This is a genomic window from Actinobaculum massiliense (assembly GCF_001457435.1).
Classification (GTDB): Bacteria; Actinomycetota; Actinomycetes; order Actinomycetales; family Actinomycetaceae; genus Actinobaculum; species Actinobaculum massiliense.
The window spans coordinates 575,550-690,892 of record NZ_LN881717.1 but is presented as its reverse complement, the minus strand read 5'-3'; the positions used below and the strand labels follow the sequence as shown (position 1 = coordinate 690,892).

Annotated in this window: 96 protein-coding genes, 2 tRNA genes and 1 pseudogene (2 of these 99 cut by a window edge); 56 read left to right on the top strand and 43 right to left on the bottom strand. The window is 60.5% G+C overall.

The features are described 5' to 3' along the window. From BN2664_RS09520 to BN2664_RS04945, 4 genes are all read right to left on the bottom strand, one after another. Positions 1-571, bottom strand: the 5' portion of a protein-coding gene (locus BN2664_RS09520; protein WP_007001308.1) for an isochorismatase family protein. Its footprint begins 374 nt before the window's first position; 571 of the gene's 945 nt are visible here — the first part of the coding sequence; the start codon lies at positions 569-571; the stop codon falls past the left edge of the window. 86 nt (positions 572-657) lie between these two features. Next, entirely contained in the window at positions 658-954 is a 297-nt protein-coding gene (locus BN2664_RS04955; RefSeq protein WP_007001309.1) for a hypothetical protein, read from the bottom strand. A 29-nt stretch (positions 955-983) separates the two neighbouring features. Next, complete coding sequence (locus tag BN2664_RS04950) at positions 984-1,748, bottom strand: hypothetical protein (RefSeq protein ID WP_155856495.1); 765 nt, start codon at positions 1,746-1,748, stop codon at positions 984-986. Then, entirely contained in the window at positions 1,708-2,106 is a 399-nt protein-coding gene (locus tag BN2664_RS04945; RefSeq protein WP_040317003.1) for a hypothetical protein, read from the bottom strand. Before BN2664_RS04945 ends, BN2664_RS04950 begins: the two co-directional genes overlap by 41 nt. Positions 2,107-2,341: 235 nt before the next feature. On the opposite strand from BN2664_RS04945, the gene metG reads away from it, so the two are divergent. Next, positions 2,342-4,159: a methionine--tRNA ligase gene (metG, locus tag BN2664_RS04940; RefSeq protein WP_007001311.1), complete on the top strand. Its 1,818-nt coding sequence runs from the start codon at positions 2,342-2,344 to the stop codon at positions 4,157-4,159. Between the two features lie 158 nt (positions 4,160-4,317). Further along, positions 4,318-5,247, top strand: a complete 930-nt coding sequence (locus BN2664_RS04935; RefSeq protein ID WP_007001312.1) for a TatD family hydrolase — start codon at positions 4,318-4,320, stop codon at positions 5,245-5,247. 43 nt (positions 5,248-5,290) lie between these two features. Here BN2664_RS04935 and BN2664_RS04930 read toward each other — a convergent pair whose 3' ends face one another. Beyond that, the gene (locus tag BN2664_RS04930; RefSeq protein ID WP_007001313.1) at positions 5,291-6,109 is read right to left on the bottom strand and encodes a YidH family protein; all 819 of its coding nucleotides are present in this window, start codon (positions 6,107-6,109) and stop codon (positions 5,291-5,293) included. A gap of 295 nt (positions 6,110-6,404) precedes the next feature. Between BN2664_RS04930 and BN2664_RS04925 the strand changes: the two genes are divergently transcribed. From BN2664_RS04925 to BN2664_RS04905, 5 genes are all read left to right on the top strand, one after another. Beyond that, positions 6,405-7,505, top strand: coding sequence for an aggregation-promoting factor C-terminal-like domain-containing protein (locus BN2664_RS04925; protein ID WP_007001314.1), 1,101 nt, complete (start codon positions 6,405-6,407; stop codon positions 7,503-7,505). 39 nt (positions 7,506-7,544) lie between these two features. Beyond that, the gene (rsmA, locus tag BN2664_RS04920; protein WP_007001315.1) at positions 7,545-8,513 is read left to right on the top strand and encodes a 16S rRNA (adenine(1518)-N(6)/adenine(1519)-N(6))-dimethyltransferase RsmA; all 969 of its coding nucleotides are present in this window, start codon (positions 7,545-7,547) and stop codon (positions 8,511-8,513) included. A gap of 26 nt (positions 8,514-8,539) precedes the next feature. Beyond that, positions 8,540-10,480 carry an ABC-F family ATP-binding cassette domain-containing protein gene (locus BN2664_RS04915; RefSeq protein ID WP_007001316.1) on the top strand — a complete coding sequence of 647 codons (1,941 nt, stop codon included), beginning with the start codon at positions 8,540-8,542 and terminating at the stop codon, positions 10,478-10,480. Between the two features lie 55 nt (positions 10,481-10,535). Next, complete coding sequence (locus BN2664_RS04910) at positions 10,536-11,429, top strand: DUF4862 family protein (protein ID WP_040317295.1); 894 nt, start codon at positions 10,536-10,538, stop codon at positions 11,427-11,429. 180 nt (positions 11,430-11,609) lie between these two features. Then, positions 11,610-12,134, top strand: coding sequence for a hypothetical protein (locus BN2664_RS04905; protein ID WP_007001318.1), 525 nt, complete (start codon positions 11,610-11,612; stop codon positions 12,132-12,134). A 139-nt stretch (positions 12,135-12,273) separates the two neighbouring features. Here BN2664_RS04905 and BN2664_RS04900 read toward each other — a convergent pair whose 3' ends face one another. Further along, positions 12,274-12,678, bottom strand: coding sequence for a hypothetical protein (locus BN2664_RS04900; protein WP_007001319.1), 405 nt, complete (start codon positions 12,676-12,678; stop codon positions 12,274-12,276). A 513-nt stretch (positions 12,679-13,191) separates the two neighbouring features. Here BN2664_RS04900 and BN2664_RS04895 point away from each other — a divergent pair. The 6 genes and pseudogenes from BN2664_RS04895 (at position 13,192) to BN2664_RS04870 (ending at position 21,761) form a co-directional block, all read left to right on the top strand. Further along, positions 13,192-13,692 (top strand): hypothetical protein, encoded by a 501-nt coding sequence (locus BN2664_RS04895; RefSeq protein ID WP_007001320.1) that lies wholly within the window; start codon positions 13,192-13,194, stop codon positions 13,690-13,692. Positions 13,693-13,807: 115 nt separating this feature from the next. Further along, entirely contained in the window at positions 13,808-14,386 is a 579-nt protein-coding gene (locus tag BN2664_RS04890) for an NADPH-dependent FMN reductase (protein WP_007001321.1), read from the top strand. An 892-nt stretch (positions 14,387-15,278) separates the two neighbouring features. Then, positions 15,279-15,509, top strand: a pseudogene (locus BN2664_RS04885) (addiction module antidote protein); the annotation flags it as partial. Positions 15,510-15,751: 242 nt separating this feature from the next. Continuing rightward, complete coding sequence (locus BN2664_RS04880; protein WP_007001322.1) at positions 15,752-17,401, top strand: type I restriction-modification system subunit M; 1,650 nt, start codon at positions 15,752-15,754, stop codon at positions 17,399-17,401. After that, a complete protein-coding gene (locus BN2664_RS04875; RefSeq protein ID WP_058120631.1) occupies positions 17,398-18,633 on the top strand; it encodes a restriction endonuclease subunit S in 1,236 nt (411 codons plus the stop codon). Before BN2664_RS04880 ends, BN2664_RS04875 begins: the two co-directional genes overlap by 4 nt. After that, complete coding sequence (locus tag BN2664_RS04870; RefSeq protein WP_007001324.1) at positions 18,630-21,761, top strand: type I restriction endonuclease subunit R; 3,132 nt, start codon at positions 18,630-18,632, stop codon at positions 21,759-21,761. Before BN2664_RS04875 ends, BN2664_RS04870 begins: the two co-directional genes overlap by 4 nt. A 242-nt stretch (positions 21,762-22,003) precedes the next feature. Here BN2664_RS04870 and BN2664_RS04865 read toward each other — a convergent pair whose 3' ends face one another. From BN2664_RS04865 to BN2664_RS04855, 3 genes are all read right to left on the bottom strand, one after another. Beyond that, complete coding sequence (locus tag BN2664_RS04865) at positions 22,004-23,218, bottom strand: ABC transporter permease (RefSeq protein ID WP_007001325.1); 1,215 nt, start codon at positions 23,216-23,218, stop codon at positions 22,004-22,006. A 25-nt stretch (positions 23,219-23,243) separates the two neighbouring features. Beyond that, positions 23,244-24,299 (bottom strand): ABC transporter ATP-binding protein, encoded by a 1,056-nt coding sequence (locus tag BN2664_RS04860; RefSeq protein ID WP_007001326.1) that lies wholly within the window; start codon positions 24,297-24,299, stop codon positions 23,244-23,246. Positions 24,300-24,420: 121 nt separating this feature from the next. Continuing rightward, entirely contained in the window at positions 24,421-25,071 is a 651-nt protein-coding gene (locus tag BN2664_RS04855; RefSeq protein WP_007001327.1) for a TetR/AcrR family transcriptional regulator, read from the bottom strand. 65 nt (positions 25,072-25,136) lie between these two features. Between BN2664_RS04855 and BN2664_RS04850 the strand changes: the two genes are divergently transcribed. The 7 genes from BN2664_RS04850 to mfd all read left to right on the top strand — a co-directional run bounded on the left by BN2664_RS04850 (position 25,137) and on the right by mfd (position 33,686). Further along, positions 25,137-25,207: transfer RNA gene (locus tag BN2664_RS04850), tRNA-Gln, on the top strand. A gap of 89 nt (positions 25,208-25,296) precedes the next feature. Next, positions 25,297-26,226 (top strand): NTP transferase domain-containing protein, encoded by a 930-nt coding sequence (locus BN2664_RS04845; RefSeq protein ID WP_007001328.1) that lies wholly within the window; start codon positions 25,297-25,299, stop codon positions 26,224-26,226. Between the two features lie 195 nt (positions 26,227-26,421). After that, positions 26,422-27,405, top strand: coding sequence for a ribose-phosphate diphosphokinase (locus tag BN2664_RS04840; protein WP_007001329.1), 984 nt, complete (start codon positions 26,422-26,424; stop codon positions 27,403-27,405). Between the two features lie 118 nt (positions 27,406-27,523). Further along, a complete protein-coding gene (locus tag BN2664_RS04835; RefSeq protein WP_007001330.1) occupies positions 27,524-28,258 on the top strand; it encodes a sulfite exporter TauE/SafE family protein in 735 nt (244 codons plus the stop codon). A 362-nt stretch (positions 28,259-28,620) separates the two neighbouring features. Then, positions 28,621-29,271, top strand: coding sequence for a 50S ribosomal protein L25/general stress protein Ctc (locus BN2664_RS04830; protein WP_007001331.1), 651 nt, complete (start codon positions 28,621-28,623; stop codon positions 29,269-29,271). A gap of 205 nt (positions 29,272-29,476) precedes the next feature. After that, positions 29,477-30,058 carry an aminoacyl-tRNA hydrolase gene (gene pth, locus BN2664_RS04825; protein WP_058120630.1) on the top strand — a complete coding sequence of 194 codons (582 nt, stop codon included), beginning with the start codon at positions 29,477-29,479 and terminating at the stop codon, positions 30,056-30,058. 13 nt (positions 30,059-30,071) lie between these two features. After that, positions 30,072-33,686 (top strand): transcription-repair coupling factor, encoded by a 3,615-nt coding sequence (mfd, locus tag BN2664_RS04820; protein WP_007001333.1) that lies wholly within the window; start codon positions 30,072-30,074, stop codon positions 33,684-33,686. A gap of 96 nt (positions 33,687-33,782) precedes the next feature. On the opposite strand, the gene BN2664_RS04815 is transcribed toward mfd, so the two are convergent. From BN2664_RS04815 to BN2664_RS04800, 4 genes are all read right to left on the bottom strand, one after another. Then, positions 33,783-34,514: an amino acid ABC transporter ATP-binding protein gene (locus tag BN2664_RS04815; RefSeq protein WP_007001334.1), complete on the bottom strand. Its 732-nt coding sequence runs from the start codon at positions 34,512-34,514 to the stop codon at positions 33,783-33,785. Positions 34,515-34,573: 59 nt separating this feature from the next. Continuing rightward, on the bottom strand, positions 34,574-35,248 hold the full coding sequence (locus BN2664_RS04810) for an amino acid ABC transporter permease (RefSeq protein ID WP_007001335.1): 675 nt from the start codon (positions 35,246-35,248) through the stop codon (positions 34,574-34,576). Positions 35,249-35,388: 140 nt separating this feature from the next. Further along, positions 35,389-36,159 (bottom strand): transporter substrate-binding domain-containing protein, encoded by a 771-nt coding sequence (locus BN2664_RS04805; protein WP_007001336.1) that lies wholly within the window; start codon positions 36,157-36,159, stop codon positions 35,389-35,391. 55 nt (positions 36,160-36,214) lie between these two features. Continuing rightward, positions 36,215-37,369, bottom strand: coding sequence for a trans-sulfuration enzyme family protein (locus tag BN2664_RS04800; RefSeq protein WP_007001337.1), 1,155 nt, complete (start codon positions 37,367-37,369; stop codon positions 36,215-36,217). A gap of 668 nt (positions 37,370-38,037) precedes the next feature. Between BN2664_RS04800 and eno the strand changes: the two genes are divergently transcribed. The 4 genes from eno to BN2664_RS04780 all read left to right on the top strand — a co-directional run bounded on the left by eno (position 38,038) and on the right by BN2664_RS04780 (position 41,925). After that, on the top strand, positions 38,038-39,318 hold the full coding sequence (gene eno, locus BN2664_RS04795; RefSeq protein WP_007001338.1) for a phosphopyruvate hydratase: 1,281 nt from the start codon (positions 38,038-38,040) through the stop codon (positions 39,316-39,318). Positions 39,319-39,612: 294 nt separating this feature from the next. Then, the gene (locus tag BN2664_RS04790) at positions 39,613-40,227 is read left to right on the top strand and encodes an FtsB family cell division protein (RefSeq protein ID WP_231723446.1); all 615 of its coding nucleotides are present in this window, start codon (positions 39,613-39,615) and stop codon (positions 40,225-40,227) included. A gap of 82 nt (positions 40,228-40,309) precedes the next feature. Next, the gene (locus BN2664_RS04785; RefSeq protein ID WP_007001340.1) at positions 40,310-40,864 is read left to right on the top strand and encodes a DUF501 domain-containing protein; all 555 of its coding nucleotides are present in this window, start codon (positions 40,310-40,312) and stop codon (positions 40,862-40,864) included. After that, positions 40,864-41,925, top strand: a complete 1,062-nt coding sequence (locus tag BN2664_RS04780) for a Ppx/GppA phosphatase family protein (protein WP_007001341.1) — start codon at positions 40,864-40,866, stop codon at positions 41,923-41,925. Before BN2664_RS04785 ends, BN2664_RS04780 begins: the two co-directional genes overlap by 1 nt. Positions 41,926-42,264: 339 nt before the next feature. Here BN2664_RS04780 and nhaA read toward each other — a convergent pair whose 3' ends face one another. Beyond that, positions 42,265-43,635, bottom strand: coding sequence for a Na+/H+ antiporter NhaA (nhaA, locus tag BN2664_RS04775; RefSeq protein ID WP_007001342.1), 1,371 nt, complete (start codon positions 43,633-43,635; stop codon positions 42,265-42,267). A gap of 88 nt (positions 43,636-43,723) precedes the next feature. Between nhaA and BN2664_RS04770 the strand changes: the two genes are divergently transcribed. Further along, positions 43,724-43,797 (top strand) — tRNA-Leu (locus BN2664_RS04770). A 196-nt stretch (positions 43,798-43,993) separates the two neighbouring features. On the opposite strand, the gene BN2664_RS04765 is transcribed toward BN2664_RS04770, so the two are convergent. Both BN2664_RS04765 and BN2664_RS04760 read right to left on the bottom strand, forming a co-directional pair. Continuing rightward, the gene (locus tag BN2664_RS04765) at positions 43,994-44,881 is read right to left on the bottom strand and encodes an ABC-2 transporter permease (protein ID WP_007001343.1); all 888 of its coding nucleotides are present in this window, start codon (positions 44,879-44,881) and stop codon (positions 43,994-43,996) included. Further along, positions 44,878-45,879, bottom strand: a complete 1,002-nt coding sequence (locus BN2664_RS04760) for an ABC transporter ATP-binding protein (protein WP_007001344.1) — start codon at positions 45,877-45,879, stop codon at positions 44,878-44,880. The genes BN2664_RS04765 and BN2664_RS04760 overlap by 4 nt, the downstream gene beginning before the upstream one ends. Positions 45,880-46,153: 274 nt before the next feature. Between BN2664_RS04760 and BN2664_RS04755 the strand changes: the two genes are divergently transcribed. After that, positions 46,154-47,065 carry a Bax inhibitor-1/YccA family protein gene (locus tag BN2664_RS04755; protein ID WP_231723445.1) on the top strand — a complete coding sequence of 304 codons (912 nt, stop codon included), beginning with the start codon at positions 46,154-46,156 and terminating at the stop codon, positions 47,063-47,065. A 179-nt stretch (positions 47,066-47,244) separates the two neighbouring features. On the opposite strand, the gene BN2664_RS04750 is transcribed toward BN2664_RS04755, so the two are convergent. From BN2664_RS04750 to BN2664_RS04740, 3 genes are read right to left on the bottom strand one after another with little or no spacing between them, the layout of a single operon-like run. Beyond that, positions 47,245-47,652 (bottom strand): FKBP-type peptidyl-prolyl cis-trans isomerase, encoded by a 408-nt coding sequence (locus BN2664_RS04750; RefSeq protein ID WP_007001346.1) that lies wholly within the window; start codon positions 47,650-47,652, stop codon positions 47,245-47,247. Positions 47,653-47,677: 25 nt separating this feature from the next. Next, a complete protein-coding gene (gene msrA, locus BN2664_RS04745) occupies positions 47,678-48,346 on the bottom strand; it encodes a peptide-methionine (S)-S-oxide reductase MsrA (protein ID WP_007001347.1) in 669 nt (222 codons plus the stop codon). A gap of 2 nt (positions 48,347-48,348) precedes the next feature. After that, positions 48,349-48,834 carry a GreA/GreB family elongation factor gene (locus BN2664_RS04740; RefSeq protein ID WP_007001348.1) on the bottom strand — a complete coding sequence of 162 codons (486 nt, stop codon included), beginning with the start codon at positions 48,832-48,834 and terminating at the stop codon, positions 48,349-48,351. A 319-nt stretch (positions 48,835-49,153) separates the two neighbouring features. Here BN2664_RS04740 and mca point away from each other — a divergent pair, with 319 nt between their 5' ends. Next, positions 49,154-50,047 carry a mycothiol conjugate amidase Mca gene (gene mca, locus BN2664_RS04735; RefSeq protein WP_007001349.1) on the top strand — a complete coding sequence of 298 codons (894 nt, stop codon included), beginning with the start codon at positions 49,154-49,156 and terminating at the stop codon, positions 50,045-50,047. Positions 50,048-50,159: 112 nt separating this feature from the next. Here mca and BN2664_RS04730 read toward each other — a convergent pair whose 3' ends face one another. Together BN2664_RS04730 and trhA are read right to left on the bottom strand one after the other, a co-directional pair. After that, complete coding sequence (locus tag BN2664_RS04730; RefSeq protein ID WP_007001350.1) at positions 50,160-51,173, bottom strand: PPK2 family polyphosphate kinase; 1,014 nt, start codon at positions 51,171-51,173, stop codon at positions 50,160-50,162. Between the two features lie 150 nt (positions 51,174-51,323). Continuing rightward, positions 51,324-52,031, bottom strand: coding sequence for a PAQR family membrane homeostasis protein TrhA (trhA, locus tag BN2664_RS04725; protein ID WP_007001351.1), 708 nt, complete (start codon positions 52,029-52,031; stop codon positions 51,324-51,326). A gap of 117 nt (positions 52,032-52,148) precedes the next feature. Between trhA and BN2664_RS04720 the strand changes: the two genes are divergently transcribed. Next, the gene (locus BN2664_RS04720) at positions 52,149-52,910 is read left to right on the top strand and encodes an isoprenyl transferase (protein ID WP_007001352.1); all 762 of its coding nucleotides are present in this window, start codon (positions 52,149-52,151) and stop codon (positions 52,908-52,910) included. Positions 52,911-52,994: 84 nt separating this feature from the next. On the opposite strand, the gene BN2664_RS04715 is transcribed toward BN2664_RS04720, so the two are convergent. The 4 genes from BN2664_RS04715 to BN2664_RS04700 all read right to left on the bottom strand — a co-directional run bounded on the left by BN2664_RS04715 (position 52,995) and on the right by BN2664_RS04700 (position 57,333). Continuing rightward, complete coding sequence (locus tag BN2664_RS04715) at positions 52,995-54,062, bottom strand: hypothetical protein (protein ID WP_007001353.1); 1,068 nt, start codon at positions 54,060-54,062, stop codon at positions 52,995-52,997. Further along, the gene (locus BN2664_RS08995; RefSeq protein WP_007001354.1) at positions 54,059-54,763 is read right to left on the bottom strand and encodes an exodeoxyribonuclease VII small subunit; all 705 of its coding nucleotides are present in this window, start codon (positions 54,761-54,763) and stop codon (positions 54,059-54,061) included. Before BN2664_RS08995 ends, BN2664_RS04715 begins: the two co-directional genes overlap by 4 nt. Continuing rightward, positions 54,760-56,007: an exodeoxyribonuclease VII large subunit gene (xseA, locus tag BN2664_RS04705; protein ID WP_007001355.1), complete on the bottom strand. Its 1,248-nt coding sequence runs from the start codon at positions 56,005-56,007 to the stop codon at positions 54,760-54,762. Before xseA ends, BN2664_RS08995 begins: the two co-directional genes overlap by 4 nt. 102 nt (positions 56,008-56,109) lie before the next feature. Continuing rightward, complete coding sequence (locus BN2664_RS04700) at positions 56,110-57,333, bottom strand: DNA recombination protein RmuC (RefSeq protein ID WP_007001356.1); 1,224 nt, start codon at positions 57,331-57,333, stop codon at positions 56,110-56,112. Positions 57,334-57,639: 306 nt separating this feature from the next. On the opposite strand from BN2664_RS04700, the gene BN2664_RS04695 reads away from it, so the two are divergent. After that, a complete protein-coding gene (locus BN2664_RS04695; protein ID WP_007001357.1) occupies positions 57,640-58,335 on the top strand; it encodes a FadR/GntR family transcriptional regulator in 696 nt (231 codons plus the stop codon). Between the two features lie 101 nt (positions 58,336-58,436). On the opposite strand, the gene BN2664_RS04690 is transcribed toward BN2664_RS04695, so the two are convergent. Continuing rightward, positions 58,437-59,609, bottom strand: coding sequence for a patatin-like phospholipase family protein (locus tag BN2664_RS04690; RefSeq protein ID WP_007001358.1), 1,173 nt, complete (start codon positions 59,607-59,609; stop codon positions 58,437-58,439). A gap of 129 nt (positions 59,610-59,738) precedes the next feature. On the opposite strand from BN2664_RS04690, the gene ychF reads away from it, so the two are divergent. Continuing rightward, a complete protein-coding gene (gene ychF, locus BN2664_RS04685) occupies positions 59,739-60,818 on the top strand; it encodes a redox-regulated ATPase YchF (RefSeq protein WP_007001359.1) in 1,080 nt (359 codons plus the stop codon). Between the two features lie 109 nt (positions 60,819-60,927). Here the strand turns inward: ychF and BN2664_RS04680 are convergent, their stop codons facing one another. The 3 genes from BN2664_RS04680 to BN2664_RS04670 all read right to left on the bottom strand — a co-directional run bounded on the left by BN2664_RS04680 (position 60,928) and on the right by BN2664_RS04670 (position 65,473). Then, positions 60,928-62,709: a DUF2207 domain-containing protein gene (locus BN2664_RS04680; protein ID WP_007001360.1), complete on the bottom strand. Its 1,782-nt coding sequence runs from the start codon at positions 62,707-62,709 to the stop codon at positions 60,928-60,930. A gap of 38 nt (positions 62,710-62,747) precedes the next feature. Beyond that, complete coding sequence (locus BN2664_RS04675; protein WP_007001361.1) at positions 62,748-63,629, bottom strand: YwiC-like family protein; 882 nt, start codon at positions 63,627-63,629, stop codon at positions 62,748-62,750. 140 nt (positions 63,630-63,769) lie between these two features. Beyond that, entirely contained in the window at positions 63,770-65,473 is a 1,704-nt protein-coding gene (locus tag BN2664_RS04670) for a hypothetical protein (protein ID WP_007001362.1), read from the bottom strand. A 189-nt stretch (positions 65,474-65,662) separates the two neighbouring features. Here BN2664_RS04670 and BN2664_RS04665 point away from each other — a divergent pair, with 189 nt between their 5' ends. The 3 genes from BN2664_RS04665 (at position 65,663) to BN2664_RS04655 (ending at position 69,624) form a co-directional block, all read left to right on the top strand. Beyond that, positions 65,663-66,340: a PepSY domain-containing protein gene (locus tag BN2664_RS04665; protein WP_081586559.1), complete on the top strand. Its 678-nt coding sequence runs from the start codon at positions 65,663-65,665 to the stop codon at positions 66,338-66,340. Between the two features lie 14 nt (positions 66,341-66,354). Continuing rightward, complete coding sequence (locus BN2664_RS04660; protein WP_007001364.1) at positions 66,355-69,177, top strand: cation-translocating P-type ATPase; 2,823 nt, start codon at positions 66,355-66,357, stop codon at positions 69,175-69,177. A gap of 114 nt (positions 69,178-69,291) precedes the next feature. Next, positions 69,292-69,624 (top strand): VOC family protein, encoded by a 333-nt coding sequence (locus BN2664_RS04655; protein WP_007001365.1) that lies wholly within the window; start codon positions 69,292-69,294, stop codon positions 69,622-69,624. A gap of 17 nt (positions 69,625-69,641) precedes the next feature. Here the strand turns inward: BN2664_RS04655 and BN2664_RS04650 are convergent, their stop codons facing one another. From BN2664_RS04650 to BN2664_RS04625, 6 genes are all read right to left on the bottom strand, one after another. Next, positions 69,642-71,027, bottom strand: a complete 1,386-nt coding sequence (locus BN2664_RS04650; RefSeq protein ID WP_007001366.1) for an FAD-binding oxidoreductase — start codon at positions 71,025-71,027, stop codon at positions 69,642-69,644. A 17-nt stretch (positions 71,028-71,044) separates the two neighbouring features. Next, positions 71,045-72,211: a pyridoxal phosphate-dependent aminotransferase gene (locus tag BN2664_RS04645; RefSeq protein ID WP_007001367.1), complete on the bottom strand. Its 1,167-nt coding sequence runs from the start codon at positions 72,209-72,211 to the stop codon at positions 71,045-71,047. Positions 72,212-72,442: 231 nt separating this feature from the next. Further along, positions 72,443-73,312, bottom strand: a complete 870-nt coding sequence (locus tag BN2664_RS04640; RefSeq protein WP_007001368.1) for a MetQ/NlpA family ABC transporter substrate-binding protein — start codon at positions 73,310-73,312, stop codon at positions 72,443-72,445. Positions 73,313-73,428: 116 nt separating this feature from the next. After that, entirely contained in the window at positions 73,429-74,394 is a 966-nt protein-coding gene (locus BN2664_RS04635; RefSeq protein ID WP_007001369.1) for an L-lactate dehydrogenase, read from the bottom strand. A 64-nt stretch (positions 74,395-74,458) separates the two neighbouring features. Next, positions 74,459-75,142 carry a methionine ABC transporter permease gene (locus BN2664_RS04630; RefSeq protein ID WP_007001370.1) on the bottom strand — a complete coding sequence of 228 codons (684 nt, stop codon included), beginning with the start codon at positions 75,140-75,142 and terminating at the stop codon, positions 74,459-74,461. Then, positions 75,123-76,262: a methionine ABC transporter ATP-binding protein gene (locus tag BN2664_RS04625; RefSeq protein ID WP_007001371.1), complete on the bottom strand. Its 1,140-nt coding sequence runs from the start codon at positions 76,260-76,262 to the stop codon at positions 75,123-75,125. The genes BN2664_RS04630 and BN2664_RS04625 overlap by 20 nt, the downstream gene beginning before the upstream one ends. Between BN2664_RS04625 and BN2664_RS09150 the strand changes: the two genes are divergently transcribed. The 4 genes from BN2664_RS09150 to BN2664_RS04610 all read left to right on the top strand — a co-directional run bounded on the left by BN2664_RS09150 (position 76,252) and on the right by BN2664_RS04610 (position 80,151). After that, positions 76,252-76,395: a hypothetical protein gene (locus BN2664_RS09150; protein ID WP_155856497.1), complete on the top strand. Its 144-nt coding sequence runs from the start codon at positions 76,252-76,254 to the stop codon at positions 76,393-76,395. The two genes, BN2664_RS04625 and BN2664_RS09150, sit on opposite strands and share 11 nt — an antisense overlap. 491 nt (positions 76,396-76,886) lie before the next feature. Then, positions 76,887-77,675, top strand: coding sequence for a (Fe-S)-binding protein (locus BN2664_RS04620; RefSeq protein WP_007001373.1), 789 nt, complete (start codon positions 76,887-76,889; stop codon positions 77,673-77,675). After that, complete coding sequence (locus BN2664_RS04615) at positions 77,675-79,483, top strand: lactate utilization protein B (protein WP_007001374.1); 1,809 nt, start codon at positions 77,675-77,677, stop codon at positions 79,481-79,483. The genes BN2664_RS04620 and BN2664_RS04615 overlap by 1 nt, the downstream gene beginning before the upstream one ends. Then, positions 79,483-80,151, top strand: a complete 669-nt coding sequence (locus BN2664_RS04610) for a LutC/YkgG family protein (RefSeq protein ID WP_007001375.1) — start codon at positions 79,483-79,485, stop codon at positions 80,149-80,151. The genes BN2664_RS04615 and BN2664_RS04610 overlap by 1 nt, the downstream gene beginning before the upstream one ends. 21 nt (positions 80,152-80,172) lie before the next feature. On the opposite strand, the gene BN2664_RS04605 is transcribed toward BN2664_RS04610, so the two are convergent. Both BN2664_RS04605 and BN2664_RS04600 read right to left on the bottom strand, forming a co-directional pair. Further along, complete coding sequence (locus BN2664_RS04605) at positions 80,173-81,546, bottom strand: DUF2254 domain-containing protein (protein WP_197408642.1); 1,374 nt, start codon at positions 81,544-81,546, stop codon at positions 80,173-80,175. Between the two features lie 16 nt (positions 81,547-81,562). Then, complete coding sequence (locus tag BN2664_RS04600) at positions 81,563-82,216, bottom strand: HAD family hydrolase (protein ID WP_007001377.1); 654 nt, start codon at positions 82,214-82,216, stop codon at positions 81,563-81,565. A gap of 144 nt (positions 82,217-82,360) precedes the next feature. Between BN2664_RS04600 and BN2664_RS04595 the strand changes: the two genes are divergently transcribed. Beyond that, positions 82,361-83,623, top strand: a complete 1,263-nt coding sequence (locus BN2664_RS04595; RefSeq protein WP_155856498.1) for an amidohydrolase — start codon at positions 82,361-82,363, stop codon at positions 83,621-83,623. A gap of 83 nt (positions 83,624-83,706) precedes the next feature. Here BN2664_RS04595 and BN2664_RS04590 read toward each other — a convergent pair whose 3' ends face one another. Together BN2664_RS04590 and BN2664_RS04585 are read right to left on the bottom strand one after the other, a co-directional pair. Continuing rightward, positions 83,707-84,585, bottom strand: a complete 879-nt coding sequence (locus BN2664_RS04590) for a DNA-methyltransferase (RefSeq protein WP_007001379.1) — start codon at positions 84,583-84,585, stop codon at positions 83,707-83,709. Between the two features lie 26 nt (positions 84,586-84,611). Beyond that, positions 84,612-85,865 carry an alpha/beta fold hydrolase gene (locus BN2664_RS04585; protein ID WP_007001380.1) on the bottom strand — a complete coding sequence of 418 codons (1,254 nt, stop codon included), beginning with the start codon at positions 85,863-85,865 and terminating at the stop codon, positions 84,612-84,614. Between the two features lie 123 nt (positions 85,866-85,988). Here BN2664_RS04585 and BN2664_RS04580 point away from each other — a divergent pair, with 123 nt between their 5' ends. Together BN2664_RS04580 and BN2664_RS04575 are read left to right on the top strand one after the other, a co-directional pair. Beyond that, on the top strand, positions 85,989-87,965 hold the full coding sequence (locus BN2664_RS04580) for a BCCT family transporter (protein WP_231723444.1): 1,977 nt from the start codon (positions 85,989-85,991) through the stop codon (positions 87,963-87,965). A 5-nt stretch (positions 87,966-87,970) separates the two neighbouring features. Further along, positions 87,971-88,864, top strand: a complete 894-nt coding sequence (locus BN2664_RS04575) for a uracil-DNA glycosylase (RefSeq protein WP_007001382.1) — start codon at positions 87,971-87,973, stop codon at positions 88,862-88,864. Here BN2664_RS04575 and BN2664_RS04570 read toward each other — a convergent pair. After that, entirely contained in the window at positions 88,829-89,683 is an 855-nt protein-coding gene (locus BN2664_RS04570; protein ID WP_007001383.1) for an NAD(P)-dependent oxidoreductase, read from the bottom strand. The genes BN2664_RS04575 and BN2664_RS04570 overlap by 36 nt on opposite strands. A gap of 78 nt (positions 89,684-89,761) precedes the next feature. Between BN2664_RS04570 and BN2664_RS04565 the strand changes: the two genes are divergently transcribed. Then, a complete protein-coding gene (locus tag BN2664_RS04565) occupies positions 89,762-89,944 on the top strand; it encodes an LPXTG cell wall anchor domain-containing protein (protein WP_007001384.1) in 183 nt (60 codons plus the stop codon). A gap of 81 nt (positions 89,945-90,025) precedes the next feature. On the opposite strand, the gene BN2664_RS04560 is transcribed toward BN2664_RS04565, so the two are convergent. Further along, complete coding sequence (locus BN2664_RS04560; RefSeq protein ID WP_231723443.1) at positions 90,026-92,032, bottom strand: potassium transporter Kup; 2,007 nt, start codon at positions 92,030-92,032, stop codon at positions 90,026-90,028. A gap of 138 nt (positions 92,033-92,170) precedes the next feature. Here BN2664_RS04560 and BN2664_RS04555 point away from each other — a divergent pair, with 138 nt between their 5' ends. The 12 genes from BN2664_RS04555 (at position 92,171) to dapC (ending at position 108,869) form a co-directional block, all read left to right on the top strand. Further along, positions 92,171-93,706, top strand: a complete 1,536-nt coding sequence (locus tag BN2664_RS04555) for a M18 family aminopeptidase (protein ID WP_155856500.1) — start codon at positions 92,171-92,173, stop codon at positions 93,704-93,706. Continuing rightward, positions 93,706-95,397 carry a class I adenylate-forming enzyme family protein gene (locus BN2664_RS04550; protein ID WP_007001387.1) on the top strand — a complete coding sequence of 564 codons (1,692 nt, stop codon included), beginning with the start codon at positions 93,706-93,708 and terminating at the stop codon, positions 95,395-95,397. The genes BN2664_RS04555 and BN2664_RS04550 overlap by 1 nt, the downstream gene beginning before the upstream one ends. Positions 95,398-95,644: 247 nt before the next feature. Continuing rightward, the gene (locus tag BN2664_RS04545; protein ID WP_007001388.1) at positions 95,645-96,616 is read left to right on the top strand and encodes an ABC transporter permease; all 972 of its coding nucleotides are present in this window, start codon (positions 95,645-95,647) and stop codon (positions 96,614-96,616) included. After that, on the top strand, positions 96,617-97,627 hold the full coding sequence (locus BN2664_RS04540) for an ABC transporter permease (protein ID WP_007001389.1): 1,011 nt from the start codon (positions 96,617-96,619) through the stop codon (positions 97,625-97,627). Then, entirely contained in the window at positions 97,624-99,498 is a 1,875-nt protein-coding gene (locus tag BN2664_RS04535; RefSeq protein ID WP_007001390.1) for an ABC transporter ATP-binding protein, read from the top strand. Before BN2664_RS04540 ends, BN2664_RS04535 begins: the two co-directional genes overlap by 4 nt. Before the next feature lie 554 nt (positions 99,499-100,052). Continuing rightward, entirely contained in the window at positions 100,053-101,807 is a 1,755-nt protein-coding gene (locus BN2664_RS04530; protein WP_007001391.1) for an ABC transporter family substrate-binding protein, read from the top strand. A gap of 167 nt (positions 101,808-101,974) precedes the next feature. Continuing rightward, positions 101,975-102,574 carry a hypothetical protein gene (locus BN2664_RS04525; protein ID WP_007001392.1) on the top strand — a complete coding sequence of 200 codons (600 nt, stop codon included), beginning with the start codon at positions 101,975-101,977 and terminating at the stop codon, positions 102,572-102,574. A gap of 206 nt (positions 102,575-102,780) precedes the next feature. After that, positions 102,781-104,733 carry a translational GTPase TypA gene (typA, locus tag BN2664_RS04520; RefSeq protein ID WP_040317311.1) on the top strand — a complete coding sequence of 651 codons (1,953 nt, stop codon included), beginning with the start codon at positions 102,781-102,783 and terminating at the stop codon, positions 104,731-104,733. 103 nt (positions 104,734-104,836) lie between these two features. After that, the gene (locus BN2664_RS04515; RefSeq protein WP_007001394.1) at positions 104,837-105,283 is read left to right on the top strand and encodes a hypothetical protein; all 447 of its coding nucleotides are present in this window, start codon (positions 104,837-104,839) and stop codon (positions 105,281-105,283) included. A gap of 116 nt (positions 105,284-105,399) precedes the next feature. Continuing rightward, complete coding sequence (locus tag BN2664_RS04510) at positions 105,400-107,166, top strand: VanW family protein (protein WP_007001395.1); 1,767 nt, start codon at positions 105,400-105,402, stop codon at positions 107,164-107,166. A 153-nt stretch (positions 107,167-107,319) separates the two neighbouring features. Then, entirely contained in the window at positions 107,320-107,676 is a 357-nt protein-coding gene (fdxA, locus tag BN2664_RS04505; protein WP_007001396.1) for a ferredoxin, read from the top strand. A 41-nt stretch (positions 107,677-107,717) separates the two neighbouring features. Further along, on the top strand, positions 107,718-108,869 hold the full coding sequence (dapC, locus tag BN2664_RS04500; protein ID WP_007001397.1) for a succinyldiaminopimelate transaminase: 1,152 nt from the start codon (positions 107,718-107,720) through the stop codon (positions 108,867-108,869). Here dapC and BN2664_RS04495 read toward each other — a convergent pair. Both BN2664_RS04495 and BN2664_RS04490 read right to left on the bottom strand, forming a co-directional pair. Next, positions 108,866-110,122, bottom strand: a complete 1,257-nt coding sequence (locus tag BN2664_RS04495; RefSeq protein WP_007001398.1) for a Maf family nucleotide pyrophosphatase — start codon at positions 110,120-110,122, stop codon at positions 108,866-108,868. The two genes, dapC and BN2664_RS04495, sit on opposite strands and share 4 nt — an antisense overlap. Further along, positions 110,122-111,867 (bottom strand): DUF885 domain-containing protein, encoded by a 1,746-nt coding sequence (locus BN2664_RS04490; protein WP_007001399.1) that lies wholly within the window; start codon positions 111,865-111,867, stop codon positions 110,122-110,124. The genes BN2664_RS04495 and BN2664_RS04490 overlap by 1 nt, the downstream gene beginning before the upstream one ends. A gap of 282 nt (positions 111,868-112,149) precedes the next feature. Here BN2664_RS04490 and BN2664_RS04485 point away from each other — a divergent pair, with 282 nt between their 5' ends. The 3 genes from BN2664_RS04485 to BN2664_RS04475 all read left to right on the top strand — a co-directional run. Continuing rightward, positions 112,150-113,682, top strand: coding sequence for an adenylate/guanylate cyclase domain-containing protein (locus BN2664_RS04485; RefSeq protein WP_058120628.1), 1,533 nt, complete (start codon positions 112,150-112,152; stop codon positions 113,680-113,682). A gap of 62 nt (positions 113,683-113,744) precedes the next feature. Further along, positions 113,745-114,425, top strand: coding sequence for a response regulator transcription factor (locus BN2664_RS04480; protein ID WP_007001401.1), 681 nt, complete (start codon positions 113,745-113,747; stop codon positions 114,423-114,425). Then, a protein-coding gene (locus BN2664_RS04475) for a sensor histidine kinase (RefSeq protein WP_007001402.1) crosses the window boundary here: on the top strand, positions 114,425-115,343 show its 5' portion. The gene runs 137 nt beyond the window's last position; only the first 919 of its 1,056 coding nucleotides appear in the window; it begins with the start codon at positions 114,425-114,427; its stop codon lies beyond the right edge, outside the window. The genes BN2664_RS04480 and BN2664_RS04475 overlap by 1 nt, the downstream gene beginning before the upstream one ends.

Sequence of the window (115,343 nt, the reverse complement as noted above, 5' to 3'; positions counted from 1 at the left end):
CCGAATCGAGCTGATCAACGCCAGCCTCATCCATTTCGCGGCGTGCCAAAACGCCCAGTTCCTCAGACGTGGGAACCGTGAGGTCTGAGAATACGCGGGTCACAAAGCCGGCGCGGCGCGCATCAATAGCGGTTTCTTTCACGCAATGCGATTCGGCAATTCCCACCACGTCCACGTAGCTCACGTCGGCGTCGCGCAGCAAATCTTCCAGCGTGGTGCCGTCCGGATCCTTCCCCTCAAAACCGGAATAGGCGGCCGCGTACTCGCCTTTCTTCACGGAGGCGTCGATAGGAAGCGAGGTAATTGCCTCGTGGAGCTCGGCTTCCTCGGTCCCGGCCACTCCGTGTGGGGGCCAGCTATCAACAAAATCAGGATGATCGGAGAAATGCGCACCGGGGTCGATATGCCAATCCTGCGTGGTGACGATGAGGTCGTATTCCCCGGCGTTATCCGTTACGAAATCCGCAATCCGCTCGGCTACCGCGTTTCCGCCTTTCACACCGAGCGCGCCGCCCTCGCAAAAGGTGGGTTGCACATCGACAATAATTAGCGCCCGCACGTCCTCTGCCATTTTTCTCCTGCTTTACAGTAGCCTCGCGGCCCGCTCTTCGCGCCGCACGGTGTCGCTGACGATTTTACCCGAAAGGGGGCGCTTGGCTAGACGCTCCGGCGCGGGCGACGCCGCGGGAATGGAGGGCGCCGCTCATCGGAGTGGCGCAGTTCGTTCACCTGCTCTTGCGCAGCCTGAAGCTGTTTTTGTGTCTCTTCCGGGTCGCCGTGTACGACGACGACGTCCGGCGGATACCCCCGCACCGGCCCGGGCTGTGCAAATTTCCGGGCTACCTCTTCCTCCGCGGCTTTCTCCAGTGCGGCGAGGGTTTCCAAATCCGGGCCGGGTGACGCCCAGCGGGCGCGTTTGCGGCGCGGCAAATGCAACGGAGAATCAGTGCTCATAGCGGCATTCTACGGAGGTTTGCCCAGCGTTAGTCCCTGGCGCGCAAAAGTACGACGCCGCTACCATCCGTGCGCACCACCGCGTTGCGCGGTCCAAAGTGCGTAGGGTTGCCGTCTATATCTGCGCGATTATTCGGATCGAGGAGGGAAATGATTCGGGCCTCCTCGCCGTCCTCGGAAACTTCCACCAGTAATTCCCCGGCCACAAAGGCCTGCGCGTTCTTGGAGGTGACGCGCTGCGGAGTGGCGATATCGGTGCCGCTGCTATCGCGCCAGAGTTCGTAGCTCGCGGCGTCGTCGCTACCGCGCAACCTTAGGGCGACGGCGGAATCCGAATAAAACAGCTCACCGGAGGTGCTTTTCGTGCGGGCGGGATCGTCATCCACAATTGATTGCAGGGCGCGCTCCACTGTTTCCAAGGAGGGCGCCTTATCTCCGTAGAGGTATATCCGGAGGCGGTGGCCGTAAGCGGCTCCGTGCGGGGCCGCCTGCGCTTGCCCATCGGGCGTCACCAGCATGTCGACGTCGGGGAACCACAGGCCCTGATCGGTAATAACCGGCAGTCCAATCCAGCGGTAAGTATCTTCGGGTCGCGGATTGAATTCGTTTTCTAGGTTGCCGGTGGTGAGGTCAACAATGTACCAGCGAGTACCATCGTCCCAGTCTTTGGTTGCCAACAGGCCCTTGTCCGCGTAGTCCGGGGTCACCGGGACAACGAACATATCCATAAATGAGTTATCGATTTCTTCGTCTTTATGCGAGGTGGGAGCGGGATGCGGAGTGCGTACCGGCACCAGAACAATCGCCGCCCGCTGGCCGGTGCTCGGCGGGAGAATCATCGTCGGTCAGGGAGTTGCCAATTTCCTTCACCTTGTTAAAGAGGCTGCCCATAAAGCCGCGGCGCTGGCCGGGGAGGGGATCACCAAAGGCGTCGCGCTTTTTGCGGCCCGATCCACGCCAGGCATTGCCGCGCTCCCAGGCTTCCTGGGCATCCTTGGCCGGGCGGCCAGCGCGGCCTCCGAAAGCGGATGAGTTTCCGCGGCCCGATTTGTTATCGAAAGGCTGGCTTGACCATGCGCTCCCGCCCGAAGCAGAAGTGGACTCAGCTTCGTCGTCGTTCAGGAAAGGGAAGAACTCCCAGCTGTCGCTCACGATCGCATCCGCCTTCCTCTGGGGCCACCACCAGGAATTTCATTCAAATTCTACGAAACATAGGTTGGCGATTCAGTAAATTCTCGGTAAACGCTCTTGGCGGACTCACGGGCGGACGCGGACGCTCGCGGGCGGGCAAGGCGAGCGCGCCGGAAGTTACTGCGGTTCTGATACGGCGCTCACACGCGCGCCGCGAAATAGGTGCGGTTTTGGTAACGCGGGTAGGGTTATCCCCATGACGCATATTCTTTCCGCAGTTGCCTGGCCGTACGCGAACGGCCCACGCCACATCGGACACGTAGCCGGTTTTGGCGTCCCCTCCGACGTTTTTTCTCGCTACATGCGAATGAAGGGCGAGGACGTGCTGATGGTTTCCGGAACGGACGAGCACGGCACCCCGATCCTCGTGGCCGCGGACCAAGAAGGCGTCACCCCTGAAGAACTCGCCGACCGTAATAACCGCATTATTGTGGAAGACCTGGTGGGTCTGGGGCTTTCCTATGATCTGTTCACTCGCACCACCACCGTGAACCACGAGCGCGTGGTGCAGTCCATGTTCGAAACGTGCCGCGATAACGGCTACATGGTGGTGCGCCAAACCCCGGTGGCGATTGACCCGGAAACTGGCAACACCCTGCCGGATCGCTATATTGAGGGCACGTGCCCAATTTGCGGGGCTGACGGCGCTCGCGGGGACCAGTGCGATAACTGCGGTAACCAGCTCGATCCGCAAGACCTCATTGATCCGCTCTCCAAGGTTTCCGGCAAAACCCCGATTTTCAAGGAAACCGAGCATTACTTCTTAGATCTGCCCGCCCTCGCCGGGTCGCTGGCATCATGGCTGGACCGGGTGGAGGAAAACGGACGCTGGCGTCCGAACGTTATTTCCTTCTCCAAGCACCTGCTGGAAGACGTCCGCCCGCGCGCGATGACTCGCGATATTAGCTGGGGTATCCCGGTGCCGGGTTGGGAAGATCAGCCGAACAAGCGCTTGTATGTGTGGTTCGACGCCGTGATCGGCTACCTGTCTGCATCGATTGAATGGGCGCGCCGCCGCGAGAAGGCCGGCACGGGCAGCGCCGACGACTGGAAGAAATGGTGGACGGATCCGCAGGCCCTCAGCTACTACTTCATGGGCAAGGACAATATTGTTTTCCACTCGGAGATTTGGCCGGCTGAGCTTCTTGCCTACAACGGCGAGGGCGAGGGCGGCGGCGAGCCCGGGGAGCTGGGCAAGCTGAATTTACCCACCGAGGTTGTGGCCTCCGAGTTCCTCACCATGGAGGGCAAGAAGTTCTCTTCGTCTAAGCACGTGGTGATTTATGTGCGCGATGTGCTGGAGCGCTACCAGCCCGACGCCCTGCGCTACTTCATTTCCATTGCCGGCCCGGAAACGTCCGACGCCGACTTCACCTGGGCCGAGTTCGTGCGTCGCAATAATTCTGAGCTGGTGGCAGGCTGGGGCAACCTGGTGAACCGCACCGCCGCGATGATCGCGAAGAACTTCGGGGAAATCCCGGCGCCCGGCCAGCGTGAGGAGATCGACCAGAATCTGCTCGATGCAGTAGAAGCCGGATTTGCCACGGTGGGCGATAACATCGCCAACCACCATCAGCGCGCGGCGCTATCTGAGATTATGCGCCTGGTGGGGGAGGCGAATGCCTATGTTTCCACCACCGAGCCTTTCAAGATGAAGGACGAATCGCAGCGCGAGCGCCTGGCCACGGTGCTCAATACCCTCATCCAGGTGGTCTCTGACCTCAACACCATGATGTGCGTTTTCCTGCCGCATTCCTCCAACGCGATTGACCGCGTACTGGGCGGTCAGGGGGATATCGCCCCGATGCCGCAACTGGTGGAGGCAACCGATCTGGATTCGGGCAAGGAATACCCGATTATCACCGGCGACTACACCGACCTCCATCCGTGGGAGCGCGTGGAAGTAAAGCCGGGCGTCCTGATTTCTAAGCCGAAGCCCGCCTTCCAGAAGCTCGATCCGTCCGTGGTCGAGGAAGAACTGGAGCGCCTGGGCTTGGGCGAGCCGGCCGAGTAAAGCCGGGCCAGATGCATGCGCGAGGTGCGGGGCAGGGGGCTGCCCCGCACCTCGCGTTTGGTCAGGCGGACAATAGTAACGGCGGAGCCGTCTGGGAGTGCGTAGTAACCGGGCGGGTGCGAAGCTGACGGTAATGCGAAATCCCGAGGAGGATAGTGATGGCAAAGAAGTCGAAGCGGCATATTTTCCCCGATATCCCGGAGGCGCTGCCGGTTGAAGTGGTAGATAACCACACTCATATTGCGGTGAAGGGCGATCCCAATAGCGCGGATGGCAGCGGGGAGGATGGTCGGCCGCTTTCGGGTGGCGAGCAAGTACGGCGAATGGAGCTGGCCGGAGTACGCCACGCGATTTCCTCGGGTTGCGAAGTGGGAACCTTGCGGCCCACGCTCGAGCTTGCCGCAGCGTTCCCGGGGCAGATTTCCGCCGCACTCGCGATCCATCCCAATGATGCAGCCCTGCATGCCGGGGTGGTCGAATCCTCGCCGGATGGAATTGATCATCAGCCAAGTGAAGAGCAACGGCGGTATTCCCTGGAAGACGCCGTCGGCCTGGTAGCGGAACTAGCCGCCGACGAGCACTGCGTTGCTATCGGAGAAACCGGCCTGGATTATTTCCGCACCGCGCAAGCGGGGGAAGAAGCGCAGAAACGGGCTTTCCGGATGCATATTGCGCTTGCGAAGGAAATGGGCCTGCCCATGCAGATTCATGACCGTGAGGCCCACCGAGACGTCATTGATATTTTGCTGGCGGACGGCGCCCCGGAAAAGACCGTTTTCCACTGCTATTCCGGGGATGCCGAGATGGCGGATGTACTGGCCGAAAATGGCTGGTACGCGAGTTTCGCCGGGAATGTGACGTACCCGGCGAATGAGGATTTCCGGGCGGCGTTTTTGCGCCTGCCACCGGAACTGATTTTGGCTGAAACGGACGCGCCGTACCTCAACGCCCAGCCGTGGCGAGGCCACCCCAATGCACCCTATGCGGTGGCCTACACCGTGCGCTTCATGGCGGATCTACGCGGAGCGAACCTAGCGGAGTGGTGCCAGCAAATCAGCGATAACTCCCGCGCGGTTTACGGGGTATAAGAGCCTGTGGCCGGTGAGGTAACCGCTTGCGGCCAGTGGTTGGCTAGCGCTGGGCCTTTTTGCCGATGTAAATCATTTGTAGCGCCCCCAAGATGAGCAAAAGCGCCACGATCGCCACCATTACCCACAGTCCCCAGCTCAGCGACGCGCCCGCATTGAGGGCGGCTTGCACCGGAACGGCGCGGATAAAGGTGAAGATGGCGGCGGATCCGGCGCCGCCTCCCAAAATCACCAGGAGCGTGCCAAGGCGGCCCGCCAGTCCGCGAGTCGCAAGGCCAAAGACGGCGCCGATCACCGCGCAGGCACTACCGGCGAGTGCCAGCAGGAAGGGGAGCGTGGCGTCGGTGTAGGTGAGGGTCGAGAGCAACGTTTCGTGCGCGACGGCCCCGCCGCCGATTTCGGCGCTAATGGCTGGCAAAAGCCCCGCGCCAATACCCAAAGCGAGGGCGAGGAGGAGGTTGAGCGCGGCGCAGAACCGAGCCAAGAACGGAACTTTCGCCGGCTTGGCCGAATCGCCGTATTGCGCGCCCTGGTAGTTGGCGCTGTTGTAGTTAGCAACGCTGTAGCCTGCGTTGCTGTAGCCCGTGTTGTTGTGGGCGGCGCGGTTGTAGTCAGGATTGCTGTAGCCGTATCCGGCGGGGCTCGGTGTAGCGTTGCCGTACCCGCTGTTGCTAGATCCCGGGCCAGCGTAGCTCGCGCCGTTAGGTCCCGGGCCGTAATAGCCGCTGCTTTGATAGGAGCCGGCGCTATAGCTCGACCCGTCATGTGCCGCGGCGTCGTAGCCGCTACTTTGATAGCCGCCTGGCCGGGCGGCTGGTGCCGTCGATGATGCGTTATCTCCGAATGGAACCTCTTCGCTCATGGTGCCAATCTAAAACACATTCACGGCTCGGTGCGAATTCTCAACAAAATCCCGGCATCCCGTTTGTGTTCCGCACCCGTTTCTGTCTCGTCGCTGTTTCCAGCCCGCATCCGTTTCTCTTCCGCCCCGCGCGTTCCCGTTCCACCCCGCGCACGGCGAGGCGAGTTTCTTATCCCTTTATGTTGTGCTAGGCACTAATACCTAGTCAGAAGATCACGATTTGATTACACTCGATATCAGTTTGTTATAAAGCCGGCGTCATAGGCCGGCGTCAAGATTTTCTGGAAGGAACGTTTTGGGACGTCACACCGGAGAAACCCCGAATATTTCGGCGTTTATCGCCCAGGGCGAGCTTGAGGCCCCGAAGCCGGGTTCACGCCGCGCGCGCCTGCAGGCCGAACGTGAGGCCCTAAGCGCCAAGCCCGCCGGCTCGAGCTTCCGCCGTGCCGCCAGCGCCCCGCGCGGAATGTCACTGCTGGGTCGCGGAGCCGCCGCCGTCGTCTCGGTGCTTATCGCCGCCCCCTCGGTGGCCTTCGCTGCCGGTTCGGTTTCCACCACTTCCAACGACGCCGTTCCCGCGCAACGCCTTGCCGCGGCAACACCCGTTAAGACGATTACCTTCACCTTCGAGGGCCAGTCCAAGACCATTGAAACCTCCGCCGCATCCTTGCACGATGCACTGCTGGAGGCGGGAATCCAGGTTGACGGAGACGACGTCGTCTCCCAAGAACTTGCGACTCCCGTGATTGACGGCGCCACCGTTTCGATTACCCGCGTGGACCGCTCAATTGTGACCGAGGACGTTGTGGACGCTCACGTGACCAACGAGGTGGAAGACGATACGCTCCCCAAGGGCAAGCGCGTGGTCGAAACCGAAGGCAAGGATGGCCACGCCACGAAGGCTTACCAGGTGCGCGTGGAGGACGGTGTTGAAACCTCCCGCACGCTGCGCTTCACGGTGCAAAAGCAGGAGCGGGTGGACGAGGTTGTGCGGGTCGGTACCGCCAATCCCGCGACCGTTGCCGCCTCGGCCAGCGCGTCCGACGCCGGTGTTTCGGGCGAGGAAGCGGTGGGAACCGCCAGCCCGGTGCCGGCCGGAACTTCCCAGGAGATTGCGGCGGGAATGCTTTCCTCGTATGGATGGGGCTCGGATCAGTTCTCCTGCCTGGCTACGCTGTGGCAGCGCGAATCGGGATGGAACTACCAGGCGCAGAACCGCTCTTCGGGTGCTTACGGCATCCCGCAGGCTTTGCCGGGCTCGAAGATGGCCTCGGCCGGAGCGGACTGGCGCACCAACCCCGCCACCCAGATTAAGTGGGGGCTCGGCTACATCCAGGGCCGGTACGGCACGCCGTGCGGCGCTCTTGGTCACTCCAACCGGGTGGGCTGGTACTAAAGACGCGCCAGGCGGCTAATCAATCTAGACTTGAGGGCGATGAAAAACTCTCAAATCTCGTTGCTTACTCCCTCTGACGTCCGTGAGCTCGCGAATCGGCTCGGCATTCGCCCTACCAAAACTTTGGGGCAAAACTTTGTGACCGACGCCGGTTCCGTGCGCAAAATTGTGCGCGAGGCGGGCGTGGAGCCGGGCGACTATGTGCTCGAGGTCGGGCCGGGCCTGGGCTCGCTCACCCTGGCGCTTCTCGAGGCTGGAGCTCATGTTTCCGCGGTTGAAATTGATCCCGCGCTCGCGGCCGCGTTGCCGCATACCTTAGCTCAGCACGGGGTTCCCGACGGTGCCTTTGCCGTGACCCTTATGGACGCCATGCAACTTCAGGGCCCCGCCTCGCTCGCGCGCCCGGCGCTGGCCGATGCGGTGGGTGAAAGCGGAAATTCGCAGGAAACGGCTGCCGACCAGGTGGGAAACATTTCTGGGCCGAGCAAACTCGTAGCGAATTTGCCCTATAACGTGGCGGTGCCGATTATCCTCACGGTGCTGGAGCGGTTCCCGAGTATTCGCTCGGCGCTGGTGATGGTGCAGCTTGAAGTTGCCGATCGTCTTGCCGCCCGCCCCGGGAGCAAGACCTACGGCGTCCCTTCTGCGAAAGTCGCCTGGTATGCGGAGGTGAGCCGCGGCTCGAAGATTTCCCGCAACGTTTTTTGGCCGGTGCCGAATGTGGATTCCGCCCTGGTGGCCTTCACGCGCCGGGAAGGTGAGGGTTTGGAAGCGTTGCCAGGTTTCGATGGACTCGCCGATCGCGAAGCGGTCTTCGGCGTCGTCGACGCCGCTTTTGCCCAGCGCCGGAAAACCCTTCGAGCCGCGCTCGCCGGGTGGGCGGGAAGCGCCGCCCACGCCGAAGAAATCATCCGTGCGGCGGGAATCGACCCCTCGCTACGCGGCGAAAAGCTCGGGATTGAAGACTTCGCCCGCATCGCCGTCGCTTCTACGGCCCCCAGCAACTAAAACTTCTTCACCCTAGAAAGGCCTCCATGACACATTTGCTTTCGGTTCAGAACGCATCGATTTCCCTGGGATCGCGCCCGATTCTCGAGGACGTCTCGGTCTCCCTCGAGGACGGATCGCGCATTGGCGTGGTGGGGCCCAATGGCGGCGGGAAAACGACGCTTCTGAAAATCGTCGCCGGCGCGGTGGCCCCCGATTCTGGAGTGGTGACCACTTCGCGCGAGGCAAGAATCGCCCTACTCACCCAGGCCGACGAACTCCCAGACGTCACCGTGCGCGAAGCCATTCACGGCGAGGCGGCAACATTCGAGTGGGCCTCGGATGCGAGCGTGCGCGAGCTGCACGCCGGCCTGCTCCCGGAGATCTCCCTCGATGCGCGGGTACGCGAGCTTTCCGGCGGCCAGCGACGGCGGGTTGCACTCGCTCGCACGCTCACGCGCGATGCGAACGTCGTCGTCCTCGACGAACCCACCAACCACCTGGACGTGGAGGGGATTACCTTCCTCGCCGACTACGCGGCACGGCGCTTCGGCGGGAAGAACCCGCGTGGGGCGCTGGTGGTGGTCACCCACGACCGCTGGTTCCTCGACCGCGTGGCGACGCGAATCTGGGAAGTCGTGCCCGGCACCGACGGCGCGCACGGGCGGAATCCCACCGGCGGTCATGTGGAAATGTACGACGGCGGCTATTCGGACTATATCTTCCAGCGCAATGAGCGTGCCCGCCAGGCCGCGGTGGCCGAGGAGAAGCGCCAGAATCTGCTACGCAAGGAGCTCGCCTGGCTACGGCGCGGGGCACCGGCGCGCACCTCCAAACCGCGCTTTCGAATTGAGGCGGCGGAAGAGATTATTGCCAATGTGCCAGCTCCGCGCGATTCGGTAGAGCTGACCCGCATGGCGACGCAGCGGCTCGGGAAAACCGTGATTAATTTGGAGGACGTCTCATTTGCGTATCCCGGCGGTGAGCCGGTGTTGCGCGATGTTACCTGGCTCCTCGCGCCGGGGGAGCGGACGGGAATCCTGGGGCGCAATGGCGCCGGGAAGTCGTCTTTGCTCGGGTTGCTTTCCGGGGAGCTCGAGCCGAGCGAGGGGCGCATAAAGCGCGGGAAAACCGTGGCGCTGGCGGAGCTTTCCCAGGATACGAAGGAGCTGGAGCAGGTCGCGGATCTGCGGGTAGTTGAAGCGGTATCCGAGGTGGCCCAGCACATCGAGATTGGCGGGAAGGACGTTTCCGCCTCGCGCCTCACCGAGCGCATGGGCTTTACCCGCGAGCGCGCCTGGACCCGGGTGGCCGAGCTTTCCGGCGGCGAGCGCCGGCGACTGCAGTTCATGCGGATCCTCATGGGTGAGCCGAATGTGCTGCTTTTGGACGAGCCAACGAACGATCTGGATACGGATACTTTGGCCTCGATGGAAGACCTCCTCGACGGCTGGCCGGGGACTTTGATTGTGGTCTCCCACGATCGGTATTTGCTGGAGCGGGTAACCGACCGGCAAATGGCGGTGATTGGCGGGCGCCTGCGCGATTTGCCCGGCGGGGTGGACGAGTATCTGGAGTTTTCGGCGCTCGCGGGCGGCGATGGCCACGCTGGTGGCGGGCGCGGCGGGCGCGCGAGTGGGCACTCCGGGGGCGCTCATGCCGCTGGTAATGCTGGTGCAGGTAGCGCGGGCTCAGGTAGCGCGGGCCGTCATTCGGCGGGCGAAGCTTTGGGCGGCGAACCGGCCCAGCCGGTGAAGTCCGATTCGCAACTCCAACGCGAGGCTCATAAAGAGGCACAGCGAATTGAGCGCCAGCTCGGCAAGGAGCGCAAGAAGCTCGAGAAGCTTCACGCAAAAATCGCGGAACTGTCTGCGGGCACGGACTATGAGGCGCTCGCGGACGTTTCGCGCGAGGCATCCGAACTAGAAGAACAAATTGAGGAGCTGGAGCTTGCTTGGTTAGAGGCGGCCGAGCGCGCCGAAGGCTAGGCTAGGGGCACGAATGCTGGGTAGCGAGCTTGCTGAAAAACCGAAGAGGGTTGAGATGACTTCACCGTTCATTGTTGGCGCATACGCATCATTGCCGGAGCCCGATCGGCACCGCGAATACTACGAGTTACTGCAAAGCAAGGAGTGGATTGACGGCCTGGAGATCCCGTTCCCCGGCCAAATCGCCACCGAGGCCGATAAGTTCGCCAGCTATCTCGCGGAAAACTGGATCTTCAACGCCATCACGGCGATTCCCGGCACCATGCAGAACGTGGGGAAGAACCCGGCCTTCGGTCTAGCTTCTCCGGATAGCGAGAGCCGCCGGGCGGCGCTCAATTTTGCCGAGCAGATTCGTAGCGCCGTTGCCGCGCTTGCGGACGCTACCGGGCGCGAGGTTATTTCCAAGGTGCAGTTGCATACCGCGCCGCCCGAAATTGCCAGCGCGGATTCTTTCCGTGCTTCGCTGGAGGAACTACTGGCCAAAGATTGGTGCGGGGCGAGCATCGCCGTTGAACATTGCGACAAGTTTGTGGACGGGCAGAAACCGGAAAAGGGATTCTTGCCCATCGAGCAAGAAATCGAGATTTGCCACGAGCTGGGCGTTGGCATGGCGATCAATTGGGGGCGCTCGGCTATTGAGGGTCGCTCGTCGCGAACAGCATTTGAGCACATTCAGCAGTGCGAGCAGGCGGGCGTGCTGGCAGGCGTCATCTTCTCTGGTGCGGGCCCGGAGGAAACTCAGTTCGGCTACCCCTGGGGGGATGGTCACCTACCTAGCGCGATGGATGAGCCCGCCTCATTGCTGGACGCCGCGGAAATCCGCCGCTGTGCCGAGGTAGCTGAGGGCGCGGAATATTTGGGCGCGAAGATTTGCGTACCTGCAAGCGCGGGCCTGGAAGAGCGCCTGGCCATGCTCGAGAATATCTACGCCGCCGCGCGCGGGGAGTAGTTTCCTGCCGTCCGCGAGTGGCGAGCAGTTCCCGCCGTAGCGCGCGGCGAATAGTTTCCGCCCTGGCGAGTGTGGCAATGCCCGCAACGGGTGCGGCGAAGATGTTCCTCGGCTTGCTGCGGCGGCATCATAAATTATGTGCCGTCGAAATTAGATGGCTATGGCATTTAAGGAGCTGGTATGGAAACGTTGTCGTCAACGGATTTCGCCGCGGTTTTGGGAGAGCTGGAGCCGGAGCAAGAGTTCACGCCAGGCCTTGAAAAGAACCTTTTTGAAAAGGGTCTTTATCAGGACGCGAAGCGCTATTGGTTCTCGGTACGCACCCACGTGGTGATGTACTTTGCCACCCGCGAGCTCGAGTACGACGCCAAGAAGAAGGCGGCGAAGACCGCTGCGGTGGATGGGCAGAAGAAGCGGGCGATTGCCGATCTGCGCAATGCCAAGGAAGCCTGGGCCAAGATTCGCCGCCCGGAAATGTATATCTGGGTTTACGAGACTCTGGGGCTCGATAAGAGCAAGATTTGGCAGGCAGTAGAGTCACTCCACGCGGCAATTGACGGCGGTGAAACCAGCCTCGCCAAGCTGGCAAAGATTGCTCGCCAAGCTTTCGCTTGGGAGGCGGTTGAGGAAGCCGTCCGCGCCCACCACGCTCGCCTCTGCAACGAACTTTCGGCCGTCAAGGGCATCGAGCACTATCGCATCTAGCTGGGACGTTTAGCGGATCGAACTTTGTCGCATCTAACGCGAACGGTGAGCGCATCGAGCTCGGCCCTACCTTTAGCAGGCAACTAGGTATCGATCGCCCCTGTTGCATCTCATGCGGACGGCGCGAGCAAGCGTGTTATTAGTGCGTTTGCCGCGCGCCGCGCGATGCGTAGAGCGCAATGGCACAGGTGGCAAAGAAGGCCAGGAGGGTAGCTACCGCCTCGATTTCCTTGCCAGGGAACCACGCGTACGTCACCATCCCCACGCCCAGAGCGCTCGCAATCGGTTCGCCGAACGCGGTGACGACTAAGGCCAGTGCTGCTGTTATCAGGCAGGTGAGGCAAACTCTCATCCTTTGCCTACCGGATAGGGAAATAATGCCCGCAAGTGCCAGTAGGAGGGGAACAACTACACCGGTCCACACCAGAGCGAGGGTGGTGGCGTTTAGTGCCGAAGTGTTGACGAAGAACTGATAGGCAACGGCGCACAGGCCCACCGCGCTCAGCGGAATAAAAATCAAAAACCAGCGGCTCCGGGTGCTCATTTTGATGTCCTTTCGGTGGTGCTATTGGTAGCGCAGCGGCGCCTGATGGGATGTCGCTACACTAGCGAAATCGGTTATTTTAATTCAATATGGCTGGGGGTCTTGTTTTCTGCCCGAGCGGCTGAGGGCTGTACGCAGGTGAGTGTTGTGCGCGGGTGAGCGTTCTACTCGGGTGGGCGTGGCGAATCCGCAACCCACTTCGAGTCGAGCCTCCACGTTCTAGTTGTTTCTTCCCTTTCGCGTGAGCCCGCGGCCGTGGAGAAGCGATAAATGTGGGCGTCGCGCATCATCGCGGGTGTGCGAGGGAAGATTTGGCCTCTGTCGGTTGGCACGGCCCGCGGGGAAAATTCTGCCTTTGTTGGTCGGCGTGGGTCGGCGCCGGGGCGTGGGGAAAATCCGTCTGGCTACATTCTGTGCGCGCTACGGGAAACTGCGCGGGAGCTAGCGGTGAGATGGCATGATTAGTTACGGCAGAGCGGACGGCAAGTAATAAATAGGCTTGAGGAGTAGAACATGGCGGAAATGAAGGCGAGGGATGTCGCGGGAATCCTTGGAGAACTGGAACCGGAGCAGGAATTTACCCCTAGTTTGGAGCGGAAACTTTTCGAGGCGGGGATTTACCAGGATAAGAAGCGGTACTGGTTCTCCGTGCGAAACCACGTAACGTGCTACTTCGCGCAGGCGGCAGTTGAAGCGGAATCCAAGAAGGGTGAAACGAAGAAGCGCCTGGGTTCAGAGTTTGGAAGTGCCAAAGCGGCGTGGAAGAAAATTCGCCGCCCGGAAATGTACATCTGGGTCTATGAGACCCTCGGCTTGGATAAGGGGCGCATCTGGGATGCGGTGGCGGAGATCTGCGCCGAAATTGACGGCGGGGAAACCAAGCCTGCCAAGCTTGCGATGGTTGCCCGCTCGGCGTTCAAGTGGCGTGAAGTTGAGGGAAAGCTTCGCATGCAGCATGAGCGGCTTTGCGATGAGCTTCTCTATTGCAAGGGTTTGGAGCACTACCGCCTCTAGCGCTTTGGGGAAGTGATTCCCGGGTATAATTCGTTTCCGATAAGTTCAATTACGCGGGGCGGGGCGTGGAGTTCTAAATCTCCGCGGCGCCCTCTGATGCTTAGGAGGCAAACGAATGGCATACAAGATTGCGGTGTTGGTGGGCAGCCTGCGCGGTGGATCCTATGCGCGCAAAATTGCGAAGAACGCGATCACGTATTTCCCGGAGGGGTTCGATGCGCAGATCGTGGAGATTCGTGACCTGCCGCTCTACAACTTTGATTACGACGACCCCGAGGTCACCGAGGTGGAGCGCCCGGAGATTTACACGCACTTCCGCGAAACGATCAAAGCCTGTGACGGCGTTCTTTTTGTGACCCCCGAAAACAACCGCACGATTCCGGCTTGCCTGAAGAACGCGGTAGACATCGCCTCCAAGCCCAACTCGGACGTGGCATGGAAGAATAAGCCCTACGGCATCATCTCCCATTCCGTGGGACGGATGGGTGGCTACAGCTCGCAGAAGAACCTGCGCCTGGCGCTTTCGTACTTTGATATGCCGACAGTCGGCCAGCCCGAGGTCTTCCTCGGCCAGTCGCCGACGCTACTCGATGAGGATGGCAAGCTCCAGCCCGAAAAGACCGTGGAGTTCGTTCGCGACTACGTTCAGCGTTTCGCCTCGCTGGTCGAAGAAACTTCCCAGCGTAACGCGTAGCGACGCGGCTCCGGCGGAGGGACGTCGGCGAGCTTTAGCCCCGAGCTCTGCGGTGAAGGTTCAACAAGGTAGCTAGAGCAGAGCGAGGGAGACTAGGTGGCAACGCGAGCCCTAGCGCAACCGCTTCGGCTTGAGAACTCGATTTGGCGTAGAGAGCGAGGCAGGCCGCAGCGAGATAGCTAGAACCGTAGCCAAAGGGCTGGGTTTCGCGAGCGTGCAGGGCTTACCAGGTAGATGGCCTTTTGCTACATGTACGAAATGGAAACGCTCTGAGCTGGGCTTTTACAAAAGGGCTTTTGGGCCGTCTCGCGTTGCCGCCACTAAGGCTTCATTTCACTGTGGTTATGTGTGCACGTCCGTGCAGGGACGTGCACACATAACCACACCAAAGTGAATCTCCATCGGCCCACCCGTAGCGCGCAAGCCCTCACGCGCCCTATAAATGCTGATTCTGTGTAGGTGAACGTCACGGTTTGATCGGACTACTTGGTTATTTGCGAATTTCTTACGCCTGCTCTTGCCCCTTCTGTGCACTCCGAATCGGGCATTAAGCGCAAGATACCGCGAGTCCAGCTCAGGCTGATTGGCGATTAACCCGCGAACGTCTGCGAATTCCGGGGTTTCCCACGCTGTATCCTGTGGAATACAGCGATTCTGTGGAGAATAAACAGACGGATACCTACATCCGCTGGTTTCGTAAACTCAAAGACGCATGAGGTAGAGCTCGTATCAACATTGCATTGCAAAGATGTAAGCAAGCAGGTGAATTTGTAGGCGATGTAAAGCATATCGAAAAGGCCAAGAGCCTCGCGGCGCAAATTATTGAGGAGGGGTTATGGGGGTAAGAATCAGAACCTGGGATGCGAGCGAGTACTGAGAAACCCAAGACGATGTTGTGGAGTATCTGAATGCTGCTCTCGAAGATCCTGACCCTGCAATCTTTCAGGCGGCTTTGGGTGACGTGGCTAAGTCTCGCGGTATGACTGCCATTGCTGAGGGAGCAGGTGTGGGACGCGAATCTCTGTACAAATCGCTTTCACAAGATGGGAACCCGTCCTGTAAGACTGTTACGAGAATAATCGACGCTCTCGGTTTGCAACTGGAAATCAAAATCCCGGCGTGACACTCCGGTGAACCATTTTTCGGATTAGCCAGGCCGGGGTTCGTGCCTTGTCCATCGTCTAGCCTTTTGGAGCACTTGCCCGGGCGTCTACACGGCCGTCGGCGCCGCGCGTGGTAACCTCACGTTTGTTGCGAGTGTGGGTTTTCGAGGTCGAACCACCGGCGCTATTTTCGAATTCTCAAGCCGAAAGACGCCCCGCCCCAGGCACTCGCCAAGGAACTCACGAGAAACGCGAGGGGAGCATGGTTCCGGTGACGCGGGAGGCGCAACGCGCCGAGTTGCATAAGACGATTTGGCGGGTCGCCAACGATTTGCGCGGAAGCGTGGACGGCTGGGATTTCAAGATTTATGTTCTGGGCACCCTGTTCTATCGCTTTATTTCTGAGAACCTCGCGGAGCGAGTGAACAAAAACGAGTGGGCTGCCGGGAACTCCGATTTTGATTACGCCAAACTATCCGACGAGGAAGCGCAGCCCGCGCGTGAATTCCTTATTAGCGAGAAGGGCTACTTCATCGCCCCTTCAGAGCTGTTTGTAAACGTCCAGGCGCGCGCCTCTCATGACGAAAATCTGAATGAAACCCTCGAGCGTGCCTTTCGCAATATTGAGGGTTCGGCCGTAGGAACAGCGTCAGAAGATGATGTTCGCGGCCTCTTCGATGATTACGATGTGAACTCCTCCAAGCTCGGAAACACGGTAGCGGCGCGCAACGCAAAGCTCGTGAAACTTCTCGATGCCGTGGCAGATATGCCACTGGGTGCGCTGGAAGAAAACCGCATTGATCTTTTTGGCGACGCCTACGAGTATCTGATGACGATGTACGCCTCGGCCGCAGGCAAGTCCGGCGGCGAGTTCTTCACCCCGCAAGAGGTATCCGAAGTCCTTGCCCGCATCGTTATAGGGGACAAAAAGTCCATCAACTCGGTTTACGACCCGGCCTGCGGTTCGGGCTCGCTTCTTCTTCAGTTCGCAAAGATTCTCGGACCCGCCAACGTCAATAAGTTTTACGGCCAGGAAATCAACCTCACCACGTACAACCTGGCAAGAATTAACATGTTCTTGCACAACATCAACTACACAAAGTTTGATATTGAGCTGGGCGATACCCTAATTGATCCGCGGCACCGGGAAGAAGAGCCGTTCCAAGCGATCGTTTCAAATCCGCCGTATTCGATCCGCTGGGCCGGGAGTGACAATCCCACACTCATCAATGATGACCGCTTTTCTGATGCCGGGGTACTCGCTCCAAAGTCGAAAGCGGATCTCGCCTTTACCATGCACATGCTCCGAGCCTTGGACGTCACCGGCACGGCGGCAATCGTTCAGTTCCCCGGAGTGCTCTATCGCGGCGGCGCGGAAAAGAAGATCCGCGGCTACATGATCGATTCGAATTACGTGGAGGCGGTGATCCAGTTGCCACCGGATTTGTTTTTCGGCACCACGATCGCCACCTGCATTATGGTTCTCAAAAAGTCGAAGTCGGACAGCTCGGTGCTGTTCATTGACGCATCGAAGCGCTTCAAGCGGGAGGACGCCAAGAATGTTCTCACCCCGGAGGATCGCGCCTGGATCGTCGAGAAGTACCGGGCGCGCGCCGATGAAGAGCACGTGGCGAGGCTCGTTTCGATTGATGAGCTGCGCGAGAACGACTACAACCTCTCGGTGTCCAGTTACGTGGAGCCGGAGGATACCCGCGAGGAGATCGACATCGTTGCGCTGAACCTGCAGATTCAGCAGATCGTTGCGCGCCAGCAGGAGTTGCGTGAGTCGATTGACCGTATCGTTGCGGACCTTGAGGCCGACGGCGTAGGCCTTGCCGACGACGCCGTAGCTTCGGCCTCCGCTACTCGCTCCGATGCAGCTACTCCAGCCGCGGGAGATGATGCCAAATGAGCCGCCTGCAAGATTTGATTAATGAACTCTGCCCAAACGGTGTTCCGTACATGCCAATTGGTGATACGAACGTTAGCTCAAAGGTTGTTTCGGGTGCCACCCCAAGCACTCGAAACAAGCGATATTGGAAGCCTCCCGAAATCCCATGGATGAGTTCGGGTGAGGTTAATTTAGGAACAGTTTATAAGACTGAGAATTTCATAAGCCAAGAGGGGTTCAATTCGTGTAGCACTAAGATGTTGCCCCCTGGCACTGTTGTAATTGCGCTAGCCGGGCAGGGCAAAACTCGTGGGAAGGTTGCGAGAACTCGCATTGAGCTCTGCACGAATCAGTCCCTTGCTGGAATCGTGGTTCAAGACGCGATGAATTCGGATTTCTTGTTCCACTACCTTACAAGTCAATACGAGAAACTTCGGAGTATCTCATCGGGCGATGGAACGCGTGGCGGCTTGAATCTACAAATGATCCGAGATTTTAAGGTTCCGGTCCCGTCGCTTGAGGTGCAACGTGAAATCGTGAGAATCTTAGATAACTTCACCGAGCTGGAAGCGGAGCTGGAAGCGGAGCTGGAAGCGCGGCAGGTTCAGTACGCCTTCTTTCGGGACAAAATTTTTCGTATTCTTCAGGCTGAAGATCAGTTGTGTTGCTTGGGAGAAGTCGGAAGATTTGCGCGGGGCGCAGGTCTGCAAAAGAAGGACTTCGTTGATGAGGGTGTTCCCTGTATTCATTATGGCGAGGTCTACACGCACTACGGAATTTGGGCTTCGAAAACGAGGAGCTTCGTTTCAATGGATTTTGCTCGTGGAAAGCGCCGCATGCAATCAGGGGATTTATTCATCGCCACCACTTCGGAAAATGATGAGGATTTGGGAAAAGCAGTTGCTTGGCTCGGAGAATCGGACGTTATCGCAAGTGGTGATGGGTATGTATACAGTCATGATCTCGATCCGAAGTACGCGTCTTATTTTTTTAGTAGCGCTCTGTTTCATGAACAAAAAGCCAGGTACATTACAGGCACGAAAGTTCGTCGAATTTCATCGGGAGCAATGGAACGCATGCAGATCCCGGTTCCTCCCCGCGAGATTCAAGAGCGCGTCGCAGAGACTCTCGATCGTTTCGATGCTCTGGTAAATGACATCAGCTCGGGGCTGCCGGCGGAGATTGAGGCGCGGCGGAAGCAGTATGAGTACTATCGGGATAAGTTGCTGGATTTTAAGGAGCTAGGGCAATGAAGCAGGCGCCCGCGGATATCTTTGAGCCGATCGCAGTTTCGGACGAAGCGACGGTGGTGTCGAAATTCCAGGCTGATCCGAGGAAGGACACCGGTTATCAATCCGAGGCGGCTCTCGAAGCGGAGCTGATCGAAGTCTTGCGGGCCCAGGCATACGACTATGCGCCAATTCATCACGAGGGCGAGCTCATCGCCAACCTGCGCAAGCAGCTCGAATTACTCAACGACTACCGCTTCAGCGATGGCGAATGGGAAAGGTTCTTCCACGAAAGCCTCGCCAATACAAGCGAGGGAACGCGGGAAAAAACCATAAAAATCCAGGAGGACCACGTGCAGGTCCTTCGGCGCGATGACGGAACCTCCAAGAACATCAAGCTCATCGACAAGGCAAACATCCACAACAACCGCCTGCAGGTCATCAACCAGTTTGAGGTGCCGCGCGCCAACGCGTCCAACCCCTTGGGCGGCAGGCACGACAATCGGTATGACGTAACAATTCTGGTAAACGGCCTGCCCCTGGTGCACATCGAACTCAAGCGGCGCGGCGTAGCCCTTAAAGAGGCCTTCGGGCAAATCAATCGCTACAACCGGGAGAGCTTTTCCGCCGGAGCGGGGCTTTTTGAGTACGTGCAGATCTACGTGATCTCAAACGGCACCCATACCCGCTACTACTCCAATACCACCCGCGAGCGTTCCATTGAGGAATCCTCCGGGCGAGCGCGCGGAAAAAAGAAAACCTCCAACTCCTACGAGTTCACCATGAACTGGGCAGACGCCACGAATAAGTCCATTGATGACCTCATTCCCTTCGCCAAAACTTTCCTCGCCAAACACTCAATCCTCAATATTCTTACCCGCTATTGCGTGCTCACCGTTGACCGCACGCTAATGGTGATGCGGCCCTACCAGATCGTTGCCACCGAGCGGATTTTGCGCGAGATCAAGATCGCTACAAATAGCCGACTCCTCGGCAAAGTTGAGGCCGGAGGCTACATTTGGCATACCACCGGTTCCGGCAAAACCCTGACCAGCTTCAAGACGGCCCAGCTCGCCAGCCGAATGGAGGGCGTAGAGAAAGTCCTCTTCGTCGTCGATCGGAAAGACCTCGACTATCAGACGATCAACGAATACAACCGCTTCGAGGAAGGCGCCGCAAACTCGAACGCCTCCACGGCCGTGCTCACCCGGCAGCTGGGTGATACGACGTCGAAAATTATCATCACCACAATCCAAAAACTTGCCGGCTTCGTGCGCGCCAACAAAACGCATGAGGTGTACGACAAACACGTGGTCATTATTTTCGACGAATGCCACCGCTCACAGTTCGGGGAAATGCACAGCGCGATCACCAAGAAGTTCAAGAAATACAACCTGTTTGGCTTCACCGGCACACCGATTTTCTCCGCGAACGCGGTGGGTGGCGGCAAACCAAATCTCCAAACCACCGAGCAGGTGTTTGGCGAAAAGCTCCACACCTACACCATCGTGGATGCGATTCACGATCAAAACGTGTTGCCGTTCCGTATCGACTATCTCGATACGATCCAGATGGGTGAGGATGTGCAGGACAAGAAGGTAAGCGCCATCGATACCGAACGCGCGTTCCTCGCACCCGACCGCATCTCTAAAATTGTTACATATATACTCGAGCACTTCGACCAGAAAACGCGGCGAACAGGCCCGGGTTATTCGCACACGATCAAGAGCGTTCCGCGCCGGCACGGAAGCGAAGAGATCGTGCAGGAGGTTATTGCCGAGCGGCGGGTGCGCGGGTTCAACGCTCTCTTCGCGACGGCGTCTATCCAGGCCGCGAAGCTCTACTACATGGAGTTCGCGCGCCAGCAGGCAGAATTGCCTGAAAGCCAGCGGCTGAAGGTCGGCATTATCTATTCCTATGCGCCCAATGAGGTGGAGCCGGACGGGTTCCTTGGGGACGAAGCGATGGACGCCGCAGGCTTGGACCGTAGCTCACGTGAGTTCCTGGACGCCGCGATCGAAGACTACAACGCGATGTTCGGGTCCAATTACGATACCAGCGGTGGAAGTTTCGAGAACTATTACAAAGACCTCTCGATGAAAATAAAGAACCGTGAAATTGATCTGGTGATCGTGGTGAATATGTTCCTCACAGGTTTTGACGCCACCACGCTGAACACGTTATTTGTGGACAAAAACCTCCGTATGCACGGGTTGATCCAGGCATTTTCGCGAACGAACCGGATCCTCAATTCGGTGAAAACCTACGGGAATGTGGTCTGCTTCAGAAACCTACGCGAAGAAACCGATGAAGCGCTAGAACTGTTCGGTAACAAGGATGCGCGGGGCATCGTGGTACTCAAGCCGTTCGAGGAATACTACGCAGAATACGGTAAGAAGGTTGACGAGCTCCGAGATCTCTGCGCGCCTGGGGAGACGCCTTACGGCGAGAACAACCAACGCAAGTTTGTAAAGATTTTTGGCGCGGTTCTACGGCTGGAGAATATCCTCGCCTCGTTTGATGATTTCCTTGGCAAGGAAAAGCTCACCGAGCGCGAGGGGCAGGATTACCGTTCGGTGTACTTGGATCTCTACGCGGAGATGTCGCGTGATAAAAACGCTGATAAGGAGGACATCAACGACGACCTCGTATTCGAGCTTGAGCTCGTTAAACAGGTTCAGGTCAATGTGGATTACATCCTGCTCCTGGTAGAAAAGCATCATACGGAAGAAGGGAACGGTATTAACCGCGAGATCCGAGCTCAAATCTCGCGCTCGATTGACGCTAGCCCAGAGCTACGAAACAAGAAAGATCTTCTCTTGGACTTCGTTGACTCGGTGACGTTAGACGAGGATATCGACCGTCAATGGGAAGAATACGTAAGTACTCACCGCCGCGCGGAATTGGACGTTATCATCGCCGATGAGAATCTCAAGATCGACGCCACTTATGAGTTCGTGAACCGATCTTTCGAGATGGGCCAGTTGGAAACTGAAGGCACGTCAATCTCTGACCTCCTGCCTTCGACGTCGATCTTTGGCTTTGGCGGGGGAGAACCCAAGCAGGTACGTAAAGAGCGCGTAACCGAAAAGCTTCAGACGCTTTTTGAGCGCTTCAAGGGTTTAAGCGTAGGCGCTGCGCCTATTGGTTAGGCAGATCTGCCACCACTGTTAGCGTAGCTATCGTCGCACGACGATCTGGACGATTGCCCGTATCGTCGCTCGATGATCTCGACGATTCGAGGTAGCGGAGTCCCGGTGGGCCTCCGCTGGTTAGCGGTACGGCATGAAGCGAGAGGGTGTGAGCCGCGATCGCGGATCACACCCTCTCTATTGCAGCGTGCTGTTTCAGCACCTCAAGCCCATTAGGCCGCCTTCTATCCCAAGCCAGCCCTTTAGGCCGCCTTGCGGAAGATCTGGGTGAGCTTCACGCGCTCGCCCATGCGCAGGATTGAGCGCTCGTAGATCGCGCCGCCCAGGCGGGCCAGGAGGATGATCCCAACAACGGAAAGGCCAATCGCGATCAGCTGCTCCATCCAGTTTGTGGTGCCCGCGCCGGCGCGCAGCGGCATCGCGTAGCCAGCGAAGCCGGGGATATAGGAGATCACCTTGAACCAGGTTTCCTCGACCTGGGTCGGTCCGGCGAAGATCACCAGGTAGAACGGAATAAACTGGAGGAAGATCTGCGGGGTGAGGATGCTCGCCAAGTCTTCCTGGCGGGAAACCGTGGCGGCCACGCCGCCGGCAAGGGCGGCCACCGTGAGGTATCCCAGCGGAATCCAGATAATCGACACCGCGATCACAAATCCCAGCCCCGAAGAAGTAATGAATCCGAGATCCGGCACCACCCCGGCGATAAACGCCGCAACAATCGCGGTTGCCAGATAAATCAGCATGGTGAGGAGCGTTGCCACGCCAATGCCGAGCACCTTGCCGAGCAGGAGCGTGCGCGGGCGCACCGTGGTCAACACAATCTCCACCACGCGGCTGGATTTCTCTTCCACCACGCCACTGGGAATTGCGCCCAGGCCGGATGCCACCATGAAGAACACCAGCGAGGAACCAATGATGCCGGCAATCACCGGGATCGGGTTCGTGTCAAAAATGCTCGCCGAATCCGCCTCGGTTGCCGAAACGTCCTTTGCGGTCAGCCCATTGAGCGCCATCACCTGCGTGATGACCTCGGGGCTCACACCCTCGGCCTCCTCCCGAAGCAAATACAGGGTGGCCGCCTGGCGTACCGGCTCCACAAAACGCACCCCGCCGTTACCGTCGGCGTAAATCTCCGGCGCCGCGGCGCTTCCACCAATCGCCACGTCCGCGATCGGCTCGTCCTTGCTCACCAACTCCTGGGCGGTTGTTTCGGGAACCACCACCGCGTCAATGCCCTGCTGTTCCAAATAAGGCAGGAGCATCATCGCCGGCTGAGTGAGCGCCACATCCGGCTTATCGCTCACCGGGCCCTCGTCGCTGGCCTGGTTGCTCGGTAGCAGGAAGCGCCCCGCCACGCCCGCCGCCAGCAGGAGAAGCACAATGATCAGGGTGCCAATAATGTTGCCCTTCGAGGTGAACGTGGTGCGGAATTCGCGTTTGAAAATAATCCCAAGCATGCTGTTCCTCAATTCTTCCTCGCCTCTAGTGGGCGGCCGGTTCGGTGGTCGGGGGTTCGTGAGACGCGGCGGCTTGCGCGGTGCTCGCCTCATCTTGCACGACGCCGTCGCTCGCGTCGGTGCCAGGAGCGCCGTCGGTGGTCTCATCGGCGTCGTGAACGACGACGTCTTGGAAGAGTTCCGTCAAATGCGGGCGGCGCGGGCCGAATTCGCGAATTGGCCCGGCCTGCGCGGCCGCGCGAAGCACGTCCTGATCGGAGGTTCCACCGGAAAGATCAATCAGCGCGCGGGTCACGCCGGCCTCGCTAGGTGCATCTCCAGTTCCTTCCAGAGGATCGGCGCTTACCGAAACACCGAGCGGCGCGAGGGCCGCCCGCAAGGATTCCGGAGTGGTCTGCACCGCGATGGCCAGGGGAACATCCCCGCTATCGCGTAGCTCCGCAATCGATCCGCGGGCCACAATCCGCCCATCGGCCAGAATCCCCACCGAATCGCACAGGCGCTCAACCAAATCGAGCTGGTGGGAGGAGAACATAACCGGGGCTCCGCGCTCGGCCATCTCGCGCAGAACGCTACTCATGGAAGCCACCGCCACCGGGTCCAAGCCAGAGAACGGTTCGTCCAAAATGAGCAGCTCCGGTTCGTGCACCAGCGCCGCGCACAGCTGCACGCGCTGCTGATTACCCAGCGATAGTTTTTGCACCGGATCGTCCAGGCGCTCAAAAATGCCCAGGCGCTGCGCCCACTTTTCCGCGCTTGCTACCGCCGCATCGTGCGAAAGCCCGTGCAAGCGGGCAAAGTACACCAGCTGGTCGCGCGCCTTCATGCGCGGGTAGAGGCCGCGCTCTTCGGGCATGTAACCAATTCGCTGGCGGCTCGCAAAATCAATGGGCCGGCCCTGCCAGGTCACCTCCCCGGAGTCCTTACTCAGCAGGTTGAGGGCGATGCGCATCGCCGTCGTCTTACCCGCGCCGTTGGATCCGACGAAGCCGAAAATCTCTCCCGGGTGGACGTCGAAACTGAGATCCTTGAGAACGTGGCGCGAGCCAAAACTTTTATTGACTCGAGTAAAGCTCAGCATGGCTACCTTTCGGTCGGTTATCTCTGCGTAAAATCATTGCTCGCGCAAGAAAACTGTTCATGAACAGGATATTTGATCAGAGCCCGCGAATCATGGAAATTCGCGCATTGCTGGAAAATCGCTACTTGCCCGGGCAGTGGCGCAACTTCGGGGAAATCTCCAGGCCGCGCAGGCCGTCCCACACGAAGTTCACCACGTGGGCGGCAAGGGTTTCCTTATCGGGGGTTTTCACATCCACCCACCATTGGCCCACCTGGCCAATCCCGCCCGCCAGCATTTGCCCATAAATTGGCGCGGTGCGAGCATCAATCCCGTTGCGCTCGAGCATGGGCACAATCATCTCGGTGACGGCATCCGCGACGTCTGCCATTACGGTGGAGAACGAACCGCCCTCCAGGGTTGAGGGCGAACGCTGCACCAGGAGCCGGAATCCGGCGTCGTTATTTTCTATGTAGTTGAAAATCGCCACCACAATTGCCTCCAACGCGTCGCGCTCGCGAGCGCCGTCCTGCAACTGGGTGAAAATCAGATCGGAAAGGATCGTCAGTTCGCGGTCCACCACCACGTTGTAAATGCCTTCTTTGCCCCCGAAGTGCTCGTAAACCACCGGCTTGGAGACGCCCGCTTCAGCCGCAATTTCCTCAATGGAAACAGAGTCGTATCCCTTCGTGGCAAAAAGATCGCGAGCCACCTGGGCAAGTTGCACGCGGCGCTCGGAGCGAGTCATGCGCACGCGTTTGCGCGGCGCGGCGTTCGATTCGGGTTGTGACATGGCTCCATTATGCCGCACTCGGAATTTTCGCTAGACTGTCCGGGTGCATTCGCCAGAATGTGCAATCCGCCTTGGTGTAATGGCAGCACAGCGGTCTTTGGAACCGCTTGTCTAGGTTCGAGTCCTAGAGGCGGAACTCAACCATTGCGGCCCGGCCGCGGGCCGCGTCACTATCGCGGCAGGCCCGCTCCGTTGCTGGCGTGCCCTGGAAGAAAGGTCAGCGCCGTGGAAAATCCCGCCGCCGTTATTATCCTTGCCGCCGGTAAAGGCACGCGCATGAATTCGGCCACCCCCAAAGTGCTCCACGAAATGTGCGGGCGCACCCTGCTGGGCCACGCCATCGCGGCCGCGCGCGGGGTGGAGCCGGAGAACGTCGTCGTGGTGGTGCGCCACGAACGCGACCTCGTTGCCGGCCACGCCACCGCGGTGGACCCCGGCGTGATTATTGCTGACCAAGACGAGATCAAGGGCACCGGCCGCGCGGTGTGGTGCGGGCTGAATGCGCTGCCGGCGGACGTTTCCGGCCCCGTCCTGGTGATGGCCGGCGATACCCCGCTTCTTTCCGCTGACGTTCTGTGCGAGCTCTACGCCCACCACGCTGGCAACGCCGCCACCGTCCTCAGCGCGATTGTTCCGGACGCCACCGGCTACGGGCGAATCGTCCGTGATGAAGCCGGCGCGATTTGCGGCATTGTGGAGCACCGCGATGCCAGCGAGGAGCAGCTTCAGATTCACGAGGTGAACACCTCAACCTATGTATTCGACGCCGAGTTTCTGCGTTCCAGCCTAGAAACGCTCGGCACCGACAATGCGCAGGGGGAGATGTATCTAACCGACGTTATCGCCAAGGCCTACGCGGCCGGGGCGGGCGTGGGATCGTACGTGGCCCCCGACTATCGGGTGGCTGAAGGCGCTAATGACCTGGTGCAACTGGCGGCTCTACGGGCGGATATGAACCGGCGCATTGGAGAGAAGTGGATGCGCGCGGGCGTGACGATCATTGACCCGGCCAGCGCCTGGATCGATGTGAGCGTGGAGCTGGAAGCCGATGCGGTGGTGGAGCCGTTTACGATTTTGCGCGGGGCCACCCGGGTGGAAAGCGGCGCTCACGCCGGCCCGGGCGTCTTCGTTGATACGCAGATCACAGCAGACTAACACCAAGAAATAGGAGAACTTCATAACTTGGGGGGGATTCGTGGCCCATTGACCGCGAAAACGGGTACCTTAAGAGGAGGGGGCTTTTCGCCGTCGGCGTGCAATCCCCCTTTTAATTCACCATTTCGAAACCCAACGTTCACGCTCCAGCGTGAAGCGAGAGCAGGGATTGCAAGGGGAAGGGCACACAGGTAAATGGCCACTGGAATGCGGGTATCTAATGACAAGCGACTGGTCCTCGTTGCGGGGCGCGCTTATCCGGAGCTAGCGGAGGCGGTGGCAAAAGAACTCGGCATTAGCCTTTTGCCCACCACGGCGTACGACTTCGCAAACTCGGAAATTTACGTGCGTTACGAAGAATCGCTGCGCGGTTCTGATGTGTTTATTCTTCAGTCCTTCACCGACCCGATTAATAAGTGGTTGATGGAGGCTCTTCTTTTGGTGGATGCCGCCAAGCGCGCCTCCGCCAAGCGAATCACCGTAGTGGCTCCGTACTACCCGTACGCTCGCCAGGACAAGAAGCACAAGGGCCGCGAGCCGATTTCCGCCCGCCTGGTCTCGGATTTGTTCCGCACCGCCGGCGCTGACCGCGTGATGAGCGTTGATCTGCACGCCGCTCAGACCCAGGGCTTCTTCGACGGCCCGGTCGATCACCTGTGGGCCATGCCCACCCTCGTTAAGTACGTCAAGACGCTGATTGATCCGGAGACCTCGGTTATGGTCTCCCCGGATGCCGGCCGCATTAAGGTTGCCGAGCAGTGGGCCGCCCGCCTGGGAAGCCTGCCCCTCGCCTTCGTTCACAAGACCCGCGATATCAGCCAGGCGAACGTGGCCGTGGCCAAGCGCGTGGTGGGTGACGTCAAGGACAAGACGGCCATCATTGTTGACGACATGATTGACACCGCCGGCACCCTGGTGGGCGCCATTCATGTGGTGCGCGACGCCGGAGCTAAGGAAGTTATCGTTGCCGCCACGCACGGTCTGCTTTCGGGCCCCGCCGTCGAGCGCCTGCGCGACGCGGGTTGCCGCGAAATTATCGTCACCAACACCCTGCCGATCCCGGAGGAGAAGCGTTTCGACGGGTTAACGGTGCTCTCGATTGCTCCGGTGATCGCCCGCGCCATTGACGAGGTCTTCGAGGACGGTTCGGTGACCTCCCTGTTCGACGGCGCCTACTAAAGGCACCATCTAGATTTGCCTTCCGCGAGGCATCGCGGTTATTTCCGGTGGGCGCTGGACGATTTTCGGCTAGCGCCCACCGGTTCGAATTCCCAAGGTTTAGATTCCAGACTCCTACATGCTCATACTTGCCGTATTTTTCGTTGGACTCATCGGCGCGATCATCGGATACCTCTCCGGGGTCGCGTCTGTTTTCACCTACCCAGCATTGCTTTTGCTCGGTTTCCCGCCGGTGATTGCCAACACCACGAACGTCTTTTCCAACGTGGGCGGCGGCTTGGGCTCAACACTTTCCGGCCTGCGCTACATTCGGCGCATCACCACCTATCCGCGCGTGCCGCAATACATAATCTCCGCAATTGGCGGGGCGCTCGGTGCGGTGCTCCTCCTCGGGGTCAGCGCGAGCGTTTTTGAAGCGGTGGTTCCGTGGTTGGTGCTTTTTGCCGTTCTCTCGGTGGTGCTGGCGCCGCTGGCCACCCGCGCCGGCTGGCACGTGAACGTTGGCACCGGGGTTTTCCTCGTCCTCGTTTTCGGGGTGGGAATCTATTCGGGCTATTTCGGGGCGGCCTCCGCGGTGATGTACATGGCGGTCGCCGCGCTTTTCACCCCGCTGACCACCCGCGAGGCTCTGCTCTTGAAGGCGCCCATCACCACCGTGGCCAATGCCGTGGCGACGGTTTATTACCTCGCCAACGGCGCGGTCAATGTTCCCGCGGCCGTCAGCATGATGGTCGGTGGCCTGGTGGGCGGCTGGATTGGGCCGAAAATCGGCCACTATTTCTCCGACCGCACCATCCGCGTTTTCGTACTGGTCTGCGGCCTGGCGCTTTTCGTGTGGCTCCTGGTTCGCTAGCTCGCTTCGCGGTGCGCTACCCGGAGGGGGAAGTGTTTTCGCTTCGCGAGTTGTTTGTTCCTTCCGGAAGCGCACGACGCCGTCGTACCGGCGGGCCGCGTAGCTTTACGACGCCGTCGTACCGGCGGGCCGAGGTGGCGGGCCTCGCACCAAAAACCCTGGAAACCACGCCGCCGAGCGTTTATAATTTTTAGGTTGCTTCGGCGAGGGAACGCGAATTTCTCGCGATATTCCGTTATCGACGCGGCAGGCGCTCCTAGCAGAGTTGGCCTGCACGAGGCCAACCTCCCGTGCCACCGGCGCGGGTGTTCGAAATTGATACCCGCGGCTCGCACTGCGCGCCGCATGTTTTAGGAGCGAATATGGCTTTTGAGCAGAAGCGTCTCATTGGTACTGAGCGCACGGAATTTGGTAAGGGCGCTTCGCGTCGTCTGCGCCGCGATGGCCAGACCCCGGCGGTCCTCTACGGTCACGGCCAGGATCCGATTCACGTTGCGGTTGACGCCCACGAGCTCTTCCTCATTGTGAAGGACAATCCGAACGCGATCATCAACATCGTCAAGGACGAAGGCGCTTCGTCCGATCTGCTCGCGCTCGTCAAGGACATTCAGCGCAACCCGGTGACCCGCCGCATTACTCACGTCGACCTGCAGCGCGTGACCCGTAACGAGAAGGTCGAGGTTGAGGTTCCGGTCGAGGTTACCGGCGAGCCCGCCCCCGGCATGATCTACACGATCGAGCTCATGAACGTGATCGTCAAGGCCCCGGTTATCGATATCCCGGATTCGGTTGTGGCGGACGTTGAGGGCCTGAACGCAGGCGAGCGCGTGACGGTTGCGGATCTGAAGGTTGCCGACGACGTTGAGATCGTTGCCGACGCCGAAGAGGTGGCCGTGATGGTGACCGAGCCGCAGGTTGATACTGCGCTCGAGGAAGCTGACGCCGCTATGGCCGAGGCTCAGGCTGAGGAATCTGCCGAGGCTGAGAAGGCCGAGGAAGAAGCCGCCGAGTAAACTTCTAGCGCGTCGCCTAAAGACACGCAGATATCGCGGGGCCGCACCAGTGCTCGACCGCCAAACCTCGCCCGGAGGCGCCGAAAGGCACCGGGCCAAGAGAAAAGGCGAGAGGCACGGGTGCGGCCTTGCGGCATTATTAGCCGGTTTGTGTCGGCATCGAGTTCTGCCAGAATAAATACGCACGGAAATTGCGGGAGGAAGAATGTACGTCGTCGTCGGGCTGGGGAACCCCGGTGCGAAATACGAGGGAACCCGCCACAACGCGGGACACATGGTGATTGAGGCGCTGGCCGCGCGGGCCGGAGGCGCCCTCGCCGCGCATAAGAAAACCAATACCCACCAGCTAGTGGCGCGCGCGGGTTACGGCGCGGATGCCGAGCGGGTTGTTTTCGCCATCTGCGACAGCTATATGAATACCTCGGGCGGGCCGGTTTCCTCGCTAATGAAGTACTACGAGTGCCCGCCGGAAAACCTCATTGTGGTGCACGATGAACTCGATCTTCCGTTTGGCACCCTCAAGCTCAAGCGTGGGGGAGGCGAAGGTGGGCATAACGGCCTGAAATCAATTAGCCAATCCCTGGGCGCCAAGAACTACATTCGCCTGCGATTTGGGATTGGCCGCCCGCCGGGGCGCCAGGATCCGGCTGATTATGTGCTTCGCGCCTTCTCCGCAGCGGAGAAGAAAGACCTCGGGGTGCTGATTGAACGCGCCGCGGACGCGGTGGAAGAAGTGGTGCGCCTGGGGCTGGAGACGGCTACCTTGCATTTGCATACGCAGAACTAAACGGAAAGAAGTCATGAACCTACGTCCGGTCTTGCCGATCGTTGCGGAAAACCCCGACCTGGCGAAGCTGGCGGATTCCGCCGCGAGCTCGAAAAATATCCCCCTGCCGCGGGGAGCAGTTCCCGCCGCGGTAGCGCTGATGCTGGGCGGTGCCTCGCCGCAAAGCCCAGCGCCAAGTGATGCCCTGCACGTTATTGTCACGGCGACCGGGCGCGAGGCCGAGGAACTGGCCGGGGCGCTACGTGCATATCTTCCGGCCGAGGAGATGGAGGTGTTTCCCTCCTGGGAAACCCTTCCGCATGAACGCCTGTCTCCGCGTTCCGATACCGTCGCCCAGCGCCTGCTAGTGCAGCGCCGGCTGGCGCATCCGGAAGAATTTGGACCCCTGCGGGCCGTCTTCATGCCGGTGCGTGCGCTTTTGCAACCCATTAGCGCCGGCCTGGGGGAGATGGAGCCGGTACGGCTGAAGGTCGGAGATTTTACCGGCCTGGAAGATATCGAAAACCAGCTGGTTGCGGCCGCGTACTCGCGCGTCGACATGGTGGAAAAGCGCGGGCAGTTCGCGGTTCGTGGCGGAATTCTGGACGTTTTCCCGCCCACCGAAGATCACCCCCTGCGAGTGGAGTTCTTCGGCGATGAAGTCGATGAAATCCGCAGCTTCTCGGTTTCCGATCAGCGTTCCATTGAGGCCCGCGGAGAAATGTATGCGCCGCCGTGCCGCGAAGTTTTGCTTACCGACGCGGTGCGCGCGCGGGCGAAGGCGCTCATTCCGCAGTTACCGGGCGCGGTGGATATGCTCGATAAACTCAGCGAGGGCATTGCGGTAGAGGGAATGGAATCCCTCGCTCCCGCGCTGGTAGACAAAATGATTCCGGTGCTCGAAACGGTTCCGGAAGGCGCGCGGATTGTGCTGGTGGAGCCGGAGCGGATTTCCCAGCGTGCCGAGTCACTTATTCAAACCACCGAAGAATTCTTGACCGCGGCGTGGTCCGCGGCGGCGGCCGGGGCCGAGGTTCCAATTCAGGCCTCCGATGCGAATTTCGCCACGGTGGCCGAAACGCGCCGGCTCGCCCGTTCGCGCGGCCAAGCCTGGTGGGAGCTGGGCGGCATTAGCGCGCAGGCGCCCGGTGTTGGCGTGGGTAGCGAAGCGAACGCGGGCAGCGAGGCTAACGCGGCCGGCGCGGCTAACGCGCCGGGCAAGGTACGCCAGCCGCGCAAATTCCTCGGCAAAGTCGACGAAGCCCTGCGCGTGATTCGCGACCTCACCAAGCGGCGCTGGCGCTTTGTGCTCGTTACCCAGGGGCCCGGCCTGGGCCGCAGGCTGACCGAGCAACTGGGCGAGGTCGGAGCGGCGGCGTCGTTCGTGGAAAACCTTCCCCAAAAACTCGAACCCTCGGTGGTCTACGTGACCACCGCGCCGATTGGCGAGGGATTTGTGATGGAGGAGGAGCGCTTCGCGATTCTTTCCGCGAATGACATCACTTCCCGCGGCGGCTCCTCCATTCGCGAGCCACGCAAACTCCCCAAGCGGCGCAAGGCCACCGTTGATCCGCTCGCGCTCAAGCCCGGCGATTTTGTGGTGCACGAACGCCACGGCGTGGGCAAGTTCGTGAAAATGGCGAAGCGCTCCATTGGTAGTGGGGCCATGCGCGGGGATAACCAGCGCGAATACCTGGTGCTTGAATATGCCTCCTCCAAGCGCGGCCAACCCGGCGACCAACTGTGGGTACCCACCGATCAGCTCGATCAGATCAGCCGCTACTCGGGCGGGGAGGCTCCGCGCTTGAACAAAATGGGCGGCTCGGATTGGGCAAAAACCAAGCAGAAGGCGAAGGCGGCTACCCGCCAAATGGCCTCCGAGCTCACCCGGCTTTATGCCGAGCGTCTGGCAACCCCCGGCCACGCTTTTGGGCCCGATACGCCCTGGCAGCGCGAGTTGGAGGATGCCTTCGAATACGTGGAAACGCCCGACCAGCTGCACACCATCGAAGAAGTGAAGCGGGATATGGAGCGGCCGGTGCCCATGGACCGCCTCATCTCCGGAGACGTGGGGTACGGCAAAACTGAGATCGCCGTGCGCGCCGCGTTCAAGGCCGTGATGGATAACAAGCAGGTGGCGGTGCTGGTGCCCACCACCTTGCTGGTTGATCAGCATCGCGAAACTTTCGAGGAGCGTTGTTCCGGTTTCCCGGTGAAGGTGGCGAGCCTTTCGCGCTTCCAATCCGAGAAAGAATCCCGCGAGGTAATTGAGGGGCTGAAGGACGGGAGCGTCGACGTCGTGATTGGCACGCACCGGTTGCTCACCGGAAACGTGCGCTTCAAGGACCTCGGCCTGGTAGTGATCGACGAAGAACAGCGTTTCGGCGTGGAACACAAGGAAACGCTCAAGCAGATGTATCCGAGCGTGGACGTTCTGTCTATGTCTGCCACCCCGATTCCGCGCACCCTGGAAATGGCGGTGACGGGCGTGCGCGAAATGTCCACCCTCGCCACTCCGCCCGAGGAGCGCCACCCCATTCTTACCTACGTGGGCGCGCGCGAGGATAAGCAGCTCAGCGCCGCGATTCGCCGCGAGCTCCTGCGCGATGGTCAGGTGTTCTTCGTGCACAACCGCGTGCAGGATCTTCCCAAGGTGGCGGCCATGCTGGCCGAACTGGTGCCCGAGGCGCGCATCGCCATTGCCCACGGGCAAATGGCCGAGCGCGAGCTTGAGCAGGTTATTCAGTCCTTCTGGGAGCGCGAAGTGGATGTGCTGGTGTGCACCACGATCGTGGAAACCGGCCTGGATATTGCCAATGCCAACACTTTGATCGTGGATAACGCGGACAAAATGGGGCTTTCGCAGTTGCATCAGCTGCGCGGCCGGGTGGGGCGCGGGCGCGAGCGCGCTTACGCCTACTTCCTCTACGAGCCGCATCGGATGCTTACCGAAACCGCCCTCGAGCGGCTGCGCACCATTGCCTCGAACACCGACCTCGGCGCCGGCATGCAGGTGGCGATGAAAGACCTCGAAATCCGCGGGGCCGGAAATATGCTGGGAGGCGAGCAGTCCGGGCATATCGAGGGAGTCGGGTTCGATTTATACGTGCGCATGGTGTCCGACGCCGTTGCGAAAATCCGCGGGGAGCATGGCGAGGAAGAAGAGGACGCGAGCGACGTGCGCATCGAGCTTCCGGTGGAGGCCTACCTGGCCGAGGATTACGTGCCATCCGAGCGGTTGCGCCTAGAGATCTACTCGAAGATCGCCAATGCGAAGAACGAGGAAGAACGCCAGGCGGTGCGTGAAGAGATGGTCGACCGCTACGGCGAGCTACCCGAGGAAGCGGAGCGGCTGTTTAGGATTGCCGCGCTACGCGAGCGGGCGCGGGCAGCGGGCCTGGAGGAGATTACGGTGGCCGGGCGGAATTTGCGCTTTGCCCCGGTCGATCTGCCGGACTCCAAGCAGGCGCGGCTCAAGCGCCTGCAACCGAAGGCCCTCCTCAAGCCGGCTATTCGCACGCTCCTGGTGCCCATGCCCTCCAGCGGGGGGAAGAAGCTCGGGCAAAACCACGTCTTGGAAGGCGATGAGCTTTTGGCTTGGGTAGGCGATTTCATTCACGCGGTTTTTATTGCCAGCATCGGAAGCTAGGAGCGAGCTACCCGGCCCGGCCTGGTCCGGCGCCGCTAAGCCCAGGCGAGCTACCCGGCCCGCTTAGCTCAGGCGGGCCAGCTCAGCCCGGCGGCTCTACCCTCCGTAGACGGCGAGGAATTGCTGAATGCGCGGATCGGGGGATTCGAAAAAGCCCTTCGGATCGCCGTCGTAATAAATGTGCCCATCCAGCAGGAAAACCGCGTGGTCGGCAACCCGGCGCGCGAAGTTCATATCGTGCGTCACCACCACCATGGACTGGTTCTGGGCCGCCAGCTCACGTAGTACCTTCGATACTTCCGCGGCAAGTTCCGGATCGAGGGCCGAGGTCGGCTCGTCGCACAGCAGGTAGTCCGGGGTGATGGCCAGCGAACGGGCAATAGCAACGCGCTGTTGCTGGCCGCCCGAAAGCTGCATGGGGTAGCGATCCGCCATTTCCTCAACGCCCACGCGGGCCAGAAGTTCGCGGGCGCGCCGCTCGGCGCTCGCACTACTTTCACCGTGCAGGGCAGGCGAAAGCGTCACGTTCTTCAGAACGGTGAGGTGCGGAAAGAGGTTGAACTGTTGGAAAACCATCGCCGATTTGGCACGAATGGCAGAAATCTGCGCGCGCGTGGCGTTGGTGGGGAAAGTCAGTTCGGCGTCGTCAATCACGAGTTTGCCCGCATCGGGCCACTCCAGCAGATTGAGGCACCGCAGGAGCGTCGATTTCCCGGAACCCGAGGGGCCCATAATAACGGTGGTGCGCCCTGAATCAATGGCGAGGTCGATGCCGTCCAGGGCGGTGACGTTCCCGAATGTCTTCGTAATGTTGTGCAGACTAATCATTTCTCTCGTTTTCTGGTCTCGGTGCGGTTGAGGTCTCGGTGCGGGTGTGGCGCGGGTGGCTAGGCGTTCGCCTTGACCACGTAGCGCGACGTCGACTTTTCCAGCCGGCCCTGGATCCACGTGAGAACCGTGGAGAGCAAGAGGTAAATGAACGCTACCTCCACGTACATAATGAGCGGTTCGTAGGTGCGGGCCGTGATTTGTTGGGCCACTTGCGTAACGTCCGCGAGGGTAATAACCGATACCAGCGAGGTGCCTTTCACCAGGTCAATGAACTGGTTCATAATCGTCGGCAAGGCCACGCGCCAAATTTGCGGGTAGATCACGTGGCGCATGGTTTGCCAGTGGCTCATGCGCAGCGAGCGCGCCGCCTCCCACTGGCCGCGCGGTACCGAGAGCTGGGCGCCGCGGATGGCTTCACCTACGTAGGCGCCGGTGTTGAGTGAAAGCGCCGCGATGCCGGCTCCCCACGGGGTGGGGTAAATGCCAATCGACGGAAGTCCAAAGAAAACGATAAATAGCTGTACCAGGAGCGGTGTGCCGCGAAAAACCCACACGTAGAACCAACCGATGGCCCGCAGAACGCGGAACTTCGAGAGACGTGCCTGGGCGGTGATCATTCCTAGAACGAGGGCGATGCCGATGGAAATAAGCGATAGCGGGATGGTGACCGTAATCGTCGCGGAAAATAGCGCTGGGAATGAATCAACCCAAAGCTCGATTGCTCTATCCATAATTCCTACTCTTGAGTGGTTGGGTGTGGGTGGCCAGTGGTGAGAAGCTGGCCGGGGGCGCGGTGAAAGCATGCGGTTATGCCTCGCGCGCCGGGGTGGGGCAGTGTTGCCGCCCCACCCCTGACTTTGCTCGGTCAGCTTTAGGCCTGCGGCGTGTACTTGGCGACGATCGAATCGAGCTTGCCGGAGGATTTCAGCTCGGCCAGACTCTTGTTGAGTGAGTCAAGCAACTCCGGGTTGCCCTTATTAATCATCACGGCGGTGGGAACGCCCGGGGCGCTTTCGATCTTGAAAATCTTCAGCGGAGCGTCCGGATGCTGCTCCAGGTAGTAGGAAAGCGTAATATCACCGTTCACGGTGCAATCCGCGCGGCCCTGCTCCACCAGCTGCACCGAATCAGCAAATCCGTTCGTGGGCGTGATTTCTCCGCCGAGGTTACGCACGTCCTGCGCGTAGTTGGACGACGCCGTCTGCGCGCAGCTCTTTCCGGCCAGATCCTTTTCAGACTCAAGCCCGGAATCTTCGCGCACAATCGCCCAGGACTCCGAAACGTAGTACGGATCCGTGAAGTCGTACTTAGCCTTCCGTTCCTCAGTGGGGGCGAGGTTGTTGATTACCAGGTCGTAGTTTTTGTTATCAAGTCCGGCAATTAGCGACTCCCACGGCGACTCAACGTACACCGGGGTTTTACCCAGGTCCGCGGCGAGCGCGTCCGCGATTTCCTTCTCGAAGCCCACCAGCTTGCCCGATTCGTCGTGGTAGCCGTAGGGGGCAAAAGTGCCTTCTAAACCAACCCGAATTTCATTCGAATCGGCACCGGACTTAGCGGAGTTTCCGCTGGCGCAGCCGGTGAGGGCCAAGCTCAATACTCCGAGCGTGGCGGCAATGCGAGTCCATACTTTGCGTGTCATATTTTTCTTTCCTTTGGGATTTTCTGTATTTCTCAGAGGTGGTTAAAACTTGTCTTTAGTGAGCCGCGAGAGCGCCATCGAGTGCTCGGGTGAGATCCGCGATCAAATCCGCGGAATCTTCGATGCCGATCGAGACGCGAATAAGCTGGTCGGAAATTCCGGCCGCCGCGCGTTCTTGCGGGGTGAGGCTTTCGTGGATCTGGGTGGCCGGGTGAGCAATGAGCGTCTCTACCGAACCGAGCGACACCGCATAGGGGATGAGCCTCAGCCCGGCCGCGAAATCCTCGTGGCGTACGCCGTCGGCCAGCTCAAAGCCGAATACCGCGCCATCCCCGCGTGATTGCCGCGCGTGAATTTCGGCTTCTTCCGCCGAGTACCAGCCCGGGGCGAGTACTCGCGCCACCGCCGGATGCTGGGCCAGCATGGCGCGAATCTTTGCGGCGTTTTCCTGTTGCTTATCCATTCGCACCGTCAGCGTCTTGAGCCCGCGCAAAATCGAGTACGAATCAAAGGGCGAAAGCTGATTGCCGAGCGCCTTCGCGGCCGTTTTGTAGCGGTCGTATGCTTCGGCGTCGTCGAGCACCAAGAACCCGGCCAGCACATCGGAATGTCCGCCAATAAACTTGGTAGCCGAGTAAACCACCGCGTCGGCGCCATGCTCGAGTGGGCGCTGCAAATAAGACGTGGAGAAGGTGTTGTCGACCACCAGTTTTGCCCCGACGCCGTGCGCCAGATGCGCCGCGTGGGCGATGTCGGTAACCCGGAACGTGGGGTTTGTGGGGGTCTCGATGTAGACCATGGCGGTGTTTCCCGGGACTTCTTCAAGGTGATTGATATCCGGCGCGAACTCGGCGGTAATGCCGCGCTCGGCGAAGAATTCGCCCACGTAGAGGAATGTTCCGCCGTACACCGAGGAGCTGAGTACCACGTGATCGCCGGGTTTCAAATGCGAGAAAATCGTGGAAATCGCGCCCATCCCGGTGGCGGTTCCAATCGCGTAGGCGGCGCCTTCCAGGTTCGCGATAGCCTTTTCCGCCGCTTCGCGGGTGGGGTTATTCGAGCGCTGGTAGGAGTAGGGGGCCGCGGAGCCGTCGGCCGGGAGGCGGTAGCTGGTGGAGAGGTAGATCGGCGCGGTGATGGCGCCGTACTGCTCGTCCGGGGTGGTGTTGACGGTGCGGGTCGAAAATGCGTAAGAAGAAATTTCAGACATGGTTCACTTCCAAAAATGTTGAGGTATGCAGGTTTTATGGCCGACGCCGAAGCGCGGGCGAGGTTGTAGTTGCGCAGAGTCCGTGCTTTCCGCTGGGTGCGGGGCCTTACGCGAGGTGCGGAACTTTTCGCCAGGCGCGGCATGAAAATGAGGAGTTCTGCTTGGCCAACGGCCGGGTAGGCAAAATCTGTGGTAGCGCAGATAAAAGAAAGATTGCCTGGGTTGCTCGGCGCGGAGCGGCGCCGTCGGGAAAATGGCGTGCCGGAAGCTACAGCTGCTTGACCGGGAACCTAGTTGAAAATTAGCAACACTGCATACAACAACACATCGACTGATGCATGGAGTGCATCATGCAGCCGCGCGCGTTGGTGAACGTGCGGAAAGCGGCTGTCGAAAGTTTAGATGTGTTGAACATGCAAGTAACCCTATAACGGCATTTCGTAACCACGCAATGTGAGGCTCCCCGCGAGGTGGAATGTGTGGAGAGTCTCAGGAGGAACGCAACGGAAGTCCCGAAAATGCGCCAGCTGTTGGCGAAATTTGAAAAAAGCCTTGGTTTTCTCGCTCAGAAAATACGCGTTTAGGGGCTGGATGGGGAACAATAGGGAATAGCGGAATTTCCGCAAGCCCATTAATAGTTAGGGCTCGCCAACACGTAAGGAGTACCTGTGGCATTCATTGAGGCGGTAAACGCCCGTGAGATTCTTGATTCGCGCGGCAACCCGACGGTTGAAGTTGAAGTAGTTTTGGATGACGGCACCTACAAGCGTGCCTCCGTCCCGTCGGGCGCGTCCACCGGTGCATTCGAGGCCGTAGAGAAGCGCGATGGCGACGACTCGCGGTATTCGGGCAAGGGCGTGGAGCAGGCTGTTGCGGCTGTCAACGAGACGCTGGCCCCCGAGGTCGTCGGCATGGACGCTTCGGATCAGCGCGCGCTGGACGCACTTCTGCTCGACCTTGACGGCACCGACAACAAGGGCAAGCTTGGCGCCAACGCCATCCTCGGCGTTTCGCTCGCCGCGGCTCACGCCGCAGCCGAGTCGGCCGGGCTCGCTCTCTACCAGTACCTGGGCGGCCCGAACGCCCACATCCTCCCGGTTCCCTGCATGAACATCCTCAACGGTGGATCGCACGCCGATTCCAACGTTGATATTCAGGAGTTCATGATCATGGCCATCGGCGCGCCGACCTTCAAGGAAGCCGTGCGCTGGAGCGCCGAGGTCTACCACTCGCTGAAGTCGGTACTCAAGGGCCGCGGCCTTTCCACCGGCCTGGGCGATGAGGGCGGCTTCGCGCCGAACCTCGATTCGAACGCCGAGGCTCTTGACCTCATCCTCGAGGCCATCGAGAAGGCCGGTTACAAGCCGGGCCAGGACGTTGCCCTCGGCCTGGACGTCGCCGCCTCCGAGTTCTTCGAGAACGGCAAGTACAACTTCGAAGGCAAGCAGCTTTCGGGCGCCGAGATGATCACCTACTACGAGGACCTCGTCAAGAAGTACCCGCTGGTCTCCATCGAGGATCCGCTCTCCGAAGACGAGTGGTCTGACTGGGCCCAGATGGAAGCCGAGATTGGCGACAAGGTGCAGATCGTTGGCGACGACCTCTTCGTTACCAACCCCACCCGCCTTGCCCGCGGCATCAAGGAGAAGGCCGCGAACGCCCTCCTGGTGAAGGTGAACCAGATCGGTTCGCTCACCGAGACGTTCGACGCCGTTGACCTTGCCCACCGCAACGGTTTCCGCACCATGGTTTCCCACCGCTCCGGCGAGACCGAGGACACCACGATTGCCGATCTGTCCGTGGCCGTTGGCTCGGGCCAGATCAAGTCTGGTGCGCCAGCCCGTGGCGAGCGCGTCAACAAGTACAACCAGCTCATGCGTATTGAGGATGAGCTCGGTGAGGAAGCAGTCTACGCGGGTCGCGATGCCTTCCCGCGCTTCCAGGCCTAAGAGCATTTTCGCTAGGCACTTCTAGCGAAAGATGTAAATGAGAGTTTCGCCCCGGTGGGTACTTACCCGCCGGGGCGAAACTCTTTGCCTACACTAAGACCTATGAGTGCACGGCGTCCCAGCAGACCGCGCGGTGGTTCATCCGCCCGCGGTTCGCATCCTCGCAACCCTCGTGGCTCGAGCAAACAAGCTCGGACGCGAGGCTCTGAGGGTGCCCGGCCCCTACCGGATTCCCCGCTGGCGCCGGCCAAGCGCGAGCAACGGCGTCGGGCAGGGTCTCCCACCGCGGGAGGAATGCGCCGTCCGCAATCAAATCCGGATCAGCGGCGCCACCGAAAACCGGGCCGGCGCGCCGTGGCCGTGGTTGGCAAAAATGGTGAGCGCGCCATTTCTTTGCGAGTGATCGCGGTGTTCCTCTTCGCGATTCTAGCCGTCATTATTATTGCCCCCACCGCCGCTCGCTACACCTCGCAGCAGGAGCAATTGCGGCAGGTGCGAGCCGAGTACAGCGAAATGCAGGAGCGCTCGGCGCAACTCGAGGCCGAGCTCGCCCTGTGGCAAAACGACGATTTTGTGCGCGAGCAGGCGCGATCGCGACTTGGATACGTGGTGCCGGGGGAGACGCTTTACGTCACCCGCAACCAAGAGGAGGGTTCGGCTCAGCAACAGCTGGCCGAGCGTGTCGAGCAATCCAATCGGACTCGGCGCGCGAATACGCCGTGGTACATGACGATGTGGGATTCGATCCGTATCTCCGGCTACTCCAGTGACGGTACACTCGACAATCCGAACGACACCCCGGTTTTCCGGCCGGGCTCGCAGACTCCCGCGCCCGCCGAAACGCCGGCTATTGAGGCTACTGATCCGGCCGCCGGGTCTGCCGCCGAGCCCTCTGCGCCGCAGGGGTAACCGGGACGCAAAGGTAACCGGGGCGCAGGTGGGGCCGAACTGGGTCGCGCGCCCGCACAGGACTACACACAGAAAGACAGGAATGATGGACTCGATTTTGCCCGACGCACCGGGCCCCGATGTGCTGGAGCGCATCGCCGCCAATGCCAGCCCCGTTCGCGAGGGCGATGTGCAGGTTATCGAGGAGCAAATTGGCCGCGTCCCGCGCGGCGTCGTCGGGATTGGAGCTAGGTGCGCGTGCGGGCGCCCGGCCGTGACGATTACGCTACCGCGCCTTCCGGACGGCTCGCCGTTTCCCACACTTTTTTACCTCACGCTGCCCTATCTCGTGCGCGAAATGTCGCGTTTGGAGGCGAGCGGAATCATGTCGGAGTGGAGCGATACCCTTCCCGACGACGCCTCTCTGGCGGCCAATCACCGTGCGGCGCACGAGTCTTATATCGCGCGGCGCAGGCTTTTGGGGGAGGTCTCAGAAATCGAGCACGTATCGGCTGGCGGAATGCCCAATCGTGTTAAGTGCTTGCACGCGCTTGCCGGCTATGCGGTTTCGGCCGGGAAAGGCGTCTGTGAGATCGGGGATCGCGCACTTGAAATAATCGGGTGGGATCCTGCCACCTGCCACTGCGAGGAGGACTAATGCGAGTTGCCGGCATCGATTGCGGCACTAATTCAATCCGGCTTCTGATTGCCGATATCACCGGCACCGCGCCGCTTCAGGACGTGGTGCGGACCATGGATATTGTGTATCTCGGCCAGGGAGTCGATGAGCGCGGCGAGTTCGCTGCCGAAGCCCTGGAGCGGACCCTCGCCGCGGTCGACGAGTACGCGAAACTGTGCGAGGCCAACGGGGTGGAGTCGATTCGGTTTGCGGCTACCTCGGCGACTCGTGATGCTCGCAACCGCGATATTTTCCTTGACGGCGTGCAACGGCGTCTCGGTATTCGCCCGCAGGTTCTCTCCGGAGAGCGCGAGGCGCAAACCTCTTTTGCGGGCGCGATTTCGGCCCTGCCAGCCGAGGGGGAAACTCCGATTTTGGCCGTCGATTTGGGCGGCGGCTCAACCGAGCTGGTGCTGGGAACGCGCGAGGGCGAGGTGCTTTCCGAATTCTCAATGAACGTGGGATCGGTGCGAATGCGCGAACGGCATCTACATTCGGATCCGCCGCTACCGGCAGAGGTTGAGGCCGCGCGGATGGATGTGCGCCGGGCCCTCGATGAAGCCGAACAATATGTTGATCTGGGTGCCGCCCGTGAAGTGGTCGGGCTGGCTGGAACGGTTACCTCGGTGACGGCCAAATGGCTGGAGCTGGATGCCTACGAGCCGGAGCGTATCCACGGTACGCGTATGCCAATAGAAGACATTCTGGCCGTTACCGAGTGGTTTATCCATTCCCCGCGTAGCGAGCGCGAAGCGCTTGGGTTTATGCATCCGGGGCGGGTTCCGATGATTCCATCCGGGGCGCTCGTCTGGCAGGAGGTCGTCAATCGCGTGGCGCAACGGGTAGCGGAGCGAGCCGCCGCCGAGGTTGCGGTCGGCGACGGTGTGCCATTGGAAGGCGTGCCCGCGGAGCATGTGCTTGCGGAAGGTGTGCACGCGGTCGGTGCGCCCGCCTTGAGCACGGTGACGACCTCCGAACACGACATTCTGGATGGCCTAGCCCTCTGGGCCGCGCGCGAACCGCAAAAGCCAGCGCGCTAGAACAGCGCCCGCAATCAAAGAATTCGGCGGCCCCTGGAATCGGGGGCCGCCGTTCTGTTTCTGCTGCTCGACACCAGCGAAGGGAATGAAACCGGTATCGCTACATGAGTTCAAGGCGCCCGGGCCATGTGCCACACAAACCGGGGTTCTCTCCCTCATGCGCCTCTAATTATTCACACACCTTCTTCAAGTGCAATCGAAAATAGCTGGGATTTAGGTGGGATTTTCGGTTCGCGCGATGGGCTTTGCCTTCTACATTGGGGCGCGCTTCATTCTTTCGGCGTTCCGCGCTCTCATTCAGAGGCTCATTTATTCCGGGCGGTTTCGGTGCCGGCGGCTTTATGCGGGGCGGGCGTGCGGGGCAGGTTCGGTATCGTCGATAATTCCGGGCTCGTCATGCTCTACCTCGAAGAGCAAATCGTGCTTCGCCCGGTAATGAACCCGTAGCCGGGTCGCTAGCGAGCCGAGCAGGGCCGCGAGCAAGCTGCCAATTAGTACGCCCACGCGGGCGTGCGCCTCGTGCGGGTCGGTGGCCGGGAAGGAGAGCGTGGCGATCAAGAGCGAGACGGTGAAACCGATGCCGGCCACCAGCGAGACCGGGATAATATCGGCCAGGGTCAGCGTCTTGTCTAGCTGTAGCCGGAATACCTTGACGATCATCCAGGTGCCGCCGGCAATTCCCACCAGCTTGCCAATGGGTAGACCGAGGTAGATGCCAATAGCTACCGGGTCAGTCACCAGGGCTCCCAGCCCGCCTGAGTCCACCACGCTCACCCCCGCGGCGAAGAATGCGAAGACGGGAACTGCCACGCCCGCGGACCAGAAGTTGAACTTACCAATGAAGTATTCGGTAAGTGGCTCAGTTTCGCCCTTCTTCAACGCCGTCGGGATAACGAGACCCAGCGCAACCGCGGCAATGGTGGCGTGGATTCCGGACTGGAAAACGCAGTACCAGGCGAGGATTCCCAGCGGCCACAGGTTCCACCAGGCCTGCCAACGCTTGGCGCAGAGGAAAGTGAACACGGCTACGCTTACCACTCCGCCGGCCAACCAAGCGAAACTGATGCCGGAGGAGAAGAACACCGCAATAACGATGATTCCGCCTAAATCGTCGGCGACGGCGAGGGTCATGAGGAACACCTTGGCGGCCGAGGGCATGCCCTTCCCGCTCAGGCTGAGGATTCCCAGGGCGAAAGCGATATCGGTCGCAACCGGGATAGCCCAGCCCTGATAGATATGTGCACCGGTAATCGCTTGTACCGCGCAGTAGACGCCAATGGGGCCCAACATTCCGGTGACCGCAGCGATCACCGGAACCGCAGCTTTACGAATGCTTCGCAGGGATCCCATGGTGAATTCTTCTTTGAGCTCCATGCCGACGGTGAAGAAGAAAACAGCTAGCACGGCATCCGCGGCCCAGGTTTCTACCGAAAGATTCAAGCCAATTGCGCCGGGCCCAAGGTGGGTTTCCGCGATTGCGAAATAAGTTCCGCGCGCGGGGGAGTTCGCCCACAGGAGCGCCAGGAGCGCGGCGATAACCAGAACCCCGCCGGCGAAGGCGTCATTTTGTAGCGCCCGGCGGTAGCGGGTAATGGGATTGCGGGATGGTGGATTCTTCTTCAGTTCTTCGTCGGTCATAAAAACCCTTCGGTGATACGACGCCTTGATTTCCCACGCCGAACCGATCGGGTTTCGCGTGGATACGATCATTGGTGAGCTTCTATGCTATCGAGAATCACGCGAAGTTCACGTTGTGGTCCATAGGCGAGATAAATGCCTTATCATACAATGGACGAACGCCCCCGTAGCCCAATCGGCAGAGGCACCCGACTTAAAATCGGTTCAGTGTGGGTTCGAGTCCCACCGGGGGTACCGGCCATCGAAAAGCTAAATGGGTGAAAAAGTGGCGTAGTTCAAATCTGAACTACGCCACTTTTGTCGCTACAGCCGGTGCCCGGCATCCGGCGTCGTGTGCCCCGAGTCCTGCCTCCCGCGCCCCGCCTGACCCGCGCCAGCGCGGATCCACGTAAGTCACTAGACCCAAGCCACTGCGCGCCAGCCGAAAGGTTTAGACGTCGCTCTTGCGGTAGCGCAGGTAGCCGAATCCGAGCATAAGTACCATCCAGCCGAGATACGTCGCGATTCCGGCCTCTTGCGAGAGCATGGTGAAGGTGCCAGTTCCTAAGCCAGCTCCCGAAAATGCCTCGCTCTCCGTAATGGAGGTCGGCAACAGGGAAGATCCCAGCGCCGAACTGGGGAGGAACTTGGCTACATCCTCGCGAATGAAATCGAGGGGGATGAGGCGAATTAGGTCGCCCAGCGAGAACACCGCAATGAGGATCACGATTGCTGCCGGCGAGGAGCGAACCACGTAACCAAAGCCGAGGGCAATCAGCGAGGTTACCGCCAGAAGCGGCGCGTAGAGGATATAAACCGACCGTACTTCTGGCGGAATTGCTACCCCAAAGCCAAAGATAAGGAGCACGCCAAGAGTTGCTACCTCAACGATCAGCCCGATCACGAGCGTGTAACAGAAAGTAGCCAGCGCACGGCTCAAAACCTCGCGCAATCGCGAGGGCTCGGACAGGGCGGTGGTGCGGATCGTGTTTGCGGAGTATTCGCTGGTAATTGCCAAGGCTCCGGCGGCCAGGAAGAAGAAGATCGTGAAGGTAATTGGCCCCACCAGCGCCATATAGCCGAGAATCGCGGAAAGCGGTACGCCATCGGGGACGAAATCGCGCGTCATCGCCCGCGTACCCCACACCGTGAGGGTGGCGACTAGCAGAACCAGCACAAATCCGATGCCTAACACCCAGGTGATCGCGGGAGTGTGGAGGATTTTGAAAAGCGCGGATTTGAAGCTGCGCGTAAAGCTCGCCCGGTAGGTGCTGCGCGAAAAGCGCGAGATCTGCCCGTGGGAGGGCGCGGCAAGGTTTGCGTTGTGCTCAAAACTCATCGGGTGCCTCCAAAGCCGGGGAAGTCGTTGGGATTCGGGTAGGTGCCAGGTTGGTAACCTCTGAACTGCGGGGCCGGTGCGCCGGCGCGATATTCGACGGAGCTGCCGGTCATATCCATAAAGACGTCTTCCAGCGAACGGTAGCTGGTGCTCAGTTCGTGAATCTCAACCCGCGCCTCGTAGAGAATGTGGCCGATAGTTCCGGCGTCGTTCCCACGCACGACGACGCCGCCGCTCGCTTCGCTCCCGGGCTCGCCGGCCCGCTGATAATAAATATTTGCGGCCGAAAGCGCGGCTTCGATTGCCGCCAGATCGGGCCCGGCAACTTTGACGGTGGTGTTCGCGTTCGTCTGGGTGAAGCTCTCAATAGGCCCGGTGGCGATGAGCCGGCCGCGGCCAATAACCACCAGGTCATCGGCGCTGAGCGCCATTTCGCTCATGAGATGAGAGGAAACGAGGATTGTGCGGCCTTCGTTCGCCAGATCGCGCATCAGGCTACGTACCCAGCGCACGCCTTCCGGATCCAAGCCATTGACAGGCTCGTCAAAAAGCAGAACCTCTGGGTCTCCCAGAAGCGCCGTCGCGATTCCGACGCGCTGGCCCATGCCGAGTGAGAAGCCCTTGAGTTTGCGCCCGGCAACGTGAGTGAGGCCGGTGAGCTCGAGGACTTCGTCAACCCGGCTCTTGGGGAAGCCGTGGGTGAGCGCCACCGAGCGCAGATGCTGGCGCGCGGTGCGGCTGGGGTGGAAAGCTTTCCCGTCAAGCAGTGCCCCCACCGTGGTGAGGGGAGAGCTTAGGTTCTTGTATTCCACTCCGCCAATTGTTGCCCGCCCGCTCGAAGGCTGATCGAGGCCCACAATGCAGCGCATGGTGGTCGATTTGCCCGAGCCATTGGGGCCGAGGAATCCGGTAATTTTCCCGGGGCGAAGCTCAAAGCTTAGGTTGTCAACCGCGAGGGTCGAACCATAGCGTTTCGTTAGTGATTCGACTCGAATCATGGGGACCTCCAGTCGATTGGGTACGCGTTCCATAGTAGACGAGGGTCGGCCCGGGCTGTGTCCGAAAACGGAACGGAAGCTCATCTAGGATGAAACGTTTGTTTTCACAGAGAAAACCCAGGAACTGCCACGAAAATTCATTTCTAGGTGGGCGGGGTGTATCCGCGTAGCGCTCAAACCGTAAGGTTTGCTATCGGCGCCTCGGTCACGCGAATGTGTTAGTGACGCTCGTGAAGCGTCTGATGACTAGGAGTTATGAGTGTCCAATCCGGTGATGAATAACAACCCGTACTTTAGGCCGGGTGCCTCGACGCCGAATCGATACGAAGGTGGCGCCGGCACGCGCACCGCGCAGCAGAACCCCTACGCCGGGCAGTTCCAGGGTGAGACCAAGCCGCAGTATGGCTACCAGGATGCCTACGCGCAGGACGGCTACGCGCAGACCGCGTACGCCCAGCAGGGTGGCTTCGCCCAGCCCAGCCCCTTCGCGGCCCCGGGCCAGGCGACCGAGTCCATGACGTACGACGACGCCATGACGAAGACGGCCATTTTGCTTGGCGCGGCGATCGTTGCTGGCGTGGCCACGGTCCTTTTGGTTCCTCCTGCCGTGATCCCCGGCCTGGCCATTATTGCCTCGCTTGCCGCTTTCGGCCTCGGCTTTTTCGCCGCTTTCCGGCCCATGGTTGGTAAGGGCATCGCGATTGCCTACTCGGTACTCGAGGGCGTTGCGCTGGGTGGCCTGACGGGTCTGTTCGATATGTTCTACCCGGGCGTTGCCTTCCAGGCGATTCTGGGAACCGTTATTGTGGTGGGCGTGGCCGTCTTCCTGCATATGTCCGGGAAGGTCCGCACCACCTCAAAGGGTCGGCGCGTGGTCCTCACGGTGTTGATTGCCTACATTATTTTCGGCCTCGTCAACCTTCTTCTGATGGCCTTCAACGTTACCGAGTCCCTGCGTCTGGTTTCGGTGGGCGGCATTGAGCTTGGCCTGATCCTCGGCGTCATCATGATCGCCATCGGTGGTTACATGCTGATTGGTGATCTGGAGACCGCCAAGTATGCCGTGGCCAACCGCGCTCCAAAGCAGTTCGCGTGGACGGTTTCGCTCGGCATCGTAATGACGATCTTCTGGATCTACATCGAGGTTCTGCGCGTCGCGGTTATCGTCGCGAGTAATAACCGCTGAAATTCTGAACTCTGTGCGTGCGCGGCTTCGCGCTAGTTCGCATGCACTCGTGACTCTTCAAGTCAATAAGTAGCAACCTCTACTAAGCAACCAGCCGTTATCTCGGTAATGGCGAAAACTGGGGCCCAGTCAAATGACTGGGCCCCAGTTTTTACGTCCGAATTATGCTGCCGGTTTGCTTAGAATTGGCGGTGAATATCTACCACGAAGACGAGAGTGTCATCTCCGCCAATTCCGGCCTGCGGGATACCGCGCTTGCCGTAACCCATGGCCGGCGGAATCGAGAGCAGTAGGCGCGAACCAACGTTCTTACCGACGATCGCGCGATCCCAGCCCGCGATAACCTGGCCCACCCCAATGGCGAAAACTGCCGGCTGGCCGCGATCGAAGGAGGAGTCAAAAACCTTTCCTCCCCAGATCTCGCCGTGGTAATCGACTTCGATCTGGCTTCCGGGGCGGATCATGGGCCCGGTGCCCTCGCTGAGAGTCTCAACCACAAGGCCACTCGGGGCCTCGCCCTCGGGCCAGGAAAGCTCCGGCTTTTCTCCGAAGCCTCCGCTTACTGCGGGCATATTCTTCTCTGCCATATCATCCTTTCGAGTGGTACGTGTTTTAGGAATTCGCCAGCGGCCCGGAGCCGGGAAGCGGGCACGGCAAACCGCTACGCGCATGGCAGCGATAGCCATTGGGAACCTTGTGAAGGTAACCCTGATGGTCTTCTTCGGCCAGGTAGAAAGGTCCGGCTTCCAATGCCGGGCGAATCTCGGTCACAATCGTTCCCTTGCCTGCTTCATCGAGCACCGCCTGGTAGCCCTTCAGCATTTGCCGGGTAGTATCCGCTTGCTCTTGAGTAGTGGTGAAAATAGCGGAGCGATACTGCGTGCCGACGTCATTGCCCTGGCGGTGCAACGACGTCGGGTCGTGCGACTCGAAGAAGAGTTGCAGAAGCTCCGCGAGCGGAAGGGTTTCCGGCGCGTAGAGTACCCGCACGGTCTCGGCGTGCCCGGTGCGGCCGGTGCAAACCTCGCTGTAGGTCGGATTTGGAGTGAAGCCGCCCATGTATCCGACGGCGGTAGCCAGCGCTCCGGCCTGCCAATAAAGCTCCTCGGCACCCCAAAAACAGCCAGATGCCAAGTAAATGACGTCCTGCCCGGCCTCGGGTTCGGCCAGAATATCTGTGCCAAGTACCGCGTGCGGGGCCGGGTTCGGATTTATCGCCTCGGCGCGTCCGGGGAGTGCCTCGCTCGGATCCACCATCTCCGGCTTCTCGAATAGGAACATCGCTAACCTTCGTAGGGCTCGATCTTAATGATCTCTACCTTCACCGCGCGGCCCAGTCGGTTCTTGAAGGAGGTCTTTTCGCCTTCCTTCAATCCCATAATCGCTTGGCCGAGGGGTGCGTTTTCTGGGTAAACCTCGATATCCACCAGGTCCGAGGCTTCGCGCGAGCCGAGGAGGAAGGTTTCCTCCACACCGGCAATTTTCGCGGTAATCACGCAACCGGAGGCGACGACGTCTCCCGCGGGTGGCTCGGAAACATGGGCGTTATCCAGGAGATTCTGCAATTCCTGGATCCGGCCCTCGAGTTTGCCCTGCTCTTCGCGCGCGGCCTGGTAGCCGCCGTTTTCCGAGAGGTCGCCTTCGGCGCGTGCCGCCTCAATCTTCTTGGTGATATCCGCTCGGCGCACGGTCGTCATTTCCTCAAGCTCCTTCTTCAGGTGCTCGTAGGTTGCGGGGGAGAGCCAGGTTCCCTGCTGTTCCTCTGCCATTATTCACTTCCTTCACTCGGCTTTCGCCGCTCTTATTCCGGTTCGATCGCGTTCGGGCCTCCGGCTTGTGCTCGGTGGCGGCGCGGGCGAACCACGATGTCAGAGAGTACAAAGCCGGCGTCGGCAACTTTGCGTCGACGCCGGCTCCAACCTCAATTATTAAAAATTCATGCCCGATTGCGGGCATGTTCCGCGCAGTATTTTACCAGTGCTCTCCAGGGGGTGCCAGGGGAGCAAGTGAGCACAGTTTCAGCGCGCGGCGAGCATTGCGACCTGCTTTCGATCTAAACTGGTGAAGCTTTGAATCAAAAGGAGAGCGATGAGCGAGACACGACGTTTGATGTGCATCCACGCGCACCCCGACGACGAATCCTCCAAGGGTGCGGCAACGATGGCGAAATACGCACAAGAGGGACGCGTTCGGGTGGTGACCTGCACCGGCGGTGAACGCGGAAGTATCCTCAACGCGAGCTTCGATCGCTCGATCCTCCAGAGCACGCCGCTGCCGGAGGTGCGCCGAAAGGAAATGGCGCAGGCGGCCGCGGCCCTTGGAATTGAGCAGGTATTTTTGGGTTTTGTGGACTCCGGCCTGCCCGAGGGCTACCCGGATGCCGAGTTGCCGGAGGGGTGCTTTGCGCTGGCTCCCGATGCTGCGGTCATCCCCGCTCTAGTGGCGCAAATCCGCGAGTTCAAGCCCCAAGTGGTTACTACCTACGATGAAAACGGAGGCTACCCGCACCCGGACCATCAGCGAGTACACGATGCCTCTATGAAGGCGATCGCGGCGGCGGCCACCGACCAGTGGCCCGAGTTGGGCGAGCCCTGGCAGGTCTCCAAGGTCTACTACGACGTCAGTTTTTCCTTCGCACGCATTGCCAAGGTCAACGATCGCATGTTGGAGCTCGGTTTGAAATCGCCCTTTGCTGAATGGATGGAGCGCGCGGCAAATCGCCCCCGGCCGCCGCATGAGGCAACGGCCAGGATCCACGTCTCGGAGTTCTTCGATAAGCGTGACGCGGCCCTGCGTGCTCACGCCTCGCAGATCGATCCGGACGGCTGGTTCTTCGCCGCCCCGCGCGATATCGAAGCCGAGGTGTGGCCCTACGAGGATTTCTACCTGGCACAAACCCGCGTTGGAGAGCGGACCGAGGGCCTGGAGGCAGATCTTTTCGAACGCGTTCCCGGCCTCGATCCCGCGCCAAACGTCGGCTAAAAGCCCGCGCGGCTAGCCGCTTCGTGCGCCGCGAGTTCCGCTGGCCGCTCCGCGCTGGCCAAGTCTCGCTAAATGCCGGCGTGGCTGGCCGCTTCGCGCCGATTGAGTCCCGCTAAACGTTAGCGACGCGATCTCCGCCGTCGCGAGTGGCGTCGTCGCGCACGGCATCAAACACCTCTTCGCGATAAATCTTCGACTCCTCGGCTACCTTCGCCGCCTGCTTTTCCAGCGGTTTTTGCGCCGCCCGCGCAGCAATCGCCGGGATGGTCTCGAGCACCTTCTTGGCTTCGGCCTCTACGTCCCAATCCATCTCCGGCCAGCGCGGGGCCATTTTCGCCAGTTCCTGCGTGAGGATCTCGGTGACGGCGAGGCGTGCGTACCACTTATTGTCCGCGGGCACGGCGTACCACGGCGCGTAGTCGGTGGAGGTTCGCTCAAACATGGCCTGATAGGCGGCGTCGTACGCACTCCACTTTTCGCGCGTGGCAACGTCGCTGGGGCTGTACTTCCAGTGCTTATCGCGCCGGGCGAGGCGGCGAAGCAGGCGGTATCCCTGCTCCTGGTAGGAAATGAGGAGGGCGATCTTGATGACGGTGACGCCGTCGTCCACCAGCGACGTTTCGAAATCATTGATCGCGCCATAGCGGCGTTCGATTTCCTCGGGCGGCGCGAGGTTTTCCACCTTCTGCACCAACACATCTTCGTAGTGCGAGCGATCGAAAATCCCGATCATTCCCGGCTTAGGGAGGCGCTTTTCGATGCGCCAGAGGAAATCGTGGGAGGCTTCTTCCTCGGTGGGGACGCCGAAACTCGAGATCTCCACGCCCTGGGGGTCGACCATTCCGGCTACTTTATTGATGAGGCTACCCTTTCCGGCGGTGTCCATTCCTTGCAACACCAGTAGCACGCGGCGCTTTTGTCCGCTTCGGGCCTCGGCGATCAGTCGCTCTTGGAGTTCGTCGAGCAGGTCACCGCGCTCCTTGCGCGCCTTATTGCCTTCCTTCTTCGAGCCCGGCCAGCCCACCGTCGCCGCCCGGTCTACCGATTCGAGTTGGAAACCATCGCGTACCCGAAGGGAAATTGCGGGCGATGTGGTCCACAAATCGAGGTCCTTCGTTTCTCCCATCACGCCTCCTTGCGTTTCGTGAGCCTTTCGCGGCGCGGTGAGTGTACGACGCCGGAGCCAAGCTTTTCTCAATGATGGAAAGTCTAATCAAGCCCGGCGCAGATGCCAGACATGGCGGCGTCGAAAGCTAAAAAACTCGCAAAGTTTCGCTTAGAGAATCGCGAAGAAGACGGCAATGGCGTGCAGAACGTAACCGGCCACGGTGCCCAGGTGGAAGAACTCGTGGAATCCCCAGTAGCGCGGCCACGGATTGGGCCAGCGGAAACCGTAGCTCATGGCGCCAATCGTGTAGGCCACGCCGCCCAGGAAGATGAGCCAAATGACAGCCGCCCCGCCGCTGTGAAGCATCTCTGGGATAAACCAGACCGCCACCCAGCCCAGCATCACGTAGAGCGGAACGTAAATCCAGCGCGGTGCTGAAGGCCAGAAGTTAGAGAGAAGCACCCCGGCAATGGCCCCGCCCCAGACGATGGAGAGGCAAAGAGTTGCGTGCGAGGTACTCAGAAGCGCGATGGTGAGCGGCGTATAGGTGCCGGCAATAAGAATGAAAATATTCGAATGGTCAATTCGGCGAAGCACCCGGTGTACAGGCTGAGACCATTTCCCCAAGTGATAGGTCGCGGAATGTCCAAACAAGATCACCGCGCTCGCCATAAAAACGGCGCAGGCGATTTTGAGGGGAACCGTGGATGCCAGGCAAATCTGCACGATTCCCACCGCCAGTGCGCACGGCGCAACGAAAGCGTGTTGCCAGCCGCGGAGCTTGGGCTTTGGAAGGGCCTCTAGTCGGTCCTTTCGCTCCTGGCGGCGCTGAGCAAAGGTGCGTTGCCGATGGGGTCCATGAGTTGCTGCTTCCACGTTCGCTAGTCTAGAGCACGCTTGGCAACGCGCCGAGGTTTAGGGTTGAATCTGAGACCGGACTGGCAGACCCTGCGGTTCCGGCGCGGGAGAGGTGAAGGCACGGAGGGAGATGCAATGCGTTTTACCAATATTTTGTATCGCCTCTATGATCGCCGCTTGCGGCGTGAATTGGAGGGTGCGGAGGTACCGCGGCACGTGGCTGTGATGCTTGATGGCAATCGCCGCTGGGCACGGCAAATTGGTAAGAGCGCGACCTTCGGGCACGAGCAGGGTGCCTCGAAAATCTTCTCCTTCCTGCGTTGGTGCGAGGAAGCGGGAATCGAGATCGTCACCCTCTGGCTACTTTCCACGGACAACCTCAATCGCGATCCCGAAGAACTCGAACCCCTGCTGAAAATCATTACCGATGCGGTTGATTCCCTGGCTAGTGCCCATCGCTGGGAGCTACGGCTGGTTGGCTCGGATTCGAGTATGCCCGCCGATGTTTCTAAAAAGCTTCACGCCGCGGTGCACCGAACTGAAGGGCTTCCGGGGATGCGAGTGAATGTGGCAGTTGGCTACGGTGGCCGGCAGGAAATCGTTGACGCGGTGCGTGATTACTTGAGCGAGGAAGCGAGCGCCGGGAAAACCATCGAGCAAGCGGCGCAGAACCTCACTCTCGACGACATCACGGATCATCTTTACACCGCGGGCCAACCCGATCCGGATCTGGTTATCCGCACCTCGGGCGAGCAACGCATGAGCGGATTCCTGCTGTGGCAGTCGGTGCATACGGAACTGTATTTCTGCGAGGCCTACTGGCCGGACTTCCGCCGCACCGACTTCCTGCGCGCCTTGCGTGACTACGCCGGACGCGAGCGCCGCCGGGGTCGATAGCCCCTCGCGGTGCGGCCGCGTTGCTAGTAGCTGAATGTGAGCAATATGCGGTTGCGGCTGGCCGTGAATGGCGCGGTTGAGCTACTAATGGATACGGTTGACGAACTCGGTGATGGCATCGCGATTCGGGAATCCGGCCTCGCGTTCGGCGAGGGTGGCCGCCGCGCCGGCAAAACTCCCGGTGGTATAGAGAAGCGTGGTGGAGGCATCGGCAAGTCGAGGGCGTTCGCTGGCACCTAGGAGCGTGACGCGATCAAGGGCATCGCAAAGCCCGGCGGCGAACTCTGCGGCTGCTTTTCCAGATACAACGGCCTTTCCGGCAACCGAGGATTCGCCAGATGCAACGGTCTTGCCGGCAATCGACGATTCGGCGGATGCCGAGGGATCTCCGGGTGATGCAACCTTTCTCGATGCAGAAGCCCCTCCCGATACTGAAGCCTTTCCAAGTGCTGAAGCTTGGCGATCCGGTGCGCTCGCCTCGGCGTAATCGCGAGGTTGAGGTGCAAAGATTTTCACGCCGCCTCCCGAGCGCGAATACATCAGCGTGTCGTTGGAATCCAAGGTAATGGCGACGATGGAAACGCCGTTTTCAAACCAGTATTGGGCGATGCGGTTGTAGGCCCGGTCAGAACCCGTAATACCGTAAAGGAGCCGAATATCTGAGGCGGTGGCATAAACGACGTCGGCAATCTGGATAAATTTATCGGTCTGGCGGCGCAGGCGGTTGAGGTTGCCATTCGGGGGCCGCGAAATGAGAGGTACGTAGACGAGCGTCGCCATCGAAGAGGCGGCCTGCGCCCATTGCACGACGGCGCTCGCGGGCTGGGGCGCGTGAATGGCTGAGCCGCCGAAAATGAGCACGCGCGGATCAAAGAGTTGCAGATCGAGGAGACGGGCTCCATCTTGGGGTGCCGAAGGGAAGGGGAGCGGCGGCTGAGAAGATTCCTCCCCGCGCACGTTCACATCAAATCCCGCGCTACTTGCACGTTCTTGCAGGGCGTGGGCCGCTTCCTTTTCCGGATTCTGGCAAACGAAGCGCACGTTCCTCCCCAGCGCGGCGAGCGCGGAGGCAACATCGAGCATGGCACCTTCAACGCTCTGCTCACCCTCGGATTCGGCCAAGCGGATCTCGCCCAGGACCAGTGAACTCATTCGAAGTCCTCGGGGTGGCGGACGAGGGGAGCGCTATCGATTTCACTCCCGTCATCGAACTCGGTGGGATCGAAATCCAAGCCTTCGGGATCTTCTTCCTCGGTGGTGGCGGCCGGCGTGGCCGATTCTTGGCGCGTCGCGGGAGCGGCACCAGAGCCGGCCTCCGGATGCTCGGCCCGTTCCTCGCGTGAACGCAGAGCGGCCCGTTCGGCAGGCGAAAGCTCGACCGCGGGCACGTCTTCTGCTTTCACCCCGTCTACCGCGGCTTGAATAGCGGCCAGGCGGGCGGATTTATCGGCATTATTTGCGCCGGGGATGGCTGTCGGATCTGTGCCTTGCTGAGGATTCTGGCCCTGCTGGGCGAGCTGGATGTGTTCGGTTGGGGAAGCGGGGTGGCCCTGCGGCGTCTGCTGAGCAGGCTGGCCCTGCTGGGCGGGCTGGCTTTGCGCGGCCTGGTCTGGGGTTTCGCCGCGTTCGGCCGCCTTAATGCGCTGAGTGGCGCCCTCCAGCCAGAACTGACAGTGGCGGGCGAGATCTTCGCCTACCTCCCAGAGGCGAAGTGATTCCTCGAGAGGGATCGAGCCCTGTTCGAGGCGGGAAACAATTTCCACCAGACGGCTGCGAGCCTCCTCGTAACTCATAGAGGCGACTCGGGAAGCGATCTCGCTCCGCGCGGGTTCCGGGGTATCGTTTGTGCTCATTTCCGAGTCCCTTTCACATTGAGATCAATTCGACCATCGGACACAACTGCCGTCAGAGCTTCGGCGGCGCGTAGCTGCGCCGTCGTCGATACAACCGCGTCCGACTGATCGAGAAGAATGGAATAGCCACGTTCGAGGGTGGCACGAGGGGAGAGCGCTCGTAGCTGGGAGAGGAGAGCGGAGACGGTGCCGCTTTCCGCGGTGACCTCGCGTAAAGCGTGGGAGCGCAACCAGCTACGCAGGGAGTCCAAATCTGACTGCCGCATTTCCACCATTGTGATGGGTCGGGCCATCACGGGACGGTTGCGCAGAGAATCGAGATCCGCTCGCGCGCGCTCCAAACGCCCGGTTAGTGCGCGGCGGGCACGAAGTAGAACGTCACGGAGCCCGCGCCGTTCCTCGGCCACATCGGGGACGATGCGTTTGGCGGCGTCGGTGGGAGTAGAGGCGCGCAGATCAGCCGCGTAATCAGAGATCGGATTATCTCCTTCGTGGCCGATGGCGGACACTGTGGGGGTAGAGGTGGCGGCAATAGCGCGAACCAGGCGCTCATCGGAGAACGGCAGAAGGTCTTCAACTGATCCGCCGCCGCGGGCGAGAACAATCACGTCCACCTCGGGGATCCGGTCGAGTTCCTGAAGCGCGGGAACCATCGCTTCGACCGCGCCAGCCCCCTGCACCTGCACCTCGCGCACCTCGAAACGCGCTCCAGGCCAGCGAATAGAGGCGTTGACCATCACGTCTTCTTTTGCCTTGGTATTGCGGCCCGCGATAAGGCCAATGACGCGCGGCAGGAAAGGCAGGGGTTTCTTGCGGGCTGGATCAAAGAGGCCCTCGGCGGCCAGTTTGTTTTTCAAGGCCTCCAAGCGTGCCAGGATATCGCCCATTCCCACCGGGCGAATCTCTTGTGCCCAGAGGGAGAGTGAACCGTTGACGGCATAGAAATCGGGCGCTGCCCACACCACCACGCGAGACCCGGATGTTACCGTGGGCGGCAGAAGATGGGTCATGATTTTGACCGTGATAGAGAAGTTCTCTTCCAGATCGCGCAGTTGCAAAAACTGGACTTTGGCTCCGGGACGGCGCTGGAGGGTAATGACTTCTCCCTCCACCCACAGCCGTGACATCGCGGAAACATATTCGCGGATTTTCTGCGAAAGCAACCGCAGGGGCCAGGGGTTTTCGGGGGTCGTCATCGCGGCGCGCGGTGGCAGATTTGCCGGAACCGGTATTCGCGATGGCATCGATTGCGCTCCTCCCTTTGCTACCTCGTGATTCTATCCTGGACCGACGCCCTAACGTCCCAATGCACGCCGCTTTTGTGGATAAGGCCCGGGCAGTGGTCGCTACCACCCAGTCTTATCGTCCTTACCCGGCTCGGGCTCGCGAAATTCCGCCTGCGTGAAGCGGCGGATCTGCGCTGAGTCGTCCTCCACCGCCCGGGCCCGGGAAACCGGGGTGTCCAGCGATTGGAAGCGCCGGGCGGTGACCAAAACACGCGACTCCAGGGATGCTACAGCGCTGTTGTAATGGTCAACGGACCGCGCCAGCGAAGATCCGAGGCTATCCAAATGGCTTGCCACCGTGGATAGGCGCGAAACCAACTCGCGCCCGAGCGCCGCAATCTCCTGGGCCTCTTCGGTCACTTGCGCCGAGGCCCAAACCGCCGCCGTCGCCCGCAAAAGTGCCAGCAGGGAGGAGGGGCCCACCGGGGCAACGCCGAGTGCGTAGCTGTCCTCCAGGAGAGTTGGATCCTGGTTCAAAGCCTCCGAAAGCAAGGAATCGGAGGGCAAAAACATGATGGTGAACTGCGGGGAGTTCGGGTAGTTGGCGTGGTAGGCGCGTTTTCCCAATGCCTTGATATGTGCCCGCACCGCGCGGGCATGCTCGCTGAGCAGCGATTTTTTCTTTTCTCGAGCCTCCGCGGAGGTGGTTTCGATGGCTTGTGCTTCGAGCATTGCATTGAGCGGGACTTTTGCGTCGACGGCCAGGCGGGCGCCGGCCGGAAGATTAATAACGAGGTCCGGACGCTGGCTCGCTTGCGAGGGAAGCGAGCGCGCGGCAGACGGACGCTGGGTGGCCTGTTCGGTGAAATCCACATGGGGTAGCATTCCTGCCGCTTCGACCACGCGCCTAAGTTCGACTTCTCCCCACATTCCGCGCGCCGAGGTGGAAGTGAGCGCGGCGCGTAGCGAAGATGTTTCGCGGCTCAGGGTGATCTGGGTGCGGGTGGCCGTCTCGAGTTGCTCGCTGAGTTTTGCCTGCTGGGCGGACTGCGAGTTTTCGAGGTTCTGTACCCCGCGGCTCATCTGTTCAAGCTGTTGGGCGATTGGCGTTAGCGTTCGCATGAGGGTGGAATCCGAACGAGCCCGCTCAATCAGACCATTGTTCTCCTGCTCCAAGCGCTCCGCGCGCGCGGTGGCTGCCGCCTCGGAAATGCGCGCCCGAGCCAGCGCCTCATTGCCCTCAGCTCCCGCAGGTCGCAGGTGCCGAGCCAGCAAAAAACCGAACCCCAGCCCCAGCGCAAAAGCGGCCGCTACACACAAAACCGATACCAGTGAAACATCCATGCCGGTATTTCATCACGCATCTCCGACACGTTTTTGAAGGCACGGGGGGCGGGTGCACCACGCGAGAGTTTCGTACCTGCCAGCTCGATTCCCGCGCAGCGCCGCGCGCCGGGTGCGGGGCTGCGCCTTACGGGGCGGGCCTTATCGGCCGCGCACCCCGGAAGCTGGGCTCTCTTACGCGGGCCCGCACCCCGAAATCGGGATTAAAGAACAGATTTACGCAAGCCAACTATGCCGTAAAAAAGCGTTACAATCCGCTGACACCTGTATCGAAAATTCGTACCATCAGATACAGGAGGTGGCACCATGACGATTGGTCCGTCGGGTTCGCGAAAGGCGCTCAATACCTTGGAGTGTCTGCGCGGCCAAATCGTGTCAGGTAACTGGCCGGTGGGGAATGCCATTCCCAAGGAGCCGGAGCTTGCCGAGCTCGCCGGGGTGGGGCGGTCCACCGTTCGCGAGGCAGTTCGTTCGCTGGCCAGCCTCGGTATGGTCGAAACCGTCAAAGGCATGGGCACCTTCGTTCGTTCACGCTCTCCCATTCCGGGCGTTCTCGCCGGTTACCTGAGCGACTTTTCTGCTACCGATGTGATCTCGTTGCGCGCGGCTCTTTGTGTGGAAGCGGCGAGCATTGCCGCGTCTCGTGCCGACGACGCCGCTGTTGGCCATCTGCGCCAGATTCTTTCAGAGTGGAAGGCCCCGGATCCCGCCAACGAGCGTAGCTTGCCCGAGGATCCGTTCCGACGCGCGATTTTTGACATCGCCTCCAGCCCGCTTCTCCATTCCATGATGCGGGCAGTGGTGCAGGCAATGCGCGGATTGGCCGCGGATAATCGCCTAGTGCGGGTGCTTCCGGGGAAGGATGTGCTCGCCCAGCATCGGGCGATTTTAGACGCGATTGAGCACGGCGATTCGCGCGAAGCGGAGATCGGGATGCGCGCGGAGGTGGCCGATGACCTTCGCGCTACATCTTCCGACCAAGCACCGCTCAGCGGGGAATAAACCCGGGCCTAGCCGCCTCGCCCGCGAATCGACTTTTTGGCGCGGGCCTTTTATCGACCGCTGGACTCTTGTTTCCCGCTGGACTACTAAAATCCGCCCGGCTATTGGCCTGCCCGCAGCTTGCCCTCAAATTCGTCGAGTGCCTTCACTGCCTGCTCCCGCCCGTATTCAATCATTTTGGTTCCCTCGTGAAAATCGAGGGTTCCCACAATATCGTTCGGGATATTGATGTGCACAGAAACCGGCATCGACGCGGCTCGAAAGCGTCCGATTTGATCCTGCATCACGGAAATTGCCATATCGGTAACTTCCAAAAGCTTCAGGCTCTTGGGTAGTTCTTCGTAGCTTTCTGCCTGCAGATGGCTTTCCACCGGGTAGCTAGAAAACGATGGCTCGCCGGTGAAGTCGTGGGGCTCGTCTGCCCCTAGTTCGCGGTTTGCATCTCGGTCTGCCGCCGGTTCCCGGTGTTCGCGGCCTTCAGCTAGTTCGCGGTCCTCTGCCGGTTCACGCGCCTCGCCTGGCTCGCCCTCTTCGGCCGTGTCCGCATCTGCGGTGCTAGCGCGGAAAGAAACCGCCTGCACAACATCTTCGACAGCGGCGCTCGCGCGCTGAATGAAATCCGAATCCGCAATGGACTTCACCGAGCGAGCAATCCCCGCCCCAAGCGAGTTCTCCGCTTCGCGTTTTTCTGCCGCATCGGCGGCCCGCAAGATCTCCCGCGGATCACGTAGCGCCGGCCCGCGCAAATCCACTGCCACCACGGCGTCGAAATCGGTGGCAAGCAGGGGCTCGACCGGGAGCGGGTTGAGGATTCCGCCGTCGGCAAGGATACGGTCACCCACCCGAACCGGCCAGAAAAACGTAGGAATGGAGAAAGAGGCGCGGATTGCCGTCATCAGCGGCCCGCGCTGGAACCACACCTCGCGTCCGGCGATAATATCGGTCGCCACCGCGGTGAAGGGGAAACGCAGATTCTCAATGCGTGGATTACCGATTACCTCTTCTACCGCTTTGGTTATTTTTTCGCCTTTGAGCAGGCCGGGCCCGCCGAGCGACCAGTCGTACATTTTGCGCACATCATGCTTGGTGAGTGAGACGATCCAGTCTGTGAGGTCCGCAAATTTTCCGGCGGCGTAGGCTCCGCCGACCACCGCGCCAATTGATGTTCCGGCCACCGCTACCACCGTGTGGCCGCGCGCCTCGAGCTCCTGAATCACGCCGATATGTGCCCAGCCGCGAGCGCCGCCCGAACCGAGGACGAGTGCGATTTTCATACCCACCTCCACAAAAGCCCAGCTACGGCGTCGGGAAGAAAAACTCAACAGGCGCCGCGAAGCACATCATACGCGGTGGCGTTCCTACCATTGAGCAAAACCACGGGCCCGAACGGCTAAGATGGGCGCGTGGCTTTGACTATTGGTATCGCTGGGCTTCCCAACGTTGGTAAATCGACACTGTTCAATGCACTGACCCGCGCGGGTGTGCTGGCGGCGAACTATCCGTTCGCTACCATCGAGCCGAACGTGGGGGTGGTGCCGCTTCCGGACAAGCGTCTGCAGGTGCTGGCGGATATGTTCGAATCGCGCAAGATCGTCCCGGCCACGGTTTCGTTTGTGGACATCGCCGGGATCGTGCGCGGCGCCTCCGAGGGGGAGGGCCTGGGAAATCAGTTCCTCGCCAATATCCGCGAGGCGGATGCGATTTGCCTGGTCACCCGCGTTTTCCATGATCCGGACGTCACCCATGTGGAGGGGCGAATCGACCCCAAGGACGATATCGAGATCATTACCACCGAGCTCATTTTGGCAGATTTGCAGACGCTAGAAAAAACAATTCCGCGGCTGCGCAAAGAGGTGAGCGGCAAGAAGACGCCGAAGGAAACCCTCACCGCGGCCGAGCACGCCGAGGAGCTACTACAGCAAGGTGAGCTCCTTTCCAATCACGCCGCGGATTTTGACCCGGATGTGCTCAAGAGTTTCCAGCTCATGACCTCGAAGGAGTTCATTTACGTGTTCAACTCCGACGACGCCGCGCTCGCGAACGAGGAGCTTCGTACCGAATTGGAGGAGTTCGTGGCTCCCGCGCAGGCGATCTTCCTCGACGCCGCTTTCGAGTCGGATTTGATTGAGCTCGACGACGACGAAGCTCGGGAAATGTTGGAGGCAACCGGTCAGGAAGAATCGGGCCTCGATCAGCTCGCGCGGGTCGGCTTTGACACGCTCGGCTTGCAGACGTTCCTCACCGCGGGGGAGAAGGAAACTCGCGCCTGGACGATTCACCAGGGCGATACCGCCCCGCAGGCCGCCGGCGTGATTCACACGGATTTCGAGCGCGGCTTCATTAAGGCGGACGTTATTTCCTATGACGATCTGGTAGCCGAGGGCTCGGTTGTGCACGCCCGCGAACACGGCAAGCTTCGCCAAGAAGGCAAAGATTACGTGATGCAAGACGGGGACGTGGTCGAATTCAAGTTCAACGTCTAACGCTTCAAATTCAACGTCTAGATATTTAATGAAACGGCCGAGCAATGCGCTCGGCCGTTTCATTTGCGTTAGAAGAATGCGCTAGCAGTAATCTGCTGGCAGAAATTCGCTACCGGGTGCCGCCGCCAAAGCTGGCGCCGGCCGCGCCCGCGCCGCCGCTAAAGCTGACCGAGCCGCCAGAAGACCCTCCCTGCAGTCCGCTCGCGTTTCCAGCCGAGTTGCTGTAGGCGGTTGAGTAGAACAAAACCGGGTAGTAATCGCCTGAGACAGCCGAGCGCCGTTGTGGGTCGAGTTCGCTGATTTGCTCGGCGAGAATCGCGTCGTAGTTGAGCAGAATTGCCCAGGGAATCACCTTGTTCCACGGCTGGCGGTGGAGGGCCTCAAAGTCTTCCTGCGAGAGGTCTTCCAAATACTTAGTAAAACCAATAATGCGGTCCACCACGCGCTGGCCGGCGGGGGTAGGAACCAGCTTGAAATAGCGGTACTTCTTGGGTCCAGTTTCTTCCCGGCGCACCAGCTGGAGGCGCAAAAGTTGTTCGTCGGAATACTTGGCTGCGTTCTCACCCCAGGTGGTCAGGCGATCGGAATTCTCGGAGGCGAACTTCTTCAGACCCTTGGCGGTCAGCAAGTTATTCTCGTCAGCGGCGTCTTCCAGGAACTGCCAGAGCTCCGCGCGCACCGGATCCATAGGCGTCAGGTTTTCGGGCCGGAGCTGCAAGGCTCCCGCTTCTTTCGCCTGCTCGAGCACGGTGGTATCCCAGCTACGCTGGGCGGCGTCGAGCCCCTTCGGTGGTTCGCCGACGGGTACCAGCAGGCCGTCGCGCAACCACTCGAACACAATGAAGTTGAGTTTGGTGCGGGGAACGGCTTCCGTCATGAGACCGGCGATGGCGAGCGGATCGCCTTCGAAGGGAATTCCGCGGTAGGACTGGACATGGGAGGAGCTGGCATCGAAGCCGCTGGCGGAAACCGTGGTGCCGGCTCGCTTTTGCGCGTTCTTACGCCAAAGCACCGTACCGACCCCGCCGATAATCGCCGCGGAGACCCCAAAAATCCCGCCCACGAATACGTTTTCATCCAGGCCGAGGATCGTTCTCGATTCGCCGTCGGCTCCGGCGTCGGCTTTTTCCTGCAATTGCGTAGACGTCATATTCCACTGAGCGTCGGTATTTACGGTGCCCGCGGGGAAAATCGCCAGAACTACAAGATACTGATCTTTTGAGATCCCGTTCGCGGTGACGGAAAGTTGTTCAGCCTCCACGGACGTGTTCCCCTCGAAGCCGTATGCGGCTAGGTGAACGCTATCGGCCGGAAAGCTCGCCTCCGGGCGCGGGTAGATGGTCACGGACGCGGCATCAATCGGATTGGATCCGGGGTTCACGAATTGCCAGTAGACGGCCTGCTCCCCGCCCTCCAGATTGCGCACAAAGTTGGTGAGGCGATAGCTAATTCCCGCGAAGTGCTCGCCAAGCGAGCCGATCCCGAAGCACAGTTCGACGCCGTCAGATACCGCTCTAATTCCCGACTTGCCAGTTTTCTCTTCCAAGCTTGCCTCAGGATTCCACTCGCCAATATCGGTGAGCATTTGCCCGTCGAGCATCACCCGGAAGTCTTGCACCTCCGTTTCCCCAAGATTCCCGAGGGGAAGGTAATGCTCGGTTCCTTCCTCGGCGATGAATTCTCGCCGATCGGTAACGAGGGCCGAGCCATCAGCCAAGAGCTGGACCTCGATCTCTACCTTGGAAATCTTGTTCTCAGCTGCCGGCAAGGGTTGCGCGTTCGCAGCCGTCGGAGCGACGAAGGCGGCGAGGAGAAGCGCCGCGAAAAGGCCCGCTATTGCCCGTCGAAAAGCGAGCCGGGAGGGGGCAGAGATACATGTGATCGGTGTCATACCCTAATCCTAGTTGGACAGCCGACGGCGTTGTCCCTCTACAGCAAGGTGAAGGCAATGAGCAGGGAGAGTGCCAGTTCGCCTAGGCCGATCATTCGGATAGTAATTTTCTTACCGTGGGCGCGCAGGCGCGGAACCGCGATGGCGCGCCCGACGATCATCACCCACACGAGCGCGTGCAGAACGCGCACGGCGCCCAGCCCGGCGAGGATGCACACGGCCACCAGGCACAGCGCGTGGTAAATCCGCGACGCCCACTCCCAGGCTGGCTTACCGCGTTTACGAATATTGGTTTTTACGTAGAGCGCGGTGCCGATGAAGTATGCGGTGACCAGCGCGGCCGCAATCCACACCCACACCCAAGTGGAAAATCCGTGTGCGCACACCCACCCCCGCGCGTAACCCTGCCAGAGGAGAAGCGAATCGGCGCCGGAGCCCTCCGCCCCAACCGCGCACCGGAATTTTTCTGCCTGGCCTGCATAGTTTGCGGCGGAGACGTGGTAGACCACGGGCAACATTAGACCCGCGGCCGCGATGGTGGAGATATTGCTCGCCATCTCGCGTTCCTTGCGGTGATCTGCGGCCCAGGCCGCGATAAGTACGAGGGGGAGGAAAGCCGGAAGCCAGCGCAACAGGTACGGCGCCACAATGAGGGTGAGTATTCCGAAAACTGCGGTAATGGCACCGTATGTCAGGGTGGCTTTCAGGTAGCGCGGCTTGCGGCGCGAGCGAAGCCAGAGGCTGGCGGCAAAAAAGAAGAAATACCCCGTCCACCACAGCGCCAAGAGGGGCAGGTGGCGCCAGGAGGCTCCGCCGATCACCAATCCCAGAAGCGGGGGAACCAAAATCATTGCCCAGGCCCCGTGGTAGTTGGGGACCCATCCTTGGTTCTTCCTGCGCCTGGTGTTCTGGAGCGCCATTCCGTCTCCTTCTCGTGGTGGTTAATGGAGTTATGCCTGGCCAGCGCGTTGCGTGGGGAAGCGCGCGGCCAGCCTCGAGAAGATTTTAGTTGTCGGCGCTGGCGAAGGGAGGTGGCTAACTGGGCTAGATGCCCGGTGGCCTACTGATAGGTGATGAGGTCGGGCGTCGGCGCGACTTGTGCCATTGTCTGCTCGGCATTGAGCATGGGGGAGTCTTCGTCATAGAAGTTCTTCCATCCCCAATGCTCAATTGCGGGTGCGTAATCATGCAACGCTCGCCAGGTGCCCTGCTTGGCAGGTTGGCTGCCCTGCCCATCCACATGCACCAAAATTGCGAGCTCGGCGCGGGATTGATCAACCGAATTCACTCCGGGAATCATCCGCGTCTGGAACTGGTGAAGCACGAGGAGCTTTTGCGGCAAATTATTCTCGCGGGTGAAGTCCGCAAGCCACGTCACCACTTGGTTGACCTCGTCAATATCCACGGATCCGATTTGCCGCAAATGCACCTGGTCGGGCTTCAGTCGCCACTCCGGGTCGAGCGCCAAGCCTACGTGAGGCTCTCGTAAAAGCTCCTCATACATTTTTGCCTGGGTGAGGAAATCTTGGCGTCCCGGTTGCAGATCCAAAACCACGTACTGCCCATTTGCTTTCGCCAGATCCACCAGCGGGCGCAGCGATTCTACCGACCACTTGGTTGAATAGCTTTCGTCATCACCGGGCGATCCAGAGGCTACCGTCGCAATAATTTCGAGGGCCGGAACCACAGTGTTATCCGTCAGCGGCGCCAATTCTTCGGCATGGGAACGCGCCCGCTCAATCGTTTCCTCGGGCCCCTGCTCGCCCAGCACCCCGAGGGCGTCCGTGACCGGGTTTCCGTAGAGGGCCACATAGGTTTTCCCAGGGAAAATGCGTTGTCCGCCGCCGGGTAGCTCCACCCCAGTTTGCGCCGAAGAAACGCGCCACTGCAGAACTTCGGGTGTGCCGAAGCCGTTGCCAAGCCCGACCACCGCGGCGTCGGGTGCCTCGCTCAGCGCCTGAATAACCTTGCTTTGCGTCCCGGGATCGGCCCCCGGAACTTCGAGGATTCGCGCGCCCGCGGCCCGTGCGGTACCCATCGCCGCCAGTTGCGCGCGATCTGGCGCGCTCAAAACAATTACATTTTCCAGCGGCTGGCCGCTATGCAACTTCGGCAATTCCTCGCGCTCAGACGCAAAGGTTGGAGCCGCCCCGCCTTCGGAGGAGGTAGACGCGTTCGCGGTCGCCGATTCTCCCTCGCTCCTTTGCCCATCCGCGGGTACGAGGAGCCGCCCCGCACCCGGCGCAAGCGCCGCCAGCTCCGCGCTCGCGTGGGCACCGTCGACCCCTTGTGGCGTCTGCGCGCCCACGAGCCGCGCTAAATGTTCGTCGTTTTGTGCGACGACGACGTCGACTCCCGGATCGGAAACATCTCCGACGGCGAGCACAACCTCGGCGCCCAGGGCCGCAATCGTCTCGGCAACGTTCGGGCCGTCAATCAGGACGGGTACACCCAGCGCGGCGGCGGCGGATGCGCCCTGCAGTTCGAGCCCCGGTGCGGCAAGAACTACCAGCGACGACTGTGCAAAGAACAGTTTCGCGGCCCCGGCCGCGAGTTCCTCCGCCCGCTCCCCGGCAATAAGCGTCACCGGGTGAGCGGGCCCGGCAACCTCGGTGGTGGCGGCTTCTTCTTCAGAGCTGCCCGCTCCGCAACCCGCTAGAGCGAGGGTGGCAACCAGCGCGGCCGTAATAATACGGAAGGCTCGCGCTGCGGGCGGCGGCGTGATGGATGCTGGATTCGAAATCCGGGAGCGGACTCGTCGCATGGAAAATCTCCTCAAAATCGCGTAGAGACCATCTTACGGGGGTTTTCTCGCGCTGCGGCGGATAGTGGCTTTAAGCGGAGCGTGGGCAAGGAAGAAACGACCGCATACTAGAGCTGAAAGGTCAAGGTTTCCGCCAGTAGCGGGAGATCGGCAGGAGAGAAAATGCTTAGTTAGACTCAGAATTAATGCATGCGAGAAAAACGATGGGAGAAACTCATGAAAACCGCACGTAGCGTGGCTTTTGCCCTCACCGTCCTTCTCTCGGCGGGGGTTTTGGGAGCGTGCTCGTCCGACGATTCCGGATCAGGCGCTTCGACGTCGGCCGCCGCGTCCCAGGCACCCGCAACAACCGCACCCGCCACTTCGGCTCCCGCGGAACCGGAGACGCCCGCCGCAACGACGGACGCGAATCAATCAGCTGGCCAAGACGAGGATGCTGATCTGCGAACCACCGAGTTCCCGGTTTCCACCGTAGACGCCATTGGAAAGGCCATGGAAACCGCCGGCCAGGATGGCGTCGTGCACGGGGTCGAGCTGGCCTGGGATTCGAATAGGTGGGAGTACACGATCGATGTGTACACCCCCTCGAGCAAGACCGACCACGAGATTTCCATTGATGCCACAACCGGCGAGGTTACCGACGTCGAGAAGGACGCGGAATCTGATGCCGAGAAGGGCATTGATCAGGTCGAGTTCATTAGTTATGTGGAAGCGCTCGAAAAGGCCGCCGCGCTGGTCGATGCTTCGCTGGAAGGCTGGAGCTTGGACTGGGACGATGACCGCCTGGAATGGACCTTCGATTTCCGTGTCGATAATGACGACGAAGTGACCGTGGATGCGCAAACCGGAGAGGTGACCCGCGACTAAGCGATAGTAACCCTATGAATAACGCCTTCAGAATAGATGCCGACCAGGTGACGCGCGAACTCGGGGTTTCACCCGAGCGCGGTTTAGACAGCGGAGAGGTGGAACGCCGCCGACAACGCTTTGGTGCCAACGAGCTGGTCGGCAAGCCACCCGAGCCACTGTGGAAGAAAGTCCTCAAGCAGTTCAACGATCCGCTGATCTACCTTCTGCTGGGTGCCATTGTTATTTCCCTCGTGGCATGGTCCATTGAAGGGGCGCACGGTTTTCCCATTGATGCGCTGGTTATTGCCGTGATCGTTGTTGCGAACGCGGTGATTGGGTTAGTGGAAGAAAACAAAGCCGAAAACGCGGTGGGGGCGCTTGCCACCATGACGGCCGCTCACTCCACCGTGATTCGCGAGGGTAAAAAAGTAGAGGTTCCCTCCGATGAGATCGTGCCCGGCGATATTCTCTCACTTGCAGAGGGCGATGCGGTGGGGGCCGATGCCCGGCTCATCTCAGCCACCGCCCTGCGCATCCAAGAAGCTTCCCTTACCGGAGAGTCCGAATCGGCGGAAAAAGACGTTGCGACCATTACGGAGGAAGTGGGAATCGGCGACCGTGCCAATATGGTCTTCCGCGGGACCGCGGTGACCAGCGGAGTAGGCCTGGCGGTAGTTACAGACACCGGGATGTCCACCGAGATGGGCAAGATTGCCACCCTCCTTGATGAAACTGAGGCGGCGCCGTCGCCCCTCCAGGTGGAGATCAATAAGATTTCGAAAACACTCGGAATCTTGGTGATCGCCATCGCCGTGATCGTGATGGTGGCGCTCTGGGTGATTAATGGGGTCTCGAGCCTGCATGACGCGGTGGAGATCTTGCTCCTCGGAGTTTCGCTCGCGGTGGCGGCGGTTCCCGAGGGGTTGCCGGCCATTCTTTCGCTAGTTTTGGCAATTGGTGTGCAGGCGCTGGCACGCCGCAACGCCATTATGAAGGAGTTGCATTCCGTTGAAACTCTCGGATCCACCTCGGTGATTTGCTCCGATAAAACCGGCACTCTCACCAAGAACGAAATGACGATTCGCGCAATCCGCACCGCATCGGGATACGTGGAGCTAAGCGGAACCGGATATGAGCCGGTGGGCCAGGCAAAGCTCGTTCGCGGTAAAGATGATGCCCAAGCGGAGGCGAGACTAACAATCCGCGGCGGAGCGCTGGCGAACAACGCGCAGCTGGCGCAAAACAGCGAGGGCACGTGGGAAATCGTGGGCGACCCGACGGAAGCCGCTTTCCTCGTGGCTGAGCCGAAGATCCTGGCCAACTCCGCTAGCCAGCCCGAACCGCGCCGACTGGGCGAAGTTCCCTTCAATTCCGAACGGAAAATGATGTCGGTTCTGGTGGAGGACCCGCAGTCGCAGAGCGTGCGCATCTACACCAAGGGCGCGCCGGACGTATTGCTTCAGCATTGCGAAGCAGAGCAGGTGGGAGCCCAGACGCGCCCGCTGACCGAAAATCGGCGCGAGGACATCCGCTTCGAGGTAGCAGAGCTCTCCGCGCAGGGATACCGGACCCTGGGCGTGGCCTGGCGCGAAGCCGCGGAAAACGCGGGAGGGAGCGGCGGCGTCGTCGAAAAAGAATTCGGTGAAACGTCCGAACGGGATCTGGTTTACACCGGAACCGTAGCGATTATTGACCCGCCGCGCCCCGAGGCGCGCGAGGCAATTGAGCTCGCCCACCGCGCGGGAATTCGCACTGTCATGATTACCGGCGACCACCCGATTACGGCCAAGGCCATCGCGGACGATCTGGGGATGAGCGACGACGCAGAGACCACCGTGGTCACCGGGCAGGACATCTCGGCGATGGACGGCGCGCAGCTCGCCCGAACGGTGCAGGAAACCGAGGTTTACGCCCGCGTTGCGCCTGAGCACAAACTGCAGATCGTGGACGCCCTGCAAAACAGCGGAAAGATCGTGGCGATGACGGGCGACGGCGTGAACGATGCGCCGGCGCTGAAGAGCGCCGACATCGGGATCGCCATGGGGATCACCGGCACCGAGGTGACGAAGGAAGCCGGCAAGATGGTGCTCGCGGACGATAACTACGCGACAATCGTTGCGGCGGTGCGGCAAGGGCGCAATATCTTCGACAATATTAAGAAGTTCATGCGCTATCTCCTCAGCTCGAATATGGGCGAGGTTTTCACCGTATTTTTGGGTGTGGTGTGCGGCGGAATTATCGGTCTGGCTGACCCGGCGGACCCGGCCGCAACCGTCGTGCCGTTGCTCGCCACCCAGATTTTGTGGATCAATCTGGTCACCGATTCCGGGCCGGCGCTAGCGATGGGAGTGGATCCCGAGGTGGGTGACGTGATGCGCCGGCGCCCCAGAAACATCAATGATTCGGTGATCGACCGCCAGATGTGGACACGCATTATTGGTATTGGCGCGGTGATGGGCATGGTTTCGCTAGTAATTTACGACCTGTGCCTGCCCGGCGGCCTGATTGGGGGATTTGAGCACCTGGGCGCCGGTGCGGCTTCCCAGCTCGACGTCGCCCGCACCACCGTTTTCACCGCGCTGGTGATGATGCAGCTGTTCAACGCGCTCAATTCGCGCTCGGATACCGAAAGCGCCTTTGTCTCCATGTTTGCCAATAAATGGCTTTGGGGATCAATTGTGCTCGCGGCGATTCTCCAGGTGGCGGTGGTGGAGTGGGCGCCGTTGCAGGCCGCCTTTGGCACCGCCAGCCTGGATGCGGCCCACTGGGTCCTGGCGATAGGCGCGGGCGTGGTGGTGCTCCTGGTGGAGGAGATCATTAAGCTCGCGCGCCGGGCGAAGCTCGCACGGCGCTAGGCGGCAGGCGACGCAAACCCCTAGGTCAAGGTTATAGAAGCCACTAAAATAGTTGAACATTCGCACACTTCATTCGTCGAAGCGGATAGTCCTTTATGCCTTGTCGGAGGAAAAATGAAACTACTGGTAGCCAATTACGCTGGAAATGTTGAGGCCAACGTTCGCTTTTACCGCGCTTTAGGCATTGAGTTCGATCAGGAAGTGGACCTGACTTGTACGGAGGGAAAAGCTTCGGGTGGCGTGATGGCCATCCATGCCAGGGATACTGCACAATCCCCCAAGGACGGATTTGTGGTGATCATGGTGGCTGAATCCCCGTTGGAAGAGGTCCGGGAGCGACTCGTAGCTGCGGGCTTCGATGGAGGCAGGATCTGTGAAGAGAACTTCGGCCCTTCCCTGCGGGTGGTCGACCCCGACGGGAACGAACTGCAGATCAACGATCAGTAAACCGCGGCAGCGAGTAGCTAGGCCTGGTACGACTTTCCCGGGTTGAGGATGCCGCGCGGGTCGAGGGCACCCTTGATTGCCCGCATTGCCGCGAGGTTTTCTGGGGGAGTGGAGGCCAGGAAGAAGCGCCGCTTGGCCAGGCCAATACCGTGCTCGCCGCTGGTGAGGCCGCCAAACTCATGCGCGCTGGCATAAAGCTGATCGAGGGTGGCTTGCAATTCGGTTGCCCACGCTTCGTCGCTACGCCCGTCGCGCAGTACGCACAGATGCACATTGCCGTCTCCGGCGTGGCCGAAAGCGACCATGCGCATGCCGGTGCGTTCTGACAGCTCACCAATTGAGCTGACGTATTCGGCCAGTGCCCCGAGCGGTACCACAATATCGATGGGTTCTTGTTCGGAGATCGCCTCCACGGCTTTGACCAGATCGCCGCGCAGCTCCCACACCCGCGCGCGGTCGGCCGGGTTGCTGAGGACCTCAACCCCCAGCGCCCCGAGGCTTTCGGCGTCCTGGCGTAGTTGTTCGACGCCGTAGCTCACCGCCTGCTGCGATCCGTCGAGGCTAATGAGAATATAGGATCCCGCCTCGGGGAACGGGTATTTGAAGCCCTTGAAGTCCTCGCCTAGGGCGATTGACTTGCGGTCCATGAACTCAACCGCCGCCGGTTCGAGGCCGGAGGCAAGAATTGCGAGTACCGCGCCAATGCCTTCGTCAAGATCCGGGAACCCGAGGAGTACCGAGGTCTCTGCCGCGGGGGCGGGGACCAATCGCAAAACCGCCCGGGTGACGATGCCGAGGGTGCCCTCCGAGCCAATAAAGAGATGCTTGAGCGCCAGTCCAGAGGCATCCTTGGCGGTTTTCCCTCCGAGCTGGAGCACCTGGCCGTCGGCCAGCACCACTTCCAGCGCGCGCACCGAATCGCGCGTCACCCCGTATTTCACGGCTCGCATTCCGCCCGCATTAGTAGCAATCGTGCCGCCAATTGACGCCGTCTTCTCGCCCGGATCCGGGGCATAAAGCATCCCGAACTGCGCCACGTATTCCTGCACATCGGCGAGCTTTGCCCCCGGACCCACGGTAATCGTGAAATTCTCCAAGTCCGGGACATCAATGTAATTGATCCGCGATACGTCAAGCACAATGCCGCCGTGAGGGATGGTCGACCCCACCAGATTCGTTCCCGCTCCGCGCGGGGTGACCGCTACCTGGTTCTCGTTCGCCCACGCCAGGACCCGGGAGACTTCCTCGGTGGACTGCGCAAAGACGAGCGCCTGCGCCTCACCTACCGTATGCACGAAGGAGTCAGAGAGGTACTCCTTCCGAATGGATTCTGTCACCACCTGCTTGGCGGGCAAGAACTGCGTGAGAGCTTCCGCGATCTCAGCGGACGAAAGCGTTGCCATGGTTGAAACACTCCTTGTTAGCGGGTCGGAATTTTGTCGCGGATAAGGGCTAGGCGATCCAGAGCCGCTTCAAGGGTGGAATCCTTCTTCGCGAAGTGGAAGCGAATCAAATGATTGACGGGTTCGCGGAAGAAGGTGGAGCCAGGCACGGCCCCAACTCCGCCGTCGCGCGCAAGAACTTCACAGAACTCCAGGTCGGAGGCGAATCCCCACTCGGAAATATCGACCAGAACGTAGTAGGCGCCCTCGGGGCGAACATAGGTGAGTCCAGCACGATCCAGGCCCGCGAGGAACAGCTCGCGCTTTGCCGAATAGGTTGCCAGAAGTTCGCGATAGTAGGCGTCGTCGAACTTCAAACTCGGGATCACCGCTTCCTGCAAGGGGGCGGCGGCTCCCACGGTCAAAAAATCGTGCACTTTTTTGATCCGCTCGGTCACCTGTGGCGGCGCGATCGTGTATCCCAGGCGCCACCCGGTAATCGAATAGGTCTTCGAAAGGGAGGAGCAGGAGATCGTCCGCTGGCGCATGCCGGGCAGGGTAGCGAAGTAAATGTGCTCGCGTCCGTCATAAACAATATGCTCGTACACTTCGTCGGTAATTACCCAGGCGTCGTAGCGCTCGGCCAGCTTGGCGATAATCTCCAATTCGGCCCGGGTAAAAACCTTGCCGGTGGGGTTGGAGGGATTGCAGAGAATAAGCGCCCGGGCTCCGGAGGCAAAGGCGGCCTCCAATTCCTGCTCGTCAAAGTTGAAAGCGGGTGGGCGAAGCGGCACATAAATTGGTTCGGCGGCGGAGAGAATCGCGTCCGCGCCGTAGTTTTCGTAGAACGGGGAAAAGACGATCACCTTATCGGCCGGGTTGGTGACGGTGAGCATCGCCGCCATCATTGCCTCGGTGGAACCGCAGGTGGTGACGATTTCGGTATCGGGATCCACATCGATACCCATGAAATGCCTCTGTTTAGCGGCGAGCGCCTCGCGGAAATTCTGTGCGCCCCAGGTGGTGGAGTACTGGTGGAAGTCCTCGTGCGCAACTTCGGCTAGGCGGTTGGTGATGGCCGCGGGTGGATCGAAATCGGGGAATCCCTGCGATAGGTTCACCGCGCCGTACTTACTGGAAACGCGGGTCATCCGGCGGATAACGGAATCGGTGAATGTTGCTGTTCTGGCGGAAAGCTCTGGCATTTTGCTTCCTTTGAATCGAGGCTTCGAGTAGTGATTTTACTGCTGGGCCCGCTGTGCCCAAAAGGAGATCGCGCGGGCATACACCCGAGCCGCGTGGAGGGCGGAGGTCTATGCCCGCGCGATTGCGTGGAAAGCCGTAGGTGGCTATGCGGTGGTGGTCGCGTGCTTCCGTGGCCGTGGCCGTGGCCGTGGTCGTTACCGGCAGTGCCTGCGACCTACTCGGCCGCCGCTTTACTTGGCAGCGAGCGGATCTTCGTCCCAGCCGACCGGGATGAAGTAGGAGTGGTACTTGTCCTTCAGGACGTTCGAGGTCTCATCGGTTTGGAAGGCCTCAACCACCTTCTGGAAGGTTTCCTTCTTGGCCGGATCCGAAAGATCTTCGGTGCGGGCGGCCACGATGTTCCAGTACTCGCGATCCTTGAGGGTGGAGTCCTGGAAGATTGCGGTCTGCGGATCGAGGTTGAAGTCCAGCGCGTAGTTACCGTTGACGATGCCGGCGGTCAGATCCGGCAGCGAGGAGGCAATAATGTTCGCCTTCAGTTCCTCGATCTTGATGTTTACCTTGTAAGACTCGATATCAGCCACGGTGGGGGAGAATCCGGCATCGGACTTCAGCTTGATGAGCCCGGCAGCCTCAAGCACCTTCAGCGCGCGTCCGCCATTGGTCGGATCATCGGGAATGCCGATCTTGTCGCCGTCCTTGATCTCGTCAACTGACTTGATCTTCTGCGAGTAAAGGTTCAGCGGCAGGATGAAGGTGTAGCCGACGGTCTCAATCTTGTAGCCATTGTGTTCGACGTCGGTGTTGAGGAAGATCTCGTGTTGGAAAGCATTGAGGTCAATCTCGCCATTATTGAGTGCGTTGTTCGGAGTGACGTAATCAGCGAACTGCTGGAACTTCAGCTCAATTCCTTCGCCGGCGAGCTTCTCCTTAGCGGGCTCCCACAGGTCTTCGTAGAGCGCTCCCACAACGCCGAGTTTGACGGTGGTCTTCCCGCCCTCGGCGCCATTCGAGCCGGCGGTGGAGCCGGAGCCGCCGCAGGCGGTGAGAGCCAGGGCGAGTGCCGCCAAAGTGGCGGTAAGAGTCTTGCGGAGTTTCATGTCTTTCCTTTCGCATCCCGCATCAGCGGGTGATGTCTTTATTGCCGAAGGCAATGCTTTATTTTTGCTTTTGTGTTCGCCGCGCACCGGGCGCCGCGGTAAGTTTTTCGCCCGGACTAGCGGCCGAGCTCTAGAGCCTTCTCGAAATTCGCGTGGAGTTGGCTGGCGCAATCCGCAAAGAGCTTCTGCTCATCGTCGGAAAGCGGCAGTTCGGGAACGGCAATCACCCCCTCAGCTCCGAGTTGTGCGGGGACCGAAGCGTAAATTCCGCTTTCCCCGTATTCGCCGTCCAGGTAGGCAGAAACCGGAAGTAGCGCGCGTTCGTCGTCGAGAATCGCCCGCACAATCTGCGCGGTGGTGGTGGCGATGCCAAACTCCGTGGAGCCCTTGCCGCAAAGAATCGTCCATCCCGCTGAGCGCGCCGCGTCCTCAATACCCGCGTAGTCGAAATCGCTATCATCGCCCAGGTAGGTTGTCAGCGGAATGCCGCCAACCGTAACCCGCGACCACCCGGCGAACTGGTTTTCCCCGTGCTCACCGAGCATGTAAGCGTTCACTGATTTCTGTTCGACGCCCAGCGCCACGCCAATGGCGCGGCGCAACCGCGCCGAATCCAAGCCGGTGCCGGTGGAAAGAATTCGCCGCCGCGGCCAGTCCAACTTTTCGGCAATGTAGTTAGCAATGACATCCGCGGGGTTGGAGATCGTCACGATAATCCCCGAGAAGCCCGATTCGGCCAGCCCGGCAACAACGTCGTCCACCACCGCGACAGTGGCGGGCAAGGTATCCAACCGGTCACGCTCGCCCTTCTCATAATCGGGCAACGGGCCGGCGGCGATCACCACGATGGCCGCATCGGAAATATCGGCGTAGGTGCCGGCGCGGAAAACGGTGTGAGCGGGTAGGTAGGAAACGGCATCCTGCAAATCAAGCGCCTGCGCACTGGCCTTTTCGGGAGCGGGTGGGTCGATGTAAATAACCTCGGAGGCCAAGCCCTGGGTTCCCAGCGCATAGCCAACGTGCGAGCCAACGTGCCCAGCGCCAATAATGGCAACTTTGCGAGCCTTTATAGAAGTGCTCATGAGTGTTTCCTTTCTTCACATCCGGGGCGGCTAACCGTGCGCGGAGATTTACTTCCCGGTGTTCTTATTTCCAAGTGTTCTTGCGGGCAATGTGATTACCCAGGATCTGCACGAACGAGACCATAATGATGAGCACCAAAACGGTGACCCAGGTGACGTCGAGCATGTTGCGGTCGTGGCCGTACTGGATAGCGAAGTTACCCAGACCGCCCGCGCCGACCGCGCCGGCCATGGCCGTGAGGCCAATGAGTGAAATTGTGGTGATGGTGGTTGCCCGAGCTAGCGGAGCAATTGATTCCTTGAGGTAGACGTTCCAGATAATGTCCGGCGAGCTTTTGCCCATTGCCTGGGCGGCTTCGACTAGGCCGGAATCAACCTGCGAGAGCGCGCTTTCCACCTGGCGCGTGAAGAACGGCGTGCATCCGAAAACGAGCGGAACGATCGCGCCTTTCACCCCGATGCCGGTGTCCATAATGAGGCGAGACAGAGGCATCACGGCGGTGAGCAAAACGATAAAGGGGATGGAACGGAAAATGTTCGTCACCTTGTCAACCGTCTGGAAGACCGGGCCGTTTTGCAAAATGCCGCCCGGCTTGGTGACCACCAGAAGAATTCCGAAGATCAGACCCAAAATAAACGAAACCGCCCCGGACCACACCGTCATAACGATGGTGTCAATAATCGACTGGTAGAACTCGGGGAGCCGATCCATCACGTTGGGGATGAAGCTAACGAGGAAGTCGTGCATCTTTGAGCACCTCCGTTCCGACGTTGTTGTCCTTGAAGTAACCGAGCGCGTTGGCAACATCGCGTTCGGGGCCGGAAACGATCGCCACAATGCCGCCCACCGGCGAACCATTCACGATCTGTACATCGGCAGAAATAATGTTGAGATTGACGCCAAAGCGGCGAGAAATTCCCGAAATCAGCGGCTCGGAAACGCGTTGCTCGCGGTAGCTGAGGCGCACAATGAGTTCGCCCGGCTCGAGGTCCACCACCGGGGAGCCTTCCTCAATCAGCCGATTGGCCTTGGTGAGTGGGGAGGTAGAGCGAATGAAGTTTTGCGTGACTTCCTGTTGCGGATTGGTGAAGACGCTGAGGATATCGCCCTCTTCCACCACTTCGCCGTTCTCCATCACCGCGATGCGGTTGCAGATTTCCTTGACTACCGCCATCTCATGGGTAATGACGACGACGGTGAGGTCGAGGCGCTTTTGCAAATCGCGCAGAAGATCAAGAATTGATTGGGTTGTTTGCGGATCGAGGGCGGAGGTGGCCTCGTCGCAGAGCAGGATCTCCGGATCATTGGCCAGAGCGCGGGCAATAGCGACGCGCTGCTTTTGGCCGCCGGAGAGCTCACCCGGGTGAGCGTCAGCTTTATCCGCAATTCCTACCAAATCGAGGAGGCGGGCAACCTTTGCCTTGATCTTCTTCTTAGAAAGGCCCGAGCCGGCAAGCGGGTAGGCCACATTCTCCGCGATCGTGCGTGAGGGGAGAAGATTGAAGTGCTGGAAAATCATGCCGATCTTCGTGCGCTCGGCGCGTAGCTTGGAGGCCGGTAGGCGCGTGAGGTCTTTTCCGCGCACCGTCACGGTTCCCTTTGTGGGGCGTTCCAGCAGGTTGATGCAACGTACGAGGGTGGATTTTCCGGCTCCGGAGAATCCGATAATTCCGAAGATATCGCCGCGATAAATATCGAGGCTGACGTCTTTGACGGCGAGGACGCTACTTGTTTTCCCGGCGCTAAAGATCTTCGTGATGTTCTCTAGCTTAATAATCGGGAAGTTCGGGTCCTCTTCGGGGGAGAGGCCGGGGGTTAGTTCGCTGAGCGAACCCTCCGGATTCTCGAGTGAAGATGTGGATGACATTCCAGCTCTTTCTTTGATCTTTGCGCAGGAGCTGGAAGCAAGTGCCGCGTTCTCGGTGAAAACAGACGGCCGGCAACCCAATAAAAAACGGGAAGCCGCTCGCTTCCCGCCTCTACGTTGGTTAGTTCTCTAAAGGTCTTCGGGAGCAAGCTCGGAGCGCATGCGCATGTTCGCCATGTACATGGACATGGCGGTCATCATGGCAAGAGCGCGAGCCATCCGATTCCTTTCGAACGATGAATAACTGCCTCTATCTTGGAGCATGGATCGCGCAAAACGCAAGTTGTCGAGGGGAAATTTCCAAAATTTGGGTGTTTGATGGCTCACGTTCGCGGACTTTTCCCAGCTAGATCGCACTTTTGCGGGGTGCTCGCGGCCCGGGAGACGACGCGGGAAAGAAGGGGAGCGGCGTCGGAAAGAAAAGGACGGCAGTGGGAAGAGGGGAGCGGTGTCGGAAGGAACGCGCGAGGGGCGGGCGAACCGAAAATCGTTTTATTACGAAAAATTCGCATTGTAGAAATCTGATCCGGGCGAAGGTTGATGGAGCAGCGCGTAGTGTCCAAAGCGAAGCTACCGCTGGGCGGTGTGCCCATACCATCGATTGCGGTAAGCGACGGAGGAAGTATGAAGATCGCGCTCTTTTCGACCTGCATTGTGGACGCCATGTTTCCGCAAGCCGCGCAGGCAACCGTGCATCTCCTGGAGCGCCTCGGCCACGAGGTGTATTTCCCGGAAAAGCAGGGCTGCTGCGGGCAGATGCATATCAACACCGGCTTCTACCCCGAAGCTATGCCCATGATTCGCAATCACCGGGAAGCTTTTGCTCCGGTGCTCGACGGCGAATGGGACGCCATTGTGGCTCCCAGCGCCTCGTGCGTTGGTTCGCTTAAGCATCAGGCTCCGATGGTGGCTCGCGATCAGGAAGAAGCGCGCCTGGCGCGCGATATCGAGCTTATTGATGCGAAAACCTACGATCTTCCCGAGCTCCTCGTAGACGTGATGGGCCTGGAAGATGTGGGAGCGTACTTCCCGCATCGCGTCACCTACCACACCACCTGCCATTCGCTGCGCATTGAGCGCGAGGGCGATAAGCCGCTGCGCCTGCTCAAAGCCGTGCACGGCATTGACTACGTGCCGCTCCCCAATGCGAATGTGTGCTGCGGATTTGGCGGAACTTTCTCGGTGAAGCAGCCCGAAACGTCGGCCTCCATGCTGGCGGACAAAATGGCGGCGATCCTTTCCACCGGCGCGGAAATCGTGGCCGCCGGTGATTACTCGTGCTTGATGTCGATTGTGGGCGGCCTGTCCCGCCTGCGCTCGGGCGTGCGCGCCCTGCATTTGGCTGAGATCTTGGCACCCACGGAAGATGAGCCGTGGGTTGCGCCCGCTACCACAACGAAGGTGGGAATCTAATGAAAACCTGGACGCCAAAACACGGTTACACAAACTCGACCACCAACGAACCCGTCAAGGGAACCTCATCGGTGGTGCGCAAGGCGAAGAAGGTGGCTTATCGCCTCAGCCCCAAGAAGTGGGAGGAGGCCGATCGCAGGCAGGCCGAACTGGGCTGGTATCCCGGCCACGAGATCCCCGAAGATCCGCTCCGCTGGGGCGAATCCTTCCCGCAAGCGGCAAAAACGACCCTTGCCAATACGCAAATGCGGCGCAACCTCGGCTACGCCACCACCAAGATTCGTTCCAAGCGTGGAACCCGCGTGGAGGAAATGCCCGATTGGGAGGGCCTGCGCCAGTCGCTTTCCAATATCAAGCGCAATGTGCTGGCCAACTGGACGGATCTGCTCGAAGAATTCGAGCGGAATGTAACCGCCCGCGGCGGCATGGTGCACTGGGCGCGCGATGCCAAGGAAGCTAATACGATCATTCTCGGCTTGCTGCGCGAAAAGGAAGCCAAGCAGGTGGTCAAGGTCAAGTCGATGGCTACCCAGGAGACGAACCTCAACGAGTTCATGCACGAGCATGGAATCGATATCCGCGAAACCGACTTGGCGGAAATGATTGTGCAGTTGTCGAAAGATATGCCCTCGCACGTCGTCGTTCCCGCAATTCACCGCAACCGCTCGGAAGTGAAAGAAATTTTCGAGAAGCGGATGGAAGATCCGGGCAAGCTGACCGACGAACCGAGGGTGCTTGCCATGGCGGCGCGAGCCGAGCTACGCAAGCGCTTCCTTTCCGCGAAGATCGCGGTGTCCGGCGCGAATGTGGGCGTGGCGGAAACCGGCACGGTGGGAATTTACGAATCCGAAGGTAATGGCCGCATGTGCCTGACCTTGCCCAATACCCTCATCACCCTGATGGGTATCGAAAAGCTGGTACCCAAGTACGAGGATTTGGAGGTGCTTTCCCAGCTCCTGCCGCGTTCAGCCACCGGCGAGCGCATGAACCCGTACACCTCGTTCTGGACGGGCGTCACCGAAAACGACGGCCCACAGGAGTTCCATATCATTCTTATGGATAATGGCCGCACCCGGGTGCTGGAAGATCCGGTGGGTCGGGAGGCCCTCAAGTGCATTCGCTGCGGGGCCTGCATGAATATCTGCCCGGTCTACCAGCACGCTTCGGGCCACGCCTACAACTCGGTGTACCCGGGCCCGATTGGCGCGATCCTCACCCCGCAGTTGCTGGGTGCCACGGACCATAACGATCCGGCGGCCACCCTGCCCTTCGCTTCCTCACTGTGCGGGGCTTGCTTCGATGCCTGCCCGGCCGCTATCGATATTCCCTCGATTCTGGTGCATCTACGCCACAAGTACTATGAGGCGAATCGCGGCGGAATCCCGGACGTGTGGGAAGTAGGAATGAAGGCAGCCAATAAGCTCATGGGCTCGGGCAAGGGAATGGCCCTGGCCGGAAAAGCCGTGAAGCCGCTACGTTTCCTGGCCGGCCCCAAGCGCTATATTGGCCATATCCCGGCGCCGATTGTAAAGAACTGGACTTTTGTGCGTAACGTTCCGGCCGCGCCGGCCCAGTCCTTCCGCGAGTGGTGGAAGGAACACGAATCCTTGCACGACGCCGAAGGTGAAGCGGCCGCGCAGGTGACGCATCAGTGCCACTGCGGCAAACGCGCCGGGGCGGCCGGTGCTCAACAAGACGAAGCCCTACCTGACGAAGCGCGGCGGGCTAAGGTGCGGCGCCAGGCGGTTGCGCCCGCCAGAGCGGCAGCGGCAAGCGGGCGCGAAGAAAAGACGGCGGAGGCAGAGTAATGGCGTCATATACGGAAGAACACCAGCGAGAAAGCGATGCGGCCAAAGCGGAGATTTTCCGCCGTATCCGCGCGGTGGGTCCGATTCAGGCTCCGGAAATTCCACGCGATTACCGCATGAGTGGCGACGGTGAAACCGACGTTATTGCGGAGATGGAAGAGGCGCTCATTGATTACACCGCGCAGGTCAAGCGCGTGCAGAGCGCCGACGTTCCGGACGCTATTGCCGATTTCTTGGCGGATGCGCGCAGCGTGGTCATCCCCGAGGGTTTGGACGATTCCTGGGCCGAAGCCGCCGGGCGTGAAGGGCGAGAGGTACGCGTGGATAAGCCGGGCGCCCAGCTGAGCAATGACGAACTTGATTCCATCACCGCCGTCGTTACCGGCGCGCGGTGCGGGGTTTCGCTTTCGGGCACCATTATGCTCGACGGCGAACCAGACCAGGGCCGGCGCGCCATCACTCTGGTCCCGGACACACACGTATGCGTGCTCTTCGCATCGGCAATTTTTGCCACCGTGCCCGAGGCGGTGCGTCTGCTCGGCTCGCATCCTGAGCGCCCCACCACCTGGATTGCCGGCCCCTCGGCCACCTCGGATATTGAGCTGGTTCGCGTGGACGGTGTGCACGGCCCGCGTAATTTGCGCGTAATTATCGTTGAGGATGCCTAGCGGTCCAGGAATACTTGCCCGCTAGGCATCATCTTCCGGGGATTCCTCAATCACGTCACCGGCCGGGCCCTTCACGCGCTGGGTCGAGCGCAGGCCCTCCACGGAGAGCAGTGGCTTGAGAAGTTCCAGGTCAGCCTGATGAACAAAGCCCTGCTTGGCGCCCTCGAGGATCTGTTGGCGTTCGCTGTCTACAAAGCCGGCCAGATCATCGACCTTCACGCCCGGGCTGTCATCAATACCCTCTTCAATAACCACCAGGAGGCGCAGGAGCTCAATGGTTACTTCCGGCGCCGTCGAGCAATAGCGCCGTAAAGGCACCACGAAATCGACCAAGAAATCGCGCACGGTAGGTGTGGCGACGACGGCGCGCGCCGTCCCCGCATCATCAAAAACCACCTCATTCTGCAGAGGATCGGAGACGAGGCGGCGCAAAACCGGGGTGGCCTGCGCAATCACGTGGACCCCGGTGGTCGGATCGTTCGACCCGGGCGAAAGTGAGCGCACGCCAATATCCGCCAACTGGTGGAGGGAGAGGCGAATATCCTGATCGGAAACGCGCTCGGCCTCGATTTGGATATAGGTGGAGATGAACTCGTCGAGGTCTTCCTCCCTCAGCTCCGGACGGGCTTCTCCGGCGTCGGGATTCCACAGCCAGGCGAGAGTCTGGCCGGCGGAAACGGTATCTCCGGGAGCCACCGTGAACACCACCGTGACCTCGTGCTCCTGAGCCCACAGCGCGGCCTCGCGAGTGGCAACCGAGCGGACGTAACCGGAGGTGTGGCCGCGCACGTCAACCGCGTGGTTGGGGATCTCCGGGACCTCGTTCGCCTCCGGCCACTCCTCGCGATGGGCGCGCATAAGCTTGGTGGCGCGCTCGGCCACCCGCTCAATAATTGCGTCCACACGCACCATGCGTACCACCGCGCTGATGTACCACACGAAGGTGCCGATGGCGCTAAACACCAGTAGCAGCGCTACCGTCATTCCCAGCTGCGGCGCCGTTTCGCGCGCTTCGGCGGAGACCGAGCGTTGCAGGACGAGCGCGTAAACGAACACGCCAATGAACACGGCGAAGATTCCCTTGATAGCGCGCGACTGAATGTAGTCACGCAGTAGTTGGTGAGAGAATGACCCCGACGCCACCTGCAAAACAATGAGCGTCATGGAGACCGTGGTGGTCAAAACGGTAAGCATGGAGGAGGCGACAAAGCCGAGCATGGAAGCGGCGGCGGAGGTATCGCCCGGCCACAAGAAATTAGAGAAGGCGGAGGTGGGGTCGAGGGTGATTCCGGCGAGGAACCAGGCGGCTACCGCGCCAATGATTCCGGTGATAAGGGGCGGGACCCAGAGCCGATTAGAGATCGTGGTCTTAATTGCCTTGAAAATGGTTCGCACCTTTCGTTCGGGGCGGCTATTCTCGCGCGCCGGCGCCACTTTCTGGCGCCGCAATAAGCGGGAGAAGCTCGGTGAGCGTATCGACGGTGTAGTCCGCCTCCGATTCGAGGGGCACACCGGGGGTGAAAATCATTGCTGCATCAATTCCGGCCGCGTGAGCGGCGACGGCGTCTATCGGGCGATCGCCTATAGCCAGGCAGGTAGCCGGATCCGCGCCGGTTTGCTCCAGGAGCACCGCAAACATTTGCGGATCGGGCTTGCGCGCGTATCCGTCGGGCGCGCAGACCATGGCGTCAACGGAGATTCGGAGGCCCTCCAGTAGCGCGCATGCTGAGCGCCGGTCGCGATGGGTGACCACGAGGTTCTTCCCCGCAACGCTCGCCGCCAGCGCGTGCACTCCCGGCATGGCGGGGGCGGGGAATTTCTCCCAGCGGGTCTTGACGGCCTGCTCGGCGCTACGCAAATAGTCGGGGGAGAGGTCGTAGCGCTGTGCAAGAGTGGTGATAGCGAATCGAATGGAGCGGCGGGTGAGCGGCGCAACCTCCATAATCTCGATCGGATGGCCCGCGGCGCGAACGGCTTGGGCTAGCGCCGAGTCCACCTCGGGGTAGGTGTTGACCATGGTGCCACCCATATCCCAGAAGATATGGCGGTAAAGTTTCTCTGGCATGCATCCCTCCCTCGCGTGGTCGCAAGCTCATCGCGAGGTAGCTTCGCGATAACTATTTTCTATCTTAACGGTGGAGCGTAGAGAGCGACCAGAGTATAGGCTTTTGAGGGAGAAAATAGGTGCGTCAGGCACATCAAGCGCATCATGACTGGAGGAACACCCATGGGCTTGCCCGAGACGATGAAACTTACCCCACGCGAACGGGCGGAGGCGATCGAGGTGCAAAAGTACCTGCACGCTCATCCCGAGCTCTCCACCCAGGAGCAGAAGACGAGCGCCTACCTCCTGGGCCACCTCGAGGCGATTGAGTTGCCGGCCGGGGTAACTCGCCAGGTCTCCCGCGCGGGGCGCACCGGCTTTGGGGTTGCTTTCCGCAATGGCGAGGGGCCCGTGGTGGCCTACCGCGCCGATATGGACGGGCTTCCCGTCAAGGAACTCACCGGCCTTGAGTTTGCTTCTACCGCCACCCAGGCCAGCGAGACCGGGGACGTGGTTCCGGTGATGCACGCCTGCGGCCACGATTCGCATATGGCCGCGGCCCTGGGAGCGGCGCGCAAGCTTTTGGCAAACCCCGAGCAGTGGGCCGGCACGGTCGTCTTTATTTTCCAGGAGGCAGAGGAAATCGGTAAGGGCGCGGAAACCATGCTACGCGACGGTTTCTGGAACGATCTGCCGCGTCCGGAGGTGCTGTACGGGGCTCATGTGGTGGGCCGACCCGCCGGCCAAATGGATGTTTACCCGGGTGGGGTGACGACGGCAACTGACGGCTTCAAGATCACCATTCGGGGTGTTTCCGGCCACGGCTCGGCACCGCAAACTGCCATTGACCCCATTGTTATTGGCGCGGCAATTGTTATGCGCCTGCAGACCATTGCGGCGCGCGAAACCGATCCGGATAAAACCGCGGTGGTCACGGTGGGATCCTTCCGTTCCGGAAGCCGTTGGAACATTATCCCGGAGACGGCCGAGCTGTTGCTGACCACCCGCTCGCGCGACGAGCACACGCGCGGCGTCATTAGGAACGCGCTGGTGAGAATCGTCAATGCTGAAGCGGCGGCCGCGGGTGCTCCCGAACCAATTATTGAGCAGATCGTTTCGGTTCCCGCCACCGAAAACGACCCCGCAGAAACCTCGCGCATTACGGAGATTTTCACCGAGGTGTTCGGCGCTGATCACATGGTGCCCGAGCCCTTCACCTTCTCCGAAGACGTCTCCGAATTTGCTCGCGAGCTGGATATTCCGTACGTGTTCTGGCTTTACGGCGGGTTCTCCGAGGCGCAAATGAATCGCGAGGGCGGGCCGGTGACCAACCATTCGCCCTACTTCTACGCCGATCCGGAGCTCTCCCTCGAACCGGCGGTGCACGCCGCGTTGGCGGCGATCCTCTCCCGCGTGGGGAAGGCTTAGGGTAAACCACGCCAGTAACCCAAGGAGGTACGTCAAGCCAAGGAGGCCCCGTCCTCTCCCGCGTGGGGAAGGCCTAGGGGCACTTAGTCGAGCGGATATCCCTCCGTACCGGGCACCAGGAACCGGGCCTTACCGGCGAGGCGTTTTTCCATAACCTCCAGGGCCTGCGGGTTGGAATCGACGAGCACGAATTTGCGGCCAAGTTCGGTTGCCGCGGCTCCGGTGGTTCCCGAGCCGCCGAAGAAATCGAGCACCCAATCCCCGGGCGCCGATGAGGCGGTAACGATCCGCCGCAAAATCCCCAGCGGCTTTTGGGTGGCGTATCCTGTTTTCTCCTTGCCGGTAGGAGAGACGATGGTATGCCACCACACGTCGGTGGGGAGTTTGCCTCGCTCGGCCTTTTCCGCTGTGACCAGGCCGGGAGCCATATATGGCTCGCGGTCTACCTCTTCGGAATTGAAGTAGTAGTGCGCGGGGTCTTTGACGTAGACCAAGATATTGTCGTGTTTAGCGGGCCAGCGCCGCTTGGTGCGGGCACCGAAATCGTAGGCCCAGATAATTTCGTTGAGGAAGCATTCGCGCCCGAAGAGGGCATCGAGCAATACTTTCGCGTAATGCACCTCGCGGTAGTCGAGGTGCAAATAGAGCGTCCCGGTGGGAGCGAGCAAGCGCCAGGCCTCGCGCAAGCGCGGCTCTAGAAACTCCCAGTAATCCTCGAACTGATCGTCATAGCCGAGCACTTTGCCGCGCACGGTCTCGTACGTTTTACCCCCGAATCCCACTCGCGTTCCGCCCCGCACTTGGTGGGTGCGCAGGTTCTGACGCTGCTGCTTGCGCCCGGTATTAAACGGCGGATCAATATAAATGAGCTGGAAAAAATCGTCGGGCAAACACCCGGTGACTTCCAGATTGTCTCCGGAGATCACCAGATTCTCGTCGAGGGTTAGAGGGCTATGAGTCACGCAGTTACCTTAGCGGCGCCCCCGCGCTAACGCACGCGCGAGCCGTCAGCGAGTTCGAAGAGATGGCGCAAGACTTCGCCCTGGCCGGTGCGAAGACCGTTATGCTCATTGACCGAGCTAATGTAAAGCTCCACCTCGGGAAGCAAGGCCCCGGTCTCCATTGAGAACTCGAGGGGAACATAGGCATCGTGCACGTAGACGGCGGCCGCCCCGCGGGCCCCCGATTCGCGCAGAGCCTTCGCATCGTAGAGTTTGGGCCACTGCCACTGCGCGAGTTCCTCGGTCACTTCGCTCCAGGGCTGGAACGCCGGCACCGTGCGCGACCAGTCGGAAAACACGTGCTCGCCAAAGAACAGTGAGGTGTCATCAACGAACTGCTGCGGCAAGCACCGCTCAGCGCTCCAGTTCGTGACCACTCCATCCGCGTACGAGGATTCGTGCATCACGTAGTAAATTGGGTTGCGTCCGTCGTAGGGCAAATACTTCGCCAGATCATAACGGAACGCATTGGATTGCGGATCAAGCTCCAGCAAGTAGTGCAACGAGAGCCAGCCATCATTCATCCCCAGCATGTGCCCCACCGAACGCATGCGGCTTTCGGACACCACTTCGCCGTCGGGAAGCACAATTTCCCCGCGCCCGGCCATCGCTACCAGCTCGCGCACGCGCTCGCGGTGAGCGGGGAAGCGCCGGTAGAACTGCTCGGATACCCACGCCATTTTCTCGTAGGTCAAGGAGTAGACGTCGTCGGCGCTACGGCCGACCGCGGAAAGGCCGCCGGTTAGGAACACGCGGTCGAGGGAATCAGAGTGAGCCGTCACATAGTGGAGGGTGGTAAATCCGCCGAAAGACTGGCCGAGCAGAGAAATCTTCTGCACCCCGAGCTCTTCGCGCAACGCCTCGCAGTCGCGCACAATCCCGTCCGCGCGCAGGTGGCTCATGTATTCGGCAACCTCGTGGGCGCTCCCGGTTTCGAGCAGGGAATCGTTGACTGGGGTGGAAAGCCCGGTGCCGCGCTGGTCGACCATTACCACCCGGTAGCGCTCCAGCGCGGTGCTGAGCCACGAGGGGCTCGCCGGATTCGCGCACGGGCGCGGCGCCTCATTTCCCGGGCCGCCCTGCAGGAAGAAGAGATAGGGTAGATCCTCTCCGCCCGGGCGGGTCACAATCCGCGCGAAAATCTCGATCTCGCGCTTATCTTGCGCATCCGTCGTTAATGGAACCGTAAGCCGTACATTATCGAGCCGGAGTTCGCCCAGCCGCGTGGTCGTCGTCGTCATGGCCCCAGCTTAGTAGCGTGGGGGAGATTTTTTCTCGACATCGCAACTCCCACCCCGTTTCCCCGCGCCGTAGACGCGCACGCGCTAGACTGCAAAACCGCAAGCAAGCTACGAATGCAGACGATGAAGAGAGATGAAATGGCGAAAAACGGCTCCAAAAACGAAGCAACCACCGCGGATAAACCACCCAAGCGATCGCCACTCTCTCGCGGAATGCACGCATCGAAGCGCTTCTTCGGGTCCATGAACAAATACCCGCACAATATCCATCCCGCACTCGTTCCCGGCGTCTCAATTGACGATCAGAAAGTGCGCTACGGGGTAGATCGCCCCTTGGTCGCTATCGTCGGCGTGGCGGTAGCGATTTTTTGTGCCTGGGGCATCGCCCAGCCGGCAAGCGTGCTCGAATACTCCTCCAATGTGCTGGACTGGGTGATGGAAAACCTCGGCTGGCTCTTTACTCTCCTCGCCGTTGTGGTGATCGTTTTCCTCCTGGTCATCGCATTTTCGCGCTTTGGCCGCATTCCGCTCGGCCTGGATGATGAAAAGCCGGAGTATTCCAACCTTAGCTGGGCGGCAATGCTCTTCGCCGCGGGAATCGGTATTGGGATTATTTTCTTTGGCCCCTACGAGCCGCTCGCTAATTTCCTCTCGCCGCGTCCGGGGATGGCGGAGGGCGGAACGGCCGCCGCGATTATGCCGGCGCTCGCCCAATCCGCAATTCACTGGGGGATTACGGGCTGGGCCTTCTATGGCACCGTGGGTCTCGGGATCGCCTACTGCTCCTATCGCCGCGGGCGAGTTCCGCTGATGAGCTCAATTCTGCGCCCGCTCTTCGGCAACAGCCCGGCTTCTCCCGGCTCGCGCATTATCGATGGCATGGCCATTATTGCCACCCTTTTCGGTACCGCCGCCTCCCTCGGCATCGGCGCCATGCAGATCGCGGCCGGAACCGAACTGGTGGCGGGATTAGATGCTCCGGGCAACGCGCTGGTTATCTCCATCATCTGCATTTTGACCATCGCCGCCATGGCCTCAGCGGTTTCTGGTGTTTCCAAGGGAATCCGCTGGCTGTCGAATATTAATATGTGGCTGGCAATTGGCCTGGCATTCTTCTTCTTTGTGGTTGGCCCCACCGCCTTCCTCATGAACGCCCTGCCCAGCACCTTCGTGGAGTACCTCAACCAATTTGCCGGAGCGATGTCCGCGAATATGGCCCAGGGCCCGGAAATGGAGGCCTACCTGAAGAGTTGGACCATTTTCTACTGGGCCTGGTGGGTATCGTGGTCTCCCTTTGTCGGAACCTTCGTGGCAAAGATTTCCCGCGGCCGTACCATTCGCCAGTTCGTGATAGGGGTACTCTTCATTCCCGCCACAATTATTATTGTTGCCTTCACCCTGCTCGGTGGCACCGCGATTTATATGCAAATCCACGGCGGTGGAATTGCTCCGGACGGCACCGCGGCTTCGCTGCCCGCACCCGAGCAGGTCTTCTTCGTGGTCCTCGAGCATCTGCCCGGTGCCGGCGTGGTGGCACCGCTGGTCATCGTGATCCTGGGGATTTTCTTTATTACCTCGGCCGATTCGGCTTCGCTGGTAAATTCCCAGCTCTCCCAGCGCGGGAACCCAAACCCGCGCCGTCCCGTCACCGCTTTCTGGGCCCTGTGCATGGCCGGCCTCGCCGTCGTCATGTTGCTTGCCGGCGGCAAGGACGGCTTGCAGGGCCTACAAAACCTGGTGACCATTACCGCCGTTCCATTCGCCATCATTATGTTCCTCATGTGCGTGGCAATTTGGAAAGAACTCTCCACCGATCCGTTAATTATTCGCCACACCTACCAAGAGGCCGCGGTGAAGAATGCGGTGGTGCAGGGCGTGGCAGAGTACGGAGATGATTTCGCCCTGGCGATTGAGCCAACCACCCAGGAAACCGCAGAATTCGCCGCGGGAGCCGATTTCGATTCCACCGCGGAGGCGCTTACCGAGTGGTACCAGCGCACCGACGAGGACGGCAATCCCATTCCCTACGATTACCAAAGCGGGGAAGGCGATACGCAAACCGCGGATGATTCCGGAAGCGCGCCCGAGTCAGAAAAGTAGTAGCGATGGACGCAGAGGAAAACAATCGAGACGGCCGGGCTGAGGCGCCCGGCTTGAAACCGCATCCGCTGACCGGCCAGTTTTTCCCCTCCCCGGTGGTGCCGGGCACGGGATGGCCAGGAGATCCGGCGGGTACGCAAACTCCGGTGGCGCGCACGGCAAGCGATGTGGAACGGCTGGCCGCGGCGGCGGAAAGCCTGGCAGAACTCGATGCGCTAGTTTCTGTTTCCCGGGCAAACCCGCGCCTAACCGAATGGTGCGAACGCATCGCCCGCCGCGAGGTGGCCTCCATGCGGCGCGCCTCCTTTGCCAATGAGCCCTACTGGGGGCGCCCGGTGCCCTCATTCGGTGATCCCCAAGCGAAAGTTTTAGTGGTGGGGCTCGCACCCGCCGCACACGGTGGAAACCGTACCGGGCGCAACTTCACCGGGGATCGCGCCGCTGACTTTTTGGTCGCTGCGCTGTACCGGGCCGGATTCGCCAATCAGCCTTCCTCGCGTTGCGCGGGCGACGGGCTGGCCTATACCGGCTTACGAATGGCGGCTGCCGTCCGCCAAGCCCCACCCGCCAATAAGCCAACCGCGCAGGAGTTTGCCACCGATGCGCCGTGGCTACGCCGCGAGATTGAGCTTATGTCACAGTTAGAGAGCGTGGTGGCGCTCGGCGGCCTGGCATGGAACGCGCTCTGGCGAATCTTTCGGAGCTTCGGTTGGGGCTTACCCGCGCCCAAAGTAAAGTTCGCGCACGAGGCGAAAGTCGATATTCTGCGCGGGGAGGGCGCGGCCCCCTTGCGCCTCGTCGGGTGCTATCACCCTTCGCAACAAAACACCTTCACCGGCCGCCTCACCGAGCCAATGATCGACTCAGTTTTCTCTGGCCTCGCGCCGCATAATAACTGAGAAATCATGCTCCCCGTAGCCGGCCTGCTGCGCTCGAGAAAGCGCCTCCAGCCCCGCGGTGACGGCGGGAAGCGGAAGATCTGATGAGTTGATCATCAGGCGCGCGTCTTTAGCAATGGCATCGGTGGTGAACTGAGCATCTTCGGTATCGCGGCCCAAAATAAAGTCACGCTTGAAATTCACCATCCAGTCCAGGGACGTATTGGCTAAAAATCCCAGGGCCTGCTCGGCGCTAATGCCATTGCTCAGCCCCAGGCGCAAGGCCTCGGCCACACCCTGGGCGGTTATTATCAGAGCAAGGTTGGCGATGAGCTTCGCGGTGGCGGCTTCCGCCGCGGTTTCTACCAGTTGCAGGCGATCCGGATCGGCGTAGGAGCTCACCGCCTGCGCGGCGAGCTCCCGGGCTTGGGGATCAGCCCCGCCCACATAGACGCCGAGGGTGCCCTTGCGAGCCGGGGCGAGCGTTCCCACCACCGGCGAGTGTACATAGCGGATTTCGCGTTCTTCGGCCCATTCCGCCTCCGCCGTCACCTGGGCGGGGGACTCGGTGGTGATATTGACCCAAATCGCCCCGGCGGGAAGAATCTCCCCATCCAGCACCGTCTCCTGAATAGCGGCGGGGCCAAACAGGCAGGTCATAACCAGATCTGCGGCGTCGGCAAGAGAGCCGGGATGCTCGGTGACGTTGGCGCCAGCCTCCTGGGCCTGCGCGGTTTTCTCCAGTGTGCGGTTCCACACCGCCACCTCGTGACCAGCCCCGAGAAGGCGCTTGACGAGTTCGGTTCCCATGCGCCCGGTTCCAAGAAAGAGAATCTTCATGTCTTCATCTTAGGGGTGGAGCCTGGTAGGGGGCAGACGGAGAGTAACCTTGGGTGAGTACAACTCTGGGAGGTTCTTATGGCTCTGGTAGCAACGGGCGCGCAGGTGCTCGCGTGGATCATTGTGGCAATACTCGTGTTGGCTTTCGGTGGCGGGCTGATCTTCTTGGCGCGGCGCCGCCAAAAGTCCGACGACGACGTCGTTCTCGACGAGCAGGGCAATGCTACCGGCGAGGGAACGCTTCCGTTCGACGAGCAGTAGCGTGCCTGCGCCGGAGCGCTACCATCGCCCCGCTAGGTGATCTCCGCGGGTCGCTGTTCGGTGGCTTCCGGCAGGCCGCCGCTAAATGGCCACGGTATGCGATATTTCCAGGGTGCGCTCGGCGGGAAGTGATTCGCGCCAGGCGGGAGAGGCCGAGTGACGCGCCGTTTCGGCAAAGAGCTTGCGCCTCCAAGCCGCCATAGGAGCTATGGGAGTGGGTGCATTCTCCCGCGTGCCCGAGCATTCTCGCGTAGCAGAGTATTTCTGCGTTGCTGGGCGTTCCTGGGTAGCGGTGTATTCGCTTTGGCGCGGGCATCGCCTTGTTCCGCGCGCTCGCCGTACGTCAATATGCGACAACACCCAGGTTGCCTCCGCCAGTTTCCAGCTCGCCAGGCCGAATTTTGCGGCCGCGGCGGAAACGTCAGCGGGGATATCGCGATTGTCGATGAAGCCGTAGGTAAGCGTGAGGTGGATAATTCCGGGAAGGTCCGAGGTGATGCGGCGTAAAGTGGCCCGCTCGGCCGGATCGACGTGCGGCGTCGGGGCAGTTTTAATGGCCAAAAGCATGACGTGGTCGGGCAGGGAAGCGCTCAGTTGCGTCTGCGCGCGCAGCGCAAAGGGAACGCTTTGCTGGAAGGAATGCGGATAGATGATGGTTCCCGGAACCCGCCGAGGCGGGCGAGCCTCGTAGCGGCCCAGAAAATCGGCGAGTGTTTCCTCGCGCTGGGCGCGAATGAGTTTGATGTGGAATTCTCCGCGCCTCCAGGTGGTCATCACTAACATCAGCGCCCCCGCAATAAAGAGGGGAAGCCAACCGCCGGTGGGGATCTTGGCAATATTTGCGGCAAAAAGGGGAAGCTCAATTGCTCCCAAGATGGCGCCCAGACCAATCGTGGCGCCGGCGCGCCATTTCCAGCCGTAGCGAGTGAGGGCGAGGAGCATCGCCGTCGTCAACAAAAAATCAGTGGTGACTGCCAACCCGTAGGCGGCGGAGAGGCGCTCGGAATCACCAAACACAAAAACCACTACCGCAACCACGCAAAAAAGCATGGTGTTCACGCCCGGAAGATAGATTTGCCCCGCCGCGGTGGCGGAGGTGTGGCGCACCCGCAAATGCGGCAGGTAGCCGAGGCGAGAGGCCTGGCGCGCAATTGAATACGCCCCCGAAATCACCGCCTCGGAGGCGACCACGGTGGCCACGGTGGCCAGCACCACCAACAGCGGAGCGAAGCGCTCGGGAACAAGGGTGAAGAACGGGTCGCGCGCGGCTTGCGGATGGGACAGCAGGTTTGCTCCTTGCCCCAGATAGTTGAGGACCAAAGCCGGCAGAGCCACCGTGAACCACACCAACTGAATGGGGCGGCGGCCGAAATGCGCGATGTCTGCGTAAAGGGCTTCGGCTCCCGTGACCGCGAGGACCACCGCGCCCAGCGCCAAAAAGGCAATAAAGGGCTGGTGGATCGCGAAAAGCACGGCGTAGTGAGGCGAGAGCGCGAGGAGAATGCGCGGATTACTCGCCACGTGGGGCAAGGCAATCACCGCGAGGGTGGTGAACCAGATGAGCATCGCCGGGCCGAAAACCCGCCCCACTTTTGCGGTACCGAAGCGTTGGGTGACGAAAAGCAGGGTGAGGATGGTCAGCGCCGCGGGCACAATGACCGCGCTGGGGATCTCGGGGAAGGGGACCCGCAGGCCCTCTATGGCGGAGAGCACTGAGATGGCGGGAGTGATAACGGCGTCGCCAAAGAACAACGCCGCTCCGAACATTCCGCCAAAAATGAGGGCGCTGGTGAGTTTTCGCCGCCCGGTCACCCGCTCTCGCACCAGGGTGGCCAGGGCGATGATGCCGCCTTCGCCGTCGTTGTCGGCGCGCAGTACCAGCGTCACGTATTTAAAGGTGACGACGACGAACAAAATCCAAATGAGCGCGGAGATAATTCCGTAGATATTGGCCGGAGTGGGATCTACGGCGCCGGAGTGGACGCCTAGAACCGCGCGAATCACATACAGCGGGGAAGTTCCGATATCTCCGAAAGCAACCCCAAGCGCCGCGAGCGAGAGGCCCGCGAGACCTTTGCGTTTAGTCACGGAGCATGAGCGTACGCTCGGGGGAGGCACGGCGCTACGGGAAATTTATGACCTCGCGCACTTTTGCGGCTCGTCTTCTTGCGGCAAACCTCACCATGCGGGTTCCTAGAGCGGGCGGGGTAGGGGTTCCGCAAGGTCATGGCGTTACACTGTGGTGCTATGGAGAGAGCTACTACCGAATCGTTCCGAGCGGCGGTTCGCTCACACACCGAAAGTTTGGCCAATTTTATTGCGGCCTCACCCACTTCGTACCACGCTGCGGCCGAGGTTGCCCGCCAGCTCAGTGAAGCCGGGTTTTCCTGCCAAGAGGAGACCGCGCCGTGGTCTGGGGAGCCCGGAGGGCATTTCCTGGTGCGCGGCGGCGCCGTGATGGCGTGGTGGATTCCTTCCGGCCCGGTGGCCGGGTTCAAGATCGTGGGGTCACACACCGATTCGCCCAGCTTCAAACTCAAGCCTGCCGGCAAGTCCGCGCATCACGGTTTCGAACAGGTGGACGTTGAGATTTACGGCGGCCCACTTCTCAATTCATGGCTCAATCGCGATTTGGGCCTGGCCGGGCGGGTGACCGATATGGACGGCGGGGAGCATCTGGTGCAAACCGGCCCCTGCATGGTCATTCCCCAGTTGGCTCCGCATCTGGATCGTAGCAAGGAGCTTTCGCTCGATCCCCAGCGCCACCTCCACCCTATTTTCACCCGCCCGCGGGCAAGCGCGGACGTGCTGGAGGCCGGCGCGGTAGGCAGCGGCTTGGAGACCGGTAGTGACGGCGACGCCGGCGGGTCCGAGGCCGGGGCGGCCGGCGGGTTCCAGGCTGGCCCGGCGAGCGGCGACGAATGCTCATGTGGCGAATGCGGCTGTACTAGCGGGCAGGCTAACCTCGACGCAGATTTTGATCTTTTTGAAACCCTTGCCGCCGGTTCGGACGGCGCGGTGCAGGCAAGTGAAATTGGTTGGCACGACGTTTACGCCTACTGCACCGAAAAGCCGTCAGTCAACGGTTGCTTCCTGGCCGCGGGTCGGCAAGATAATCTCGTTTCGGTTCATGCCAGCCTGCTGGCGCTGCTCGCTTTCGCCGAAGCGGTGAACGCGGACGCCGAGCTGGAAGCGAGTATCGACTACGCGCCGGTTATGGCCGCCTTTGACCACGAGGAAGTTGGCTCGGAAACTACTTCCGGGGCCGCGGGCCCAATTTTGGAGACGACGTTGCGCCGAATCGCCGGGGCGGCCGGGAAAGACGCGGATGAATACGAGCGCATGCTCGCCGCCTCAGTCTGTGTTTCTTCGGATACCGGGCACTCGATTAACCCCAATTACGCGGAAAAGTACGATCCGGACGATTTCCCGGTAGCCGGGGGTGGGCCGATCATCAAGTTCAACTCCCAGCAGCGCTACGCCTCGGACGCGCGCTCGGTTACCGAGGTAATCCGGGCCGCGATGGACGCGGGTGTGCCTTACCAAAACTTCGTCTCTAATAACTCGGTTCCCTGCGGCACCACGATTGGGCCGATCACCGCCACACGGCTGGGAATTTCCACGGTAGATATCGGCATCCCCTTGCTCTCCATGCACTCGGCCCGCGAGCTGTCGCACGTGCGGGACAATTACCTGCTCGAGCGCCTGCTGGAGGGCGTGTGGCTCGGCCAGTTCGCGGACGCAGAAGCGGAGAGCCACTAATGTTCCGCGCTCCGATTTATAACTATGCGCATTCGCTGGATCGAGCGGCCTTTGCCCGCCCCGATGCGCCATCCATTAGTTACGGTGACCAGCGCTGGACGGTCAGCGAATCCGCCATTATCTCTCGCCGCCTCGCGCAGCTCTTGGTGCAAGCCGGAGTTTCGCGCGGGGATCGAGTGATGCTGGTTTCCCACAACTCACCTCACCATTTCTTTTTGGCCGCAGCCTGCGCCCGCATTGGCGCAATTTTCGTGCCGGTTTCCTTCCGCTTCACCCAGGTGGAACTACAGCGCATCGTCGACTTCTGCGCACCGCGGGTGATCGTGGCCGAACCCGAGGTAGCTAACCGCGGCGTTTTCGCCGCCACCGGCACCCTGATTCACTTCGTGATCGACGACGACGTTCAGGCCCCGCCTTTCACGCCGGCCCTAGCCAACGGCTACATTGCCTTCACCGCTCCGCTGGCGCGATTCTCATCCGAGTTCGTTTCTGACGGGACCGAGGGTAGCGCGGCAATGAACACCTCCGGCTATCCGGAGGGCGTGGCGATGATGATGTTCCGCCCGGCAATGCCCAATCAGCCGCGGGCTATGGAGCTGACATTTGAAAACCTGTGGTGGGCAGATCGCAATACGCAAGAAGCCTTCGGGTTCGGAGTTAGCACTATCGCGCTGGTAGCCACAACGCTTTCCTCAATTGGAGGGCTGAATGGCGGTTCACTCTTCCACTTCGCGCGCGGGGGCCACACGGTGATTTCACGCCGGCTTATCCCGGCGGAACTGCTGGAGCTGATTGAGCGCCACCGCGTGAACACCATGTTCTCCGTTCCCACTCTCTACGCGCTTATGCTGGAGGATGAGTCCTTCATGCTCCGTAATCTTTCCTCGCTCACCGCGCCGCTTATTGGCGGTACCGTGGTGCCGCCGGCGCTACTGGGCCGCCTCGATGCGGCCGGTATCCACGCCATTAATACGTGGGGGAGCGCGGAAACGGCGGGGCCCGGCGCCTATCTTCCGGCGCGGTACTCGGCGGAGAAGCCCGGCTCAATTGGGCGCGCGGTGCCGTATTTCGAGGCTCGCATTGTGGATGCGGAGGGCAATGAGTTGCCTTCCGGAAACACCGGAAACCTCGAGTTCCGCGGCCCGGCGATGTCTGATGGGTACTGGCACGGCGATGAGTACACGCGCGGCGCCTTCCATAATGGTTGGTTCCGTTCCGGGGACCTGGCGGTTATCGACGATGACGGCTTTATCTCCATGCGCGGCGTGACTTCCTCATCCATTAGCTCGGGTGGGGAAACAATCTATCCGCGCGAGGTAGAAGACGTTATTCGAAAGTATCCGGGCGTGGCGGATGTCATCGTGTGCGGGATTCCTGATCCGCTCTGGGGGCAGCGTGTGGCCGCGGCGATTGTGATGGAAACGGGACTGGGCATGCCGCCCGAGTTTGTGACCCCGCCGCCGCAGGCTCGACATAGTGATGGTGTGATGTCTGTTACTCCGCAACCCAATCTACCGGTCCCGACCTTGGAAGAGATTCAGGCCTTTGCCGGGCAAACTCTCAGCCGATATAAGTTGCCGCGGATCCTCGTCGTCGTCGAAAAAATCCCCACTAACGAGGCGGGAGAGAAATCGCGGGAAGCCACGCGCGAGGCGATTTTGCGAATGCGTACGGGGGTGAGCTCCGAATAGCTGAAGCGCTTGCGGGCGGCAGGCTTGCGCGCCCCTAAACGTGATTAATGTGACCGAAACCTTCGGAATCCGGAAAGAGACCGGATCTATAGGTAATCTTTACGAAGGTTAGGTAGTTTGAATGCACTTCACCACGCAAGTTTTAAGAACTCGTGGCCTGGGTGTAGCCTACCTAGCATGGCATTTTCGCGGGCACAGAAACGTGCCCGCGCAAAGTGCGTAGACCCGCAGTACAGGGGGAAACCGAGTGATCAGATATATCGTACGGAAGATCGGCTCGTGGCTTGTGCTTGTGTTCCTTGCAGTGAACATGACGTACTTCCTCGCCTCGACCTTCCTAGACCCAGCGTCAAACTACGCTGAGCGCCGCCCACCAATTCCATACGAACAGATTCAGCGCTTCTTGGAGCCTATGTATCTGGCCGATACCCAGCCGTTGCTGACGCGCTGGTGGCATTGGCTTACCCAAATCCTCACCCAGTGGAACTGGGGACTTGGATTCGTGGGCACGGGAGAGGTAAACACCGAAATCGCGAACCGCGCGCTTGTTTCCGCGGAGCTACTTGTTATGGCGACCGTTATTTCGGTTATTTTGGGCGTTGCCCTGGGCGTTTACACCGCCGCGCGTCAGTACAAGGTGGCCGACCGCGTGATCATGAGCTTCTCCGTTGTATGCATGAACCTCCACACCGCCGTTGTGTCGGTCATCCTCGTGATTATCGGCGTGCAAATTAACCAGAAGGCGGGCACCACGATTTTCTACGTGACGGGCGCCTCCGGCGGCCACGCCAGCTTCTTGGAGTTCTTGCAGCGCGTGGCACTTCCTTCGATTTCGCTGGTGATTATTAACTACGCCTCGTATCACATCACGCAGCGGTCCCTGCTTTTGGACAATATTGAGCAGGATTACGTGCGAACCGCTAGGGCCAAGGGCTTGACCCGTAACCAGGCCATTCGTAAGCACGCCTTCCGCACCTCGATCATCCCGATCGCAACCTCCGTTGCTTTCGCCATCCCCACGGTGTTCACCGGGGCAGTCGTTACCGAGCAGATTTATGCCTGGCGCGGTATGGGTGATTACCTGGTGCAGACCATCACCAAGAACGATATTCACGGAGCCGTGGCGACGGCGGCCTTCTCCGCGGTGCTGACCGCGGTGGGCGCTGTACTCTCCGACATCTTTATCGTCTTGGCCGATCCGCGAGTGAGGGTGAACTAAGTGACAACTAACTATCCGCACAACAGCGGTAACGATCCCCAAGATCTGCCCGGGCAGCCCGCGGCAGTAGGTGGGCCTCTTCCGATTGATCAGGTGCTGGCCGCAGAGCCCGTCGACGCATCCGAATATCTGGATAACGATGTAGCGCAGATCAAGTCCATGAAGAAGACCACCCTCTATCGGCGTCGCTTCATGCGTAACAAGCCCGCTATCTTCGGCCTGTTCATTTTCACCGTGCTGGCGCTGTTCGCAATGTTTGGGCGCTTTACCACCAAGTGGAGCTACTATGACGTCGACCCGACTGCGTTCACCAAGCCGCCGAGCTCGGAGCACTGGCTGGGCACCACCATGGCCGGTAATGACCTGTACGCACAGCTCATTCACGGCCTCGGCCGCTCGATGACGATCGGCTTGTCAGTTGCAATCTTCACCACGATTATCGCGGCCCTGGTGGGTACTACCGCCGCGTATCTGGGCGGGTTCTGGGAGTCGGCAATTTTGACCGTGCTCCACTTCCTCCTCGTGGTGCCGTCCTTCCTCCTCATCGCGTTGATTGTGGGCAACTACAAGGGAACGTGGATCGCCCTAACGATCGTGTTGATCCTCTTCGGATGGATGTATAACGCCCGAGTTATTTGGTCCCTGGCGCTATCAGTGCGCGAACGCGATTACATTCGCGCCGCCCGCTTTATGGGTGTGCCCGGATTCAAGGTTGTTACCCGCCACATGATTCCGAACATTGGCTCGCTCCTTTTGGTGTACGCGGTGCTCGGCGTTATTTCCGCGGTTATGTCCGAAACGTCGCTGTCCTTCCTCGGACTGGGCGTGAAAATTCCGGACGTATCCCTCGGTAACCTGCTCTCGGCCGGCGCCGCCTCGGTTCGTACCGCCAGCTGGGTGTTCTGGTTCCCGTCGATTACGCTTGTTCTTCTTACCGTGTCGATCCAGCTCATCGCCGACGGACTGCGAGATGCTCTCGACCCGAACTCGTCGGCTGGAGGTCGCCTGTGAGTACCGATTCAAACGTTAAAAAAGTAACGAACTGGCCGGGTAAGGCGGAGCCGCATAAGCCGCTCGATCAGGGCCGCTTCGAAAAGTTCGGTAGCCCCGTACTTTCGGTTCGTAACCTCAAGGTGCGTTTCCCCTCCGAAGCGGGAATCGTCAACGCCGTCAATGGCATTGACTTCGACCTTTATCCGGGTCGTTCGCTGGGAATCGTGGGAGAGTCCGGCTCCGGTAAGTCGGTCACCTCGCTGGCGATTATGGGATTGCTTCCCGAGTACGCCTCCATTGAGGGCTCCGCGCGCTTGGGCGATACGGAGCTGATTGGCTTGACCGATCGTCAGATGTCCAAGCACCGCGGCGCCGATATCGGAATGATTTTCCAGGATCCGCTTTCCGCGCTGACCCCGGTTTTCACCATTGGTTACCAACTGCGCGAGGCTCTGCAGGCCCACGATCGCAAGCTTTCCGATAAGGCGGCGAACGCGCGTGCGCTGGAGCTTCTGAAGCTGGTGGGTATTCCTAACCCCGAGCGTGGTTTGAAGTCGTACCCGCACGAGTTCTCTGGCGGGATGCGGCAGCGTGTGGTTATCGCCATCGCGATTGCCAACAATCCGAAGGTAATCATTGCCGATGAACCCACCACGGCGCTTGACGTGACCATCCAGGCCCAGATCCTGGAGATTATTGCCAAGGCGCAGGAAGAGACGGGTTCTGCCCTCATTATGATTACCCACGATATGGGGGTGGTTGCCGGCGTTGCCGACGACGTTATCGTGATGAAGAACGGCGATCCGGTGGAGCGCGGCACGGTTGAGGAAATCTTCTACGAGCCGCGCAACCCCTACACGATCAAGTTGCTTTCTGCGGTTCCGCGTATTGACAAGAAATCCCATCAGCCGCTGGTGACCTCGGAAGAGGAGGCCCTCGAGTACCGACGCAAGTTGGAAGCCGGGGAGATCGATGACGAGGGAGTGGGTCCGAAGGACTTCTCCAATGAGCCGGTGGTGCTTGAGGTCAATCACCTCACCAAGCGTTTCCCCGTTCTCAAGGGTGCGTTCTTGAAGCGTCGCGTGGGCTGGGTCCGCGCCGTCGAAGACGTCTCCTTCAACCTGCATCGCGGCGAAACTATCGCCATTGTGGGTGAATCGGGATCCGGTAAGTCCACCACCCTCCTAGAAATCATGGATATGGGTGCGGGCAAGGATCTGCACGGAGAGATCATCGTGGACGGCAAGGACGTGGTGAAGCTTTCCAAGCGCGAGCGGCGCACATTGCGTAGCAAAATCCAGATGGTGTTCCAGGATCCGATGGGTGCGCTGGATCCGCGTCTGACGGTGAAGGAGATTATCGCCGAGCCGCTTCACTCCCTGGGCTGGGAGGGTGATATTGATCAGCGCGTTTCTGATCTTATGCACCTCGTTGAGCTCAAGCCGGAAATGATTGACCGCTTCCCGGGCGCGTTCTCCGGTGGCCAGCGCCAGCGAATTGCGATTGCGCGGGCTCTCGCGACCGAGCCGGATATCCTTGTTCTTGACGAGCCGGTTTCCGCGCTCGACGTGACGATTCAGGCCGGCGTGCTCAACCTGCTCGAGCGATTGAAGGAAAAGCTTGGCGTTTCCTACGTTTTCGTTTCGCACGACCTCGCGGTTGTCAACCACATTGCCGATAAGGTTGCGGTGATGTACCTCGGCAGATTCGTGGAAACCGGGCCGACGGAAGAGGTGTTCGCTAATCCGCAGCACCCCTACACGCAGTCCTTGCTTTCCGCGGTGCCGATTCCCGATCCGAAGATCGAAAAGAATCGCAAGCGTATCCACTTCGATTCCGACGATACGAACGTGGTGTACGACGACGCAAAGGCGCCGGCCGCGAAATAGTGAAAAACCTCGGTGCCGATTCGCTCGGGTGTAACTCGGGCCGGAGAGCCTTGCTGGCTGCCGAGAAAATAAATACATATTGCACTAAGCGGGCCTCCCCTGATCGATAGGGGAGGCCCGCTTGGCCGTGCTGAGGTGCTTGGTTGTATTGGCGCGCTGGTTTGTATTGGCGCGCTTGGTGAGGGTGGGGCGGGATGTGCCTACAGCATGAGGCCCGGCGCGCCTGGAATATGAGGTTTGGCGTGCCCGCGGGGCGACGTGACTTTTAGCACGTGGAAGGCCATAGGAACGACATTGGAAACCCTGGTTGAAAATCGGACTTTTTCGCGCCGTTCGGGGGACTTCGTCCATTACAAACCCCGGGATTAGAACGTCCAAAATATGGACACTTTCGGAAAAATGGTAAAGGTTGAGTAATGTAACGGGTGTTCTAGCATTACGTAGCCTATAATTTAGAACATTCTGGACGCGGCTCTATTGCAACGGACAGAGGTTGAGGGTTTTGTGAAGCGAAAACCACGGCGAAACCCACACAATTCACGAAGGGATTCTGAATGAAGAAGACAGGATTGATCGGCGCACTCGCCGCGCTGTCGCTGGTCCTCTCCGCTTGCTCCGGCGGCGGAAACGGCAATGGCGGCACCGCTAACGGCGGTAGCGAGTCGAAGGGTTCGGAAGATTCGAGCGTCAAGATCGTTGACGAAGGTGGAGTTCAGTACCTCCACGCGGACTACGATGATCTCAAGCAGGGCGGCGAACTTACCTTCCCGATCGGCGAGATCACGCAGCAGCAGAACAATTTCCACCAGGAAATGACCAACGACACCCGTTTGGTCTGGGATTTCTACAATGCCCAGATGGTCAGCTTCGATGGTGCGGGCAACTTCTCGGTGAACCCGAATTACCTCACCAGCGCGAAGGCTGAAGAGGTCGACGGTAAGACCGTTGTTACCTACGACATTAACCCGGACGCCACCTTCAACGATGGCACTCCGCTCGACTACAAGGCTTTCAAGACCACGTGGGAAGCCAACAACGGCTCCAATGACGCTTACCTGGTTAACTCGACCGACGGCTACGTGAAGATTACGTCCGTTGAGCCCGGCACCAGCGATAAGCAGGTCGTTGTTACCTTCGATGGCCCCTACGCATGGTGGCAGGGTCTGTTCAGCACGGTTCTGCACCCCGCGGTGAACACTCCGGAGCTCTTCAATGAGGCTTATGTGAACCAGGTTCACCCGGAGTGGGGCATTGGCCCGTACAAGGTTGAGAACTTCGATATCTCGGGTGGCCAGTTCACTTTCGTTCCGAACGAGAAGTGGTGGGGCAAGCCCGCGAAGCTCGATCGCGTGATCTTCCGTCAGATGGAGTCGCAGGCTACTATCAACGCCTTCACGAACCGCGAGACCGATTACACCGGAGTTTCCACGCAGGAAAACATTGCCGCTGTTCAGGGTATGAGCGGAATCAACATCTACACCTCGATGAAGCCGGCAAACTACCTTATGACCCTCAACTCGGACGCGGATGCCTTCAGCGATCCGATCGTGCGTGAGGCTGTTATGAAGTCCATCGATCGTAAGTCGGTGGCGGAAGTCCGCTTCCAGGGCACGGGTTACACCGAGGCGCTGCCGGGCTCCTTCGTTCTCTTCGGTTCGCAGGAAGGCTACGAGGATAACTTCGGCTCTGAAGTCTCCTACGATCCGGAAGGCGCCAAGGCTCTCCTCGAGGGCGCTGGATACACCAAGAACGCCAACGGCATCTTCGAGAAGGACGGCAAGGCTCTTACCGCCCGTTACGTCCTCTTCGGTGATTCGGCTCTCAACCAGTCGATCGCTCAGGTGATCCAGGCTCAGCTCCGCGCACTCGGTGTGGATATGCAGATTGATTCGCGTCCGTCCGCCGAGTTCTCCAAGGTTATGTCTGAGAAGGACTTCGATATGCTCCTCTCCGGTTTCGCTTCGTCCGATCCGTTCGGCGTTGCCTACTTCGGTCAGGTCTACTACTCGCCTAACCACGACGAGTACTCGGGCCTGAACAAGTCCGGCACCGGTTCGGATGAGTTCGACGCGAAGATCACCGAAATGACGAAGATCGCTGATCCGCAGGAGCAGATCAAGCGCGCTAACGAACTCGAGAAGGAAGCGTTCGATTTCTACGGCATTATGCCGATGTTCAATGGTCCGGCGCAGGCCGCTATGGATCAGAACCTCGCTAACTACTCTGAGGGCTCGTTCCGCACCAACCTCGTTGAGAACATTGGTTACGTCGAGAATGGTCCGCACTTCAACGCGCTGGAGAACAAGTAACCCTCTCACCGCAGTAACCTCGCGTTACTCGGTTGGTAGGTAAAACGCAGGGGGAGTGGCCCGGATGTATCCGGGCCACTCCTTTTGTATTGGAATTATTACAGAGTTGACTCGAGATGTGAACGGTCTGGCTGTCAGGGTGCTGGCCCTGTGTGAGAATAACGCCTATGACATCTACATATCGCCTCCGCTCAGGAAGTCAAAAGGCAGCTGCCATTGCCTTTGGCATTATCGGCATCTTGGCCGTCGTCGCCCAAATGTTTGCCGGGAGCGGCTGGAAATACCTGCCTCCCACCATCGTCTTCGCCCTCGGGATGGGCGTTATCGGCTGGGCCGGGTTCTGGCTACCGAGCGTGAAAGTGGACCGGGAAGCGATTTCCTTCCTCAACAGCTTCCACACCGTGCGCATCCCCTTCTCCCAAGTTGCGGTGATCGAGTCGCGTTACGGAATGGCGGTTACCGATCAGCGCGGACGCAACTATCACGCGCGTTCCTTCGGAGCGGCGGGCCTGGCGGCTCGTTTGAAGGCCACGGGCGAAGATTTGCCGGTGAGCGGTCAGGGAGATTTTGACCTCACCACCGCGACCCGCCCTGCCACCAACCTGCTCAATGACTTGATTGATGCTTTCCCCCAGCTTTCGCGCAACTCTGCAGGCCAGCGGGTGAGCCGGTATATCGCCTGGGACCGGGTCCTAGGGATCCTGGGCGGAATTGGGATTTCCCTGCTGGGTATTTGGTGGACGACGTCGATGTACGGCGGAATCTAGCCCGTCAAAATGATTGCGTTAGGCGCGTGTGGCGATGAACCATCAACGCCCCGGATTTTCACCCAGGTGCCAGGGTAATTTAGCCCATGGCGAGGGTCGTATGCGTAACAAACGAGGGCAAGAGTTTCCTAAACGCGCGTAACATGGGCCCGGCGCTTCCGAAAGCGATCGGCGCAAAATATACCGGAAGCAGGAAAGGCACGCTTTTGAGCACTCGTAAAGATCTCCGTAACGTTGCGATCGTGGCACACGTGGACCACGGCAAAACGACGCTAGTCGATGGCATGCTCTGGCAGGGAGGAGCCCTCGGCGAGCGTGCCAACCCCGAAAAAACCGGCGAGCGCGTTATGGACTCCGGTGAGCTCGAGCGCGAAAAGGGCATCACCATCTTGGCGAAGAACACCGCGATTCGCTACCACGGCCCGTCCGCGGCGGAATTTGGCGCGCCCGACGGCGTCACCATTAATGTGGTCGATACGCCCGGGCACGCGGACTTCTCCGGCGAGGTGGAGCGCGGCCTTTCCATGGTCGACGGCGTCGTTCTGCTAGTGGATGCCTCCGAGGGCCCGCTGCCGCAAACCCGCTTTGTGCTCCGTAAGGCACTCGAGGCTAACCTGCCGGTTATTACCGTCATCAATAAGGTTGACCGTCCCGATGCTCGCATTGAAGAAGTGGAAAGTGAAGCGCAGGATCTCCTGCTACAGCTCGCTTCTGACTTGGACGATCCGGATGAGGAAGCAATTGAGAAGCTTTTCGAGGTTCCGGTAATTTACGCTTCCGCCAAGCAGGGGCGCGCCTCTCTGGAGCGCCCGGCCAATGGCGATGTTCCCGCGAATCCGGATCTGGAGCCGCTCTTCCGCGCCATCTTGGAATACATTCCGGCGCCGGAATACGACGACGATGCACCGCTGGTCGCGCAGGTGACCAACCTTGACGCCTCGCCTTTTCTCGGGCGCCTAGCGCTGTTGCGTATTTACTCGGGCCGCCTGTATAAGGGCGCGACCGTGGGTTGGGTACGTCACGCGGGCGAGGAGGCCGACGGCGAAGCTGAGCCGGAAATGAAGCAAGTGCGTATTTCTGAGCTCCTGGTGACAGAGGGGCTCACCCGCAAGCCGGCTGAGTCCGCGTACGCCGGAGATATCGTGGCCGTGGCAGGTATTGAAGATATTACGATCGGTGATTCTCTGGTGGATCCCGAAAACCCGCGTCCGCTCCCTCCGATCCACGTGGATCCGCCGGCAATTTCCATGACCATTGGCATTAACACCTCGCCGCTGGCAGGTAAGGGCGGAAAGGGCCATAAGCTCACCGCCGGTCAGGTTAAAGCGCGCCTCGAGCAAGAGACGGTGGGTAACGTCTCCGTTCGCGTTCTTCCCACTGACCGCCCCGATGCCTGGGAGGTACAGGACCGCGGCGAGCTGGCTCTGGCAATCCTGGTGGAGCAGATGCGCCGCGAAGGCTTCGAGCTGACCGTGGGCAAGCCGCAGGTGGTTACGCGCGAAATTGACGGTAAGGTGCACGAACCGATGGAGCGCACCACCATTGACGTGCCCGAGGAGTTCCTCGGCGCGGTGACCCAGCTAATGGCCTCTCGCAAGGGCCTGATGGAAACCATGACGAACCACGGCTCGGGCTGGGTGCGGATGGAGTTCGTGGTACCTGCCCGCGGCATGATTGGCTTCCGCTCGCAGTTCCTCACCCAGACGCGCGGTACCGGCATCGCGGCTTCCATCTCCGAGGGCTACGCTCCCTGGCAGGGAGAAATCATCGCCCGCGCTACCGGCTCGCTGGTGGCCGATCGGCAGGGCCAAGTTACCTCCTACGCGCTACTTCGCCTGGAGGATCGTGGAACGTTCTTCGTCAGCCCCGGAGACGAGGTCTACGAGGGTGAAGTTGTGGGCGAAAACCCGCGCGATGAGGATATGGACGTCAATGTGGTGCGCGCTAAGGAACAAACTAATATGCGTTCATCCACCGCGGATGTCATGGAGGTGTTGCAGGCTCCGCGCAAGCTGACCCTGGAGGAGGCCATTGAGTTCGCCGGCAACGACGAGTGCATCGAGGTAACGCCCGAAGCTATTCGCGTGCGCAAGGTGGAGCTTTCAGCGGTCGAGCGCGGCAAGATCGCCGGCCGTCGCAAGCGTGCTGCCGGCAAGTAGGATAACTCGCTTGCGGTAGATACGCCTCGGCGGTTCCTGTGCGTACGCCTGCGTTCCGCGAGTGACTGAGCATCCTCGCGGGCCGGGCACGTACACTCGGGGTATGACACAAGGCAGGACGAACGGGCAAGGTCCCAGTAAGCGGGAAGAATCGAAACGCTCGGTGTGGATCTGCGGCATTATTGGCGCGGTCTTGGGCGTTTTTGCCGGATCCCTCGGGGTTATCACCCACGCCGGAATGGCGGGTATCCCCGGAACGAGTATGAACGTCTCCTGGGTGGGCCTCATCGTGGGCTTCGGCGTCGTCGGAACGGGGGCCTGGTACGCACTGGACTCCAACGGCCACGCAGGGTGGGGAGGCTTCACCCTCGCCACCTGCCTGGTGACCTTTTTCCTCCTGTGGGCTCCGCCGGCCAATGATGTGCTCATCCTCAGCAGCATCCTGGCGAATATGTGGCTGATTCTGACTCCGATTGCCTGCCTGATCCCGCTTTTCCTGCGGCTGCGATCGGGCCGTGACGAGGATAAATCCCCCGCTCGGAGCCAGTAGACGTTCGGCGTTAATCCGCGGAACGAGGCGCGGTAATTGGTGTCCTGAGCCACCGCGCGCGGGCGCGTGGCGCCGGTAGAATCGCTCCGGACCCTGAGGATGGAAGCGTGGCACGAATGGAATCGTCATCACAATTGACCGGCACTGCTGGCCCTAGCCATTACCGCCCGGCGCCGGAAAAGCGCGCGCGGACGGGAGGCTCTCCGGCCGAAAAACCTATGCGTTGGCCCTGGATTGTACTGGGCATAATTGCCCTCTTCGCTGGAATCTATGTGGGCCTAGCCTGGTACCAGTCCGGGCGTATTGCGCAGGGCACCACCGTGGAGGGCGTGAAAATCGGAGGGATGACCGCTGAAGAGGCGAATCAGACCCTGACTTCGGCGTTCGATGAACGTCTTTCGCGCGATGTAAATTACGTGGTTGATTCCGATACCTTTACCGCCAATCCCTCCTCCTACGAGCTCGGGGTGGACGTGAACGGCACTCTTGACGGAATCACCAAATTCACCCTCAACCCCAAGTCCATGTTTGCGGGGTTGTTTGGTTCGGCCAAGGTGGAGCCGCGCTATACCTTCAACGAGCAGAAGCTGGCCGAAGTCACCGAGCAGTTGCTTTCCGAAACCGGAACCGCGCCCGTAAATGCTGGGCTTACTTTTGAAGGTTCCGCTCCGGTACTCTCACCCGCGCAGTCCGGATCGGCCGTGAGCACGGATGCGGCCCGCCAGGCGCTTATCAACACCCCGCTACGCGGCGAGGAGCGCGCGGAACTGGTGGCCGAGCGAAAAGATCCGGCGATTAACGACGCCGCGGCCAAGCGCGCTAATGACGAACTGGCTACCCCGCTCGTCTCTGGTGATCTACGGGTACGGGTAGGGGAGGCAGAGACTTCCCTTCCTCCCGCGGTTTTGGCGCGCGCCGCGCGCTTTACCCCCGCCGAGGGGGCACTCCAGCTGGAAATGGATCCGCAGGTGCTGGGCGATGCGGTGCGCGAACGCCTCCCGGAGATCATTAAGCCCGGTGTTGATGCGCGGATTGAAATTACCGATCACACCACCCCCACGATTATCCCCTCCGAGGATGGGCAGGGGATTGACGATGCTGATTTGGCTGCAAAAGCTACTCAAGCCGGCGTGAAAACGGTTGCTTCGGAACGCCAGGTAGAGGCGAAGGTGGCGCCCATGCCAGCGCAATTCACCACCGCCGATGCGCAGGCTATGGGTATCAAAGAAGTGGTATCAGAGATTTCCACGCCGCTTACCAATGATTCGGTGCGCACCAAGAACCTGGTGGTCGGAAACGGGAAAGTTTCCAATACCCTGATCAAGCCGGGGGAGCGTTTCTCCCTTTTGGATACCCTGGGTCCCATCACCGCTGAAAACGGCTTTGTTTCCTCGGGCGTGGTGGCTAACGGCTTCAACGACACCGCCATGGGTGGCGGCCTCTCGCAACTTTCCACGAACACCTTTAATATCGGCTACCTGGCCGGTATGGAGGATATCGAGCACAAGCCTCATTCGAAGTACTTTGAGCGTTACCCAATGGGCCGCGAGGCGACGCTTTGGGAAGGCTCCGTGGATATGGTGTGGGCTAATCGCTCACCCTACGGAGTCATGATCGATAGCTATATCGAAAATGGCAAGGTCGTCACCAAGCTTTGGTCCACGAAGCATTTCACGGTAGAGACGTCAACTTCCGCGCCGCGGGGATACACCCAGCCGACGATGGTCGAAGATTCGGGTGCGGATTGCAAACCGCAGGGTCGGGGAGGCCCCGGGTTTACCGTGACCGTGACACGCACCGTCACCGATCCGAGCGGGACCGTGGTGGAAGATTCCTCCTACAACTGGACGTATCAGCCGGTTAACGGCCGCACCTGTAGCTAAAGCGCCGGCGATTGCGCAAAGTCGCGGTTAAGTAACGCGCGTGTTTCGAAATTGACACTTTCGAGCTCGCGCGCGATCAACGCGCTACCGTATTTAGTAGAACAATCGTTCTGGTGCCCCGAGGGTGCGCCAAATAAATCGTGAGGAGGAACCGTGGCGTACGTCATCGCAATGCCCTGTCTTGATGTCAAAGACAGAGCGTGCGTGGATGAGTGCCCCGTCGACTGCATTTACGAGGGCGAGCGGATGCTCTACATCAACCCCGAGGAATGCGTCGACTGCGGAGCGTGCGAAACGGCTTGCCCCACCGAAGCGATCTATTACGAAGACGATGTGCCCGAGGAGTGGAGCGTCTTCACCGCGGTGAACGCGGAGTTCTTCGAAGAAATCGGTAGCCCGGGCGGAGCGCAAATGCTGGGCCCGCAAGATTTCGATCCGCCCTATATTACGAATTTGCCGCCGGACGCGAACGCTGAGATGGTCCGCGCGCACGCCGCCGGGGAGCTCTAGACTTCTCCCTATCGAACACACTTCGATTTTTGGGGGAACACATGGGACTATACGGCGGAGCGTTGCCTGATTTTCCGTGGGATTCGCTGGCCGAGGTGCGCCAGCGCGCGGCAAGTTATCCCGCCGGCGCCGTCGACCTCACCATTGGTTCGCCAGCGGACCCGGTTCCAGAGGTTATTCGAAGCGCGTTTACGACGGCCGCCGACGCGCACGGCTACCCGGGAAATGTGGGCACCGCGCGCTTGCGCGAGGAAATTGTCTCCTGGCTCATTCGCCGCCGCGGCCTTGACGCGAACGGCCCGCAACCGGGCGTTCTTCCCACGATTGGCTCGAAGGAACTCATAGCCCTTCTACCCGCTTTCCTGGGCTTGGGCGCTCCGGATACGGTGGGTTATCCGGCGGTCGCCTATCCCACGTACGACGTCGGAGCGCGGCTGGCGGGAGCCACGCCGGTTCCCATCGATATTGAAAGCGACCCGCACACCTGGCCCAAGCTCTCGCTCCTTTGGCTCAATTCTCCGGGCAACCCAGACGGCCACGTGCTCGATATGGACCAATTGCGGCGCATTCGGCAGTGGGCGAAGGGAACCGGCACCGTTATCGCGAGCGACGAATGCTACGGCGAACTGGTGTGGGATGTGGCGCAGGCGCCCTCCATCCTCGATGCGGGGGTGTGTGAAGGGGATTTGCGAGGCCTGCTTTGCGTTTATTCGCTTTCCAAGCAGTCCAACCTTGCCGGTTACCGGGCCGCTTTCGTGGCGGGCGATCCGAGCCTTATCGGCCCGCTGGCCGAGGTCCGCAAGCACGCGGGATTTATGGTTCCCGGACCGGTCCAGGCGGCAATGGTTGCGGCCTTGGCGGATGATGCCCACGTGGAGCGCCAGCGCGCCCGGTACGCGCGCCGGCGCGAGGCTCTGCTGGAAGGTTTTATCCATACCGGGCTGGTCAATGACCCCAAATCGGTGGCCGGCCTCTACCTGTGGCTGAGCGCCCCGCGTAGCTCGCTGACCGGCCGGCAAATCGTCAGCGCTTTGGCTGATATCGGGATTATCGCTACCCCGGGAGATTTCTACGGGGAGGTCTCGGCGGGATATATCCGGGTCTCGTTGACCGCTCCGGATTCGGATATCGCGCAGGCCGCCGAGCGCCTGGCGCAGTTCCGATTGCCTGGTGCGAGCGAAGCCAAGCTCTAGCCCAGCAATCCCGCCTGGCGGGCGAGATCGAGCACCTCGGGCCAGGAGCGCGCAAAGGAAGGCAGGAGGGGTAGCTCCTCCACAGCATCCACATCCACCCAGCGCAGTTCAACGGACTCCGGATCCGCGTGCGCCTGAATCCCGTCGCGGACGCTAGCGAGGAAGGTCGTATAGGCCCAATCGCCGTGATTATTCTCGTGGCGGGCCTGGACGTCTAGGAAATCACGGCTAATTGCGGCCTCTTCTTCGAATTCACGTAGCGCCCCAGCCAGCGGGGTTTCATCCCACTCAATGGCACCCCCGGCCACCGCCCACGTTCCCCCTCCGTGAGACCATTTGGATCGATGTTGCATGAGGAGCTCCGGGCGTCCGTTGTGCTGGCGGAAAGCCGCCACGCCGGCTGCTCCGTTCATGCCCCAGTGGCGCTTTCCGCAACCGCACAGCATAAAACCGTCCGCACCATGGTGGTAGCTTCCCTCCTGCCGGGAAGCGAGCAGGTTGGCCGTCCAAGCGGGCATGATGCCGTTGGCCGGGCAGCGCGGTGAGGCCCAGAACTGGGTGAAGGACACCCCGAACTCGGCCGCCAGTTGGCGCACCAGCGGCAGGGAGACTCCCACCACGCCGTGATAGTCGCCTTCAATATGTTCAATGAATGGCCCGCCGAGCCCATCGGTGGTGAAAGATCCGGCTACTTCAAGCGGCTCTCCGGTCTCGATATACGCCTCTATTTCGGCATCGCTCAGCTGGGCAAAGTGCACCCGAGCGTGCGAAATCGCGCCTAAGGAACGCAACGTCCCGGCGTGTACCAGGCAGTGCCCGGTATGCAAAACCCCGGATCGGCCGCGCATTCGCCGCAGGCGCTCGCGAGCAATGTCGGCACTATGCGGCTTGCCGTGAATCTCACCCTCGAATTCAAACATGGAATCGCAACCGAGGATGAAATCGGCCTCCTGGTGTAGGTCGGCCGCCACGGTACGCGCCTTGGCGGAAGCCAGGGCTAACACCTTAGTGCCGGGTGCGGCACCGGAGCGTTCCAGCCGCGAAAGTAAATCTTCTTCATCCACCCCGGAGACTTGTACCCGCGGATTTACTCCCGCCGCACGCAGGGTGGCGAGCCGAGCCGGAGACTGGCTCGCCAGAGTGAGCTGGAGGCGGGGGAGCGGCGGCGCATCCACCGGGCCGGCTCCCGCGGGCCCCAGGCCCGGGAAGACCTTATTCGGATCGGGAGAGGCGCCGTCGTTTAGCGAAGACATTAGGAAAGCTCCTCCCGTAGCACATCGAGCCCTACGCCGCCAAGCGAAAGCGCCCGCATATGCCAATCCTTCAGATCAAATTCGCCCGCGCACGTGAGGCGGGCGTGGTCACGCAGTTCGTTCCAGATATGCTGGCCGATCTTGTAGGAGGAGGCTTGGCCGGGCCACCCTAAGTAGCGGTCGAGCTCGTAGGAAAGGAACGCCGGCTCCATGGCCACGTTTTCACGCAGGAATTCCCAAGCCGAATCGTGGTCCCAGGGCTTGCCGCTCGCCGCCGCCCCGCAGGGGGAGACGAAGGAGCCGCCCGCGCCCGCGGAGGCGGAGTTCTGAGAGGAGGGGGCGAGGATCTTCGCCCAGTCGCCGCTGTCTTTACCCAGGTGAACGCCCATGTCGACGACGATGCGCGCGGCCCGCAAGCGCTCCGAATCGAGTACGCCCATGCGGTCGCCCGGATCGGACTGGAAACCTAGCTCGGCCATGAGCTGCTCGGCGTACAGCGCCCAGCCCTCGCCGTGCCCGGAAACCCAGTAGCCCTGGCGGCGCCAGGTGTTGAGCATGTCCTTGAGGTAAACGGCGAGGCCAAGCTGTAGATGATGGCCAGGCACGCCCTCGTGGAAGACGGTGGTTTTCTCCTGCCAGGTAGAAAACTCGGTGACTCCCGCCGGAACGGACCACCACATGCGCCCGGGACGCGAGAAATCATCGGAGGGTGCGGTGTAGTAGATCGCGCCGGAATCGGAAGGTGCAATCATGCACTCAATGGTTTGCATAGGCTCCGGAATGTCGAAGTAGTGCTGGGCTGCCTCCATGGCCGCATCGGCGGTGCGTTGCATCCACTCTTGGAGTTCGGCAACGGAATGTAGCTTGTAGCGCTCTTCGTGGTTGAGGCGGTCCATGGCTTCGCGCACGGAAACGCCCTCACCGTACAGATCCTTGGCAATACGCCGCTGTGCCTTATCGATTCGGCGTAGTTCTTCAATTCCCCATTCGTAAGCATCGTCCAGATCGACGGTTGCGCCGAGGAACTCGCGCGAGTGAAGGGCGTAGCGATCTCGCCCGACGGCGTCGCTTGCCACCGCTCGCGGGGCAATGGCGGTGCGCAAAAACTGTGCTAGCTGTGCGTATGCCGCCTGGGCCTGGGCGGCGCCTTCGCTGAGGGATGCCTCTAGCCCGGGGTGCTGAGCGGCTCCCTGCGCGGCGAGCTTGGCGAAAGAGCCGTCCTTGCCCGCGTGCTGTTCGGCCTGCTCAATGCAGCGCTCCACCTGGCGGCGCGGGAAGTCTGGGCCATTTTGCGCGCGCTGGGTGAGCGATTCCTGGTATCCAGACAGTGCGCCCGGAACGGCGCGCATACGCTCGGAAATCGTCTCCCACTCGATCTCGCTCTCCTGGGGCATCAGATCGAAGACCTCGCTAATACCCTGCAGAGGAGACTCAATAACGTTGAGCATCCCAACGGTTTCGCCGGCTTCGTAGAGTTCAACTTCGAGGTTGAGGCGCTCGCGCAGACCGCTCGTGGTCACCCGATCGGTGGCGTCGGCTTCTTCCAAGCCATCTAGTTCGCGCAGAATTTCCTTGGCCAGATCAATCTGCTGGGCGATGCCAACGGGTGAAACGTCGTCGAGCTGCGTTTCGGGAGCGCCGGGGATGCCGGTTGCGGTGACCGTTTGCGGGGACGAATCGAGTTTCAGCTGGAAATAGCGATCGGCCAGCTGGTCAATTGCGGTGTATTCGCGTTCTCTTTGCACATTCCCACTGTAGCGGGCGGGACCGCGCCGGTCACCGAGAAAACCTCGGCTGAGGACAGTAAATGCTGGAGGCGAAAACCGGGCGACTTGCGTCCTGAGCCGTTACAGTTAGAGTTGTTATGTGATTAACGCCACCAAGTGGTAAAGTATTGCGGTGTGATTCTGGAGCCATTGTTCCTAAAATTTAAGGTCCGCGTTCCGGGGGAACCGCGAGCGCGACAAACAATAATTGATTGCCTGAAGAAAATTTAGCCTAAAACGAGACTCGGAAGGGAGATCGCTGTGCCGGATCGGTTGGTAGCGCCAAACGCAGAATCTGGCGCCTTTCCGAACGCGGATACTCCCAGGGAACTTTCCGCCCTCACCACGCCTCCAACGCCGAATGAAGCAGGTAGCGAGAGCGAAGCCGTGAAGACGCTTTCCGAGGTCGCCTCGCCGCGCATGATCGCGGCTGTGATGGGGGCATCCCCCTGGCAGCCGGAAGGCACGGGCGGCGTCGACGCTAAAAATGGCGCCGCGGAACCGTCAACCGGCCGCAACCTTGCCAGCGAAACCGCCGGCCAGCTCAGCAACCAGACCAACCAACCCGCCGGCCAGCTCAGCACCGAACCCGCAAATCTAGCGGATGGTGCAAAACCGCCGCGGGGCCGGGAGAGCGTTTCCGCGGCGAGCACGCAGGTGCTGGGTGGAAGTCGCGAACTGCCGAACCTTGGCATTATTGAAGAAATACATGGTGGGCCGCGCTCGGAGCGCGTGCGGCGCCACGTGCGGAGTTTGGAGGGCGGTCAGCCGCGCTTCAACCTTGCCGAAGCCGCTGAAATGACGGGAATGCCACCCGAATCGGTGCGCCGGGTATGGCTCTCCCTCGGATGCCCCACCATCGTTAACGAAGAAGACCCGGTTTTTACCGATCTGGATATCGTCACGCTGGCTAAGTTCGAAGAGGTTGTTGACGAGGGCGCGCTGGACGAAGTGGCAATTAACGCCCTGTTACGGGCCAGCTCGCATACCGCCGAACGCCTGCTGCTCTGGCAGCAAGAAACATTGGTGGAGCTAGCCGGTAAGGAGCGGGGGCTGGGTCCTCTCGAGGCGCGCGCTTGGGTGCTCGACCATTTCATGGATTACGAGCGGCTGCTACAAGATATGCTCATCTACTCTTGGCGCCGCCAACTGGCTAACCTGATTCGCCACACCGAGGTGGAGGTAACCCAGCTTGAGGAGCATCGAAACGTCGATTCCTTGGAGCTCAATCGCGCGATTGGCTTTATCGACCTGGTTTCCTTCACCAACCGCACTGAGCGCCTGGCTCCCGGCGAGTTCATGGAGCTGATCGAGGTCTTCGATTACACCTGCCGCGACGTCATTTCCTCCGCCGGCGGTCGCGTTGTGAAAACCATGGGGGATGCTTTCCTTTTCGTGGCCGACGACGTTGTGACCGGCGCAAATGTGGTGTGCGACATTAATGATGCTCTGGGCGCTATCCCCGAAATGCCGGCCGTGAGGTCCTCGCTAACCTGGGGTCCGATTTTGGCCCGGTTCGGAGACGTGTTTGGAGCGCCGGTGAACCTTGCTTCGCGCTTGGCAGATGTAGCTAGCCCGGGCACTATCCTCACCTCCAAGCAGGTCTCGAAAATCCTCGACCTCGTTGCCGGCGATCAATTCATGATGATTAACGTGGGTTCACCGCAACTCCAGGGCCTGGGGGAGGTGGAAGTGGTGGAGATTCGCCGCTCCCGGCCTACGGGAATGAATCGCGCCCTCTCCGATCCGCTGTTGCGCGATGATGATCGTGATGATGGGCGCGACGACTGGTAAGACACGCTCGTCACGCGCCCGTCAGCTGTTATTTCTCAACTTATCTGACCTAGTATTAACTTGTGACGAACCTACTGCTTGTCGAAGACGATTCCGCGATTTCTGAACCTCTGACCCGCGCCTTAAACCGGGAGGGCTATAACGTCAACCTGGTTGGTACCGGCAAAGAGGCGATGGACCAAATGGCCCGCTCCACCGATCTGGTGGTACTTGACCTGGGCTTGCCCGACGTTGATGGTCTGGAAGTAGCGCGATTCGCGCGCCAAAACGGCTACGTCTTCCCCATTCTTATCCTCACCGCCCGGAGCGAAGAAGTGGATATGGTGGTGGGCCTCGATGCGGGCGCCGATGATTACGTCACCAAGCCCTTCCGCCTGGCTGAATTGCTGGCGCGAGTTCGCGCTCTTCTCCGCCGCTCGGTGGCGGTGGAGGAGAACGGTTCGATGCTTCGCGGGCAAGACCTGGAGATCGACGTCAACGCTCACCGCGTCACTCAGGATGGCAAGGAACTGCAGCTCACCGGAAAAGAATTTGAGTTGCTTCGCGTTCTGGTGCGTGAGGCGGGCTCCGTGGTCTCGCGCGAAGAGCTTCTCGATGAGGTGTGGGGACCCAATAACGCCGAGTCCACCAAGAAACTTGATATGCATATTTCCTGGCTTCGGCGCAAGCTCGGGGACGACGTCGACCACCCGCGCTACATCTCCACCGTGCGGGGAATGGGCTTCCGTTTCGAGGAACGCTAATGCGCTCGCGGGCGGTTCGCATTTGCGTGACCGCGGCGGGAGCGGGCCTGGCCTGCGCGGCATTGCCGTTGTTGGTTCTTTATTTGATGGTCGCTGCAAACCAGTGGACCCTCCACCCCGCGGTCGCATTGGCGGTTTTTGTGGCTGGTGCGGTGGTTGCGGTGACGACGGCGATCATCCTCGCCAATCGCGAATCGCGCAAGGTGAGCGCATATCTGATCTATCTCTCGGCGGCGGCCGAGCAGCTGGGGGCCGGGCAAACCCGGCCGCGTATGAAACCCTCCAATATTGAGGAAATCGACCTGGTGTATCAGGAGATCCAGCGCGCCGCTGATCGCATGGCGGGCCGCCTCTCCGCAGAGCGGCAATTCTCCGCCGATGCCTCCCATCAATTGCGCACTCCGTTGACCTCCCTTTCCATGCGTTTGGAGGAAATTGAATACCTCAGCGATGATCCCGCAATTCGGGAAGAGGCCTCGCGAAGCTTGGAGCAGGTTGAGCGCCTCACCCAGGTGGTGCATGATTTGCTTGATCGTTCCAGGCGCGAGCGCGCGGCGTCCGAAGCCGTCTCGGTAGGCCCGATCTTTGATCAGCAGGAAGCCGAGTGGAAGCAGGCTTTTGGGGCCGTTGGGCGAAATATCACCTTTATAGAAGGCGAGCATGGTCCGGTGCTGGCCAATCCCGGCGCACTTTCGCAAATTATTGCCACCCTGGTGGAAAACTCGCTGAAATACGGTGCCGGAACCACCGAAGTTTCCAGCCGGAAAGTGGGCAAAGGCGTGGTGATTGAGGTTGCGGACGAGGGCGACGGCGTCGCCCCGGAAGTGGCCGACGCCGTTTTCACGAAAGGATTTTCCACCGGCGGCTCGACGGGTATTGGCCTGCCGCTGGCGCGAGATATGGCCGAGAGCTTCGGTG

Bases quoted from the DNA above. Each gene is read 5' to 3' on its own strand.
- BN2664_RS04655 (WP_007001365.1), top strand. From the start codon at position 69,292: ATGAAACTACTGGTAGCCAATTACGCTGGAAATGTTGAGGCCAACGTT.
- BN2664_RS04750 (WP_007001346.1), bottom strand. From the start codon at position 47,652: ATGGCAGAGAAGAATATGCCCGCAGTAAGCGGAGGCTTCGGAGAAAAG.
- BN2664_RS04890 (WP_007001321.1), top strand. From the start codon at position 13,808: ATGGCATACAAGATTGCGGTGTTGGTGGGCAGCCTGCGCGGTGGATCC.
- BN2664_RS04865 (WP_007001325.1), bottom strand. From the start codon at position 23,218: ATGCTTGGGATTATTTTCAAACGCGAATTCCGCACCACGTTCACCTCG.
- BN2664_RS04805 (WP_007001336.1), bottom strand. From the start codon at position 36,159: ATGACACGCAAAGTATGGACTCGCATTGCCGCCACGCTCGGAGTATTG.
- BN2664_RS04860 (WP_007001326.1), bottom strand. From the start codon at position 24,299: ATGCTGAGCTTTACTCGAGTCAATAAAAGTTTTGGCTCGCGCCACGTT.
- BN2664_RS04595 (WP_155856498.1), top strand. From the start codon at position 82,361: ATGACTGGAGGAACACCCATGGGCTTGCCCGAGACGATGAAACTTACC.
- BN2664_RS04665 (WP_081586559.1), top strand. From the start codon at position 65,663: ATGCGAGAAAAACGATGGGAGAAACTCATGAAAACCGCACGTAGCGTG.
- BN2664_RS04695 (WP_007001357.1), top strand. From the start codon at position 57,640: ATGACGATTGGTCCGTCGGGTTCGCGAAAGGCGCTCAATACCTTGGAG.
- BN2664_RS04690 (WP_007001358.1), bottom strand. From the start codon at position 59,609: ATGAAAATCGCACTCGTCCTCGGTTCGGGCGGCGCTCGCGGCTGGGCA.
- BN2664_RS04855 (WP_007001327.1), bottom strand. From the start codon at position 25,071: ATGTCACAACCCGAATCGAACGCCGCGCCGCGCAAACGCGTGCGCATG.
- BN2664_RS04830 (WP_007001331.1), top strand. From the start codon at position 28,621: ATGGCTTTTGAGCAGAAGCGTCTCATTGGTACTGAGCGCACGGAATTT.
- BN2664_RS04870 (WP_007001324.1), top strand. From the start codon at position 18,630: ATGAAGCAGGCGCCCGCGGATATCTTTGAGCCGATCGCAGTTTCGGAC.
- BN2664_RS04740 (WP_007001348.1), bottom strand. From the start codon at position 48,834: ATGGCAGAGGAACAGCAGGGAACCTGGCTCTCCCCCGCAACCTACGAG.
- BN2664_RS04525 (WP_007001392.1), top strand. From the start codon at position 101,975: ATGACATCTACATATCGCCTCCGCTCAGGAAGTCAAAAGGCAGCTGCC.
- BN2664_RS04645 (WP_007001367.1), bottom strand. From the start codon at position 72,211: ATGCCAGAGCTTTCCGCCAGAACAGCAACATTCACCGATTCCGTTATC.
- BN2664_RS04760 (WP_007001344.1), bottom strand. From the start codon at position 45,879: ATGATTCGAGTCGAATCACTAACGAAACGCTATGGTTCGACCCTCGCG.
- mfd (WP_007001333.1), top strand. From the start codon at position 30,072: ATGAACCTACGTCCGGTCTTGCCGATCGTTGCGGAAAACCCCGACCTG.
- BN2664_RS04840 (WP_007001329.1), top strand. From the start codon at position 26,422: ATGGCCACTGGAATGCGGGTATCTAATGACAAGCGACTGGTCCTCGTT.
- BN2664_RS04660 (WP_007001364.1), top strand. From the start codon at position 66,355: ATGAATAACGCCTTCAGAATAGATGCCGACCAGGTGACGCGCGAACTC.
- BN2664_RS04715 (WP_007001353.1), bottom strand. From the start codon at position 54,062: ATGAGTTCACTGGTCCTGGGCGAGATCCGCTTGGCCGAATCCGAGGGT.
- BN2664_RS04930 (WP_007001313.1), bottom strand. From the start codon at position 6,109: ATGAGCGAAGAGGTTCCATTCGGAGATAACGCATCATCGACGGCACCA.
- BN2664_RS04575 (WP_007001382.1), top strand. From the start codon at position 87,971: ATGGACGCAGAGGAAAACAATCGAGACGGCCGGGCTGAGGCGCCCGGC.
- BN2664_RS04680 (WP_007001360.1), bottom strand. From the start codon at position 62,709: ATGACACCGATCACATGTATCTCTGCCCCCTCCCGGCTCGCTTTTCGA.
- BN2664_RS04580 (WP_231723444.1), top strand. From the start codon at position 85,989: ATGAAGAGAGATGAAATGGCGAAAAACGGCTCCAAAAACGAAGCAACC.
- BN2664_RS04880 (WP_007001322.1), top strand. From the start codon at position 15,752: ATGGTTCCGGTGACGCGGGAGGCGCAACGCGCCGAGTTGCATAAGACG.
- BN2664_RS04900 (WP_007001319.1), bottom strand. From the start codon at position 12,678: ATGAGCACCCGGAGCCGCTGGTTTTTGATTTTTATTCCGCTGAGCGCG.
- BN2664_RS04780 (WP_007001341.1), top strand. From the start codon at position 40,864: ATGCGAGTTGCCGGCATCGATTGCGGCACTAATTCAATCCGGCTTCTG.
- BN2664_RS04765 (WP_007001343.1), bottom strand. From the start codon at position 44,881: ATGAGTTTTGAGCACAACGCAAACCTTGCCGCGCCCTCCCACGGGCAG.
- BN2664_RS04510 (WP_007001395.1), top strand. From the start codon at position 105,400: ATGGAATCGTCATCACAATTGACCGGCACTGCTGGCCCTAGCCATTAC.
- BN2664_RS04600 (WP_007001377.1), bottom strand. From the start codon at position 82,216: ATGCCAGAGAAACTTTACCGCCATATCTTCTGGGATATGGGTGGCACC.
- BN2664_RS04670 (WP_007001362.1), bottom strand. From the start codon at position 65,473: ATGCGACGAGTCCGCTCCCGGATTTCGAATCCAGCATCCATCACGCCG.
- BN2664_RS04810 (WP_007001335.1), bottom strand. From the start codon at position 35,248: ATGGATAGAGCAATCGAGCTTTGGGTTGATTCATTCCCAGCGCTATTT.
- BN2664_RS04630 (WP_007001370.1), bottom strand. From the start codon at position 75,142: ATGCACGACTTCCTCGTTAGCTTCATCCCCAACGTGATGGATCGGCTC.
- msrA (WP_007001347.1), bottom strand. From the start codon at position 48,346: ATGTTCCTATTCGAGAAGCCGGAGATGGTGGATCCGAGCGAGGCACTC.
- BN2664_RS04640 (WP_007001368.1), bottom strand. From the start codon at position 73,312: ATGAAACTCCGCAAGACTCTTACCGCCACTTTGGCGGCACTCGCCCTG.
- BN2664_RS04910 (WP_040317295.1), top strand. From the start codon at position 10,536: ATGACTTCACCGTTCATTGTTGGCGCATACGCATCATTGCCGGAGCCC.
- BN2664_RS04935 (WP_007001312.1), top strand. From the start codon at position 4,318: ATGGCAAAGAAGTCGAAGCGGCATATTTTCCCCGATATCCCGGAGGCG.
- BN2664_RS04515 (WP_007001394.1), top strand. From the start codon at position 104,837: ATGACACAAGGCAGGACGAACGGGCAAGGTCCCAGTAAGCGGGAAGAA.
- BN2664_RS04905 (WP_007001318.1), top strand. From the start codon at position 11,610: ATGGAAACGTTGTCGTCAACGGATTTCGCCGCGGTTTTGGGAGAGCTG.
- metG (WP_007001311.1), top strand. From the start codon at position 2,342: ATGACGCATATTCTTTCCGCAGTTGCCTGGCCGTACGCGAACGGCCCA.
- BN2664_RS04495 (WP_007001398.1), bottom strand. From the start codon at position 110,122: ATGTCTTCGCTAAACGACGGCGCCTCTCCCGATCCGAATAAGGTCTTC.
- BN2664_RS04635 (WP_007001369.1), bottom strand. From the start codon at position 74,394: ATGAGCACTTCTATAAAGGCTCGCAAAGTTGCCATTATTGGCGCTGGG.
- BN2664_RS04895 (WP_007001320.1), top strand. From the start codon at position 13,192: ATGGCGGAAATGAAGGCGAGGGATGTCGCGGGAATCCTTGGAGAACTG.
- nhaA (WP_007001342.1), bottom strand. From the start codon at position 43,635: ATGATCGTATCCACGCGAAACCCGATCGGTTCGGCGTGGGAAATCAAG.
- BN2664_RS04585 (WP_007001380.1), bottom strand. From the start codon at position 85,865: ATGACGACGACGACCACGCGGCTGGGCGAACTCCGGCTCGATAATGTA.
- BN2664_RS04675 (WP_007001361.1), bottom strand. From the start codon at position 63,629: ATGGCGCTCCAGAACACCAGGCGCAGGAAGAACCAAGGATGGGTCCCC.
- BN2664_RS04875 (WP_058120631.1), top strand. From the start codon at position 17,398: ATGAGCCGCCTGCAAGATTTGATTAATGAACTCTGCCCAAACGGTGTT.
- BN2664_RS04625 (WP_007001371.1), bottom strand. From the start codon at position 76,262: ATGTCATCCACATCTTCACTCGAGAATCCGGAGGGTTCGCTCAGCGAA.
- BN2664_RS04720 (WP_007001352.1), top strand. From the start codon at position 52,149: ATGCGTTTTACCAATATTTTGTATCGCCTCTATGATCGCCGCTTGCGG.
- BN2664_RS04815 (WP_007001334.1), bottom strand. From the start codon at position 34,514: ATGATTAGTCTGCACAACATTACGAAGACATTCGGGAACGTCACCGCC.
- BN2664_RS04570 (WP_007001383.1), bottom strand. From the start codon at position 89,683: ATGAAGATTCTCTTTCTTGGAACCGGGCGCATGGGAACCGAACTCGTC.
- BN2664_RS04730 (WP_007001350.1), bottom strand. From the start codon at position 51,173: ATGGGAGAAACGAAGGACCTCGATTTGTGGACCACATCGCCCGCAATT.
- BN2664_RS04785 (WP_007001340.1), top strand. From the start codon at position 40,310: ATGATGGACTCGATTTTGCCCGACGCACCGGGCCCCGATGTGCTGGAG.
- BN2664_RS04650 (WP_007001366.1), bottom strand. From the start codon at position 71,027: ATGGCAACGCTTTCGTCCGCTGAGATCGCGGAAGCTCTCACGCAGTTC.
- BN2664_RS08995 (WP_007001354.1), bottom strand. From the start codon at position 54,763: ATGAGCACAAACGATACCCCGGAACCCGCGCGGAGCGAGATCGCTTCC.
- BN2664_RS04700 (WP_007001356.1), bottom strand. From the start codon at position 57,333: ATGGATGTTTCACTGGTATCGGTTTTGTGTGTAGCGGCCGCTTTTGCG.
- BN2664_RS04915 (WP_007001316.1), top strand. From the start codon at position 8,540: ATGACACATTTGCTTTCGGTTCAGAACGCATCGATTTCCCTGGGATCG.
- BN2664_RS04565 (WP_007001384.1), top strand. From the start codon at position 89,762: ATGGCTCTGGTAGCAACGGGCGCGCAGGTGCTCGCGTGGATCATTGTG.
- BN2664_RS04835 (WP_007001330.1), top strand. From the start codon at position 27,524: ATGCTCATACTTGCCGTATTTTTCGTTGGACTCATCGGCGCGATCATC.
- BN2664_RS04620 (WP_007001373.1), top strand. From the start codon at position 76,887: ATGAAGATCGCGCTCTTTTCGACCTGCATTGTGGACGCCATGTTTCCG.
- dapC (WP_007001397.1), top strand. From the start codon at position 107,718: ATGGGACTATACGGCGGAGCGTTGCCTGATTTTCCGTGGGATTCGCTG.
- BN2664_RS04955 (WP_007001309.1), bottom strand. From the start codon at position 954: ATGAGCACTGATTCTCCGTTGCATTTGCCGCGCCGCAAACGCGCCCGC.
- pth (WP_058120630.1), top strand. From the start codon at position 29,477: ATGTACGTCGTCGTCGGGCTGGGGAACCCCGGTGCGAAATACGAGGGA.
- BN2664_RS04610 (WP_007001375.1), top strand. From the start codon at position 79,483: ATGGCGTCATATACGGAAGAACACCAGCGAGAAAGCGATGCGGCCAAA.
- rsmA (WP_007001315.1), top strand. From the start codon at position 7,545: ATGAAAAACTCTCAAATCTCGTTGCTTACTCCCTCTGACGTCCGTGAG.
- xseA (WP_007001355.1), bottom strand. From the start codon at position 56,007: ATGCCATCGCGAATACCGGTTCCGGCAAATCTGCCACCGCGCGCCGCG.
- mca (WP_007001349.1), top strand. From the start codon at position 49,154: ATGAGCGAGACACGACGTTTGATGTGCATCCACGCGCACCCCGACGAC.
- BN2664_RS04530 (WP_007001391.1), top strand. From the start codon at position 100,053: ATGAAGAAGACAGGATTGATCGGCGCACTCGCCGCGCTGTCGCTGGTC.
- BN2664_RS04615 (WP_007001374.1), top strand. From the start codon at position 77,675: ATGAAAACCTGGACGCCAAAACACGGTTACACAAACTCGACCACCAAC.
- BN2664_RS04550 (WP_007001387.1), top strand. From the start codon at position 93,706: ATGTTCCGCGCTCCGATTTATAACTATGCGCATTCGCTGGATCGAGCG.
- BN2664_RS04790 (WP_231723446.1), top strand. From the start codon at position 39,613: ATGCGCCGTCCGCAATCAAATCCGGATCAGCGGCGCCACCGAAAACCG.
- BN2664_RS04800 (WP_007001337.1), bottom strand. From the start codon at position 37,369: ATGTCTGAAATTTCTTCTTACGCATTTTCGACCCGCACCGTCAACACC.
- BN2664_RS04755 (WP_231723445.1), top strand. From the start codon at position 46,154: ATGAATAACAACCCGTACTTTAGGCCGGGTGCCTCGACGCCGAATCGA.
- BN2664_RS04555 (WP_155856500.1), top strand. From the start codon at position 92,171: ATGGCGTTACACTGTGGTGCTATGGAGAGAGCTACTACCGAATCGTTC.